This window comes from Oceanobacillus saliphilus (assembly GCF_023522835.1).
Taxonomy (GTDB): domain Bacteria; phylum Bacillota; class Bacilli; order Bacillales; family Amphibacillaceae; genus Oceanobacillus; species Oceanobacillus saliphilus.
In genome coordinates this window covers 1-115,343 of sequence record NZ_JALCZU010000011.1, presented here as the reverse complement: position 1 = coordinate 115,343, position 115,343 = coordinate 1, and the positions used below count along the sequence as shown (strand labels likewise).

Genomic DNA, 115,343 nt, shown 5'->3' with positions numbered 1-115,343 from the left:
TGTGTAATAAAAATAATGGTCTTTTTCATCGAGGACTGTAAATCAATCAGCTCATCCTGCATTTCCTTTCGAATAAGAGGATCTAACGCGGAGAATGCTTCATCCATCAACAACACTTTCGGGTCATTGGCCAACGCCCGGGCTAAACCAACCCGTTGCTGCATACCACCCGATAATTGTCCAGGCTTCTGATGGATATAATCACCTAAACCAACCATTTGTAAAGCTTCTGTTGCCTTTTTTTTGCGCTCTTCTTTTGGTACATTTTGTACTTCCAGGCCAAATTCTGCGTTTTCCAATATCGTTCTGTGCGGAAATAAAGCAAATTGCTGGAACACCATACTCAGTTTTTCTCTACGTACTTTTCGCAATGCTTTTTTATCCATTTGTGCCAAGTCCTGGCCCTCAATCAATATGCTGCCCTCTGTCGGTTCGATTAGCCGATTCAACAATCTGACTAAAGTAGACTTTCCACTTCCGGAAAGGCCCATGATGACGAATATTTCTCCTTCTTCAACGGAGAAATTCGCACGGTTTACCCCAACTGTATTACCAGTTTGTTTTAAGATTTCATCTTTGGTTAAACCTTTATCCATAAGTTTTAATGTTTGTTTTGTATTTTTGCCAAACACTTTTGATAAATTTTTTGCTTCAATTACTGCCACATTTTCACCTCTAATTTCGTTGTTGACGCCATATGTAAAAAGTCATGCTACTTATCTATCAGCATGAATACATAAGAAAACAATGAATCCTACTACGATTCATTTTCAAATCCCCGCTATTATCCGATCAGCATTACACCCATTGTTTAACCTTAAACCTTATTTTCTATAGTTTCAAACGTCAAATTCCATTGTTTCGTTATGTATTTTGCTTGCTAATTGTAATGCGAGACTTAAAAGACACAATTCCGTACAATTTCGCTTTTATCCTCCAATATACTTCCAACAACTTCATTTTCACATAGTTTGTCATACGATGTTCTTTTATATAAGGTCCTGGATAGTACTTTCTGGATAGTACTTTCATTATTAATTGCTTTATTGAATTCAACTTTAAATACTTCTTAAAAATATGGGTAGAATAAATTTGTCATGATTTTAAAAGTAATTTCACGTATAAATCATCACTATTTTTAGAAATACTTATTGAAAGGTGGTCTTATATAACATGGGTAAAGTAAAAGTTAAATTATGGACAAACCAATATTTCATTATTATATTATTGTCTTTAGTCATGTTCGCTTCATTTTATATGATTACGGCAGGCTTCCCCATCTTTGTAACAGCCATTAGTGATGATCCTGCGATTGCAGGAATCATGACCACGACCTTAATGACAGCATCACTAATTACACGCTTTTTTGCAAGTGTCATTATCCAAAAGATTAACATGAAATTACTCCTCATTATTTCTCTCATTTATTTTTTGGGCACAATCGGTCTTACATTTATAAATCAGTCCATCGGATTTTTAATATTCATTCGAGCGCTACAAGGTATTGGTTTTAGTATGCTTACGATTTTAGTCTTTACGATATCAAGTAATATCGTTCCTAAATCTCGCTTAGGTGAGGGTATTGTTTTTTTCGCAATGTCTACAAGCGTTGGAACGACAATGGGACCACTAATCGCTATTGCTTATCTTGCAAATTATTCCTTCCTGTCGTTGATGATGTTGACTATGGGCCTGATGGCTTTTTCACTTTTGTGCAGTTTTTTTACAAAGAATACGGTTAAACAAGAAAAGGAACTTCCACAGACTACCGATAATGAACCTTTCTATACGTACATGTTCGATAAGCGCGTCCTTCTTCCGAGTATTTTGGTATCGTTAAATTATATGGCCATTGCAGGAACGGTAAACTTTATGGGGGCGTTTGGTAATGAGATTAATGTTGGTGGAAGTATTTCGCAGTTCTTCATCGCACAAGGGATCGCAATGGTAGTCGTTCGTTCTTTCTCCGGTAAGATTTTTGATAAATTCGGTCACAGAATTCTAATTATTCCAGGTGCTATTTCAGGGACTGTTGGCTTGGTCTTATTAGGTTTCTCTACTAGTATGGTGATCGTTCTCGTTTCCGGGGCATTATTCGGAATCGCTTTTGCCATCATCCATCCCATTACACAAGCTTGGGCATTAACCCTTGTTCCACCCGAGAAAAAAGCAACAGCCAATTCGATGCTCCTTATTTTTATTGACTTTGGTTTGGCCGTTGGATCAATTGGGCTTGGATTCCTAGCAAAATTTGTCGGATATGGCATGACCTTTACCTATTCGGCTGCTTTTATGATTATTATTTTGTTGCTATACCTATTCGGGAGCAAGAAAACGTACCATTAGAGGTTAAAAAGGAATAACACCCTGGACGAAACACACTAGCGTACAAACGGGATAAACTATCCAGTCACTTCTGTATGTAAAATCAAAGGTACATTCTCCTTTTCAATAGTGTATTACGATAACGTTAAAACTTAATACTTATCTTTAGGTAAAAGAGGGCAGCTTCTTGCAACATTGCACCCGTTACTTTAAGTGAAAGCTATCACAAATTCTGTACATTTCAAATACCTTATAAATTTAATAATTAGTCTGATATAATTTATATAAAGGTGGTGTTGCTTATGTTAGAACAAAACAATGAACCTAAAAGAAAATATGAATGGTTAAGTAAATGGGCTAAAATGACTGGTGAACGAGCGAGAATTGATGCAAAAGCTAATAACACATATATCGTATATGAAAAAGACGGAAAGCTTGTAAAGGAATTTCCTAATGGTGATATTGTTCCGTTGAAAAAAGACGGTGAATCGTAAATATTAAAATTTCTTTTTGAAGATAAGCACCAGTTACTTTAAGTACATCTATTCACATATCGTCTATTCAAATCTTACTAATCAATGTATTTAAAATTAAGCTTAAATGAAAATAAATCAATCCAGGAAGGACTCCAAGCACAAGCAAAGGGGTAAGAGAAACTTCTGAAATACTACCTTGAAACAATGCAAAAATAGTAATAATTATAACTCCTCCGATACCATACAGAATAAAAGAAATAAGATAATTATAGTATCTTTTCTTAAGTTTCACCATTTCTAAAATGTTATCAACTGCAAATGAGAATAGGGTTCCACCAATGAGAAATACAGGCAAGGAGTACATTATTATTGATAAAAAATATTCAGAACCAAAAGATAATATCAATGCTAAAGCTATGGAACTCAACACAGGCGTAAGTATTTTTTCCATAATATTCATAAAATCCCCCCCTTTGTTATTCAACAAATCTGCAAGTTACTTTAAGTACACTTTATCAGAATTTCCATTTATACTACCATAAGATTCCAAATTTTTTTTTTGAATCCCCTTTCCAATTCTCATAATAAAAAAAACCATAACTCTTGGTTTTGGAACGCCCAGTGCGACGGAAATTGCGAGTAATTTAACAAACATTACACAAGTAGCTTATAAAAATAGTATACAAAAAAACAGCCTGTTAAAAGGGCTGTTTTTTTGTATATAACTATGCTTGCTGCATCATCGCTGGGGGGACGTCGCCCTGTTGATAACGATGGTCCAGATCAACGAATTTGTTGTATTCTTTTACGAATGCAAGTTCAACCGTTCCAGTCGGGCCATTACGTTGCTTGGCAATAATGATTTCGATAATATTCTGCTTCTCTGTTTCCTTATCATAATAATCATCACGATAAAGGAATCCTACGATATCAGCATCTTGCTCAATACTTCCTGATTCACGGATATCCGACATCATTGGACGTTTGTCCTGACGGGATTCAACACCACGGGATAGCTGTGACAAGGCTATTAAAGGTACCTTTAATTCACGGGCAAGTGCTTTTAGAGAACGGGAGATTTCCGATACTTCCTGTTGTCGGTTTTCACGAGAACTTCCGCTTCCTTGAATAAGCTGCAAATAATCTATCAGAATCATGCCTAGTCCATGCTCCTGTTTCAAACGTCTGCATTTGGAGCGGATTTCACTGACACGGACCCCTGGGGAATCATCAATATAGATTCCAGCGTTAGATAAGGACCCCATAGCCATTGTCAGCTTTCCCCAGTCATCTGCCTGTAGCTGTCCATTACGAAGCCGCTGTGCATCGATATTCCCTTCAGCACAAAGCATACGCTGGACAAGTTGTTCTGCACCCATTTCCAGGCTGAAAATAGCTACGTTCTGTTCTGTTTTCACAGCTACGTTTTGAGCAACATTAAGGGCGAATGCGGTTTTACCAACTGAAGGTCGGGCTGCAATGATGATTAGATCATTTGGCTGAAACCCAGAAGTTATCCGGTCCAAATCATGGAATCCTGTTGGGACACCAGTCACATCACCTTGCTGCTGATGAAGCTGTTCAATATTATCATATACATCAATCAATACATCTTTAATATTTTTAAATGCTCCGGTATTTTTACGTCCGGAAACTTCAAGAATATTTTTTTCTGCATCGTTCAGTAAATCTTCAATTTCGTCTTCCTTTTCAAAAGTAGAAGTCACAATGTCCGTAGCCGTTCGGATCAGTCGTCTAAGGATTGCTTTTTCCTCAACAATTTTACTGTAAAATTCTATATTGGCAGCTGTCGGAACACTTTCCGCTACTTGTGAAAGATAGGTTACGCCACCTGCTTCTTCCAGCTGTTTTTTATTATTTAAATAGGTTGTGACCGTGACAACATCAATGGGCTCTCCCTTTTCGGAAAGACTCATCATGGCAGCGAAAATCCGCTGATGACTTGCACGATAAAAGTCTTCAGGAACGAGTAACTCAGATGCTGTCGAAAATGCTTGGGGCTCTAGAAATATAGCTCCAATTACAGATTGCTCCGCTTCTATATTATGTGGTGGTGTTCTATCATTCCACGTTTGACTCATCGCTCTCTCCCCCTTCAGATAACCTTCTAGTTTTTTAGTTTACCAATAAACGCCAGCAACCTGCCACATACAGAAGAAATCGGCAAATAAGCCGATTTCTTCTGTATGATTATTCATTTTCAAATCTTTATAGTTACTGTTCACTTACATGAACTTTAACAGAACCAGAAACCTCCGGATGAAGCTTAACCGGTACCGTTGTATATCCCAATGCACGGATTGGCTGGTCCAGCTCAATTTTTCGTTTATCTACCTTATAACCATGTTGCTTCTGCAAAGCATCCGCAATCTGTTTACTTGTAATAGAACCAAACAGACGACCACTTTCACCTGATTTTGCTTTCAGTTCAATTGTCAATTCTGCTAACGTATCTTTAAGATTGATAGCTTCTTCTTTTTCCTGTTGTTCCAGCTGACTGCTTTTTCGCTTTTGGGCTTCAAGTGCCTTCAAACTTCCTGCAGTGGCCTCCTCGGCCAAATTATTTTTCAATAGATAGTTACGTGCATATCCATCGGGAACATTTTTTACCTCGCCTTTTTTAGCTTTACCTTTAACATCTTTAAGAAAAATTACTTTCATTCCGATTCTCTCCCTTCATAATACTCATTCAAAATATCGATCAAGAATGCTTCCGAATCATTAATGGTTGTATCCTCTATTTGAGTAGCGGCGTTCGTTAAGTGGCCACCACCGTTCATTTTTTCCATAATCACCTGCACATTTACATCACCAAGCGATCTGGCACTGATCCCTATTCTGCCATCCTTTCGTTCGGAGAGAACAAAAGATGCTGTAATTCCTGTCATCGTCAGCAGCGTATCCGCGGTTTGCGCTATTAATACCGGGCTGTATGCTGTTCCTGATTCTGCCTTTGCGATGGCAATATGTTCACGATATATTTTAGCTCGTTCTATAATTTTACTTCGTTTGATATAGAGGTCCAGATCTTCTTTCATAAATTGCTGTACCAAGACCGTATCCGCACCTTTTGAGCGCAAATAGGACGCAGCATCAAACGTTCGTGAACCAGTTCTTAATGTAAAGCTCTTTGTATCGACAATAATACCTGCCAGCAACGCTGTAGCTTCCAGCATTTTCAGTTTCGTTCCTTTTGGCTGATATTCCAGCAACTCTGTTACAAGTTCAGCTGTCGATGAGGCATATGGCTCCATGTATACCAGTGTTGGATTATCGATGAAATCTTCCCCTCTGCGGTGATGATCGATAACTACCTTGTAATCCGTCTTGTTAAGCAGACTTTCAATAGCGACCATCGATGGTTTATGTGTATCTACAATAACCAATAAACTTCTGTTCGTTATTATTTCTTCTGCTTCATCTGGTTCGATAAAGTAGCTCCATAATTCTTCATCTGCTTTAATAGCATCAACGAGACGGTATACGCCGGTATCCAAATCATTTGAATCAAAAACGATATGCCCTTTAACTTTATTGATCTTTGCAATGTTTAATACACCAATTGCCGCACCTAGTGAATCCATATCTGGTGACTTATGTCCCATGATAATCACATTGTCACTCGCCTTGACCAATTCTTTTAATGCATGGGAAATGACCCGGGCTCTCACACGTGTTCTCTTTTCCATCGGATTTGTTTTGCCACCGTAAAAGCGTACTTTACCCTGGTCTTCTTTAATTGCGACCTGGTCTCCACCACGGCCTAATGCCAAATCAAGACTTGATTGTGCCAGCTCGCCAAGTTCAGGCAGGCTAATATTACCTACCCCTACACCAATACTTAATGTAACTGGGTTATTGTCAGCACCATTCATTTCACGTACTTCATCAAGAATATCAAATTTAACCTTCTCCAGTTTCTGAAGAATTTCCTTCGTTCCAACTGCCAAAAATCTCTCCTGTGAAGTTCGTTTTAAATATAAACCATAATGACTCGCCCAACGATTCAATACCGTGGTTACCTGTGAGTTCAACTGACTTTTTGCAGTATCATCCATGTTTTGGGTGATTTCCTCATAATTGTCGAGGAAGATTATTGCAAGTATCGTTTGATCATTATGGTACATTTGCTGTAATTCTTCCTGATCTGTTCGATCAAGCAAATAAAGCAGTCGCTCTTCTTTTCGGATGATGGTATGAAATTTGTACGAATCCATTTCAATCGACACACTATCTTTATTCTCTTTTATCATTGGAATAAGACTTTCAGATAGCTTGTTTAGCGAGTCACCAACCAGTGAATCACTTTCTTCACTGAATTTATTCATATAGGGATTGGCCCATTCAATATTGTAATCTTCATTATACAGAATGATTCCAAATGGCATTTCCAGTAACGCTTCTTCCCCAACCTTCTTTATCCGGTGGGAGATAGTGGAAATATACTGTTCTGCTTCATCAAGAAGTGCTCTTTCCGTCCGGATACTATAATAAAAGGAGGCAGCCAAAACGACAGTCATTATGAGACCAAGCATCCATTGGAAATACCAAATGACACCAAGCAGAATAACGGATAATAAGTAAATAACCCATAAATGGCTGCTTAGTGTTGGTTTTTTTTGTAAGTCCGGCATCGCATTCAGCTCCTATTTCATATCACCTGCAATTATTTCATGCTATTTTTTGCTTTCCAGGTGATCTCTTAACCTAAAGCCTATATCAATTATACCTAAGATTCTTATGAAATAAAGCAGAAATGTTGGGAAAAGTATTGTAAGAACTACAATAAGGATCGGTATAAATTTTGACATTTTCTTATGATGGGCATAAAAGAATATAAAGGAAAAGCCCTGCAGCGACAGTATCAGACCTGTAAGAACGAGGACATTCTGTACTGCTATAAAGAAAAAGCTTGTTGAATCGAGACCGAAAAAAGAAAAGAATAATGCAAAAAAGTAAACCCATATAATTGAAGTTGGGAATCTGAGATTGCGAAAAGGTGAAAAACGAAGCTCTTTCTTTTCAAGTCTGTTTATAAATTTATAACTGATCCATTGTGAGATAAAAGCAAGCAATAGAGCAGATAAAGCTAACCCAACAGGCAGTAAATTAATTAAACCCTGAATCTGCAATTGCATCAGCTCTTCAAATTCTGCCGATTGTCCGGCAACGCCTAATGTTTCCATCAGGGAAGCGCTCATTTCCATGGAGTCTGTAAGGATGACTTCAAACTCTTGGACCCAGTTAACAGAAAATAATACTTGGCTAAAAACAAAAATAAACAATAGACCGACAACAAATCCCAATGTACCTCTGGCCCATGTTTCATATGGTGATATATCTTTATAAATGGCAGTTCCTATCGTTATCCCACCGACTCCCATTAATATAGCAAGCGGTAAAGAGAAAAAGGTTGCGATTAATACTGTTAATACTAATGCAACAGCAAACATTAATAAGGAAGGCTTAAGGCCATATCTCGAAGCAAATAACACAAAAGGTATCGGCAAAAAGAACATACCAAATATCGTTAATACCGGGACAAAAAGGGTAATCAGCAACATTACCATGAATACTGCAAGCAGCAGTGCTCCATCTGTCATTTTTCTTGATTGATTCATTCATTGCACCTCATCTAAGCTAGTTAAAAATATAGTAATTGTTACGTACTCTATATGATAACATGATTTTTAAAGAAAGGCTTGTCGGAAAATGTAGAGATTATTATTTCCCGGGGAATAAAAAAGCGCCACACCTGAAGACTGCAAGTAGAAAAGTGGTCTATTTTGTCATTATTTGTCATAATTAATCCGTTTTGCATGGTAGAAAACTTGGTTTTTACCAAGCCTTTCCGTGACAATCTTTGTTACACTTATGCAAGTAAGATAGTATAAACAACTTTCATACTTGCCAAAAAGAGCTTTATCCAACGATTTCCATTATAATGGAAGTAAATGCGAGAAGTACTTCACATTTGTAATTAAACAATGAATAAGGATGAAAATCATGACGTATCTGCAAGTCTTTCTGCATAGCATCAAATTACCGAAGAAAGATGCCATGTTTCAATTGAATCGGATTGGAATGGATGTTGCTGTTATTTATATGTTTATTCTCTTGGCAATTGTCTCTATTCCTGAATTAATTCAACGACTAACAGCATCATCTGGGTTTGGAGCAAATCTCCATTTTATTTTTAAACTTATCTACTTTTTTATGTTTTATTATCTTCCTATAGCAATCCTCGTAATTCTTTGTGTTTCTCTTGTTGCATATATCGGGAGGGGCATTGCTTTCTTCATGCAACGCAAATTACGATACTCGATACTATGGAAACTGAGTGCATTCACGACGACTATACCGTTTCTGCTCTATACGGTCATCGCATTTATTTATCATGTTAGTGATACATATCTTGTTCTAGCGTTTATCTATACCATCGGATTATTAATAAAAATGATTTCCATTTACCCGAAACGAAAACCTAGGAAGTAGAATAGAAGCCGAAGCGTCTTGATCAACCCCGACAAGGTTAAGTAGAAACTACCAGTGGGGTAGTCCGCTATCGCTGAGCGTGGTCGTTTAGGTGTAAGAATTTATTGCTCCAATATTTAGCGCCTGTCCCCAATTGCTATAGAACTTAAAACGCTGGGGACAGACTCCGTTTTATTCCAACATGCTCATTTCGTTCACCCTGTAATTGTGAACTATGGCATTTCCCACATTAGCCGTGCATTTTAATTCCCAGCTAACATAAATTGTTCAACGATTAAACGCTGACTACAATAATGGATATGTTAAAACGAACGGAGAGCGTGTTTTACAAATATACTTTCCAATCTCCAAATTAAAAAACCTCAAAATCAGAAATAAGATTTTGAGGTTTTTCTCTTTACTCTGCTACAAATGGAAGTAATGCCATTGTGCGAGAACGTTTAATTGCAATTGTCAGTTTACGTTGGTATTTTGCAGATGTTCCAGTTACACGACGTGGAAGAATTTTTCCACGTTCAGAAATGAAACGTCTTAGCAAATCAACATCTTTATAATCGATGTGTGTAATTCCGTTTGCTGTGAAGTAACAGACTTTACGACGCTTAGCGCGTCCGCGACGTGCTGCCATTGATACCCCTCCTTTTAGATTCTAAAATGGTAAATCATCGTCTGATATATCGATAGGCTCTCCATTATTTTTAAATGGATCGTCTTGATTTTGGTTTTGATTCTGATTCTGCTGATTTTGTTGCTGATATTGATTTTGATTCTGATTTTGAAATTGGTTCTGATTTCTGTTTTGCTGGAATCCTGATGAGTCCTGTCCTCCTTGAGAAGAGGAACCTTTTGACTCTAAAAATTGTACACTGTCAGCAACCACTTCCGTTACATAGACAGTTTTACCATCTTGCCCTTCAAATGTACGCGTTTGAATACGGCCATCCACACCAATCATACTACCTTTTTTCATGTAGTTTGCAAGGTTTTCAGCCGGTTTACGCCAAACAACACAGTTAATGAAGTCTGCTTCACGGTTTCCCTGCTGGTTGGAAAAAGGTCTGTTTACTGCAATCGTAAAGTTAGCTACAGCAACGCCATTTGGTGTATAACGTAAATCAGGATCCTTCGTTAACCTGCCTACGAGTACGACACGATTTAACATCAGAACCACTCCTTATTATTGTTCATCTCGAATTACAATGTGGCGAATAATATCATCTGAGAACTTAGCAAGTCGGTCAAATTCGTTTATTGCTTCATCACCGCTGCTGAAGTTGATCAAAACATAATATCCATCACGATAGTCGTTGATTTCATAAGCAAGACGTTTCTTGCCTTTTTCATCTACTTTAGCTATCTCCGCCCCATTATCAGTTAGGATTTTGTTGAAACGCTCGATTAAAGCTGTTTGAGCATCCTCTTCAATGTCTGGGCGGATGATATACATGATTTCGTATTTTCTCATCCGTTACACCTCCTTTTGGTCTTAGCGGCTCCTATCTATTAGATGGTTCTTTCACCATTTCCTCAATAGGAGCAAGGAATAATCATAGTCTAATTACTCACAATGATTTATTATACCAAATCTTTTATAAAATAACAAGCCTTCGAGAGATCCCAATTTACGTTTTACTAATTTTGCTGTTCGAATGGTTTATACATTAAAGCGGAAATGGATAACATCCCCGTCCTGAACAATGTATTCTTTCCCTTCTAATCTAACTTTTCCTTTTTCCCTTGCATGTCCCATCGATCCAGCATCGACAAGATCTTCATAGGAAACGGTTTCTGCCCGTATAAAACCTCTTTCAAAATCGGTATGAATAATTCCCGCTGCCTGTGGTGCTTTAATTCCTTTACGGAAAGTCCATGCCCGCACTTCCTGCTCACCAGCAGTGAAGTAGGTTGCCAAACCTAAAAGGCTGTAAGAAGCTTTGATCAGTTTATCAAGTCCTGACTCCGTGATTCCTAAATCATCAAGGAACATTTCTTTTTCTTCTTGATCAAGTTCTGAAATTTCTTCCTCGATTTTGGCACAGATCACAATTACTTCTGCATTTTCTTTTTCAGCGAAATCTCTTACTTTTTGAACATTTTCATTTGAATCAGGGTCAGCAACTTCTTCTTCACTTACATTCGCAACATACAATGTTGGTTTGCTCGTTAACAAGTGCAGACCTTTAACCACTTTTTGTTGTTCTTCGGTGAATTCCAAAGCTCTTACTGGTTTCTCTTCTTCCAGTCCGTCTTTTATTTTCACCAGGACATCATGTTCCGCTACAGCGTCTTTATCTTTTTGCCTTGCAAGTTTTTCAACGCGTGCAAAACGTTTCGTTACAGTTTCCAAATCTGCCAATATCAGCTCCAGATTAATGATTTCAATATCATCAATCGGATCCACCTTGCCCGATACATGGGTAATATTTTCATCCACGAAACAACGGACTACCTGACAGATTGCATCTACCTGGCGAATATGGGAAAGAAATTGGTTTCCCAGTCCTTCACCTTTGCTTGCCCCTTTGACAATTCCTGCAATATCGGTGAATTCAAAAGCTGTTGGTACGGTTTTTTTCGGTTTTACTAATTCCGTTAATTTATTTAAGCGCTCGTCAGGTACTTCCACAATTCCAACATTCGGATCGATCGTAGCAAACGGATAGTTAGCCGCTTCTGCTCCTGCCTGTGTAATTGCGTTAAAAAGCGTGGATTTCCCCACATTCGGAAGTCCGACGATTCCTGCTGTTAATGCCATTAAACTTTCACTCCTTAAGGATACCATTCATCTGAACGCGTTCGTTATTCCAATTATAGATATTAGTATGTAAAAAGACAAGCGAGTAAAAAACAAAAATAGGCATATGATGGATGCCTATTTTTGCTTGAAACCCTATTACTTTTTATTTTTTATATCTCTTTATACCCTAATATTACTATTTTAAGAGCATCATAGTCAATTTTAACTATTTTAAAATATTTTTTACCATCGCAAGACTAAAGTCACGACTATTCTAGGGTCGTTACTAGTGGTGCAACACTTCCATTCACGCTCAAGGACCACATTGCTCTATTTATTCCTCTGCTTTTGCAATGACCTTTTTCATCTTCTTTGTAAAATCTCTCCGCGGGATCATAACACTATGTCCGCAACCAAGGCATTTTATTCGAATGTCCATACCCATTCGAATAACTTTCCAACTGTTTTCACCGCACGGATGAGGTTTTTTCATTTGTACAACATCATTTAAGCCAAATTCTTTCTCCATATCGGGCTCTCCTTTTTTCCTATTATTATAACGAATATTTAGAGCCCGCGCTCTCTATTTTCCCTCATAAGCTTTTGTTTTTCTTCCGTGGAGTACATCACAAGGCGAGGCGCTGGTATGTCAATTCCGGATTTATAAAGCTTATCCTGCATTTCTTTTCGAATATTCCGTTCTCCTGCCCACTGGAAACCTGGCAATGTGTCCGCAATAACCCGCAGAACAAAATGGGAAACCTCCAAATTCTGTACCCCGATTGTTTCTGGAACACCTACAATATATTCATATTTATCAGGCAATGTAGCGGCTACTTCATTAATAATTTTTTCTGCATCAGCTACATTGCTTTCATAAGGAATATTGATGTCAACCACAGCAAGTCCATTGTGTATGGAGTAATTCGTCACCTGGGTAACATTACCGTTTGGAAGAATGTGCATTTCCCCCGTCCAGCTTAACACCTTGGTTGTACGAAGTCCGATTTCCTCTACCGTTCCTTCAATACCCGAAACCGCAACATAGTCGCCTACTGAAAATTGATCTTCAAATATGATAAAGAATCCGGATATGACATCCCTGACCAGATTTTGCGCACCAAAACCGATTGCCAGGCCAATGACTCCGGCACCTGCAAGCAATGGACCAATGTCAAAATTGAATACACCTAAAATCATTACGATTGCCATGAAATAGACGATATATGCAACAACATTTTTGATTAGTTTTTTGAGCGTATTTTCCCGTCTTTGTGAAATCCGAATCGGACCACTCGTTCGATTGGTAAAAAGTTTATCGACCAAAGAACGTGTAACCTTTACAATCGTTATCGCCATTATAGCGATGATAATAACTTTGAAGAAAACGGAAAGTAATGTTGTCCATAGCTCCGGACCCGTCAAATAGATCCATATGTCCATTAGTTGTTCCTGAATAACATCCATATTAAAACCTCACTTCGATTATTTCCCTTTATCCAATGTATTCCATAGTGGATAAAGTAATAGTCTGGCCAGTATATACAAATTCAATATGCCATAAATTGGGTAGATAAAGCTGATTAACGTTGAAAATCCAAATGTAGTTAAGGGAACCATGATGAGCAATGCAGCAATAACGATTAAATATAATGGTTTTTGGAAATATTCCTGTAGTCTTGAAGCAATTCCCAGCATACCTGAAGCTGCTGTTGTAAAAATGGCAAACCACAGCAGGATTGACATAAGCACAAGAATTTCAAAAGGGTAATGCTTTAATATCGCAAATAAAGGAATTTCGTATAATAGAATTTCATCAGCAATTTGAATAAGGCTATTGTTATAAATATAGGAAATAACCCCAAGGGAGATGCCACTACCCACACAGGCAATTATAATCTCTATCCTGGAAGAAACTTTATTTCCAATCGCACCTAGGACTGCAATTAACGGTAAAATATTTAATGCTGTAAATGGGAAAGCAGCCATCCAGTTCCTTTGTTCATGCCAGTGCGAAAACAGCTTCAATTCCTGATCTATCGTGAACATAATTAAAATATACAGCATGCCAACAAGCAAAACTGGCAATATGAACCGATTAATATTTATCAAACCATTAACACCTCTACTGAATAGCAAAACAAGTGCAACAGCAATAAATAAAATTCCCCACCAATACGAAAAGTTAAACGCTTGACCTGTTGCCCCACTTCCAGCAATCATTACAATTGTCGTTGTAAACAGATATAAAAGAATCATAACATCAAATACACCCGTCAATCTACTTCCAACAATCTCCTGAAGTACCGGTAGATAATGTGATGTTTTTAGTTTATAGCTGATATTCATGATTACCACACAGCAAAAAGAAAAAAACAAAGAAAATAATAAGATGGCCAGTCCACTTTCATGTCCAAAAAATTGCCACAATTCCCTTCCTGATGCATACCCCGCACCAATTGTTGTACCTATAATCAGAAACATCCATTTCAATCCTGCTCCCCACATTCGGTTTCCTCCAATAATTTTAATATTCGTATGTATAGTTCATTTATAAAATCCGTATACTATACCAATATGTTTGTGGAGGATAAGCTATGAATGTAAACAACCGATTTGACAATTCACCTGAAAATTTCCGTATACCTTATACAGATTCTGAAATTTCATCATTAATGAGCGACAGAATTATCTCCTGGTTTCCCAATATCCCTCGTGAATATGTAACGATTTGTATAGGGACAGACCGTTCAACGGGGGATGCACTTGGTCCTTTGGCAGGAACTTTTTTTGAAGAAACAAAGCCAAAACATATGACGATTTACGGAACACTGCACGAACCCGTTCACGCTGTAAATTTAGGCGAGGCGATCGATACAATTAAAACAAATCACAGAAACCCTTTTATTATTGCAATTGATGCCTGCCTCGGGCGAAACGCTTCCATCGGGCACATTATCACAGAGAGAGGACCATTACGACCAGGATCTGCCTTAAATAAAGCATTACCCCCTATTGGTGATATAAATGTGACAGGGGTTGTCAATATCAGTGGGTTTATGGAGCATTCTATTTTGCAAAGCACTCGACTGTCGATGGTAATGGATATGGCAAGGCAAATTTCTTCCATATTAAATAGCATCGACCAACGCTTATCGTATCATTTTTCTCCTGAAGTGATTATTTCTGAAAAGCAACAAGTAAAAAAATGGACGGTATAATTGAATGTCATGGTTTTCTTTTTAAAATATTGATTTAGCTTGTCATGATTTGAGGAATTACTATTTTCTTATCCCTAAACTAAGAACTAAGAACTAAGAACCGTCCAAGATATGCAAATGCAACTTCCGGACGGTTCTTTATTTTATTATGGAATCTATTTGGGAATGTCTGGTGAGTATACTCATACTCACAGTCGGTAAAACATGTGACGTAACCTCTTTTAGGTTGAATCAACAGCACTGGTAATGGAAAATAGTCTCTCAGGCAAACCGCTATGGGGAAAGCGAAGTGTATACGGGCTGCGGCTACCGAAGTAACTTATTTCCATAACTAGGTTAGAGATCTAACATAGATGGAAGTTATGTCGCATTTTATAGATTTCGCAGCAAAAACCACTTTTTTCTGCAGTATATCGAGCGTTATGGCGTTTTCCTCTATAAAAGTTGATAGAGATAATAAATGAACCCTACTGTCAAAATGGCAGGCAGCAGGTTACCTATTCGGATAGTGGTTATTTTTAGTAGATTCAAACCAATTGCTACGATCAACAAGCCTCCAACCGCTGTTACTTCGACAATCATTCCATTCAATAAGGCCTCTGGAATCCAGTTTTCAATCTGTGTAGCGAGCAAAGCAATCGCTCCCTGATAGACAACAACAGGTATAACAGAGAACATTACCCCGAAACCTAAAGAAGTTGTCAATACAAGCGCGGCGAAGCCATCAATAACCCCTTTTGTAATCAGAACTTCATGATCGCCACGAATGCCGCTGTCCAAAGCTCCAATAATTGCCATCGCGCCGATACAGAAGATTAAAGTAGCTGTTATAAATCCTTGCGCAACACTAAAATCACTTTCTGATGAAGTAGTAAACTTGCTTCCAATCCAATTTCCAATTCTGTTCAATCCCTCTTCCAAACGAATAAACTCACCAATTATTGCTCCTGAAAGTAAGCTTAAAAGGATAATTATAATTTGATCAGTAACCAATGCCATCTGTAAACCAATTAAAATAACAACCAGTCCGATTCCCTGCATAACTGTTTCTTTATATCTTTCGGGTATTTTCGTAAAGAAAAGCCCAAGGATACTTCCTAAAATAATTAATGCTCCATTAACTAATGTTCCAAATAAAATCATTTTTTTCTCTCCATCGTATTAGTTTGTAGTAGTATCCCCTGTCGCAACTGTCTTCAACATACTTTTACTAAAATGTTTCACGTGGAACATTTTAGTATTTAGTTGAATACTTGATTGTCACAAGCCTAACGTTGAACCTTTGCTACGGTTATGTAGTAAGTAAATTTTATGCTTTCCTGCTTGCCAAAGGAAAAGACTGACCAGATTCCGTCAGCCTTGTAAATTGAATACTATTTACTCTTTATCCAGAAATTCGATAATGCGATTCAAATCGTCATCTGTGTAAAATTCTATTTCAATTTTCCCTTTTCGTTTACCTTTATGAATCGTAACAGCGGTACCTAAACGATCTCTTAGGGCCGTTTCCCGCTCCTGAATAAAGACATCCTTCTTCGGTTGTTCTTTTTTTCTGACGGGTCTTTGATTCAGTTCCATAATTAGTTTTTCTACCTGACGGACATTCAGTTTTTCCTGACGAATTTTATTTACAAAAGGAATTAATTTATCTTTGTCTTTTAATCCTAACAAAGCGCGCCCATGTCCCATGGATAATTCGCCATTATTGATGTACGCAACAATTTGATCTGGGAGTGATAGTAAGCGAACAATGTTTGCTATATGTGATCGGCTTTTTCCTAATCTCTTTGATAATTCCTCCTGAGTAATCTTAAGCTCTGTCATCAAATTTGCGTATGCATGAGCTTCCTCTATTGGCGTTAAATCCTCTCGCTGCAGGTTTTCCAATAAAGCAATTTCCATCATTCTTTCATCAGATAATTCTTTGATTACGATGGGAACCGTTTTTAGCCCTGCTTCTTTCGCTGCACGAAACCGTCTTTCACCAACAACTATTTCATAACCTTTTATACTTTTACGTGCAATCAACGGTTGGATAATACCATATTCCAGAATGGATTCCTTCAGTTCTTCAATCGCATCTGCATGAAATGTCTTTCTTGGTTGATATGGATTTGGTCTACATTCTGTGATAGCAATCTCTTGAACGGAAGAAGATTCATCCTGTTTTTCAATCTCAGGAAAAAAGGCATTGAGCCCCTTACCTAACCCTTTCGCCATTTGCCATCACTTCCTTTGCTAATTCAAGATAAACTTCCGCACCTTTGGATTTCGGATCATAGATTATAATCGGCAGGCCATGACTTGGTGCTTCTCCCAACCTTACATTTCTCGGTATGATTGTTTGATAGACTTTATCCTGAAAATATTTTTTAACCTCTTCAATTACTTGTATTCCCAAATTGGTTCTCGCATCAAGCATTGTTAACAATACACCCTCAATCATCAGATCTTTGTTTAAATGCTTTTGAACGAGTCGGATCGTATTCAATAACTGACTCAAACCTTCCAGTGCATAGTATTCACATTGAACGGGGATAATTACCGAATCAGAAGCAGTCAGTGCGTTAATTGTAAGTAAACCAAGTGATGGCGGACAATCTATAATGATATAATCATATTGCTCTTTTAAGCTTTCAAGCGCCTTTTTTAAACGGATTTCTCTTGAAATAATCGGTACTAACTCTATTTCGGCACCAGCGAGTTGAATGGTTGCAGGTATTATATCTAAGTTGCTTACACTAGTCGGAATAACAACCTCTTCAGCTGGCAAGTCTTCAACAAGCACATTATAAATGCAATTGCTCACATCTGCTTTGTTGACCCCTACCCCACTAGTAGCATTCCCTTGTGGGTCCGTATCAACCAGTAATACTCTGTTCCCTAAGGACGAAAGGCATGCACTTAGGTTTACGGATGAAGTTGTCTTCCCTACACCACCTTTTTGATTTGCGATGGACATTATTTTTCCCATGTTGACACCTACCTAACTATATAAATACTATATTATCATTATTTACATTAAAACGACTATAATTATCACTATTTTTGTAAATTTGTAATCTATTATTCCTAAAATACGACTTTACCCTATCGAAGTGCTATTATTCCTCGCCTGTAACTGTATCATAGCTTATTCAAGCAGAAATACCCATCTTCAGAAAAAGATGGGTAGCGTATAAATAAGTATAAGTATAAGAGATATTATTTCTTTTTTTGTATTTTTATTGTAATTTGATAATAATCGTCCAGTTCCTTTTCATCGGATTCAACTTCTACACCTGTATCAGATACCATACTGAGTGACTGACGAATTGTATTCATAGCTATACGAATATCTTTATTGATCCCCTTTAATTTGGGTCGTTTTCTTTTTTCTTCTTTCGGCTCATTCATTTTCGCTATGCGTTCTTCTGTCTGCTTCACATTTAGATCATTTTCCATAATAGCCTGTAATACCAATAATTGTTTTTCGGTATCTTTCAACTTAATTAAAGCACGAGCATGACGTTCGGTTATTGATTTATTTAATAACGCTGTTTGTACTTCTTCAGGCAGTTTTAATAAACGAAGCTTATTCGCAATCGTTGACTGGTTTTTCCCTAACCGTTGGGCCAATGCTTCTTGTGTTAATGAATGCAACTCAAGTAGCTTGGCATATGCCAATGCTTCCTCAATAACTGTCAATTCTTCACGCTGCAGATTTTCAATTAATGCTACAGAAGCCGTCTCTGCATCGGACATTTCCCGAATAATCGCTGAAACCTTATCCCAGCCTAAGGACTGAACAGCCCTCCACCTGCGTTCACCAGCAATTAGTTCGAAGTTTTCTTCATCCATTTTCCTAACGACAATTGGTTGAATCATCCCATGTGTATGGATTGTTTGAGCTAGTTCCTTTATTTTATCTTCATTAAAAATTGTTCTTGGCTGAAAACGATTCGGCTGGATTTTTTCCACATCAAGTTGAATAACTTCATCCGGAGAAAAACCTGGCTCCTCTGGTTGAGAGCTCGCCTTATCACCCATACCAAATATCCGATTAAAAGGATGTACCACTCCATGACACCACCTTCATAAATAAACTTGTGTAATCTATATGTATAAGTGAAACTTCACTTAGGATCGTTTTTTTCGTCCCCCCGCAGTATTAGGAGTCAGCACCATTAGAAACTTTGGAAATACATAAGCCTTGCCTTAGGTGAATGCCTTTATTCCCCCTTATGTAGAAGATACTAACTACGAAGGGTCAAAAGGTCCTGAATCAGGCTTTGACACGGACAATTCTTGTTCTCCAGAACTTTGAAGTGGCGGTCAACATGTCTGTTACTGCGGGATATAAATTGTTTCACGTGGAACAATTTGAATGTTTGCATTTTTAAGAGATTACTATAAAGCTAGTATAGCATAAAAAATAGTGATTAAGAAAAACGCTACAGCATAAATACTGTGCGCTTGAAAAGCATCATTAATTAAACCTATTCTACCATATTTAAACACGAAACAGTAAAGAATAGTTTATGACTTTCGTATTCTATCTTTCAAATATGTCAACCTTCACTTAGGGGCGACGTGGGGATGACCATAGGCCCTTGAACAGAATGAAAATTATACAAATAGTTAACCCCCGCTCCAATACGTGTCTCTCCTACTTCTTGAAGCGAAGGTTAACATGTCCATTATTGCGTAATAAATTCTTATTCAATAGGCTCCTTATTTGGAAGACCTGCTTTTCTAGGATATTTTTTTGGTGTTTTTCTCTTTTTATCAATAATCACAATGGAACGTTCACTATCTTCCTGCGGTAATTTGAATGTATGGATGGCATTTGTTTCTCCTCCCATCAATTCAATTGAATGTTTACCATTATGAAGTTCTTCCTCAGCCTGGGAACCTTTCATTGCTATAAAAACCCCATCTTTTTTAACGAGAGGCAAGCATAATTCACTGAGTACGGACATACGGGCTACAGCTCTTGCGGTTACGATATCAAATGATTCCCGAAACTGGCCGTTTTTTCCAAAATTCTCAGCTCGATCATGATAAAAAGCTACATCAGAAAGCTGTAATTGTGCTGCTAAGTGGTTAAGAAAACCAATACGTTTTTGAAGGGAATCAACGATCGTTACTTTTAATTGAGGAAAACATATTTTAAGCGGAATACTTGGAAACCCAGCACCTGCACCTACATCGCATATGTGAAGCTCCCTATCCATATCATAATAAAATGCTGCCGTAATACAGTCATAAAAATGCTTTAAATATACATCTTCTTCGGCGGTAATTGCTGTAAGGTTAATTTTTTCATTCCATTCTACTAATGTCTTGAAGTAAACGGAAAATTGCTCACGTTGGAAACTGCTTAATTCTATACCATGTTCATTTAATGCGGTTACAAACTGTTCTGGATTCATGAATAGGATATCTCCTTCTTATGTAATTGAAAGATAGCGACGTATCATGATCATACGCCGCTATCTCAGATTTTATCCAATGCATGCTTAGTTGGCAACTCGGGCAATATTACCTTGTTGAATATAAACGAGCAATATGGATACATCTGCTGGGTTTACTCCTGCGATTCTCGATGCCTGCCCTACTGACAACGGTCGGACTTTTTTCAGTTTCTCCACAGCTTCTGTAGCAAGTCCATGGATATCATCATAATCAATATCGACAGGGACTTTTTTATCTTCCATTTTCAGCATGCGCTCAACTTGTTCATTTGCTTTTTTAATATATCCTTCATACTTAATTTGAATTTCTACTTGCTCTTTTACTTCTAAATTGATTTCTGTATTGCTTTCAATCATCCGTTCGATTATATCATAGCTAAGTTCGGGACGTTTTAATAAATCATAGGCTTTAATCGCTTCTTTTAATCGGGTCGCTCCAACTTCATCCATCATCTTATTCACTTCATCAGTTGGTTTGATCGTAATTTTGCTAAGACGTTTTTTCTCTTCTTCAACGAAACGCTTTTTATCAACAAACTTATTGTAACGGTCATCTGACACCATTCCTAGAGCATGCCCCAATTCAGTCAGCCGCACATCGGCATTGTCATGACGCAATAACAATCTGTATTCAGCCCGTGAAGTCAACAAACGATATGGATCATTTGTACCTTTCGTTACGAGGTCATCAATCATAACACCGATATATGCTTGAGCTCGATCTAAAACTACCGGATCTTTCCCGAGAATTTTAGCAGCGGCATTGATTCCTGCCATGATACCTTGGCCTGCAGCTTCCTCATATCCGGAAGTTCCGTTGATTTGCCCTGCTGAATACAGACCAGGGATTTTTTTCGTTTCTAATGTTGGCCAAAGCTGAGTCGGAACGATAATATCATATTCAATCGCGTAACCCGGACGCATGATTTGAGCATTTTCCAGACCCGGAATAGTCTTAAGCATCTCATGCTGAACGTTTTCAGGCAGTGATGTCGATAAACCTTGAACATATACCTCTTCCGTGTCTCTTCCCTCTGGTTCCAGGAAAATTTGGTGGCGTGGCTTATCATTAAAACGAACAATCTTATCCTCAATAGATGGACAATAACGCGCACCGGCTCCTCGTTTAGCACCAGAGTACATCGCAGAAAGTCCTAAATTATTATTAATAACCTCGTGAGTAAATTCATTCGTATAGGTTAACCAACACGGAAGCTGTTCCACCATTTGATTAGCTGTATCGTGGGAAAAATACTTAGGATTTTCATCACCAGGTTGTATCTCTGTTTTTGAATAGTCAACCGTATGACTATTCACCCGTGGTGGTGTTCCAGTTTTAAAACGTTTTATCTCAAAACCTAAGTCCTCCAGGTTTTTGGATAGATTGACGGATACACGTTGATTATTTGGGCCACTTTCATATTCCAGATGACCCATCAATACTTTTCCTCGCATAAATGTACCGGTTGTTACGATAACCGCATCCGCATAGTAAGCCGCTTTTGATTCCGTAATAACTCCTTTACATATGCCATCTTCAACGATTAATTCATCCACCATCCCTTGGCGAACCGTCAAATTCTCTTCATTTTCCATTAACCTTTTCATTTCTCTCATATAAATAGGTTTATCAGCCTGTGCACGTAATGCTTGTACAGCTGGGCCTTTCCCTGTATTCAACATTCTCATTTGAATATAGCTTTTATCAATCACTTTACCCATTATTCCACCAAGGGCATCAATTTCACGTACAACAATACCTTTTGCTGGTCCACCAATTGATGGATTACATGGCATAAAGGCAATCATATCAAGATTCAACGTAAGCATTAATGTTTTGGCACCCATGCGGGCAGCTGCAAATCCAGCTTCGACACCAGCATGACCGGCACCAATAACGATTACATCATATTTGCCTGCATCATATGTCATCTATTTCATCCTTTCAAATTTAATTTATAATAGAAGATGTTCAAAAAGTCCGGTGACAATTGCTTGCCTTTCCGGTATAAGCCGACTGTTCCTTTTTATCTTCCCTACCAACACGCACTTCTACTAACATCTATTTTCCTAAACAGAACTGCGAAAATAACTGATCGATTAAACTGTCACTCGCAGTATCTCCAATAATTTCACCTAAAAACTCCCATGTCCGTGTTACATCTATTTGAACAATATCCATAGGCATTCCAATTTCGATACCTTCCATCGCATCTTCAAGTGCTTGTTTGGACTGTTTCAGCAGCTGAATATGCCTGATATTGGAAACATACGTCATGTCTCCAGTGTCAATTTCTCCAGCAAAAAATGTGTCTGCAATTGCCTTTTCCAGTTCGTCCACCCCTTCTTCTTCTATTAAAGAGGTCGTAACGATTGGCCTATTGCCTGCAAGCTCCTTCACTCTGTCCATATCAAGTTTCTGATCCAGATCCGTCTTATTAATAATAACAATATACTCCAGGCCACTGACCGCTTCAAAAAGATTTAAGTCTTCATCCGTAAGCCCATCATTATAGTTTAACACAAAGAGAATCAAATCCGATTCCTTCAATACTTTTCTTGATCGTTCCACACCGATTCTTTCCACGATGTCTTCTGTCTCACGGATTCCCGCAGTATCGACTAATTTTAGAGGTACTCCTCTTACATTCACATACTCTTCAATAATATCACGAGTGGTACCGGGAATTTCAGTGACGATTGCTTTATTTTCCTGTACAAGGGTATTCATTAAGGAAGACTTTCCGACATTTGGTCTGCCGATAATTGCGGTAGCGAGACCTTCCCGTAGAATTTTCCCTTGTTTTGCCACACTCAGAAGTTCCTCGATTTCTGCATGAACTTCTTTCGTTTTTATACGCATCATCTCATGTGACATTTCTTCAACATCATCATATTCCGGATAATCTATATTCACTTCAACATGTGCAACTGTTTCCAGTAAATCCTGCCTCAACCGCTGAATTAGTCCTGATAAACGTCCATCCATCTGTTTTAGTGCAACAGACATCGCTTTATCTGTTTTAGCACGGATTAAATCCATAACAGCTTCCGCTTGTGATAAATCAATTCGACCGTTTAAAAATGCACGTTTCGTAAATTCTCCTGGTTCAGCCAGTCGTGCTCCAAGCGATAATATGATTTCAAGCACTCTATTTACTGCAACCATTCCACCATGACAATTTATTTCCACAACATCTTCCCGGGTAAATGTTTTTGGCGCACGCATAACGGAAACCATTACTTCCTCAGCAATTTCATTTGTCTGTGGTTCCATAATCTTTCCGTAATGAATCGTATGTGAATCAACTTTAGTTAAGTCTTTCCCTTTAAAAATCTCTGCTGTCATTGAAATTGCCTCACGCCCACTCAACCTCACAATAGCTATGGCACCCTCACCAATCGGGGTTGATATGGCAGTGATTGTATCTGTCTCCATCAAGTCACCTCCAACATTTTTCGATCCTTCATCTATATTCATTCATATTTTTTAATTTTTCATGTCACTAACAAAATAGAATAACACATATTTTGGCAAAAATAAAGTTATCCACATGGATATTTTTTAAAAAACCCGGACCTCTTTTTTATTAACATGTTGATAACTTTATTTAAGACTTGCACGTATGTAGTTAAAAAAATAAGACGTGGATAACCACGTCTTTAACTTTACATATGGTTTCTTACAACTTTCTCGGCAAATCTTCGTTATCCTTATGGTCATCGCGACCGTTTTTCCCTTCGAACCGATCAACAGTTCCTTCCATATAAGCGTCGGAAACCTGCTCATGAGACTCAGCCATTCCCTTCGAGAGTTGATCATTGCTGTAGTAATCAGAGTATTGATAGGTCTTATCAGCAACGGTCTTCGCTTTTCCTTTAATTTTCTTTTCCATTCAGGGCAACTCCTTTCATTATATCGTTTTCAACGCTTCCATTATCTTCGTCAAATCGGCCAACAGTTCAGTAACCTCCTGTTCCTGCAACAGGATTGGAATTTGATCATTAATGGTAATCATGCAGGATTCTTCCTGGTTGCTTAAATAATGATTAAGCTCTGTTAATTTTTTTTCTAATAAGATCGAAGCTGTATGCAAATTTTTCACCTGAGTAAGATAAAAAGAATCTTGTAACTGGTCTAGCTCACCACTGAAAATCATTCCTGAGAAATTTTGCACGTTAATTATATCTCCTCATTAAACTTATTGAATACTAATAGTATGGTGTAAATTCGAGGGAATCATTCACAAAACATAGTTGATGCTACTATGCGTGAACAAAGGTGAAGGTGTTGGACGTAGCTGTTTAGGTGTAAGTATTAAATGCTTAAAAAAATTTATGCTTTCTTAATCTGTTTAGAAAACCTCGCATACGCCAAGCTTTTTGGCGAGTGCCTTCGTTGCTCTTATACAAGTAAGAAAGTGTATACTTTCTTACTTATCAAAAAAGACCCCGGATTATTTCCCGAGGTCCCGCTAATATCACTTTTAAGGCTTTATTACAATATGTCGATGTGGTTCCACACCATCTGAATAGGTGGAGACATCTCCTGTTTTCTGAAGTGCACTATGAATAATTTTCCGCTCAAATGCCGGCATCGGCTCCAGCGCCACTTTTTTGTTTAAACGTTTCGCTTTATCAGCCATTTTAAGTGCCAATGATTCAAGTGTTTCTTTTCTTCTACTGCGATAACCTTCTGCATCCAAAGTGACTGTATAATATTCTTTACTATCTTTGTTGATGGCCAAATGAACTAAATATTGTAATGCATTCAGCGTTTGCCCACGTTTGCCTATAATAATGGCAATGTTTTCCCCATCCATTTCATAGGTAACGTGTTTTCCCTCTACAGTAGTTGTTAGTTCAACCGATAGATTCATGTTGCTGGTGACTTCTTTAATGAATTTTTCCGTTTCTTTGACAGGATCCTGCTTTATAGTAACTTTGACAATAGCACGTTTTGATCCAAATATTCCAAAGAAGCCTTTTTTTCCTTCATCAATAACATCAATTTCTACTTGGTCCTTCGTGGTGTTTAACTGCTCTAGTGCTGATAGAACCGCTTCTTCAACTGTTTGTCCGCTAGCAGTTATTTCTTTCACTATTCGTCTCCTCCATTACTTGTTCGTCATCATTGGTTTATTAATGAGAAGTACCTGAATCACCATAAAGATATTCCCGGTTACCCAGTATAACGCCAATGCTGCTGGGAAGAACAGAGCAAATACTCCAATCATGATCGGCATGACATAAAGCATGACCTGCATCTGTATTGCCATTTGCGGATTGCTTTTCATCGATGTATTTGTTGACATCATCAGCTTTTGCTGAAGATATGTAAATACACCAGTCAGTATCGGCAAAATGAAGAAAGGATCGGGTGAACCCAGTTCAAACCATAGAAAACTGTATGAATTGATTTCGTTTGTACGCATAATTGCATGGTACATCGCAATTAGTATTGGCATTTGTACAAATATCGGCAAACAGCCTGCAAGTGGATTTACACCATTTTTCTGGAATAATTCCATCGTCTCCTTCTGCAGCTTTTGCTGTGTGTTTGCATCTTTAGAGCTATATTTTTTCTGCAGCTCCTGTAACTTCGGCTGAATTTCCTGCATGGACTTGGAACTTTTTAGTTGTTTAATATTCAACGGCATAAGCACCAATCGAATTAGGACCGTAACAATAATAATGGATAGACCATAACTGTTGTTAAAGAATTCAGCTATATTTATGATTACCCACGATAGTGGATAAACGAATATCGTATTCCAGATTCCTTCACTTTCCGCAGTAATCGGTTGATCTACTTCCATACACCCGGAAAGGATTGCCATTACACCAATTAAGGTCATAAGCAATAGATACTTTTTGCGCAATTTATTTCCTCCTTAACATACCCACATCTACTCTATTAGTATTTTATCCTAATTGTATATAAGATTCTATCTTAAACGTGATATTTTCTTTATTTGTTTAATAATTTTTCTTTATATAACAAATGCGTCAAACTTTTTTTAATTTCATCATAGCCCATATCCTTTGTCGGATTTCTCGCTATGATGACAATATCATGAGGATAACGAATACGATCTTCCAGTTCATGAAAAGCCTGACGCAAATAGCGCTTAATTCTGTTTCTCGTTACAGCATTTCCGATTTTTTTGCCGACAGAAAGACCCACGCGAAAATGCTTCTGATCATTTTTCTTCAAATAATAGATAACAAGCTGCCGGTTGGCAAATGATTTCCCATGTTTGAATGCGTCCTGAAATTCTTCATTCTTTTTAATACGAAACTGTTTCTTCATCTTTATCACCTTTATTACTGCTCTTACACCTGCAAGCCTGTAAATTTATTTATGTATAAAAAGCAGCATGGTTTACTTGCTGCTTCTATTATTCCCAATTCTACTTAAAAGCAGAAAAAAACCACTGATATTTCAGTGGCCTATGCAGATAATACTTTTCTTCCTTTACGACGACGGCGAGCTAAAACGTTACGTCCGTTTTTAGTACTCATACGCGCGCGAAAGCCATGTACTTTTTTGCGTTTACGATTATTTGGTTGATAAGTTCTTTTCATGTATCTTGCACCTCCCCAAGGGAACCCTTTTTCGATATCTAAATTTTAATAATAACTAATCCAGTAGACAGTCCTTGATATTATACGAAAAATAACCCTAACCTGTCAACTCCATATTCAATTTTATCTTATCCACAACCCAGGTTGATAAATTATTTTACCATTTTCAACTATCCACATCCCATAATCATAGGTTAATCACAAAATATGGTAGTGTGGATAGATTACATACACAAGCAGTAGGATATGTGGATAACCATGCAAAAACCATTGCTTTATTAGCATATTTTTGATATCATAATTATGTTTTCACCTGTGGAAATCTAAATAGCGTGTAATACTTATTCACAATCTGTGGATAAGATGTGGATACTTGTTCACACACCCTCTTATAAGTTTTTCAACAGGCGTGTGGATAACGTTTATAAAACCTTAGGAGTCATATTACAACTACTTTTAACCATCCACAGTACTTTTTAGTAAAAGAACTTTATTTTTTTATTTTTCCCTATAATAGGAGTATATAAATAATACGCCTTTCCATCTTTTTAAGATTGAGAGAGGCTTTTTCTGTCATGGGTATAATATTTTTTGAAAGGAGTGAAATCGACTTTGGAAAACATCGAAGAACTATGGGTTGCTACTTTAGAGAAAATAGAAGAAAGAATCAGCAAACCCAGCTTTGATACTTGGTTAAAAAATACGAAGGCAGAATCCCTGGAAAAAAACACCTTAACTATTTCTGCACCTAATGAATTTGCAAGAGACTGGCTCGAGAATCAGTATACGGAACTTATCTCAGAAATCCTCGATGAAGTAACAGGTAGTAAGCTGAATACTAAATTTGTAATTCCTGATTCGACCATAGAAATAGAAGATCATAAACCAATGCCTAAGCCAAAACCAGGTATGGACAGTGCGGATTCACCAAAATCAATGTTAAATTCCAAATATACGTTTGATACATTTGTAATCGGAGCAGGGAATCGATTTGCCCATGCTGCATCATTGGCTGTTGCAGAAGCACCTGCTAAAGCATATAATCCACTGTTTATTTATGGTGGTGTTGGACTAGGAAAAACACATTTAATGCATGCGATTGGACATTATGTACGTGAACATAATCCAAATGCAAAAGTCGTTTATATCACTTCTGAAAAGTTCACAAATGAATTTATTAATGCAATTATGGAAAATAAATCAAATAATTTCAGGAACAAATATCGAAACATAGATGTCCTATTAATTGATGATATTCAATTTATTGCTGGAAAAGAATCAACCCAAGAAGAATTTTTCCATACCTTTAATGCTTTGCATGAGGAAAGCAAGCAAATTATCATTTCAAGCGACCGTCCACCGAAGGAAATCCCAACATTGGAAGATCGCCTGCGATCACGATTTGAATGGGGTCTGATCACCGATATAACGCCACCTGATTTGGAAACAAGAATTGCTATTTTAAACAAAAAGGCAAAAGCTGAAGGACTTGATATCCCGAATGAAGTTATGCTTTATATTGCCAATCAAATCAATACGAATATAAGAGAGCTCGAAGGTGCTTTGATTCGTGTTGTTGCATATTCTTCCCTTGTTAATCAGGATATTGATGCGTCACTTGCTGCAGATGCACTGAAGGATATTATCCCGAGCAGAAAACCTAAGGTCATTACCATTAAAGGCATTCAGGAAATTATTGGGGAACGATATAATATTCGACTAGAAGACTTTACAGCAAAAAAACGGACAAAATCAATTGCTTTCCCAAGGCAGATCGCCATGTATCTATCCCGGGAACTGACCGATTTTTCATTGCCTAAAATTGGAGAAGAATTCGGTGGAAGAGATCATACAACCGTCATCCATGCACATGAAAAAATCTCGAGATTATTGGAGCAGGATTCAGATTTCAATCGTGATATTGAAGATATTAAAGAAAAATTAAAGTCAATCTGATGGCTTTTTTGCAATTATCTTCTATCTGTCTCTATTAAATCATTTAAACACTATACCTTTCCACATGTGGATACTGTTTATAACCGAACAAACATACCAACAACTTATGCACATGTGGAAAACTATCGTATATGCCTTTAAAATATACTTATCCACATAATCACAGGCCCTATTACTATTACTACTATCTTTTTATAAATAAAATATAAATAAAAGAACTTCCACTAGGAGGATATTTTCATGAAATTTATTATTCAACGTGATCGATTAATTGCAGGAGTACAAGATGTTATGAAGGCAATATCATCCCGAACCGTTATTCCAATTCTCACAGGAATGAAAATCGATGCAAAACAGCATGGAATTACATTAACAGGAAGTGATTCAGATATTTCGATTGAATCCTACATACCAGCAGAAGAAGATGGAGCAGTTCATGTAGAACAAATAGAGGAAGGGACTATTGTATTACACGCAAAGTATTTTCCTGATATTGTTCGTAAATTACCGGAAAAGACGGTTTCGATAGAAGTTGATTCCAATTTAAAAGTAACAATCAAATCCGGAAAAGCTGAATTCAATCTTAATGGCCAAGATGCTGAAGAATATCCACATCTTCCAAAGCTTGAGACTGAAAACAGTTTTGAAATGCCAATTGATTTACTAAAAAGTATGATTAAACAAACCGTTTTTGCTGTTTCAACGATGGAGACACGCCCCATTCTTACTGGGGTCAATTTGAAATTGGCATCTAATGTTCTAACCTTTACAGCTACTGACAGTCACCGTTTGTCCAAACGGGAAGTTCCGGTAACAGATGCAACTATGGAAATCCAGCAGGTTGTTGTTCCAGGGAAAAGTTTAAATGAGCTTTATAAAATATTGGATGATTCAGAAGAAACCGTGGAAATCAGTGTTACAAACAATCAGATTTTATTCCGTACGAAGCACCTGAATTTTCTTTCCCGTCTACTTGACGGAAATTATCCTGAAACATCCAGACTTATACCTGAACAAAGTAAAACAAAAATTCAGGTTAAAACAAAAGAACTGCTTAGTACAATTGACCGTGCCTCTCTTTTGGCAAAAGAAGAACGCAATAATGTTGTGAGACTATCTACACAAGGCGATTCGGTAATCGAAATTTCGAGTAATTCACCTGAGGTAGGGAATGTAGTTGAGGAAATTATCGTTGAAGACATACAAGGCGAAGAATTGAAAATATCCTTCAGCTCCAAATATATGATCGATGCACTTAAAGCAATCGAATATGATGAGGTAATCATTGAATTTACCGGGGCAATGCGACCATTCATTATTCGCCCGCTCAATGAAAATTCTATTTTACAATTGATTCTCCCAGTGAGAACTTACTAATTTAAATCAAATGGCTGTTTTCTAAAAGGTTTGGACTCCAGTTTGCTAGTACCACAGAAAAAAACTGTTGGTATTGCCTCGATATTGCTAAACTGTTGCTTAACTTCCAAGCACTGAGATGGAAACTAGTACTTCGACAAGCGGCGCCCGTTACACTACGCTTTCCACGGGCGCCGAAGTTGTTTATCCAGCGTCGCACTAAAAACTTATGAAAAGAGCCAAAATAAATAGTTTGAAATAAGACATGAAAAAAGCTCTTCTCAAGGGTTTTTTTTATTGGGAATTAAAATAAGGGGCTTTTTACGCGTTTTTACATGATTTTAGGGTCATACCTTTCATTTCATCAAAAACTTTAGTAAAATAGGTTTATAAGACATTTAAAGATACGCTGCTAAAAAATAAAAGAGAATTTGGTGATCATGTTGCATGAGCAAATCGAAATAAATACAGAGTATATTACATTGGGTCAATTTATTAAATTGCTTAATATTCTAGAATCCGGTGGAATGGTCAAAGCCTTTCTTGCGGATGTAGGAGTATTGGTAAATGGAGAATTGGAACATAGACGCGGCAGAAAACTTTATCCAAAAGATGTGGTGGAAGTTGAAGGCGCAGGTTCATACATCGTAATTAAAAAGGATTAGTTTACATGCACATAGAACAGCTTCAATTAAAAAATTACAGAAATTATGAAAAACTGGATATTTCCTTCAATGATAAGGTCAATGTGATAATCGGTGAGAATGCTCAAGGTAAAACAAATCTCATGGAGGCCATTTATGTATTGGCATTTACGAAATCCCATCGCACGCCCCGGGAAAAAGAGCTTATCCATTGGGAAAAGGAATATGCTAAAATAGAAGGTAGAATAACGAAACGAAATCAATCGATTCCACTCGAGATTATCGTTTCCTCAAAAGGAAAGAAAGCTAAATTAAATAGACTCGAGCAACGACGGCTAAGTGACTATATCGGTGCAATCAATGTCGTCATGTTTGCCCCAGAGGATTTGACACTCGTTAAAGGACCGCCCCAGATAAGAAGAAGATTTATTGACATGGAGCTTGGTCAAATTCAACCCCGTTATATCTATCATTTAGGCCAGTATCAAAAAATACTTAAACAGCGAAATCACTTATTAAAACAAATGCAAAAAAGAGATAAGCCGGATCTCACCATGCTGGATGTACTTACCGAACAATTGATAGAACATGCAGCTACTTTATTGGAAAGGCGGTTTGTCTTTTTAGATTTGCTGCGAAAATGGGCAAAACCCATCCATCACGGGATCAGTAGGAATCTCGAAGAACTGGAAATTCGGTATAGTCCAACAATCGAGGTATCAGAAGAGGCAAATAAGGAAAAAATAGGAAATATCTATATAAATAAATTTCAGGAAATTAAAGGAAAAGAGATCGAACGAGGCACAACATTGATAGGTCCGCATAGGGACGACCTTCTTTTCTTTGTAAATGGGAAAGATGTGCAAACCTATGGTTCACAGGGACAGCAACGGACAACAGCACTATCAATCAAATTAGCTGAGATAGAACTGATTTTTCAGGAAGTTGGCGAATATCCGATTCTCCTTTTGGACGACGTATTAAGCGAACTTGATGATTTCAGACAATCACATTTACTGAATACTATTCAAGGACGCGTCCAGACATTCGTTTCCACGACAAGTGTTGACGGAATTAATCATGAAACATTAAAACAAGCGGAACTGTTTCGGGTAACGAATGGAAACGTTGAGGTTAACGGGGACCCCGTGGATAAGGAGTAGCTCATAATGTTTATTCATATAGGAAATGGAAATGTAATTCATTCGGAAGAAATAATTGCGATAATTGACTATAATTTAATATCCTCTTCCACCATAATCAATGAAATGATGACAGCATCCAAACGAAAGAAAAAAGTAGTTGGACCAAAAAAAAATGCAAAAGCAGTTATGATCACGAAAGATATGATTTATTTCAGCACATTATCGGTTTCCACGCTAAAGAAAAGATCAAGTATCTCTTCAACCATTAATAAATTGGATGATTACGCAGAGGAAATGACTCTGTAATGCCAATAGATTATAGAAATAGCTACACAATGTTACTATCGTAATCGTTATCCTTCGTACATGGGATGATTTTACAAGCGTATTTCAAGAGAAATGAGTGTGAAAAAATGTCAATGGAAGACAAAGTATCAAATAATCAAGCATATGATGCCGACCAGATTCAAGTTCTCGAAGGGCTGGAAGCAGTAAGGAAAAGACCTGGGATGTATATTGGATCAACGAGTGAAAAAGGGCTCCACCATCTGGTGTGGGAAATTGTTGATAACAGTATAGACGAAGCACTTGCGGGGTATTGTGATCATATTCAAGTAATCATCGAAAAAGATAACAGTATAACTGTAAAAGATAATGGACGCGGTATTCCAGTTGATATTCAAAAAAAGACTGGGAGGCCAGCACTTGAGGTAATCATGACAGTTCTCCATGCCGGGGGTAAATTTGGCGGCGGCGGATATAAGGTTTCCGGGGGATTGCATGGTGTAGGTGCCTCCGTTGTTAACGCACTTTCAAGCAATCTGGAAGTATATGTTCATCGTAATAATAAAGTTCACTTTTTAGGCTTTGAAAAAGGTGTGCCACTTGGAGACATAGAAGTTGTCGGCGAAACAGATATTACAGGTACGGTTACACACTTTACACCAGACCCGGAAATATTCACAGAAACTAGGGAATACAACTTTGATACATTGGAACAGCGTCTTCGTGAGCTCGCTTTCCTGAATAAAGGACTAAACATCACGATTGAAGATAAACGGGAAGATAAAGAGCCTATCACCTACTTCTATGAAGGCGGAATCAGCTCCTACGTTGAATATATTAATAAAACGAGAGAAGTATTACACGCACCATTCTATGCAGAGGGAGAAGAACAGGAAATTGTAATTGAAGTGGCAATTCAATATAATGATGGATTTGCCAGTAATCTCCTTTCCTTTGCAAATAACATTAATACGTATGAAGGTGGATCACATGAAGTTGGGTTTAGAACCGGTCTGACAAGAGTTATCAATGATTATGCACGCAAAAATAATCTGATTAAAGATAATGAGACCAATCTATCAGGCGAAGATGTGCGTGAAGGAATGACCGCAATTGTTTCAATCAAGCATCCGAACCCACAATTTGAAGGGCAAACGAAAACAAAGCTTGGAAATAGTGAGGTACGTACTGCAACGGATTCTATTTTTAGTGAGCTATTTTCAAAATTCTTATATGAAAATCCCTCTGTTGCGAGAATCATTGTTGATAAGGGACTAATGGCATCACGTGCAAGAATGGCTGCCAAAAAAGCCAGGGAATTGACACGAAGAAAGAGCGCTTTAGAAATTTCCAGCTTACCGGGGAAATTAGCTGACTGCTCCTCTAAAGATGCATCCATTAGTGAACTGTATATTGTTGAGGGTAATTCAGCTGGTGGATCTGCAAAAGCGGGACGGGACCGACATTTTCAAGCGATTCTTCCATTACGTGGAAAAATTTTAAACGTAGAGAAAGCACGGCTTGACAGAATATTATCCAATGCAGAGATTCGTTCCATGATTACAGCGCTTGGTACAGGTATTGGTGAGGATTTTGATATAGCCAAAGCCCGTTATCATAAAGTTGTTATTATGACGGACGCCGATGTTGATGGTGCACATATCCGTACCTTACTATTGACATTTTTCTTCCGTTATATGCGTCCTTTAATTGATTATGGCTATATTTATATTGCACAACCACCGTTATATCAAGTAAAACAAGGGAAGCATGTACAATATGTCTATGATGACAAAGCTTTAGAGGACGCATTAGCAGCAATCCCAGCAACACCAAAACCAGCTATCCAGCGTTACAAAGGTCTTGGTGAAATGGACGCTGAGCAATTATGGGAAACAACAATGGATCCAGAAAGGCGTACATTGCTGCAAGTAGAATTAACCGATGCGATTGAAGCCGATCAGGTTTTTGATATGTTAATGGGAGATAAGGTAGAACCTAGAAGAAATTATATCGAAGAAAACGCACAGTACGTTAAAAACTTGGATATTTAAAGAAACTCACAGCATAAGCAGCTAAAGTTATATCATAACGAATTAAGAAAATCAAAGTTGTAGAGAGGTAAAGATTCCATGTAAGGAACAAATATAAATAAGCTAAGTTGGCTGATTTATTACGTCCTTTCTTAAATCTCTTACTTCTAGGAAAACATATGAACTTGTTTTCCGAATAGGAGGTAATTTAAATGGCGGAGGAACGTCAGAACGTTCAAGAAATCAATATAAGCAATGAAATGCGTACGTCATTTCTGGATTATTCGATGAGTGTTATTGTATCAAGGGCATTGCCTGATGTACGTGATGGAATGAAACCAGTCCATCGAAGAATATTGTACGCAATGAATGACTTGGGAATGCATTCGGATAAGGCACATAAAAAGTCAGCCCGTATTGTCGGTGAAGTTATCGGTAAGTATCATCCACATGGTGATACAGCTGTTTATGAGACAATGGTTCGTATGGCACAAGACTTCAGTTACCGGAATATGCTTGTAGACGGTCACGGTAATTTTGGGTCTGTCGATGGGGATCAAGCGGCAGCGATGCGTTATACAGAAGCAAGAATGTCTAAAATTGCAATGGAGCTCGTGCGTGATCTTAATAAAGACACTGTTGATTTTAGGGACAATTATGATGGATCAGAACGAGAGCCTGTTGTATTCCCTGCCAGGTTCCCCAATCTGCTTGTAAATGGAACTTCAGGGATAGCAGTTGGTATGGCAACCAATATCCCTCCTCACAATTTAGTGGAGACAATTAACGCTGTTTTAGCTATTAGTAAAGATCCGGAAATCACAATTGATGAACTGATGGAAGACCATATTCATGGACCGGACTTTCCGACAGCTGGAATAATAATCGGTCGGAGTGGTATCCGTAAAGCATACGAAACAGGAAAAGGTTCCATTACGATGCGTGCGAAAGTAGATATTGAAGAGCATGCAAATGGAAAGTCAACGATTCTTGTAACAGAATTGCCTTACCAAGTAAACAAAGCCAGATTGGTTGAGAAAATAGCCGAGCTTGTTCGTGACAAAAGAATCGAGGGAATTACAGATTTACGTGATGAATCTTCCCGTGATGGGATGCGTATTGTCATGGAAATTCGCCGCGATGCGAATGCCAATGTCATCTTAAATAATTTGTATAAATTCACGTCATTACAAACTACTTTCGGTGTTAATACACTAGCACTTGTCGATGGTCAGCCAAAGGTTTTAACAATTAAACAATGTTTAGAGCATTATTTAGACCATCAAAAAGTTGTCATTCGACGACGTACCGCCTTTGAGTTAAAAAAGGCAGAAGCACGTGCACATATTTTAGAAGGCTTACGTATCGCGTTAGACCATTTGGATGAGGTAATTTCGTTAATTCGTAATTCGAAAACAACGGATATTGCACGCAATGGTTTAATTGAACGCTTTAATCTTTCTGAAAAACAAGCACAGGCTATTTTAGATATGCGTTTACAACGATTAACAGGTCTGGAACGCGAGAAAATTGAAAATGAATATAGCGAACTGATGCAACTTATTGGCGAATTGAAAGCAATATTAGCCAATGACGAAAAGGTATTGGAAATTATTCGCGAAGAGCTCACTGAAATTAAAGAGCGTTTTGGGGATGATCGTCGCACGGAGATTGTTGCCGGAGGTGCAGGATTCTTTGAGGACGAAGATTTAATTCCGGTAGAGAATATCGTTATTACGCTAACACATCAGGGGTATATTAAACGTCTCCCTGCCTCTACCTATCGTACACAAAAACGGGGTGGCCGTGGAATTCAAGGTATGGGCACTAACGAAGATGATTTCGTTGAACATCTTGTATCTACATCCACACATGATACGGTTCTTTTCTTTACGAATAAAGGAAAGGTTTATAGAGCAAAAGGATATGAGGTCCCTGAGTTTAGCCGTACCGCTAAAGGGATTCCGATTATTAATATGCTCCAAGTGGAAAAAGGAGAATGGGTCAATGCAGTCATTTCTGTAAGTAATTATGATGAAGAGTCATTCCTATTCTTTACAACCAAACACGGAATTGCAAAAAGAACGTCCCTTGATAAATTCGCAAATATCCGTAAAGGCGGGTTAATAGCTGTTGGTCTTCGTGAAGATGACGAACTTATTTCCGTCCGATTGACTGATGGGAAGAAGGATATGATGCTTGCGACGAAAAATGGCTATCTGATCCGTTTTGAAGAAACGCAAATTCGTGCTATGGGCAGAACTGCTGCTGGTGTGAAGGGTATTTCCCTAAGAGATGATGATATCGTTGTTTCCATGGAAATTATCGAACCAGAATCGAAAATATTGCATGTTACTGATAAAGGATTTGGCAAGCAAACACATGAAGCTGAATATCGTCGGATTAACCGTGGAGGTAAAGGTGTCTTTACATGTAAACTTGACGAAAAAACAGGAAAAGTTGTCGCGGTTAAAGCTGTTACAGGCGACGAAGATCTCATGCTGATCACGATAGCAGGCGTGTTGATTCGTATCCAAGTATCAGAGATTTCCGTTACCGGCCGTAATACAAAAGGTGTGCATCTGATCCGTCTGCAGGATGGAGAAGAAGTGGCGACTGTTGCCAAAGTGGACAAAGATGAAGAAGCAGAAGTAGCAGAAATTGTGAATCAACCCGTGGAAGAGACAGAGATTACGGAAGATCCAACAAATGAAAAAGAATAAGTCATAACGCAAAGATGAATGCTTTCCTATTCCGTAAAGGCTGGGTAAATTAAGGAAGATGGCTCAGGATATCAGCACCATTTCCTGGGTCATCTTTTTTCATCTTACTAATAGACAATGGGGGAAATCATATGCGAGTAGAGCCATCACAATTGGTTCCAGGCTGTATATTGCTGCATGAAGTAAAAGGGAAATCAAATCGTCCAATTATCCCAAAAAATACTGTTTTAACGGAAAAACATATTATAATTCTTGAAAAATTTCTCATAGAATCAGTGGAAGTTTCATCAAAACTTTCTGACGGTGAAGAGTTTCAACCGAAAGTTGTACATAGAAGTGTAAAAAAACAAGATGTAACAAAGACGATAGAATCCGGCCTTTCTAACATTCCTTTTGCTGATCATTATCGTGCGACTGCCTTAAAATTTAAAGAACAATATCAGAAATGGCAAAATAGCATGCCGATTGATATCCCATCCGTAAGGGATATGATAATTCCATTACTGGATCGAATCGAAGAGGTTACATCGAAAGAAATCTATTCTCTTCATAAGCATGTAGAAAAGGAAGATTATATCCACTACCATAGTGTTGCTGTATCCATTATTTCAGCATTTCTAGGCAGAAAAATGGGTTATTCCAAAGGAGAATGGCTGCAAATCGGTTTGGCCGGGTTATTATGCGATTGTGGAATGGTTCGAGTCAATTCAGATATTATTTTTAAAGCAGGCCCATTGACCTCTAATGAATTTAAGGATGTTCAAAATCACCCCACTTACTCTTATCGCATGGTGGAAAATTTGCCTACGATTACTTCAGGAGTGAAATTGGCAGTATTACAGCATCATGAACGAGAAGATGGGAATGGCTACCCTCTTGGAATCAAAAATGAAAAAATCCATAAATACGCTAAAGTAATCGCAGTGGCTGATACGTACCACGCGATGACGAGTGATCGATTGTATCAAGGGAAAATCCCGCCGATGAAAGTGATTGAGGAAATTCAAAAAGAGCAGTATATAAAATTTGATGCCGAAGTAGTGAAATGTTTCCTTGGCAGTCTATCCGACCTATCTTTGGGTTCCAAGGTTACGTTATCAAATAAAAAGAGCGGTGAAATTGTATTTGTAGATCCGGATAAACCTACAAGACCCCTGATCCGAATGAATGGAAGCGATGAAATTATCGCACTTGAGCACATGCCTGAATTGTATATAGAAAAAGTTTCAGGGAGCTAGCCATATTGGCAGCTTCCTTTTTTGCACAATTAATTTCCAAACATTCAGCTTTAGTAACAAAAAAATAGGATAAACCTAAAAATCTGGGAAATACACTACGGGCTGCGGTTGCCGAAGTTACTTGTTTCAATTACCAGCTTAGAAATCTTACAAAGATAGCAGTTATGTCGCATTTTATATCAAATCCGATGAAAGCCCAACAGTGGCAGTGTGTTTCTCCACCCTTTCTAATGCTACCAAGGTTTATGTGTAACTCAGCTGCTGATTATTGTTTTATCCATAAGTGCATTTCCTAGCAAATAAGGTATTTTTTCTGAAGTTGTTTTCAGGAATTGCATAATGAATGGATAATCGATATCTGGTCTGGATAATAGCAAATCCCCCCACCATTCTGCTTCATAACGGCATAGCATACTGAGATTGAATAAAATAAGGTAATGGGAAACAACTTCAGGAATCAGCAGAAAGTCATCTCTGTGTGCTGGAAAATAGATTTTATTGTTGTGCATATGAATCAAAAAAGGACCATGGGAAAAATTCAAAACTTTATCAAGATGAATGGATAAATAAGAATTACTCATCTTAATTTCCTTTATCGCTGGCAAGTAACCTTCAATACGGCGAATGAATGCTTTATCCGTCAAATGATAGTTATCTAGCAGTTGGATTGGAAATTGAAGGAATAGAGAATCTACTGAACCAATGGGAATCATTTTTTCCATTTTTTGAAGAGAGAAAAATGCGCTCATTTCCGGAATAGAGGCAAAAAGCAACTCCATCCTGATTTTTTCAAATTTAAATTGCTTTATCGAAAAAAGATGTTCTGTGAAATAAGGGAACAGTCCATGCTGCTGAAGTTTTACCTCATCCTCCATAAAAGAATACTGTTTCTTCTTACGCTTTCGTGTTGTTACGCCATGTGCAAGTAAAGTAGTCGATTCGGGATAATCAGGACGGTTTGTCAATAACCACGCTTTCAGAAGGTGGACCATTCCATAAAAATATAAAACGGGCTGTACAACTTGATCTGCCTTTTGGCCATTCTCATAAAACTTTAATCCATGATCAATATGGTACATAAACGTACTGCTGTTCTGATAGCTTTTCGCTTCTGCATCCTCCATCCTACCTTTATAGCAGGAATACAAATAGAATTGAGATGTTTCCTGTGCATTTATATACGTATAAAAGTCCTCTATCTTCATCATCATTCTTAACCTCATAACTATTTTAATATTTGGAATCTAGTTTCTTTTTGATTTCCTATCATACTTGGTTGAAAAAGCTGTCTGTTTGGAGTAATGTATATAAAAATAGGTATACGTAGATAGTTTTAGCGTTAAAGACTAACTTCATTCATCGGGTAGTTTGAATCAGACTTAATGAATAATGTTAGTCGACAGACATGTAACGATTGACCGAGTTCTGCCACTATTCCTAATCAGAATTCATGTGTGAATCATTTGTCGTTAATGCAGGTAAGATAGATATATCCCCTACAATAAATCAATTAATAAGGAGGAATAACAATGAGAGAAGACAAGTTTGGGAAAGAAGGATTGACGTTTGATGATGTATTATTGATGCCCGCGGAATCAGAGGTTTTACCGAATGCTGTCAATTTGAGTACACAGCTGTCATCAAAATTAAAATTAAAATCGCCATTTATCAGTGCAGGTATGGATACCGTCACAGAAGCACAAATGGCAATTGCTATGGCCCGCCAAGGCGGTTTTGGTGTTATTCATAAAAATATGACGATTGAAGAACAGGCTGAACAGGTTGATCGAGTAAAACGCTCAGAAAGTGGTGTTATCACCAATCCATTTTTCCTCACTCCCGAGCATCAAGTATATGATGCAGAACATTTAATGGGGAAATTCCGAATCTCAGGTGTTCCAATTGTAAATAATATCGAAGAACAGAAACTTGTAGGGATTCTGACTAACCGAGATCTTCGCTTTATTCAGGACTATTCTATTGAGATTTCAGAAGTAATGACGAGTAAGAATCTTGTAACTGCCCCTGTCGGAACAACATTGGAAGAAGCCGAAAATCTTTTGCAGCAATATAAGATAGAAAAATTACCGCTCGTTGATGAAAATAATATTCTAAAAGGGCTTATTACAATTAAAGACATCGAAAAAGTTATTGAGTTTCCAAACTCTGCCAAAGATGATCAAGGACGTTTATTGGTAGCGGCTGCTGTTGGGGTTACCGGAGATGCATTGCTACGAATCGAAAAACTTGTGGCAGCAGGTGTCGATGCAATTGTTATTGATACAGCACATGGCCATTCCAAAGGCGTTCTTACCCAGTTGAAAAAAATTCGAAGTGCATATCCTGACTTGGATATCATCGCAGGAAATGTTGCTACTGCTGAAGGAACGAAAGCATTAATCGAAGCAGGGGCATCGATTGTGAAAGTTGGAATCGGTCCTGGATCAATTTGTACAACACGTGTTGTATCTGGTGTCGGTGTACCGCAAATTACCGCTGTTTATGACTGTGCCGTCGCTGCGGCAGAATATGGTGTTCCTGTCATTGCTGATGGCGGGATTAAGTACTCAGGTGATATCGTAAAAGCCTTGGCTGCAGGTGCCCATGCTGTAATGATTGGAAGCATGTTTGCAGGTACGACAGAAAGCCCTGGGGAAACTGAAATCTACCAGGGGAGAAAATATAAAGTCTATCGTGGAATGGGCTCTGTTGGCGCAATGAAAGCAGGATCAAAAGATCGTTATTTCCAAAGTGAATCGGATAATAAAAAACTCGTTCCTGAAGGCATTGAAGGACGGGTAGCATATAAAGGTGCTTTGGCTGATACCTTCCACCAGCTTGTAGGAGGATTGCGTTCCGGGATGGGATATTGTGGTTCAAAAACAATTGATGATCTGCGAAATGAGTCACGTTTTGTCCGTATTACAGGAGCAGGCCTTCGTGAGAGTCATCCACATGATGTACAAATTACGAAAGAAGCACCTAATTACTCTATCCAATAATGAATGTGTACCAAATTACTCAATAAAAAAATAGATGAGGGACTATCCTCGTCTATTTTTTTATGTTTTTCTGTGTTAAAATAACTAAGTGCATATTTAAAAATACATAAAAATGCAACATAAAAATATAAGCTTTTTGGAGGTACGGGAAGTTGAAACACAACGTAATGAAGTTCTTTTCATTGGTAATCGCAACATTAGTATTGGTAACCTCATTCATAACACAGCCATTGTCCGCACAAGCGGCAGAAAGTCTTGAGTTAAATGCAGAGTCTGCTATCCTTGTCGATGCAGAAACAGGTAAAATTCTGTATGCAAAAAACCCCGATGTTGCACTGCCACCTGCAAGTATGACTAAAATGATGACGGAATATCTTGTATGGGAAGCTGTCGAAAATGGTCAAATTTCATGGGATACGACAACACAAATCAGCGACTATGCCTATAGTATATCTGCAAACAATTCCTTTTCAGGTGTTGGCTTAAGGCAACAGCAGGATTACACCGTAGAGGAATTATACGAAGCAATGGCAATTAATTCCGACAATGCAACATCGATCGCATTGGCTGAGCTGATTTCTGGTTCAGAAGGCGAATTCGTAAAGCTAATGAACCAAAAAGGCGAAGAAATGGGACTGACTGAATTTAAATTTGTCAATTCCACTGGACTGGATAATGAAGACTTAGGTGATAATTATCCAGAAGGAACAGATCCTAATGGAACCAATCTATTATCAGCAAGATCATCTGCATTACTTGCATATCATCTTGTTAATAGATTTCCGGATGCATTGGAGATTTCCAAAATCCCACAAGCAGAATTTGATGGACAAACCATCAATAACTGGAACTATATGCTGCCACATGAGGGCGTTAACTTAAATCAATTTTACTATGAGGGCGTAGATGGCCTGAAAACAGGGTTCACAACCCTTGCTGGCTATAGTTTTACTGGTACTGCTGAGAGAGATGGACAACGATTCATAACGGTTGTGATGAAAACTGGCAGTGAATCCGAACGCTTTTTAGAAACTGCAAAACTCCTTGATCATGGTTATAACAAATTCGAACAACAGGAACTTTTCCCTGCTGGTCACCAGCTTGAAGGTGAAGAAACGATACCTGTAGCAAAAGGGAAAGAAGATGCAGTAAATGTTTCCATAAAAGAAGCTATAAATGTTCCAATCAAGACTGATGAAGCGGATTTATACAGTATGGAATACCATATTGATGAAGATAAATTGAATGAAGATGGCGAACTGGTTGCACCTATTGAACAGGGTGAAGTCATTGGGACCGCTGAACTAGTATATGATGGCGATACGGATTATGGCTATATTTTCTCCGATTCCACAAATCAGATTGAGCTTGTAACGAACGAAGCAGTTGATAAAGCCAACTGGTTTATGCTTACAATTGGTGCAATTGGCGATTTCTTTGCCAATCTGTTCACATCCTCGGTAAATTGGATTAAAGGACTTTTCAGCTAATCATTCCGTTGATTCTACATGAAAATGATTTAGAAGGACTTGCATATTGCCGAGAAATTGATTATGATAACAATAATTAAAAGCAAAAGTATTGATAGGAAGCAGTAACAGTTCCTCTTTCCTAAGAGAGCCGATGGTTGGTGTGAATCGGTGCAAGAGTTCTGTGAATCCATCCTTGAACTGGTTTGTGAAAAAGGTATATCCTTGTAAGCAGACCCGGTTAGGTACCGTTAAAAACTGTGAGCCGGAAGATATTTTATCTTCAACAAGGGTGGCAACGCGGGAATTAATACTCTCGTCCCTATTTTCAGGGACGGGAGTTTTTTGTATTGCAGAGAGAACGTACAAAACTTCCCTATCTGTTTAAGTGGAACGAAGGCTGTTTAAACAAAATTAAAGGAGGAATTAGCATGCTGGACATGAAGTATTTAAGAAATAATTTTAAAGAAGTGCAAGAGAAGTTGAAACATCGCGGGGAGGACCTATCCGATTTGGAAAAATTCGGGAGCCTGGATGAAAGACGCCGTGAGCTGATTGCCGAAACAGAAACATTAAAAGCAAAACGTAATGAGGCAACAAAACAAATCTCTGTACTTAAAAAAGAGAAAAAAGATGCGGAACCTGCAATTAAGGAAATGCGCCAAGTAGGTGAAAACATCTCTGTTCTTGATACAGAGTTAAAGGAAATAGAGGAAGAATTGCAGCGAATCATGCTATCCATACCGAATATTCCACATGAAAGTGTTCCAGTTGGTGAAAGCGAAGATGATAACATTGAAGCAAGGAAATGGGGAATCGTGCCGAAATTCGATTTTGAAATTCAGCCGCATTGGGATATCGCTACAAATCTTGATATTTTGGACTTTGAACGCGCTGGAAAAGTAACCGGAAGCCGTTTCGTCTTTTATAAAGGTCTTGGAGCAAGACTCGAGCGTGCATTATTGAATTTCATGATGGACCTTCATGCCGAAGAACATGGTTATGTGGAAATGCTTCCTCCTTATATTGTTAACCGTACGAGCATGACCGGTACCGGGCAGCTTCCTAAGTTTGAAGCAGATGCATTTAAACTGGAAGAATGGGATTATTTCATGGTACCTACAGCAGAGGTTCCTGTAACAAATTATCACAGAGATGAAATTTTAAGCGAGGAAGAATTACCGAAGAAATATGTTGCCTATAGTGCAAGCTTCCGTTCTGAAGCAGGTTCAGCAGGCCGTGACACACGTGGACTGATCCGTCAGCATCAGTTCAATAAAGTGGAACTCGTAAATTTTGTAAAACCAGAAGATTCTTATGAAGCTTTGGAGACCTTGACTGGAAATGCAGAAAAAGTACTGCAGCTGTTGAATTTGCCATATCGTGTCATGAGTATGTGTACGGGAGATTTAGGATTCACAGCAGCGAAAAAATACGATATAGAAGTTTGGATTCCGAGCCAGGATACGTATCGCGAGATCTCTTCCTGTTCCAATTTTGAAGATTTCCAAGCGCGTCGTGCAGGCATTCGCTTCCGGAGAGATGCAAAAGGAAAACCGGAATATGTGCATACATTGAATGGTTCCGGTCTTGCGATTGGACGTACAGTAGCCGCTTTATTGGAAAACTACCAGCAGGAAGATGGTACAGTTAATGTACCAGAAGTGCTCAGACCATATATGGGTGGGAAAGAAGTTATAAAATAATGTCATTATAAAGAGGAGGCTTAAGTCTCCTCTTTTATAATGGACCAAAATACGGCCGAGATGAACAGTTCAGTCCTGTTTCGGTTGATACGCACGCCTCTATGGATGACTCAAATCAGCTTTAAAATTTTGTGGGAAAGCGTCGAAAAATAATTGACAACCAACCTTGGTGCATGTTATATTAATTTTTGTCGTCATACGGAGGTATACCCAAGTCTGGCTGAAGGGATCGGTCTTGAAAACCGACAGGCGGGTCAAACCGCGCGGGGGTTCGAATCCCTCTACCTCCTCCATTTTAAATTAGTACATAACTAGAGATAAAGAAAACCAACCGCTGTCCTGCAGCGGTTTTTTGTTATTCGTTTTTACGATTTAATCAAGGATGTTTTCTAAAAAAGTCTGGCCACGGTTTACTCGTCCTACATCCTGCGAAAAAAGATTGAAAAGCAACAAAACCTACTAAAATAGCCTTCTCCAAAAATGAACAGCAGGAAATTTACTGATTAAGGATGCATATAACAGCTTGACAAAATGTTTCTGAAAGCTTATAGTACATATCAATTAATTGAATAGTTATGACTATGATTAGGCCAGTAATAGAATGTTGTCCGACAGAGAATGGGATTCATCGGCTGAAAAATCCCTGCGAAACAGCTTATATGAACCTACCTAGGAGTCGTTAGCGATAAACTAACCACAGGAAACTGTGTTAACAATAGAGATGGGCATTTTGCCAATTTAGGTGGTACCGCGGATAACTGATTCCGTCCTTTAATAAGGATGTGACATCGGTTTTTTTATTTGTAAAAGGACGATTTACATAAGTGCAACGAAGGCATGCTCCAAAGGCTAAGACAGTTGCCAAGTTTTCTAATAGGAGGAGTTAATATGGACAAAAAAATAGCATTTATCGGAGCGGGGTCTCTTGCCGAATCGATTATTTCTGGAATTATAAAATCAAATGTTGTGTCAAAAGACAATATTATCGTCACGAACAAAAGTAATATAAGTCGACTGGAATATATTCAAAAAAAGTACCAGGTACAGTGCCGAACAAATAAGGAAGAAATGACGAAAGAAGCCGATATAATCATTTTGGCAATAAAACCAAAGGACGCAATCGCATCGCTTGAATCGATTAGGGATTATATAAAGGAGGAACAGTTAATTATTTCCGTCATTGCTGGTTTGTCTACGGAAACCATTGAACATGCAATCGGTATCGCTATCCCTGTTATACGTGTCATGCCTAATACATCAGCTTTAATTGGTCAATCGGCAACGGCATTTTCTGGGGGTACATACGTTAAAGAAGAGCATATTCAGACAGCAGATCTATTGTTTCAGACTGTTGGAATAACGAAGCTTGTTGACGAAAAGGATATGCATACAGTGACAGCAATTTCGGGAAGTGGCCCTGCTTTTATTTATTATTTTGTGGAAGCAATGGAGAAAGCTGCTGTAGAATCGGGGCTTGATCACGCAACAGCTTCCGATTTAATTACCCAGTCGGTTATTGGGGCAGGAAAAATGCTTCAGCAATCAGGGGATACACCAGCAGTCCTGCGAAAGAAAATTACGAGCCAGGGTGGCACAACTGAAGCCGGAATTGCAGAATTGGATAGAAATAATTTCCAGGAAATAATTATATCCTGTATTCATCAGGCACGCGAGCGCTCGATAGACATTGGAAATGGCAAGTAAAGGGGAATCATGATGGAAACACCAACTTGTGGATATTGCAAGAAACAGTGGAGCTATTTTGCAACATTAAAGAATCTATTTCGCCTAAAAATGAACTGTCCACACTGTGGGAAGGAAAACTACTATGAGTCGACCCGTAACAAGGGAGTGCTAACGTTGATTACAGCTCCTGCAGTGATTATTGTTGGGGCCTTTCTGGATTTTCCGTCAGGCTGGCTTATTGGAATTGCCTTGATACTGGTTCTGGTTCATTTTTTGCTTTTTCCGTTTCGTACAAAGGTGAAGAAGGCCAACTAAACAAAGGATGCTCCATTGATGGGGCATCCTTTGATGTTCGTTCCGTTATTTAATTAATTCTCTTCTGATATGGCGTCTGGAATGCTGCAGTGAATGTCCGACTTTTTCCAGAATCTGCTCAATGGAATCAGCTTCCTTTATTAGATCATAATCAGAAATATTGATTCTTAAAATTGGACATGCATTAAAATTATCAATCCAATTATTATAGCGTTTATACATTTCTTCCCAATAGCTGATATGGGTACTTTTTTCCATTTCGCGTCCGCGTAACTGAATTCTGCTGATGATTTCATCAAAAGATCCCTCCAGATAAATGAGCAAATCAGGGTGAGGGAAATAAGGTGTCATCACCATTGCGTCAAACAGATTCGTATATGTCTCATAATCTGTTGGTGACATTGTACCTTTATCATAATGCATTTTGGCAAAGATTCCCGTATCTTCGTATATGGATCGGTCCTGTATAAAACCACCGCCATATTCAAAAATTTTCTTTTGCTCTTTAAACCGTTCTGCAAGGAAATAAATTTGAAGATGGAAGCTCCACCGTTCGAAATCCTCATAGAATTTCTCAAGATATGGATTCGTATCCACCTTCTCAAAAGATGTTTTAAATTCCAAAGCATTTGCCAATGCTTTTGTCATGGTCGATTTACCAACCCCGACAGTACCGGCAATGGTTATTACACTGTCATTTGGGATCTGGTACTTTTCTCTTAAGTTCATTTTGTGGTTCCCCTTTGTTTGCTAGTAATCGCAATGTCGGCTAAGTGTGTATTTACCTTATCGATAATACGATCAAGATCATCCTGATGATGTACGAAATCGCTAGTATCGCCGTCTATTCGAATAACTGGTATTTCTGGATGCAATACTTCAAATTCATTCATAAAGTCCTCATAATCGCTTGCAAGCTGCTCCAAGTATGATGACTTGATATTCTGCTCTATATCCCTTCCACGTAACCGAATCCGATTCAGTATGGTATCCAAACTTGCATTTAAGTAGATGAGCATATTTGGTAATGGCATATCTTTTGTGAGTATTTGATATATTTGCTCGTACTTTTCGAATTTATCCTTTTGAAGTGTACGTTTTGCAAAAATCATATTCTTGGATATATGGTAATCAGCAATTACTGCTTTATTTAATTTCAAGTAATTCTTTTCAATATCTTCTAATTGCTTGTACCGATTACATAGAAAAAACATCTCGGTCTGGAAACTCCATTCATCGATATCATCATAAAATTTGCCAAGAAATGGATTCTCCTCAACAATTTCCTTTAATAAATGAAAATCAAAATGACTGGAAAGCTTCTTTGCGAGTGAAGTTTTGCCAATGCCAATCGGACCTTCAATTGCAATGAACGGCACTTCTGCCATCGCTATTCCTCCAATCACTTTTACATAGACAGATGACTTTTATTTTAGCACATATCGCTTTCTTCTACTAGAAGAACAGAATAATTTGCTTTCCAACGAAACAGAAATTTAGTATAATGGTAAGTGTTGTTCTCCAAAAAAATGGCCTCGTAGCTCAGGGGATAGAGCATCGGTTTCCTAAACCGTGTGCCGCAGGTTCGAATCCTGCCGGGGCCGCCACTTAATGATTGGACTATCATCTCTCTTTCAATCTACTTTCTTTCATCTATAACTACCATTCACTAACATCAGAGAGGATAGAATATATGAGTCTAACAAAAAAGATTATCATCGCCCTTATTTTAGGGGTAATTGCCGGGATTGGTTTAACCTTTGCTCCGGAAGCTATATTTACAGGACTCGATATGTATTTGCTTGGTCCAGTAGGCGAAATCTTTATTAATTTGATTATGATGCTGGTTGTCCCGCTCGTATTTGTGTCAATTACATTGGGAACAGCTGGTGTGGGTGACCCGGCAAAACTAGGTAAAATCGGTGTGTATACGGTTAGCTTCTTTCTGATAACGACAGCAGTTGCAATCTGTATCGGTTTTGGTGTGGGATATTTGCTTGAACCTGGAAAAGAAGGTGTATTCAACACGGAAGCTGCAACATATGAGGCACAAGAAGCCCCACCGGTTATGGAGACGCTCATCAACATTATTCCAGATAATCCAATTGCATCATTGGCTTCAGGAGATATGTTGCAAATTATCGCCTTTGCCATCTTTATCGGAATAGCATTAGCTCATTTGGGAGAAAAAACGGTTGGAATCTATCGTTTATTTGAACAGGCAAATGAAATTCTTAATTGGCTGGTTAATCTTGTAATGAAAATGGCCCCTTATGGAGCTTTCGCGCTTATCGCCTCTGCGATTGGAACTGCTGGCTTAGATGCGCTTGGTTCAATGGCAATGTATATGATTGCGGTTATACTTGGATTGATCTTTCATGGTGCATTTACCTACAGCCTTGCTATTTGGTCTCTTGGGAAAGCGAACCCGCTTAAATTTTACAAAGCCTTTTTCCCTGCAATGTCAGTAGCATTCAGTACATCTAGCTCTAATGCAACCTTGCCTGTTTCTATGAAGACTGCTCAGGAACAACTTGGTGTTAAAAAGGAAATTAGCAGTTTTGTACAGCCACTTGGTGCAACAATCAATATGGATGGAACAGCTATTATGCAGGCAGTGGCAACGGTATTGATCTCACAGGTATATGCTATTCCGCTCGATTTTAGTGATCTTCTTATGGTTGTTTTAACGGCAACCTTAGCAAGTATCGGAACAGCAGGAGTTCCAGGAGTCGGTATGATTATGCTTGCCATGGTACTTGGTCAGGTAGGGCTTCCAGTAGAAGGCATTGCACTGATCATTGGTGTTGACCGTTTGCTTGACATGTTACGTACCTCCCTGAACGTTACTGGGGATGCAACCATCGCTTATATTATTTCTGAAAAGGATAAACGTGACGAATTAAAAGTAAAACATTCATAAAAATAACAACTACTAAAAGGCATACGAAATGTATGCCTTTTTTAAGAGATAAGAAAGTATAATATATTGGCAGCAATTATTTCATACACCTAAACGGCCACGTCCAGCTCCAGCGCCCAGGGACTAGCGAGACTTCCTTCACCTCCGTGCGATAAGTCAACATCGACTCTCTACGTTCGTCGTGTTTCCTTTATCTCCTACGTCTCTGTCCAGTCCGTACGTCCCTAAACGGGCGCTTGCGCTTTTGTTCGTATTGTACGAAAAACCTCACACCCCACTAATTACAATTAAGCCATAAACGCGAATAAAAATAATATTTACCTAAAAAAACAAGAATATTATGCGAAACACTTTTAAATTGTCACAAAATGTTCTAAAATAGAATTCAGTTACCTAAATGTTTTAATAATTTAATGTAATTAGAATTGTAATCGTTTGCAAATTTAATGTGGGGTGATAATGTGGATATGCAAGTAGTACCTGCCCGGGAGGGTAATTATAATCTACAAGACTATGAAAAGATGCGTGAGAATTTTTCGTGGGAAGATGTCAAAAAGAATTTCAGCTGGAACACAAGCGGTAAAGTAAATATGGCCTATGAGGCAGTTGACCGCCATGCTGCAGATCCTGATAAAAAGGACAAAGTAGCTTTACTATATTCTTCTCCTGACAGAGAAGAGAGCGTAACATTTGAACAAATGAGCCAGCAAAGCAATAAGTTTGCAAATGTACTCAAAAAGTATGAAGTGAATAAGGGAGACCGTGTATTCCTCTTTATGCCGAGAAGTCCTGAATTCTATGCTGCCTTTTTTGGCATATTAAAAACCGGTGCAATTGCTGGTCCTTTGTTTGAAGCTTTTATGGAACAGGCCGTGAGGGATCGCCTTCTGGACAGTGAAGCAAAAATACTTATTACAACACCAGACTTATTGTACCGTATACCGCAGAATGAACTGCCAAATCTGAAGAAAATTATACTGGTAGCCGGCAATGAGGTAGATGGAAGTAAATTTATAAATTATGATGCAGAAATGGAAGCAGCCTCGACAGATTTTTCTATTGAATGGGTAGATTTGGAGGATGGAATGCTCTTGCATTATACTTCTGGTTCCACTGGGAAGCCAAAAGGAATTCTGCATGTCCATCATGCCATGATCCAACATTATGCAACGGCAGAGTGGGTTCTCGATTTAAAAGAAGATGATATTTATTGGTGTACGGCTGACCCTGGATGGGTAACCGGAACGAGCTACGGTATCTTTGCCCCATGGTTGCATGGAGTGACAAATGTAATCCGTGGAGGCAGGTTTACACCAGATGATTGGTATACGACATTGGAAAAAAATAAGGTTTCCGTCTGGTATACCGCTCCGACGGCATTACGAATGCTAGTCAGTTACGGGGAAGGCGCAGTAAAGAAGTATGATTTAGCTTCATTAAGACATATTCTAAGTGTCGGTGAACCACTCAATCCTGAAGTTGTTACATGGGGCTTGAAAGCATTCGACCTCAGAATTCATGATACATGGTGGATGACAGAGACTGGTGCCCAGCTTATTGTTAACCTTCCTTCATTGGAAATTCGCCCAGGGTCAATGGGAAAACCGATTCCAGGTATCGAAGCATCGATTGTTGATAATGAAGGAAATGAAATTCCCCCAAATCAAATGGGAAATCTGGCAATTAAAGAAGGCTGGCCATCGATGATGCGCCAAGTGTGGAATAATCCTGGAAAATATGAGAGTTATTTTATCAATGGCTGGTATGTTTCTGGAGACAGTGCTTATCGAGATGAAGATGGCTATTTCTGGTTCCAGGGACGTTTGGACGATGTCATTAATACATCTGGAGAACGTGTTGGCCCATTTGAAGTGGAAAGTAAATTGATTGAACATGCGGCTGTTGCTGAGGCTGGGGTAATTGGTAAGCCTGACCCTGAGCGAGGGGAAATCATTAAAGCGTTTATTACTTTAAATGAGGGCTATGAAAACTCTGATGAACTGTTGGAAGAGATTCGTCAGTATGTTAAAACAGGATTAAGCGCACATGCTGCTCCACGTGAAATTGAAGTGAAGGACAGCATTCCAAAAACGAGAAGTGGTAAAATCATGCGTCGTCTGTTGAAGTCATGGGAGCTTGGTCTTCCTACTGGAGATACATCCACATTGGAAGATTAAAAGAAGAAACTTTGATTGTTGTTTAGCTGCAGCAATCAAAGTTTTTTTATTATATACTAATTGTAATACACAACTGAGGAGATCTTCAAGCATGGCAAACTACAGCAAAAAGGAATTAGATATCGATGATTCGATTCATTATTATCCCGGTACACCTATCCAAATGATTCCCGGCGATGTTCTTTATTCCCATAAAACAGCATTGTCTTCGCTTATCGTTGGGCATTCTGGAATTGTAGGTGAAGATTTTAGGATTTATCATGTCAATAAATGGGGGGAAATTGGACATGCCGACAGTATGCCGATTTATTTGAGCAGACATAAAACAGGAGAAAAATTAACGGTATTACGGTCTCCTCATCCTGATGAGGCAAGAAATGCTGCACAGTGGGCGAAGCAGCATATCAGAAAGATAAAAACGTATCATTATACGAGAGATCTGAACGACCTTGAACAGAATTATTGTTCCAAATTTGTTTGGCAGGCATTTTATTTTGGAAATGAGAATACGATTAACCTTACTGGCCTTTCTTTTAATCATTCGTTCAAAAAGTATATTATGCCAGGACAAATCTATCGGAATTTAAATAAGGTCAGTATGTTTGACTATGATTTTAGTGCACGCTGAAAACAAGAACAAGTGTAACTGTGATTAAAATAACGAGTAAACAAAGAACCATCATACGTCAACCCATAAGAACTCGTTTTTATAATGCTAAAAAAGCTCTGCATTTTAGCAGAGCTTTTCTAATATATGTTTATTTCATTCGTGTTTTGCATCACATAACAGAACATTTTAATTTTACTACGCTGTTGCTGTAATATCTTCAGATGGTCCAAAGATCTCAAAGTGAAGGTCATAATCAGCGACATTTAATTGTTTTAAGTTTTGATAAGCTGCACGCATAAACCCTTTAGGTCCGCAGAAATAAAATGCTGCATCACTTGTAGGAATGATAGTAGATAACCATTCTCGATCGATATGTCCTTTTTTATCGTATTGTTCCCCTTCAGCTGGATTGTCGTATACCGTGTAGCTCTTAACATTATTGTGTTGAGCAGCAATTTCTGCAATATGCTCTTTCATTGCATGGAAATTGCCTGATCTAGTTGCATGAATATAGATAACCTCACGTTCAGGCTGTTCTTTGATCGTTGTTTCAAGCATGCTCATTAGAGGTGTTAATCCGACACCACCACTGATTAATACCAATGGTCTTGAGTCATTCTGATCGAGGAAGAAGTCGCCAGCTGGTGCACTAATCGGTAGAATGCTTCCTTCTTCCAGCGTTTCATGTAAAAAGTTGGATACGATTCCTTTAGGATAATCTAAGGCTCCATCTTCACGTTTAACACTGATTCGATAGAAGTTTTCACCTGGTGCACAAGATAAGCTGTATTGACGTAAATGAGTATACGCTTCACCAGGAATTTCAGCCTTAACCGTAATATATTGTCCTGGTTTATAGGAAGGGAAAGCCCCGCCATCTGCAGGCTTAAGATAGAAAGATGTAATGACATCGCTTTCCACTACTTTTTTAACAACTTTAAATTCGCGGTAATCAACCCAACCACCAGAACTAGTTTTCACTTCATCATACATTTCTTTTTCAACAGAGATAAAGACATCCGCTATTACACCATATGCTTTGGCCCAGGCATCCATAATTTCGTCTGTTGCACCATCTCCCAACACATCTTTCATACCCATGAGCAGGTACTTTCCAACGATTGGATAATGTTCCGGTTTTATATTTAAACTTCTATGTTTCTGTGCAATCTGTTTTACTACTGGCAGAATTGCCTCCAGGTTTTCAATATGTAAAGCAGCTGCATAGACTGTGTTTGCCAACGCTTTTGGCTGGTCACCTTTTCGTTGATTCGTCTGGTTAAATATATTTTTTAATTCAGGGTGTCCTTCAAACATGAGCTGATAAAATCTGCTTGTTATTGCAACACCATGCTCCTCCAATACTGGAACAGTGGACTTAATAATATCAATTGTTTTTTGATCGAAACCGATTGTTTCTGTTGCCATTTTAAGCACTTCCCTATTATAATTTTTTAAACATGTATTTCAAATACATCTTTAATTGTATACAAGTGTTCACACTGTATCAATAGTGAAAACTAAATGATGTGTTACAATATTGTGAATAGGTAACAGAGGTGATTTGAATGCAATTAAAAAAATATACCGATTATGCATTACGCGTTTTAATATATACAGGGACAAAGCCAGATAAAGAGCTTGCTAGTATTAAGGAAATATCTGAAGTATTTTCTATTTCACAGCACCATTTAGGAAAAATTGTTTTTGAATTAAATAAGATGGGTCTGCTGGAAACAGTGAGGGGAAGAAATGGTGGCATCCGACTTGCTAAGCCAGCAGAAGAAATCAATATAGGCCTGCTTATCCGAAGACTTGAAAGTGATTTTAATTTACTGGAGTGCTTTGATAAAGAGACTAATCATTGTGTTATCAGCCCTGCCTGTACATTAAAACATACATTAAATCGGGCATTACATGCATTTTTCAAAGTGCTAGAAGAATATACACTCAAGGATCTAATAAAAAATGAAGAAGAACTGAAAGAATTGATGGGAATGTAATGTTTTATTTTCTTTGCACACGGGAAGAATCATTATGAATCAACTTCAGAAAAAGGAGCGGATTATAATGGGCAAGAAAATAGCGACTGTTATTACAAATCTGTTTGAGGATGACGAATACACAAGTCCAGCAGAAGCCTTTAAAGATGCGGGCCATGATGTTGTGACGATTGAAAAGGAAAAAGGCAATGAGGTTACAGGCAAAAACAACGAAGCAACGGTAACAATTGATTATGGCATCGAAGACGTTAATCCAACTGATTTTGACGCGTTGTTTATTCCAGGTGGGTTTTCTCCCGATCAGCTTCGTGGTGATGATCGTTTCGTTAAATTTGTAAAACATTTTATGGATGAGAAAAAACCGGTTTTCGCAATCTGCCATGGCCCACAGTTATTGATTACGGCAAAATCACTCGAAGGCCGCGATGCAACTGGATATAAATCGATTCAGGTTGATATGGAATATGCCGGAGCAAAAGTCGTTGACGAGGAAGTGGTTGTTTGTCAAAAACAGCTGGTGACGAGCCGCCAACCTGACGACATCCCGGCATTCAATCGCGAATCGTTAAAGTTGTTACAATAATATGGGATACAAAAGGGGACTCAAGATGTTGAGTCCCCTTTCTAGATCAATGCCCTAGTTTTCGAATGTCTCCTATTCTTTCCCAACTCTTAGAAGTAGATTCACCGATCGTATATGCTCAAAAATGTTATTCAAGTTTTGTAATCTCAAACTGATCATTCATCAATAGCCAATTTTGCGGGAAGGCTAAGCCAAGCTTCCAATAGGCAATTCCCAGCAGCTCAAATTCACGGATCAAATCAAATTTTGCCTGAATCGATCGGGCATCTTCAAACCAAACTTCATGCTCAAGGCCCTCCGCGTCTGTATAAGTGAAGAATGGTGCCTGTGCTAGGGTATTATACTGAATCGGTACGTTGTTTTCACGCGCAATCGCAATTGCCTGCTGGGGGCTTACTGCGCGTGCTGCCGGACCACCTACCACAAAAGGCAGTGTCCAATCGTATCCATACAAGTTTTGGCCCATTAATATTTTTTCTGTAGGAATTACAGTGACTGCATATTCGATGACCCTTCTTACCTCATTAATTGGAGAAACGGCCAACGGGGGTCCAAAGCTGTAACCCCATTCATATGTCATGAGAACAACAAAATCGACAATCTCACCATGTGCAGCATAATCATGTGCTTCATACCATTGTCCGACCTGTTCAGGATCTGTTTTTGGAGCTAAGGCAGTGGATACCAGTATTCCTTCCTGGGAAAGTCTTTCTTTTGCCCGGCGTAAAAAAGCATTGTATGGTTCTCGATCCTCCGGAAGCAGAAATTCAAAGTCAAAATGCACATCCCTGAAACCACCCGCAGTAGCATTATTGACTATATTATCCAATAACGTGTTCTGAACAGCCTGCACATTAAGGATTATATTGCCGAGCTCATCACTGAAAGCCCCTTCCTCCAAATTTGTTACAACCATCGCCATCGCAGTATCCGTATCTGCTGCTATCTGTCTAAGGTTGCCAATTGGTGGTGTAGTCAGTGTCCCATCTCGATTGACCCGATAGCTGAATAATGCAAGGAATGTTAAATAAGGTGTATTTTTTATAGCAGCATTTTCAAGTGTTTCTGAAACGGTATCACCGAAGGGCTCGATATACGCGTAGGAAGTAATCGGCCTTTTTTGTAATGGTGGGATATAGAGACGCAGACCGATAGGAAGAATCGACTCAATAGGAATATTATTAATCCGCGCCAATTCCTGATATGGTATACCAAACCTCAATCCAATTGAATATAGGCTATCACCTGGTTGAACAAAGTAAAACTGTCCGATAATCGGAATGACGATAGCCTGCCCGATGACAAGATCGTCAGGAGCTTCCAATTCATTGGCATCCGTTATGGCGGCAGCAGTTGTATCGTATGTATTGGCTATGGAGAATAACGTATCTCCCTGACCCACAACATGAATTTGCAAAAGAACTTCCTCCTCTATACATTTCTCTTTTCAATTTATGAGAAGGAAGCTTAAGATATGTCTTAAACGGGTGTAATATCTGCATCCATGACCGAATGCATCAAATAAAGAGCGTAGTCATTGTTTTCTTTTAGTTCGGATGCCATGCAATTTTCAGGTATACGAACACTGAATTTATACATATATGCATCCTGTGCAGAAAAGAGAATACAAATATCTCCCGCAATTCCTGCCATAATTAAATGGGTTCTTTCCAATTCTGTAAGCAAAGATTGAAGTGGCGTCTGGAAAAAGGCAGAATGCTGTGGTTTAATCAAGAAGTAATCATCATCGTCAGGTGTTAGTAGTTCGATGATTTCCTTACTTTTTTCATTTTTACAATAATCAATAATTTTATTGAAATCTGCTTGCCACAATTCATAATGATCATTAACATAAATAATAGGCAGGTTGTTATCTTTGGCGAATTTTTTCAATTTAAGTAAATGAGGTAAAATCTCTTTTGTATTTTGATATAAATCATTTCCACCATCAAAATCAAAATCGTTTATAATGTCTACAAAGACTACTGCAGTATTTGAGAGTGACTGGTCCATTTCAAATCTCCTTTAAAATCAGATTCATTTGTTTACAGTTACCCATTTGCTCCAAATTTAAACTATATAGAAGTGTTGTGATAAGATGAATGACGAAAAATACATGCTAGCCGCTTTGGAAGAGGCAAATAGAGCCCGAATCTTAAATGAAGTGCCGATTGGGGCAGTTATTGTACATGATGACGAAATAATAGCAAGAGGCTTTAATCTGCGTGAATCATTACAAACGACATTGACACATGCTGAACTGATTGCCATTCAGGAAGCGAATGCAAAAATAGGAAGCTGGAGGCTGGAGGACTGCACGCTTTATGTAACACTTGAGCCATGTCCAATGTGTGCTGGTGCTATTGTACAATCTCGTATCAAACGGGTTGTTTATGGTGCTTCGGATCCGAAAGCAGGCTGTGCCGGAACGTTGATGAACCTACTGGAAGAACCACGGTTTAATCATCAGGTTGAAGTAACAGCAGATGTTTTAAAAGATGAATGCGCCTCCTTACTAAAAGATTTTTTTCGGGAACTGAGAAAGCGAAAGAAATAAATGGTAACCGTTATTTTCCATTGCATTTTTCTGTAGATGTCGCTATAATAGTAAATACCGTGCTAAGCGGGGAGGTAGCGGTGCCCTGTACTCGCAATCCGCTATAGCGAGGCTGAATTCCCACTCGAGGTGCGGCGTTTGTATGGTCTGCCTTAAGGGAGTGGTGTTGACGCCCGGGTCCTGCGCAACAGGAACCCATGAATCCTGTCAGGTCCGGAAGGAAGCAGCAGTAAGTGGACATTCTTGTGTGCCGCAGGGAAGCCTAGGCCGAGCCATGAACTTAAGTAACGCATAGGGACGTCGCATCGACAGTGGGTGCACGGCTACATAATAATCAAAAACCTTATCATTTAGTTGATAAGGTTTTTTTTGGCAGACTAGGAAAGTATAACACTTTGCTATCTGCATAAGTGTAATTAACGCTGTCACCGAAAGGCTTGTTGACAATCAAGTTTTCTAAAGCATATACGCTATACACATACCTGAAATCCGATGAAAGGTATTTGCCTTTAACAAATGAAAAATAGCAAAAAGGGTTTTACAAAAAATTATCATTTTTATTCTTCCAAGGTTCACATTGACCCCTGAAATCGGGTATAATTAGAAATAGATCATAGAGGGGAAGCTGTATTATGAGCTATCAGGCTTTATACCGCGTTTGGCGTCCAAGAACATTTGAAGATGTTGTCGGACAAACACATATTACAAGAACACTGCAAAATGCAATTGTACAGGAGAAATTTTCGCATGCCTATTTATTCTCTGGACCTAGGGGGACAGGGAAAACAAGTGCTGCCAAGATTTTTGCTAGAACAATTAACTGTGAGCATGCACCAGTGAAAGAACCATGTAATGAATGTGCTGCATGCCGGGGCATTCAGGATGGGTCCATTTCTGATGTAATTGAAATTGATGCTGCTTCCAATACGAGTGTTGATGATATCCGCGACATCCGCGACAAAGTTAAATATGCTTCAAGTTCTGTACCTTATAAAGTCTATATCATTGATGAGGTACATATGATTTCCATCAATGCATTTAATGCGTTATTAAAGACATTGGAGGAACCACCAAAGCATGTCGTCTTCATTTTGGCAACTACCGAACCACATAAAATCCCACTAACAATTATATCAAGGTGTCAGCGTTTTGATTTCAAGCCAATTTCCAATCAGGCAATTGTAAATCGAATGAAATCCATTGTAGAAGCGGAAAGTGTATCGGTATCATCCGAAGCACTTGAAACGGTTGCTCTAGCAGCAGAGGGTGGAATGCGTGATGCATTGAGTATACTTGATCAGGCCATTTCCTACAGTGAGGATCAGGTCGAACTTGAAGATGTATTGGCTGTGACTGGTGGTGTTTCTCAAGCAATCCTGACAGATATTGTGAAAGCAATGCATGAAAAAGATGTCGAGCATGCGGTAAAGCTGCTGGATGATTTAATTCAGCGTGGAAAAGATCCTGGAAGGTTTGTATATGATCTCATTTATTTCATGCGCGATCTGCTTCTATTCAAGAGTGCACCATCTTTGGAAGGACTGCTTGAACGTGCGCGGGCTGATGAAAGTTTCCTTGCATTAGCAGAGTCCGTTTCAACACAATGGATTCAAGATGCTATTATGCAGTTGAACCAGTGCCAACAGGAAATTAAGTGGACCAACAGCCCGAAAGTTTTTATTGAAATCGCAGTATTGACGATAACGAATCGATACCATGCCGAAGCACAGGATTCGTCCGCGGGTTCGGTTGATTCAGAACTGCTTACAAGGCTTCGTAACAAAATGACTCAGCTTGAAAAGGAAATTGCAATACTAAAAGAAAACCCAGCTTCACATGCTCAGCCATCAGCTGCTGTGAAGGACAAACGAAGGCCGACTGCAAGATCTTCCAAAAATAGCTATAAGATACCATTTGAACGCATACGTGATGTCCTTAGCAAGGCAGAGAAACCTGCCCTTAAACAAGTGCAATCCCAGTGGGCAAACTTTTTAACTAAACTAAAGACAACAAATGCACCTGCACATGCTACGATACAGGATAGTAAACCTGCAGCTGCTTCTGCAGATACGCTAGTTGTAGCCTTTAAATATGAGATCCACTGTTCTCTGTTTTTAGACAACAGAGAAACGGTTGAATCCGTACTTGCCAGCGTGATGGATAAATCATTAACCATCATTCCGATTCCGGATAAGGATTGGACAGAGCTGCGTACGGAATATATAAGCAAACAGGAAAAGCCAAAGGACGGACAAGTTCAAGAAGCTGATCCTGTTGTGGAAGAAGCAAAGAAGCTTTTTGGTGAGGAAATTCTGGAAATTCATGATTAATTGATATAGCATCCTCATAAAAATAGTTACAACCTAAAAAATAAAATAATAACATACAAGGAGGTATTTTCCATGAAGGGAAATATGAATAATATGATGAAACAAATGCAAAAAATGCAAAAGAAAATGATGCAGGCACAGGAAGAATTGCATGAAATGTCATTCGAAGCGACTGCAGGTGGTGGAATGGTTACCATTACTGCAAACGGAAAAAAGGAAATAACAGATGTTCAAATCAAAGAAGAAGTAGTGGATCCAGATGATATTGAAATGCTCCAGGATCTTATTATTGCAGCAACCAATGATTTACTGAAGCAAATAGACGATACAACCAACGAAACAATGGGCCAATTTACTAAAGGATTAAATATGCCAGGCATGTTCTAGTCTAAGGAACAAGAAAAGGTGGAATGAAATAGGAATTTTATTTCATTCCACGCCGGTGCAAGTATCCGGAGCTAACCGGACGCTTGCGCTTTTGATTATAGGAGGCAATTTATGTATTATCCGGAACCAATATCGAAGTTAATTGACAGTTTTACAAAATTGCCGGGAATTGGACCGAAAACTGCTGTCCGTCTGGCATTTTTTGTTTTGAATATGAAAGATGATGATGTACTTAATTTTGCGAATGCATTGGTAAACGCAAAAAGGGAACTATCACACTGCTCCATTTGCGGCCATATTACAGATCAGGATCCATGTGCAATCTGTCAGGACTCTTCCCGTGATGGTTCCACTATTTGTGTTGTTCAGGATCCAAAAGATGTTATTGCAATGGAAAAAATGAAAGAATTCCACGGGAAATACCATGTTCTTCACGGTGCAATATCTCCAATGGATGGCATTGGACCAGAAGATATTAATGTTCCCGATTTACTTAATCGATTGAAGGATGAAGAAGTTAAGGAAATTATTCTGGCTACCAACCCGAATATCGAAGGGGAAGCAACAGCAATGTATATTTCACGTCTCGTAAAACCATCAGGAATCCGCACAACAAGAATTGCGCACGGTCTACCTGTTGGTGGAGACTTGGAATATGCCGATGAAGTGACATTATCTAAAGCAATAGAGGGTAGAAGAGACTTATAAAGTATTTTCATATGCTTTTATAGGAGTTAGGTGAAGAACATGGGTAGAAAGATTACAAAAAGGGACATTGATGGAGAGTTATTGGATACTATCATTCTAGTGGAAAGAGATTGGAAGCAAATTCAGTCCATTGTAGAGAAGAGTATCGAGCCGAATATGACCGCCACAAATATGGAAGCAATTGCAAAAGCAAAGTACCTCTTTTTATTACGTGAGGCAAGGCGTCGAAAGGTTAATGCAATAAGGGTATAATTGTTTCAAAGGAAAATAGATAACGAATTATAAAACAAACCACTTTTCGTATTGTGGTTTGTTTTTTAGATTTAAAAGCAGTCACCTGCGCTTTTCTTCTTGTCCAGCTCCGGCTCCTAGAAGCTGCTGTCATAAGCAATGGGGAAGACTATGCACTTTCCGGCCCCTTGCTTATGCATCCGCTTCTGAACAGTCGCCTGCGCATTTCTTGTCCAATGTGGGTTTAAAAGTTCTTTTTTCGGGTTTTCTATCATATGTACTAATAAGGGAACGAAAAAGGGGTTGATTGGTATGAGTTCTGCACTGGTCATTACGATTATGATTGCTTTAATCATGATACTATTATTTGTTGGCGCTCCGGTTAAACCAATGAAATTTATTGGACAAACTACAGTTAAACTAGGAATTGGTGTGTTATTTTTATTTTTCTTCAATGTGTTCGGGGGAGTGATAGGACTGCATATTCCTATCAATCTTTTTACAACAGTAGTATCAGGATTTTTGGGGCTGTTTGGGGTAGCTTCACTCGCAGCAATACATTTGTTTATTATTTAAGGTGCTCGTAGTTTTGTTGCTATACAATCTTTGTAGCGGATATGATGTGCAACGTAACTTCGGCAGCCGCAGCCCGATATCCGTGAGTGTATTTCCCGGGGCGGTCGCCGAAGACGTTTATCTTATGTCTGAGTTTACTAATATTGTGCCGATAACTACATTCTATAAGAAAACAGTCTTATTTACTGGAGGGAAAGTAATCATTACAGAGCTTTTTATGCCCCCCAAACCATAAAAATATGAAACATTCTTTTGTTTCCTTGTTTCAAAGTTTTCCTGTATAAATTCCGTTAATTTAGGAGATACTAATTTAAAAACGGAGGTGGGGAAATGAAACAAGCTGCTGATTCCTTTAAAAACTGTGGGATTTGTGAGGAGAAAAAAGCGAAAGGCATCCATTTATACACGATGTTCATTTGTACGGATTGCGAGTATAATATGATTCATACGGAGCCAAGAGAAGAAAAGTATAATTACTATCTGCATAAATTAAAAAATATTACAAAGCCGAAATTATATTCATAGAATTATATATAGTTTAAGATAAGGTCGTTGGAAGTCTTTGCTTGCAAAGGCTTTTTTTGTTTGTAAAGTCTATTCTAAAACTCGTATAAAGATAAGAAGGTATAGGAAAGGATTGTAATAATGAAAAGAAATCATCATAGAATGCCGCTTTTCGAAAAACTAAAACAGTTTACTGCTGGGCAGCCATTATCGTTTCATGTACCTGGACATAAAAATGGAACCCTCTTTCCCAAGGGTGCTTATCCCTATTTTGAACAGATTCTACAATTGGACGTGACCGAGCTGCCTGGTCTTGATGATCTTCATACTCCTACTGCATCGATTGCTGAAGCAGAATATTTAGCATCTGATTTTTTCGGGTCCGACCATACTTTTTTTCTAGTGGGCGGGAGTACAGCAGGTAATTTGGCAATGATATTGGCTGTATGTTCTGCTGGAGATAAGATAATTGTGCAGCGGAATAGTCATAAATCAATTATTAATGGGCTGGAATTAAGCGGTGCGAAACCAGTTTTTGTTGCTCCGGAGTACGATGAGGAGTTGGACCGCTACACAAATCCGAGCTTGTCTGCGCTAAGTGAAGCGCTCAGAAAGCATCCTGATGCGAAAGCAGTCGTTCTTACATATCCGGATTATTTCGGGAAGACATACCCAATTCAGGAAATGATCGATTTAGCACATGCTTTTGACATACCCGTACTTGTGGATGAGGCGCATGGTGTGCATTTTTCCCTTGGTGACCCCTTCCCGGTATCGGCTCTGCAATTAGGAGCTGATGTTGTCGTTCAGTCTGCCCATAAAATGGCGCCGGCGATGACGATGGCTTCTTTTTTACACGTTAAATCAACAGTAATCCAAAAAGAACGGATTGCGCATTTTCTACAAATCATTCAATCGAGCAGTCCATCCTATCCACTGATGGCCTCCTTGGATATTTCCCGATCATTTTTAGCTACGTTACATGCAGAGCAGGTAACAGCAATTTTACAAAGTGTTGGAAATGTCAGGAACGCTTTACAATATGCGTATTACGGGAAAGTACTCTCCACAGATGATCCATTAAAAATAACGTTTCACGTGGAACAAGGCATCTCAGCGAAGGCGGTGGCTGGGTTATTTGAGGAAAGGAAAATTTACCCAGAGCTTATAACACATAATCAACTATTATTTATCCACGGTCTGGCTCCATTTGAACAAGTGGAAGTATTGAAAAAAACAATAAAAAGCGTTGGGGAACAATTAAAATATAGTAGAAATCATGCTACAATAGAGGTGGCAAAGCTTTTTTCCAAACCAATCCAGGAATTGGCCTTGTCTTATCAGGAAATGAGTAAATTACCATATAAACGCGTATCTTTCACAGAAGGTATCGGACATATAGCAGCTGAGGCGGTTACACCATATCCACCAGGGATTCCTTTCATTCTTAAAGGAGAAACGATTACTGCAGCACACGTAGAAACAATTGAACAACTTCGAAAGCAGGGTATTGGAATCCAGCAGCGCGAACAAGGAATCAGGATTTTCAGCATTTGATGAAGGAGAACACATACATGAGTGGTTATTTTATAACATTTGAAGGTGGCGAGGGTGCAGGAAAAACATCAATTCTCCATGAGATTAACACAAAACTCAAAAGTTTGGGATATGATGTCATAACCACGCGCGAACCAGGCGGCATTCAAATTGCTGAGCAAATTCGCAAAATAATCCTGGACCGGGATAACACCGAAATGGAAGAACGAACAGAAGCACTTCTTTATGCAGCAGCACGCAGACAGCATCTCGTGGAAAAAGTATTGCCAGCGCTTGAGCAAGGGCAGATTATTCTCTGTGACCGCTTTATTGATAGTAGTCTTGCTTATCAGGGGCATGCAAGGGGATTGGGAATGGATGAGGTTTTTATGATAAATCAATTTGCCATTAAAGATTGCATGCCGGATCTAACTTTATTTTTTGATATTGATCCAAAAAAGGGTTTGGAACGAATCGCAGCGAATAAAGATAGAGAGAGGAATCGTCTCGATCTCGAAAATCTCGACTTCCATAACTTAGTATATGAAGGCTATCAGATTCTTGCAGAAAGATTTCCCAATCGGATTCAAACGATTAATGCAGACCAATCGATGAAGGCTGTTGAAAAGACTGCTTTTGATCATATTATCTCTCACATAAAATGAAGGGGGCTGATGGACAGTGAAGTTGATTTTAGCTGTTATTCAGGATAAGGATTCCAATCGACTTATCAATGCTTTGGGAGAAGGAGATTATAAGACGACCAAGCTTGCAACAACTGGTGGTTTCCTGAAAGAAGGAAATACGACGCTGATGATTGGTTGTAATGATGATGCGGTGGATGATGCCCTTAAGATTATTAAGGATAACTGTTCCCATCGTGAGCAAATGGTAGCTCCGATTTCACCGATGGGAGGAAATGCAGATTCCTATATTCCAAAACCCGTTAAGGTTGAAGTTGGGGGAGCAACCGTATTTATTCTCCCGATTGAATCATTTGTTCAGTTTTAAATGTAACGAAGAGCTAAAGATAGGGGGCTGAACGGATGAAGATTACCAATGACATCCAAACGAAGACAGAGCCGACATACACACGTCATGCAAGTGCAGATAACCAGACTTTCAATAAGATGGTTCAGTCCCAAACACAGAGTTTAAAACAACAGGAATTACAGCAGCTCATTCGAGATATAACCGCACAGGGTAACAAACTTGCGCGCTACCGATCATTTCGGGAGCTGGCGAAATTCAAAAGAATGGTCAAAGGTTTTTTGCAAGAAACCGCAAGTAGCGGCTATCGTAAGCAAACGTCTCATAGTTTTGGTTTGAATGGCAACCGCAATTTAACTATTTTTAAACAAGTTGATGAAAAACTAATTGAACTGACAGAGGAAATAATGAATCAAGAAAAGAAGACAGTAGATATCCTGGGACTGATCGGAGAAATCAAGGGATTACTGATTAATATATATACGTAATTTTATCAAGGCGCTGACGGCTTTTGCAGTGTCAAAGGAAAGCTTGGATTTGAGGGTGGCACAAATGGAAAAATGGTCTGAGGTTGCAAAGCTGCAGCCATTGGCTAGCAGGATTATAACAAACAGCATAAAAAAAGGCCGTGTTTCGCATGCTTATTTGCTTCAAGGTGAACGTGGAACAGGAAAAAGAGCAATCGCATTACTTATTGCAAAAGGATTGTTCTGCACAGATAAATCTGGCGTGGAGCCTTGTAATCAATGTAATAACTGCAAACGGATAAGTTCTGGTAACCATCCGGATGTTCATTGGATTGAGCCGGAAGGACAATCGATAAAAATAGAACAAGTGAAAAATCTGCAAAAAGAGTTTTCCTATTCAGGTGTGGAATCGAATCAAAAGGTTTATATTATTAAAGATTCAGATACACTAACTGTTAATGCTGCGAACAGGATACTTAAATTTTTGGAAGAACCGAGCAAGCAGACGACTGCAATCATGCTCACCGAAAATAGTCAGTCCATCATTCCGACGATTCGTTCACGCTGCCAGGTTATAGATTTACAGCCGTTGAATACGGCTGCATTCAAGAATCAGCTTATTGAAAACGGGATGGGTAGGCATGATGCGGGTTTAATGAGTGCACTGACCAATAATCTTGATGAAGCTTTTAAATGGAATGAAGATGCGTGGTTTGCAGAAGCAAGAAAATTAATGGTACAATTAATAGAAATGTATACAATAAAGCCGGAAGACGTCTATCTCTTTATTCACAATAACTGGGTACCTCATTTTAAAGATCGAAATGAACAGGAGCAGGGATTGGATTTATTGCTTTTGGCTTTTAAAGATATCCTATACTATCACATAGGAAATGATGATGCTTATGCTTTTTTCACCGCGAATGATGCATTAGTTGAGAAGGCCGCAATGTCCTTTTCCCAGGAACAATTGGTGAATATTTTGAATCTCGTCCTGAAGGCTAAAAGGAAGTTGAAGCAAAATGTTCAACCCACACTTGTGATTGAACAATTGGCACTTCAAATACAGAGGTGAAATCATGATAGAAGTTATTGGTGTCCGCTTTAAAAAAGCGGGTAAAATATATTATTTTGATCCGGGAAAAGAGAATATTTCCGTGGATAGTTATGTTATTGTTGAGACAGTACGCGGAATTGAATTTGGTAAAGTAGTTATTACCAACAAGCATGTCGATGAAGAGGATGTTGTTCTTCCGTTGAAGAAGGTAATCCGTGTTGCTGATGAGAAAGACAAATTAACCGTAGTAGAGAATCAGGAACAGGCAGAAAAAGCTTTTCATATCTGTTCAGATAAAATTATACAACATAAGCTGGATATGAATCTGGTAGAGGTTGAATACACATTTGACCGCAATAAAATTATTTTCTATTTTACGGCAGATGGTCGGGTCGATTTCCGAAACTTAGTAAAAGATCTTGCTTCCATGTTCAAAACAAGAATTGAACTGCGCCAAATCGGTGTTCGTGATGAAGCGAAAATGCTAGGTGGTATTGGTCCATGTGGCAGAATGCTTTGTTGTTCCACGTTTTTGGGAGATTTTGAACCGGTCTCGATTAAAATGGCAAAGGATCAGAATCTTTCCTTGAATCCTGCCAAAATTTCCGGTCTATGTGGAAGATTGATGTGCTGTCTGAAGTATGAAAATGATGATTATGAAACAGCGAAGCGTGATTTGCCGGATATTGGGAAAGCTATTAAAACCCCATATGGAAAAGGAAAAGTAGTCGGATTGAATATACTTGAACGACTTGTCCAAATTGAAATTCCGGAAAAAGAACGCGTTGTAGAATATACACTCGATGAATTAATAGAAGAAGGAATTTTAGCGCAAGCCACAGAATGATGAGGTGAGTGGGCGTGGGGAACAGAGAGATTTTCGATCAAGTATCGGATATGGAGAAGCAAATTGGCGAGTTATATGAGCAGCTTGGTGATCTAAAAGGGCGATTAAGTGATTTGCTCGAGGAAAATCACCGGCTTGCTGTGGAGAATCACAATTTGCGTAATCACCTGGACCATACAGAAACAGTTACAGATAAAACTGCCAAAACAGGTTCTAACAAGGGAAGTCTTCCAAGTGAAGGGTATGATAACCTTGCACGATTATATGAAGAAGGTTTCCATATTTGTAATCTGGAATTTGGCAGTCCGCGAAGAAACGAGGACTGTATATTCTGTCTTGATTTCTTTGATAAAACAAAATAAATCTCTTTCTGCATTACTTGTAGAAAGTATTCCATTGCTGTCTCAAATTAGAGGCAGCTTTCTTTTCAATTTAGTAATAATCCCAACCAGACTCTTCATACTAAAGTAGATGTAAATAAGGAGTAAATGATGGTACAGTTATTTGACGATGAACGAATTGATTATCTATTGGCTGACGAAAGCATGAAGATTATACAAAGCCCCACTGCTTTCGCCTTTTCTCTTGATGCCGTCCTGCTTGCACATTTCGCGTATATTCCGGTAAAAAGAGGAACAATTTTGGATTTATGTACGGGGAATGGTGTCATCCCGCTCCTGCTATCAAAAAGAACAAAAGCAAGTATTACAGGAGTAGAGATACAGGAAAGAATCTTTCAAATGGCTGAAAGAAACATAGAGCTGAATGAGCTGAATCATCAATTGCAGATTATTCACGGGGATTTGAAAGAGATGCAACCAATATTAGGGCAGAGCAGTTTTGATGTGGTAACCTGTAATCCGCCATACTTTAAAACGCCCTCAACCACGGAACATAATCACAATGAATATTTGACAATCGCCAGACATGAAGTGTTTTGTACATTGGAAGATGTCGTCAAAGCGTTCAAATTACATGTGAGACCTGGAGGAAAAGTGGCAATGGTACACAGACCGGGAAGGCTTGTTGATATCATGGAGCTTTTCAGGAAATATAAGCTCGAACCGAAACGAATGCAGCTTGTTTATCCAAAAAAAGGAAAAGAAGCCAATATGCTTTTGATCGAAGGTATTCGTGATGGAAAAGCGGATTTGAAAATACTGCCTCCGTTATATATATACGAAGAAAACGGATCCTACACAAAAGAAGCAGAGGATATTATTTATGGCAGCTGAACATGTCGTATACATACTGCGATGCAAAGATGATACACTTTATACTGGCTATACGAATGATCTGAGCAAACGACTGAAAAAGCATGAAAGTGGTAAAGGGGCAAAATACACAAGAGGCAGAGGGCCATTCGAGGTAGTTTTTGTCGAAAAATTTACGACGAAGGAAGCGGCCATGCAGAAAGAATATCAGATTAAAAAACTTTCCCGAAATGAAAAAATGGCACTCATTCGAGATTTGTCGAAAGAAGGTTTACCGAATGAATTTACAAAAAAGCTTTGCTGATGAAACGAAAGGTGCACTGTATGTCGTTCCAACTCCTATTGGAAACCTTGAAGATATCACATATCGTGCAGTGAAAATTTTACGCTCTGCGGATCTAATAGCTGCAGAAGACACGAGAAACACAAAAAAACTTCTTAATCATTTTGAAATTTCAACGCACTTAATCAGCTACCATGAACATAATAAATCCTCACGTGAAAATCAACTGCTTGAACGAATTGATAAAGGGGAGCTGATTGCTTTAGTCAGTGATGCAGGAATGCCCGCAATATCTGATCCGGGGTATGAAATCGTCCAAGCTGCCATTGAAAGAAACCAACATGTGGTTGTCCTTCCAGGTGCGAATGCCGCATTATGTGGGCTTGTTGGATCAGGTCTGCCTACCGGGGAATTTTATTTCTACGGATTTCTTCCACGGAAAAAGAAAGACAAGGCCGAGGAATTAAATCGGTTGAAACGATTGCACGCAAGCCTTTTGTTCTATGAATCACCCTATCGAATAAAAGATACATTGAAGGCGATTCAGGAACAGCTTGGTTCCAGAAGGGTCGTCATTGCTCGGGAATTAACGAAGCGGTTTGAAGAGTATGTACGGGGAACAATCGAAGAACTTATTCTCTGGGCAGAAGAAAACGAAATGAGAGGCGAATTTGTCATTATCGTTGAAGGCCAGAACGAAGCAATGGAAGATGATGAAGATACTGTATGGTGGGATGATTTATCTATCGTTGAGCATGTTGATCACTATATAGAAGAAAAAGGATTTTCGAGTAAAGAAGCAATCAAACAAGTCGCAATAGATCGAAGCATACCGAAACGGGATGTCTATCAAAACTACCATATTAAATAAAAAGAGAGTTGACGTGCTAAATGCAGGCGTCAGCTCTCTTTGGGAATTAAGTTTCTGTTTTTTTACTTTAATCGTGATTGTATTTCATCCAAAAGTGCCTGTGCACCTTCTGGACTGAGGATCAGTTTCCCATTAGCCAATGTGAGGTTCTCTTCTGATACTTCACCCGTAATTTGGCATGTCATATTGGGTTTGTACTTCTTCAAAATAATTTTATCGTTATCCACATAAATTTCCATTGTGTCCTTCTCATGGATATCCAGTGTACGACGAAGTTCAATCGGTATGACCACTCGACCAAGTTCATCGACCTTACGCACAATTCCAGTAGACTTCATTGCTTCCTCCCCCAAGGTTGGTAAAACACGAATAAGTCCGTTATAAAAAAAGAAGACTTTATTCTTATTTTACTGTAATTTTTCTTAAGTAAAAAAAATCGCCATAGTTCGACATATATATTAAAATTAGGATACCAACAATATTTTCAAGTGTCAACAAAAATTAGTTGAAGAGTGAAAATTTTTTCACTCCCGTCGTTTATTTGCTAGTTATTTTGAGAAAGATGGTTAAAAGGCCGAACAAGCAATGGATATTGCACAGTATTTGGCAAATTGCGTTATAATAGCTACAATAGATTTTATAACATAATGATGTATGGATTAGGAGGTACATGTATGTCTGAGAAAGGGAAATCTTTCTATATAACTACACCAATTTATTATCCGAGTGGTAAGTTACATATTGGGAATGCTTATTCTACGATTGCCTGTGATGTTATGGCACGTTACAAGCGAATGAAGGGCTTTGATGTCTTTTATTTAACAGGTAGTGATGAGCATGGGCAAAAAATCGAACAAAAAGCGAACGAGTTAAATATTTCACCTCAGGAATATGTAGATGGTATGGCTGAAGGAATGCAGAATCTATGGAAATTACTTGAGATCAGTAATGATAAGTTTATTCGCACAACCGATCCGACTCATAAAAAAGTCGTTGCAGATATCTTTGAACGTTTATTGGCACAAGGAGATATCTACCTCGATGAATATGAGGGCTGGTATTCTATTCCTGATGAAACTTTCTATACCGAAACTCAACTCGTTGATATTGAACATGATGCTAATGGAGTTGTTATTGGCGGTAAATCGCCAGACAGTGGGCATCCGGTAGAATTGATAAAAGAAGAATCGTACTTCTTTAAAATGAGCAAATATGCTGATCGCTTGTTGGATTACTACAATTCACATCCTGATTTTATTCAGCCTGAGTCACGTAAGAACGAGATGATCAATAATTTTATTAAACCAGGTTTGGAAGATCTAGCTGTATCTCGGACTGTATTCTCTTGGGGAATAAAAGTACCGAGTAATCCAAAACATGTTGTCTATGTTTGGATCGATGCATTAGCTAATTATATTACTGCACTTGGCTATGGTACGGATGATCAGAAGCTTTACGACAAATTCTGGCCTGCGGACGTGCATATGGTAGGTAAAGAAATTGTGCGCTTCCATACGATTTATTGGCCAATTATGTTAATGGCGCTTGAAATACCATTACCTAAGAAAGTTTTCGGTCATGGCTGGCTGTTAATGAAAGACGGAAAAATGTCCAAATCCAAAGGAAATGTCGTATATCCAGAAATGTTGGTGGAACGATATGGTTTGGATGCACTCCGTTATTACTTGATGCGTGAGGTTGCATTTGGCAGTGATGGTGTCTTCACACCGGAAGATTTCGTGTCCCGTGTGAACTACGATTTGGCAAATGATCTAGGTAATCTGTTAAACCGTACGGTAGCTATGATTAACAAGTATCTTGACGGGAAAGTCCCATCTTACAAAGGAAATGTAACTGCCTTTGATGAAGCGTTAAAAACAACTGCCGAGAAATCCATTGCAGCATACCAGGAAGAAATGGAAAACATGCAATTTAGCAGTGCACTTAACCATGTCTGGATGTTGATTTCTCGTGCAAATAAATATATAGATGAAACGGAACCATGGAAGCTTGCGAAAGAAGATGGAAAAGCGGATGAATTAGCAAGTGCGATGGTACATTTAGCTGATAGCTTACGTGTATCGGCTATCATGCTTCAGCCGTTCCTGACACACGCACCAAAGAAAATCTTTTCGCAGCTCGGTATTGATGGAGATACAGCGGGAGATTGGGGAACAGTTCACTTTGGCGGATTCCCAGAAAATTCGACCGTTGTAAAAAAAGGTACGCCAATCTTCCCTCGACTTGACCTGGAAGAAGAGGTAGCATATATCCGCGGGAAAATGGCTGGAGGCACTCCAAAAACTGAAGAAGAAAAAGAAGTGACGACGGAATGGGACCCAACGCAAACGGAACTGGTTTCCGCAAAAGAAAAAGAAATTAAATATGATGACTTTGATAAAGTGGAATTAAAAGTAGCAGAAGTCATTGACTGTGGAAAAGTCGAAGGTGCCGACAAATTACTAAAATTCCGTCTAGATGCAGGAGACAAGGACCACAGGCAGATTTTGTCGGGTATTGCAGCGTCATATCCAAATCCGGAACAGTTAATCGGCAAAAAGGTTGTTATCGTAGCTAATTTAAAAGCCCGTAAAATGCGTGGCGAAATTAGTCAAGGCATGATTCTTTCTGCCGAAAAAGATGGAAAATTACAGGTGATTGAAGCACCATCCGATATGCCAAATGGCTCTGAAATAGCATAATGTCTGAAACCCTGCTGAATGATCAGCAGGGTTTCTTAAGAGTTAAGATTTTAATTTAAGTAAAAAGGATGGATAGCATTGTTATTTGATACGCATGTACATTTAAATGCAAGACAGTTTGAGGAAGACCGTGAAGAAACTATTCAACGCGCATTTGATGCAGGTGTCCACTATATGGTGGTTGTCGGTTTTGACCGGGAAACCATTCCACTTGCCGTGGCTATTGCCGAACAATATGATACTATATATGCGGCAGTAGGCTGGCATCCAGTTGATGCGATTGATATGACAGAAAAAGACCTTGAATGGATTGAAGAATTGTCGGCGCATCCAAAAGTTGTGGCAATCGGAGAAATGGGATTGGATTATCATTGGGATAAATCCCCGAAGGATATTCAAAAAGAAGTGTTTCGGAAGCAAATACGCTTGGCGAAAAAAGTCAACATGCCAATTATTATTCATAATCGGGAGGCTACAGAAGATATCATCGAGATTCTTCAGGATGAAAACGCGGCAGAAGTAGGAGGAATCATGCATTGCTACAATGATTCCGTAGATTATGTCGAGGCATGTTTGAATATGAATTTTTACATTTCCCTTGGAGGACCGGTTACTTTCAAAAATGCCCAACAACCGAAAGAAGTTGCTAAACAGGTTCCATTGGATAAACTATTGATTGAAACAGATGCACCCTATTTGGCCCCTCATCCGAATCGTGGCAAACGTAATGAGCCTGCCTATGTAAAACTAGTAGCGGAGCAAATCGCAAAACTGAGAGAAATGGATGTTAAGGAACTAAGTGAAATTACTACAAGAAATGGACTTTCACTGTTTGGGATTAAATAAAATTTTATCATTTGAATGTAATATTTTGTAATATAAAACAGCATATTTGATTAAATTAGGGAGATGATACGCAAATCATCTCCCTTTTGTAACGAGATTTGTAATAGTTGATAAATCCCTTTGTATCAATGGTTTAAACTCTCTAATTTGGATAATATTAGCATCTGGACGACCTATTGTAATGAAATTGTAAACGAATCGTAAACGAAATAGCTTTGACTTCCCATATTCCTGTTTATATAATCGATTGGGAATAGAGGAGGCAGGAGCATGAGATTAATTCAAAAGCTATTGCCGGCATCGAAACAGAAGCTGGTTATTTCAAGTATTGGTGTTTTAGCGCTAATTGTATTTTCTGGATTTGTACTATTTGAAGCAACGAAAGCGGAAGTAGTTTTTGCAGATAATGGAAAAGAACAAACGGTTACGACACACACAAATACTGTAGGCGGCTTACTGGAAGAGTTAGGAATAACCGTTGGGCAGCACGATGCATTATCTCATGAGATGGATGCACGAATCGAAAGTGGAATGACAATCGATTATGATACTGCTAAGAAGGTAATCGTCCGTATTGATGGGGAAGAAGAGATTTATCATACAACCATGGATACGATCGAAGAATTTTTTGAAGAAGCAAAGCTGACATTTAGCGATCATGATGCACTATCACATAATACAACCGAAGCAACCAAAGATGGTCTACATATAGAAGTTTCAACAGCATACGAGGTTACCATCAATGATGGTGGTGTAGAAAAAAAGGTTTTGGCTACAGGCGGAACAGTGAAAGACTTACTGGCAAAAGCAGAAGTTCGATACGATCAGAACAGTAAGGATTTAATTGAGCCGGAGCTTGTTGCGGAGGTAACAAAAGGAAACCCTGTTACAATTGTGCGTGTAAGTGAGGATGAAGAAGTAGTTACGGAGACACTTGCATTTGATACGGAGAAGCGTGAAGACGGGTCTCTTTTAGAAGGAAATGAAAAAGTTATTTCTGAAGGTGAAAAAGGAATCATCAAAAAGATATATAAAGTAACGAAACATAATGGAGAAGAAGTGGACCGTGAGCTAGTTACCGAGGATGTTACAGAAAGCGTCAACCGTGTTGTAGCTGTTGGTACAAAGAAAGAACTCGAGTCAAAGCCTGAAGCAAATCTCGTAACATTATCAAGTGAGAAATCAAATAGCTCTGCTGAAACTACAGCAAGCAGCAATTCCGGTGGGAAAACGATGACGATGACTGCCAGTGCATTTACTGCTGGGTGTAGTGGGTGTTCAGGCTATACTGCTACGGGCATCAATCTGCAAGCAAACCCGAATATGAAAGTAATTGCTGTTGATCCAAATGTGATTCCTTTGGGAACGAAAGTATGGGTTGAGGGTTACGGAGAAGCAATTGCCGGGGATACTGGTGGACACATCAAAGGAAATCGTATTGATATCCATGTACCTAACAAATCTGATGCTTTTTCTTGGGGAGTAAAGACAGTACAAGTGAAAATTATCGATTAATTATAAGTTTGTAAAAGATGGGATAAAATGCTCTTATCATGCTATGATGATAAGAGCATTATTTTTTGGTGGGCAAGAGAATCATTGCCTCGCATCGGTTACTTAAGCTCGTTCATTGGAGGAAATATTTTTGAAAATCAAAGAAATAATTGTAGTTGAAGGAAGAGATGATACAGCTAAGATTCGTTTGGCAGTTGATGCAGATACAATTGAAACGAATGGTTCAGCAATCAATAAAAATACCCTAACTAAAATTAAACATGCAAAAGAAAAGCGTGGTGTAATTATTTTTACAGATCCGGATTATCCCGGAGAACGCATTCGTCATATTATCGATCAGGCTGTTCCAGGATGCAAGCATGCGTTCCTTACAAGGGACCAGGCCAGAGCAAAAAAAACAAAGAACAGCAGTCTTGGAATTGAACATGCGTCCATTGAAACGATACGTGATGCATTGAAAGACGTATATGAACTAGCCGAGATACGTGAAAGTGAAATAAATAAAGCTGATCTGATTGCATATGGGCTTATAGGAGGTCCTGAATCAAGTGTATTAAGGACAAAGCTTGGTGAAGAGCTGCAAATCGGACATACTAACGGAAAACAGCTTTTAAAGCGATTAAACCAATTTCAGATTACGAAAGAGCAATTTGAGCAAGCTGCCAAAGTGCTGCAACAGGAGGAAAAAGATGTCTAAAAAATATATAGCTACTCCTTCCAAAACAAAAGAATTATTAACTAAATATAAGTTTTCTTTTAAAAAGAGCCTCGGGCAAAATTTTTTAGTCGATGTAAATGTATTGGAAAATATTGTGAAGCATGCAGGGATTGACAAGACATCAGGAGCAATAGAAATTGGCCCTGGAATGGGAGCATTGACGGAACAACTTGCTCTCTATGCAGACCAAGTGGTTGCATTTGAAATTGATCAGCGACTCCTGCCCATCCTTAAAGACACATTACAGGATTATTCGAACGTTGAAGTGATTCATCAGGACATTCTTGAGGCAAATGTAGCTGAAGTTATTCATACCCATTTCAAACCAGGACAGGATGTACATGTCGTAGCGAATTTGCCATATTATATTACAACGCCTATTTTAATGAAGCTTGTTAGGGATAAATTACCTGTGAAAAGCTTAACCGTTATGATTCAAAAGGAAGTTGCTGAACGTATGGCCGCAGAGCCAAACAGCAAGAGCTATGGCTCACTAACCATCGCAGTACAGTATTATACGGAAGCAAAAGTCGTTATGACGGTGCCAAAGCGTGTATTTATGCCACAACCCAATGTGGATTCAAGTATTTTACAGTTGGTAGTACGTCAGGAGCCACCTGTCCATGTAGAAAATGAAGATTTCTTCTTTAAGTTAGTTCAGGCAAGTTTTGCACAGCGCAGGAAAACATTGCGCAATAATTTATTCAGCTATTTTAAAGAACAGTATACAAAGGACAACATTAACGAAGTTCTTGAAACGATTGGTATGGATGGCACTAGAAGAGGAGAGTCCTTGGATATGGCTGAATTCGCCCTTCTTGCCAATGCCTTTTACAATATTAAATGACAACGAGTAACACGATAGCTATTGCCCAAATAGAGGCAGTAGCTATTTTTAATTTGGCAAGGACAATTTACCCCATGAAAAAGAAGAAAGGAACAGGAGCCCTTATCTACTCATAGTCTATAGGAGATTGAAGTCTAAGAGGTGGATATATGGATATTACTATTGGTGAGCTTGTTACACGCAAGTCTTATAATCATGACTTACTGTTTCGTGTGGCAGCAATTAAAAACGATATAGCAATTATATATGGAGCAGATTTAAGACTTGAGGCAGATGCTCCAATGGATGATCTTGTCATAGCGAATGGCCGGGAAATTAGTAAAAGGCGAGAGAAGGAAATAAAAAAAGAGGAGTTTTCCTACCGGTTATTTCGTCAGGATTATCAGCTAATGAAAGAAAAAAGAAATTACCAATCAACAGATGGTTACCTTAATGAGGGGAGATTCTTTCAACTTCCGGCTAAGGTGCTTCATATGGATGGAGATCAGCTATATTTAAGGAAATGTATTGCATTGTATCAGCGTATGGGTCTGCAGGTTCAAGGAATCCATGTCAATGAAAAAGAAATGCCTGATGAAATCGGGAGCCTGGTGGAACGAATACAGCCCGATATTATTGTTATTACAGGTCATGATTCCTATTCGAAAAATAAAGGAATGAAAAATGATTTGCATGCTTACAGACATTCCAAGTACTTCGCTGAAACGGTAAGAGAGGCGAGACGAATTAACCCCAATCTGGATCAGCTTGTCATTTTCGCTGGGGCATGTCAATCCCATTTCGAGTCCCTTATACGTGCCGGAGCTAATTTTGCGAGTTCGCCCTTAAGGGTAAATATTCATGCTCTTGATCCTGTTTATATTGCTGCAAAGATTGCCTATACCCCTTTTATGGAAAGTGTTAGTGTATGGGATGCACTGAGGAATACACTTACTGGTGATAAAGGTATGGGTGGAGTTGAAACGAGAGGTCTGCTTCGTACAGGGATGCCCTATCTTGATGAAGAAGACGATATGGATGAATAAAATAAGTTCCCTATCCTTTTCTTAAAAGGCTCAAAGGATAGGGGCGAAATATTCTAGAAATAAAAACTTTTTGTCGATATCATACATATATTGTCAACAAATACAAATAATATAGTAAATAGACAAATTTTATTGTTGACAGGAAAAATAACTACCTGCTATAATATAAAGTTTTATTTGACTATTGGACGTGTTTCGTGTTAGACTAGAATCAGTGAGGTGGAGTGTAGTGGCTAAAACATTAATCGAAATTAAGCAAGGTCTTGAATGTCATGTAGGAAAAAGGTTGAAATTAAAAGCTAATGGCGGTAGAAGGAAAACGATTATTCGTTCGGGAGTCTTGGCAGAAACGTATCCTTCAGTTTTTATCGTCGAGCTTGACCAAGACGAAAATGCATTCGAACGTGTTTCATACAGCTATGCAGACATTTTAACAGAGACGGTAGAATTAAATTTTCTTGAAGGAAATAAAGCATTAGTAATGGAGCAGTAGACAGATGTCTGCTGTTTTTTTATTGATAAAAATACTCATAAATACCCCAAGTTTGGGGTATTTAATATTTCCTGACCTGCAAACTTCTGACAGGTGTTAATCTGGGCAATCAGCATAAGCTATAAATGTCGTAGGCGAGACTCGGACAGAAAGGGGTTGTTCTTTCATGGGTAGACGTCGAGGGATTATGTCAGACCAATTGAAAGAAGAAATTGCCAAAGAGTTAGGTTTTTACGACACGGTACAACAGGAAGGCTGGGGCGGCATTAAGTCAAGGGATGCCGGTAATATGGTGAAACGGGCGATAGAAATAGCCGAACAAACTATGCAAAAAGGCAAATCCTAAAGGGTTTGCCTTTTTTAAAAAAATAATATAAATTTACTTAAACGTTCCCCCACATCCTAAAACGCTCGCCAACCAAAATAATCGCTCATCCCTGCCCCCTGAACGCTTGCCTACCTAAATAACGCTCAATCCCCCTTCTCGTACGCTCACCGCCACGACTTGAGCAGCAGTATTATAGCCTAACAACCCTGTAACTCCAATCTGGTCGCCTATCTATTTTTATTGTGTTACAATTATTTATATTTTCAAGGACGAAACAAGATGGTGGTGATGACGATGGCTATATTAGAGAAAGCCCCGGCGAAAATTAATTTATCTCTTGATGTATTGAGAAAAAGAGATGATGGTTATCATGATGTGGAGATGATTATGACATCCATCGATTTAGCTGATCGTATTGAGTTGGAACAGTTGGAAGAAGATCGGATAGAGATTTCTCTCGAGAGCAGATATGTGCCAAATGATGAACGGAATTTAGCTTACAAAGCTGCACAGCTCTTCAAAAAAAAATACGGAATTAAAAAAGGAGTTCATATTCATATTGATAAAAGCATTCCGGTTTCTGCCGGTCTTGGAGGCGGAAGCGCAGATGCTGCTGGAGTCTTACGGGGACTTAATAGACTATGGTCATTAGAAATCTCACTTGATGAATTAGCGGAACTGGGTTCGACAATTGGTGCAGATGTTGCCTTTTGTGTATATGGAAATACAGCTATAGCAAGAGGTTATGGGGAAAAAATTGAACAATTACCCTCTCCACCTCCGTGCTGGGTCGTTTTAGCCAAGCCTGATATTGGAGTTTCAACTCGGACGATTTTTGGCCAAATCGATATCGGCAAATTATTCCATCCAGATACAACAGCAATACTAGATGCATTAAAAGAGAAAAATTTCAGTAAATTATGCAGTAACGTAGGGAATTCACTGGAAGAAATTACATTTGGATTGCATCCGGAAGTGCTTCGCATTAAAGAAGCAATGGTTCAGGCTGGAGCAACGGGTGTTCTTATGAGTGGAAGTGGGCCAACGGTTTATGGTTTGGTTGAACAACAGAGCAAAGCAACGAGAATATTTAATGGAATGCGCGGATTTTGCGAAGAAGTATATCTTGTTCGATTGTTAGGGTAAACATTGCTAAAATACGTATAATAGTGATATATTATTAATTAAATATACGGTTTTGGGGTGTCAAAATGAAAAGAAGTAATCGATTAGTTGTGTTAACTGATTTTTTCCTGGAAAACCCAAGAAAACATATACAATTACCATATTTCGTGGAACTTTGTGATACAACCAAATCATCCATTAGTGAGGATTTGGATATTATTCATGCTGTTTTTCAAAATCAGGGTATGGGATACTTGCAAAGATCGACTGGTGCTGGAGGAGGAGTGAAATACATTCCCGAATTTTCCCAATCAAACAGCATCGAATTTATTGAAGAATTGCGTAAGAAACTGGAGGATCCGTCTCGAATCCTGCCAGGTGGTTACCTCTATATGAGTGATTTGCTCGGAGATCCTAAAACGGTAAGGGAAATAGGTCGCGTTTTCGCCTCCGCATTTTCAAAAGTGGATATAGATGTGATTGTGACGGTGGCAACGAAAGGAATTCCATTGGCATATGCTGTTGCCTCGTTCCTGAACGTTCCGGTTGTAATCGCACGAAGAGACCCTAAAGTAACAGAAGGCTCTTCTGTAAGCATTAACTATGTTTCGGGATCTTCACGTAAAATTCAAACAATGGTACTGCCAAAACGCAGCCTTGAAGATGGTGCGAACGTCTGTATTATTGACGACTTTATGAAAGCGGGCGGAACAATTACAGGCATTATCAATCTGCTTTCGGAATTTAATGCCCGTGTTCAGGCCGTCGGTGTCCTGGCAGAGGCGGATGATGACGAGGAAGAACGCGTGATCAATAAATATATTTCTTTAGTAAAAATTTCGAATGTTGATATCAAACAAAATAAAATTGAAATACAAGCAGGTAATTATGCTGATACAAATCTAAATAGACATTGATTGACGATAATTATGTTTTCCTTAAAATAATCTCTAAGTTTATGTGAACTACGAAGTAACTTAATTACAATTAGATTCGATATATGCTGTAACGCGGGATTAGTAGCTTCGGCTATCGCTCTGGGGAATACACTTATGGTTCATGGGCGGCTGGTGAGCCAACTTGCGCTAAAGCACTGCGCTGTCTCACCGATGCCTCTCTTCCCGCAGAAGTCTCCGTGTATTCCCCAGAGCAGTTACGTCGCATTTTATATCAAATGCAATGAGAGTCTAACAGTTATTCCTAAGTCATTTAAGCGTGTATCTCTATCTCCCCCTATCTAAATCTATCCGAGGCTTATTTGTTAATTTCACCATGCAAAAGTTGATTTATTTAAAATATTATTTTTTTTTGTATTTTAAGCAGGAATTTCAATTGTTTTGTTGAAATAGTTAAAGTAAGTTCAAAAGGGAAAAGGTGGTGAGACATCATGGAAGTAACTGACGTTAGATTACGCCGCGTTAATACAGAGGGCAGAATGCGCGCTATTGCATCTATTACGTTAGATCAGGAGTTTGTGGTCCATGATATACGCGTAATTGACGGAAATAATGGACTATTTGTGGCAATGCCGTCAAAAAGAACTCCTGATGGGGAATTTCGAGACATAGCACATCCGATAAATTCAGGGACACGTTCAAAAATTCAAGATGCAGTTTTAGAAGAATACCGTCGTGCTGGTGAGAGTGAAGTAAAATATGAAGAAGCAGGAGCTTCTTAAAAAAGCTATAAAATAGTCATGATTACAAAGAGGGGTCAAATCTGTTATAGGTTGACCTTCTTTTTTTGTTTCTAACTTGATATTAACTCAACCTTCGTCGTGACTTTTACAAATATACCTTGGTAGAAATAGAATGATTGGATATAAACTGCTATACTTAAGGAGTCTGAAAACATATATAATACAAGGCTCTTTCGTTTATTTTATTGTGGTGGACTTCTAAGTTTAAATAAGTTTTATTGGTGCGAAAGTTGTGATCCTAATAAAACTGCTCCTATACTGTATAATAATCTCTTCACAGCTTCTTCACTTTTTCGCCAAAAAATGGCTCCCATGTCTGTCTTATGTTGAAATCAAATGTTTTTTACGATATATTTTAAAGTGGATATTTAGAAATTATGGAGGTTTCCTTATGACTAATCGTTATGCCGTCATTCTTGCTGCGGGGCAAGGAACTAGAATGAAGTCAAAACTATATAAAGTTTTACATCCGGTTGCAGGTCGTGCAATGGTACAGCATGTTATCGATCAATTAAATACAGTTAAATTAGATAAATTGGTTACTATTGTTGGTTTCGGATCGGAAAAAGTAAAAGAGCAGATTGGCCAAGTAAGTGAATTTGTAATTCAAGAAAAACAATTGGGAACAGCACATGCCGTTCAGCAAGCAGAGGATTTATTGAAAGATAAAGATGGTACTACAATTGTTGTTTGTGGAGACACCCCATTAATTACAGGAATGACGTATCAGGAACTGTTCACGCATCATGAACAAAAAGGCGCAAGTGCAACCATTTTGACTGCGAAAACGGACAAGTCAGCAGGGTATGGCAGAGTCATACGAAATGAAGCAAGTGAAGTCGAACGGATAGTCGAACATAAGGATGCAAGCGAAAGTGAACTACTGGTTAATGAAATTAATACTGGAACGTACTGCTTCGATAATCAGGCACTCTTTGCTGCGTTACAGGAAGTTTCGAATGATAATGCACAAGGAGAATACTATCTACCGGATGTTATCGAAATTATGAAAGATAAAGGTAAAAAAGTCAGTGCATTTTTAACTCCTAACTTTGAAGAAACGCTGGGAATTAACGATCGTGTAGCATTGGCTGAAGCCGAAAAAACAATGAAAAAGCGCATAAATGAAAAACATATGCGAAATGGTGTAGCCATTATAGACCCTGACCATACATATATCGAACCAGATGTTGTTATTGAATCAGATGTCATTATATACCCTGGATCCATTTTAAAAGGGGATACCGTTATTAAATCAGATGCCGAAATTGGTCCAAACAGTGAAATTTCCAACTGTTATATTGGGGAAGGAACGGTTGTTAAACAAAGTGTTGCTAAAGACAGTAAAATTGGTGACCGTGTAACGATTGGGCCATTTGCACATATTAGACCCGATTCTATCGTTGGTAATGATGCTAAATTAGGGAACTTCGTAGAAATCAAGAAGACTGCACTTGGGGACAACAGCAAAGTTTCCCATCTCAGTTACATTGGAGATGCTGAGGTTGGAAGCAATGTAAACATTGGTTGTGGTACAATAACAGTAAACTACGATGGAACGAATAAATTCTTGACTACCATTGAGGATGATGCATTCATTGGCTGTAACTCGAACCTGATTGCTCCTGTGAAAATCGGAAGAGGTTCCTATGTTGCCGCAGGGTCGACCATTACCGAAGACGTGCCGGAAGATGCTTTGTCAGTCGCCAGAGCGAGACAAACAAATAAAGAAGGCTATGTTTCAAAATTGAAAAACCGAAAAAAAGATTAACGGAGGTTATATTTCATGGCATCTAGCTATAAGGATTCATCGTTGAAGGTATTCTCATTGAATTCCAATCCCATGTTGGCGGAGGATATCGCTGCCCACATTGGGACTACCCTCGGAAAATGTACGGTATCTCAATTCAGCGATGGAGAAATTCAGATTAATATCGAAGAAAGTATCCGCGGCTGTGACGTTTATGTTGTTCAATCAACAAGTGCTCCTGTTAATCAGCATATAATGGAATTATTGATCATGATTGATGCACTTAAACGTGCTTCAGCGAAATCGATTAATATTGTTATGCCTTATTATGGCTATGCAAGACAGGATCGCAAAGCAAGGTCACGTGAGCCGATTGCTGCTAAATTGGTAGCAGATTTAATAGAAACTGCAGGGGCAAACCGTGTGATTACACTTGACTTGCATGCACCCCAAATTCAAGGGTTCTTCAATATTCCAATTGATCATTTGCAAGGTGTTCCCATTTTATCCACTTATTTTGAAGCTAAAAACCTGGAAGACATCATTGTCGTTTCACCAGACCATGGTGGTGTGACACGAGCACGTAAAATGGCAGATCGTCTGAAAGCTCCGATTGGTATCATCGATAAACGCCGACCACGTCCCAATGTGGCGGAGATTATGAATATTATTGGTAATATTGAAGGGAAGACAGCGATCCTTATTGATGATATTATTGATACAGCGGGAACGATTACACTTGCTGCGAGCGCATTAATTGAAAATGGTGCAAAAGAGGTATATGCATGCTGTACACATCCTGTCTTATCAGGTCCGGCAATTGAGCGAATTGATAATTCTCAAATAAAAGAACTTGTTATTACAAACAGTATTCGGCTTCCTGAAGAAAAATACAGTAGTAAAATAACTGCTTTATCAGTAGCGCCGTTAATTGGGGAAGCGATTGTACGTGTCCATGAAATGCAATCTGTAAGTATCTTATTTGATTAATGTGGTTTAGATAAACTGAATTTCGGGTATTAATTATATTGACGCATTTTTAACTCCGCGATAATAGATAGACATTTGTAAAAATAGAAAGAGAAATACTTCATAACTATTTGAAATGATGTTCTAAAAAATTTGGAGGTTGATTAATATGGCAGTAAAATTAAAAGCAACGAAACGGGAAAATCTTACGAAGTCCGCAACAAAACAAATTAGGCTAAATGGTCAGGTGCCTGCGGTTGTCTACGGGAAAGAAAAGGAATCAAAAAATGTTACAGTAGACAGCATTGATTTATTAAAAACGGTTCGTGATGAAGGACGAAATGCAATCATCTCATTGGATGTTGAAAATGATAATTTGGTAAATGTAATGCTTCATGACTATCAAATTGATCCGATTAAGGACCAATTACTGCACGCTGACTTTTACATCGTCAATATGTCTGAAGAAATGGATGTCGCTGTTCCGCTTCGATTGGAAGGAGAGGCTCAAGGGGCAAAATCAGGCGGTGTCCTGCAACAACCATTCTTTGAACTGCAGGTGAGAGCAAAACCTGGTAATTTCCCTGAAGAAATTACAGTAGATGTATCTGCATTGGATGTAGGGGATAGTATCACTGTTTCCGACATAGCATCAGGAGCAAAGTATGAACTTCTAGATGATCCGGAAGCAACCGTTGTTACTGTATTACCGCCAACTAAAGAAGAGGTTTCAGAGGCAGATGAAAATGCAGAACCAGAGCTGGTTGGTGCTAAAAAAGAAGATAAAAATGGAACGGAAGAAAAATAACTAATTAGCTTATATAGTATTACAACGATTGACCCTCCTTTAAGAAGCATTCGAGAATATCGAATTCTTAGTAGGAGGGATTGTTGTTGTTTGTTTTTGGTTCACTCACAAACTCAAAAGGAAGTAGCAAAATGAAATGTATTGTAGGCCTGGGCAATCCAGGAAAAAAATATAGCCAGACACGGCATAATATTGGTTTTATGGTTATCGATGAGCTTTTGGAACGTAATCAATGGAGCTTGAACAAATCAAAGTTCAATGGTGATTATTCTATCGAGCTTTTTGATGGCGAAAAGGTAGTTCTTTTAAAACCGCAAACCTATATGAACCTGTCTGGTCAATCAATTCGGCCATTAATGGAATACTATGATATGAAATTGGAAGATGTGCTTGTTATCTATGACGATCTTGATCTGCCGACAGGTAAAATACGTCTTCGCCAAAAGGGCGGTCATGGAGGCCATAATGGAGTAAGATCAACAATTGACCACCTGGGTACGAAGGAATTTAAACGTGTCCGTATCGGTGTTGGGAGACCCACATCATCTATTCCAGTAGCAGATTATGTGCTGGGTTCTTTCCCGAAAGAAGAACATGTTGATGTTGTAACCGGTATTAAAAACGCCGCAGATGCTTGTGAGGATTGGCTTAAGGGAACATCATTTATAGAAGTGATGAATGAATATAACAATTGATACATAGGCTTATATATGTTCGTACTTGATGTATAATATACCATCAAAAGGATAAACTTTTAGTAGAAAGCTTATTCGAGGTGGGTGACTATGTCAATTATTTATAACTGTAGACATTGCGGACATACGATCGGAAAACTGGAGCAAAAGGTGATTGATGCATCAATGCTAGGTTTCGATCAGTTAAGTAAAAAGGAAAAGCAAGAAATGATACAATATGCTAGTAATGGTGACATTCAAATAAACACAATTTGTGAGAATTGCGAACAAGCCTTAGGTCAGCATCCGAATTATCATGAATTAGATTTTTTTATACAATAACATATGCAGCAAAAGCTTTGGTTCCGTAAACCAAGGCGTTTTTGCGCTTATATACGCATTTTAAGAGGGGTAAAACGATGAAGGGCATTAACTACTATTTACAAACAAAAGAAGATATCCAATCAATTATCAGTGGTATTTCCGGTGGGATGCAGGAACAGCTGATAGCAGGAATTTCAGGTTCTGCGAGAAGTATGCTTGTTTCGGTAATAAACCAATCTATAAAAAGGCCTGTTCTTCTAGTAACGCATCAGCTTGTACAGGCACAGCAACTCTATGATGACTTATCGGAATTCATGGGTGATAATCATGTTTATCTATATCCGGTCAATGAATTGATAGCTTCGGAAATATCCATCTCAAGTCCTGAATTGAGGGCACAGCGAATTGAGGCACTGACAGAATGGTCCCAAAAAAAATCAGGAATTTTAATTGCCCCTGTAGCGGCATTAAAAAGAATCTTGCCTCCTCAGAATTATTGGAGTAACTATCAGCTGCGCTTTACTAATGGAGAAGAAATAGCCATTGACTCCTACCTATCTTCCCTTATAGATATGGGATACGAACGTGCCTCAATGGTTACAACTCCCGGCGAGTTCAGTCAGCGCGGGGGGATTATCGACATATATCCAATTACGGAAGAACATCCAATCCGTATTGAGTTATTTGACGAAGAAATTGATTCGATCCGTTATTTCGATGCAGAGACACAGCGCTCTTTGGATAAAGTGAATGAGGTAATCATTGGACCTGCAACGGAGCTGCTGCTAACGAATGAAGACATTATAACAGCTTCTGAGAAATTGGAAGAGGCTCTGTCGATAACCCTTAAAAAGATGAAGGCTTCCGATGCAAAAGAGAAATTGATGGAAGTGATGGAGCGCGATATTAGTCGCTTTAAAAACTTGGAGCGCTTTCAGGAAATGTACAAATATATCGGCTTTCTATACTCAAAACCTGCTAGTTTATTAGATTACCTAGCTACAGATGGACTTATTATTCTCGATGAAATGGGAAGAATTCAGGAAACAGCAACAAACCTTGATACAGAAGAAGCTGAATGGTACAGCAGTCTGCTCGAATCCGGCCAGATGGTGAGAAACAGCAGATTTTCACTTGATTGGAATACGGTTTTGCAAACAATGCGACAGCAGCGGATATATATGTCTGTTTTTCTCAGGCATATTCCCAATACCCAACCACAAAATATTATTAATCTATCTACAAGGGTAATGCAGGAATTCCACGGACAAATGCACTTATTTAAAAATGAGTTAAAGCGATGGGAAAAAGGAGATTTCTCTGTAGTGATTCTTGCTCCCAACGAAAACCGGGCTGAGAAAATCCATTCGATTTTAGCTGATTATGATATTGATGCAACGATTGCGAAGACGCTGACACTGCCGGTGGAAACGCCTACCATAGCTATCGGTAATAGTACGAATGGTATTGAGTTTCCGATGCATAAGCTTGCTGTCATCACAGAGAATGAACTATTTAAAAAACGTTCCAAACGGAAGAGAAAGCAACAGAAAATTTCAAATGCAGAACGAATTAAAAGTTACCAGGAACTAAAAATCGGCGATTATGTCGTCCATGCCAATCACGGGGTGGGTAAGTACGTCGGTATTGAGACTCTTGAAGTAAATGATTTGCATAAGGACTATATGCTGATTAAATATTCAGGAGACGATAAATTATTTGTTCCAATCGACCAAATCGACCTTGTGCAAAAGTTTGTCGGTGCTGAAGGGAAAGAACCGAAGTTATATAAACTTGGTGGATCGGAATGGACAAAAGTAAAACGGAAGGTTCAGTCTTCTGTTGAAGATATTGCTGATGATTTAATCAAGCTATATGCGGAACGGGAAGCAAGGAAAGGATTTGCTTTTTCAGAGGATACAGAGATGCAGCGTGAATTTGAAGCATCTTTCCATTACCAGGAAACAGAGGATCAGCTCCGTTGTATAGAAGAAATCAAGCAGGATATGGAAAGAGAACGGCCGATGGACCGACTGCTTTGCGGGGACGTAGGCTATGGGAAAACCGAGGTTGCCATCCGTGCGGCATTTAAAGCTGTGGCAGATGGGAAGCAGGTCGCCTTATTGGTTCCGACCACTATCCTGGCTCAACAGCACTTTGAAACAATAAGGGAACGTTTCCAGGACCATGCAATCAATATTGGTCTTCTTAGCCGGTTCCGTACGAGGAAGCAGCAGACCGATACGCTCAATGGGCTTAGAAAGGGAACGGTAGATATTGTTATAGGTACACATAGACTTTTATCCAAGGATGTTGAATATCGTGACCTTGGACTTCTTATTGTTGATGAAGAACAGCGGTTTGGAGTAAAACATAAGGAAAAAATTAAACAGTTGAAAACAAACGTGGATGTATTGACACTGACAGCAACACCGATTCCAAGAACACTCCATATGTCTATGCTTGGTGTCCGTGATTTGTCTGTTATTGAGACACCACCGGAGAATCGATTCCCGATTCAGACGTATGTCATGGAATACAATCCAATATTCATACGTGAGGCAATTGAGAGAGAGATGGCAAGGGGTGGACAGGTATTTTTCCTTTACAACCGCGTGGAAAATATTGACAAAGTCGCCCGTGATCTCGGAATGCTCGTAGATAATGCAAGAATTGCGGTTGCCCATGGTCAAATGAATGAAACAGAACTTGAAAATGTCATTTTTGGCTTTTTGGAAGGCGAGTTCGATGTTTTGGTCAGCACAACGATTATTGAGACAGGTGTCGATATCCCCAATGTGAATACATTGATTGTAAACAATGCAGACCGCATGGGATTAAGTCAGTTATACCAGTTAAGAGGTCGTGTTGGTCGTTCCAATCGTGTCGCCTATGCTTACTTTACTTATCAAAAGGATAAAGTACTTACAGAAGTTGCCGAAAAGCGTCTGCAGGCTATTAAAGAGTTTACAGAACTTGGTTCCGGATTTAAGATTGCGATGCGTGACCTTTCCATAAGGGGTGCAGGTAACCTGCTCGGATCCCAGCAGCATGGTTTTATCGATTCTGTGGGATTTGATATGTATTCACAAATGCTTAAGGATGCCATCGATGCCCGAAGAGCCGGCAAGGATCTGGAGGAAATTACACCATTTGAGCCGGAACTTGCACTGAATTTGGATGCCTATATACCAGATGAATATATTAAAGATGAAAAGCAGAAAATTGATATCTATAAGCAATTTCAAGGAATGACTCTTAAAGAAGATATCGAAGAACTGAAGGATGAATTAATCGACCGATTTGGCGAATATCCGAAAGAAGTAGATAATTTGTTTACGGTATCCTCACTAAAAATGCATGCCAAGAAAGAGCGCGTTGAATCGATTACAGAACGAAACAAGAAAATCGTGTTACTCATCGAAGAAGACCGTAGCAAGCAAATTGATGGTTCGAAACTATTTGAACTTGCAAATAACTTTGGTCGCAATGTCGGGCTAGGAACGGAAAATCAAAAGTTGAAGATTGTCTTTAAATGGACAAATGAAACGGAACATAGCAGATATGAATTAGTGGAGCAATTTATCGAAAAATTGAATGATGTCAATCGAGACAATTAAAATATTATCAATGGAATGTATAGTTATTTCTGGATGATTTATACTAAAACCACACCTGGTGATTTTTACACACGCCGATACGCGTGTTTTGAGAAACGGAACGAGAGTAATCATCATTAGAAAGTGAGGCTTCTTAGAGATGAAAGCAACAGGAATCGTACGTCGAATTGATGATTTAGGCAGAGTAGTTGTCCCGAAAGAAATCAGAAGAACTTTACGTATTCGTGAAGGAGATCCACTTGAAATCTTTGTTGATAGAGAAGGGGAAATTATCCTAAAAAAATACTCCCCAATAAATGAATTGGGCCATTTTGCAAAGGAATATGCAGAGGCACTATTTAACTCTCTACATTCTCCCGTGATTATCACTGATCGGGATGAGGTAATTGCTATTGCAGGAGAATCAAAAAAGGATTTTTTAAATAAAAATATTGGTACTCAATTAACAAAAACAATTGAAAGCAGGTCACAAGTGTTTGAAGTGGATCCTTCAGGGCTTGAGATAATTGAGGGTCATGAGCTGGAAATCCAATCGTATTGCATCAGTCCTATCATCGCAAATGGAGATCCAATCGGGTGTGTCATGATATTCTCCAAAGAGGAAAAACTGAGCAAGGTGGAACAGAAAGCTACAGAAACAGCTGCAGGATTTCTTGCCAAGCAGATGGAATAGTACTTAAGAATAGGGTCTGTCTCAGGAGTGTTTACTTCTTGAGGCAGTTTTTTATATATTCTGATTAGTCATCCTTATTATTTACTGTCTAACAGTTTGTCCAGACAAACGGAAATGCTGCTTATGTACCAAGCGAAAGGGATGTTGAAAACTGTGTTATACTAAAATAAAATTTATATGAAGGACGCTAATCATGACTGGGAATGAAACAAATAGGCTGGTGAAGGGTGCTTTGCTTCTTACATTGGCAGGGCTCATCAGTAAAATATTAAGTGCTGGGTATCGGATACCATTGCAGAATCTGACAGGTGATCTTGGATTTTACATTTATCAGCAGATATATCCGCTTATTGGTATTGCTCTTATCCTTTCGTTGTATGGTTTTCCTTCCGCCATTTCAAAAATGACGGTTGAGTTAAAGGCTGCGGGTAAAAGTCTTTCATTCCGAAGTTTTTATCTTCCGGTATTCTTCATCCTAGCTGTAATAAATGGTGCTTTTTTTCTGATTCTATATATGAATGCAGAAGCTATTGCCGGCTGGGTGGGAGATACTAATTTAGTACATACATATCGGCTTGCTGCGTTTGTTTTTCTGCTCGTGCCTTTATCAGCTCTGTTGAGAGGAGTATATCAGGGCAATTATTATATGAAACCGATAGCTTTTTCGCAAATAGGGGAGCAGTTTGTTCGTGTAGTTATCATTATTTTGGCAGCACTGTACGTTGCTCATAGTAATAATGACTTATATGAAATTGGACAGGCTGCAGCGATAGCTTCTATTTTTGGAGGGTTTGCAGCAATTCTTATTCTTGGGTTTTTCTTTCTTAGGAAACGACCTGTATCCAATGACCGTTTTGAAATTCCCTGGAAGTACTATATAAAAACATTGCTGATTCTTGGTATCGTTGCCGCCTTGAATCATATGTTATTGCTTGTCATTCAGTTTGCCGACGCATTTACATTGATTCCAAGTTTGAAGGTATATGGGTTATCACAGGTAGAGGCTATGGAAGCAAAAGGTGTTTTTGATCGTGGACAACCGTTAATACAATTGGGAACCGTACTTGGTTCATCTTTTGCATTGGCAATGATTCCTTCCATTTCAAATGAAAAGCTGAAACATGATCCGGCAACTTTTTACAAATATATCCGTGCTGCACTGCTTTTCAGTTTTTATCTGGCCGTAGGTGCAACCATTGGTTTAATCGCTATATTTCCAGAAACCAACCTTTTATTATATCAAGATGAAAAAGGAACCATGGAATTGCAACTCCTTGTACTGTCCATATTTCTCTGTTCGATGGCGATTACAGCATCTTCCATTTTACAAGGGTTGGGTAATATAAAACGAACAGCTGGATTTGTTTTAATCGCCTTTTTTGTCAAATGGACTGGAAATCAATTACTTGTTCCCTTGTTGGGCATAACGGGAAGTGCAATAGCAACGGTCATGAGTCTGCTTCTATTGTATATCATCGTAATGTATGAGTTGAAAAGAAAAATACCGGGACTTGGCTTTTTGAGCAGGATTCGTTGGCTTACCCTTATTAAATCAAGCGTGACGATGGTTACCTATATTTTGCTGATGGATTGGTTTTTGTATGATCTTGTAACAGCATCTCGTTTGGCATTATTATTCTATGTAGTGTTTATTGCATTTACAGGTGGACTCCTATTTATTATTATTCTGCTCCGTGGACGCGCTTTTACAGAAGATGAATTAGAAATGCTGCCTAAATCGCAGCTATTTATTCGTATTTATAAGGGGAGGAAAATAAATGAGTAAAATCGAAGTTATCGGACTTGGTGCAGGGGATGTCGATCAGCTGCCGTTCGGTATTTATAAAAAACTGATACAGTCCAGGATGGTTATCTATACCCGTACAATTGACCATCCGGTGATTGATGCATTGAAAGCGGAAGGTGTAGCCTTTGAATCCTTTGATACCATGTATGAAGAGGAAGAACAGTTTGGCGCAGTGTATAATCGAATTACAGAATCTTTGATTGATATTGCTCAGGGATCTGAAGAGACACTTATCTACGCAGTTCCAGGACATCCAATGCTTGCTGAAAAAACAGTTCAGCTTTTATTGGAGCAAACGGAAGTCGAAGTTCGGATTGCCGGTGGACAAAGCTATTTGGATGATTTATTTACTTCCCTGAAAATAGACCCAATTGAGGGATTTCAGTTTGTAGATGGCACGTCCTTCAACAGGAGTGAACTCAACTATCGGAATCACATTGTATTTTGCCAGGTTTATGATCGCTTTATTGCTTCTGAAGTGAAACTATCATTATTGGAAGATCTTCCACCTGACTATAAAGTAACCATCGTGGAAGCGGCCGGAAGCAGTCAGGAAAAGGTAATTTCAGTTCCATTGGAAGAGCTCGATCACTCCATGGAAATCAGTAATCTGACAAGTGTATATGTACCTCCTGCACCACCAACTTTATTAAATCATACATTTGATCGTCTCAGAGAAGTGATGAAACGCTTGAGAGGACCTGGAGGCTGCCCATGGGATCAGGAGCAAACCCATGAATCGTTACGGGAGTATACCATTGAGGAAGTATATGAATTAATTGATGCGATTGACGCCAAAGACGATGATAACATCATGGAAGAGCTTGGTGATATTCTCATGCATGTGATGCTCCATAGTCAAATTGGTGAGGATGCTGGGTATTTTACCATTGATGATGTCATTCGTTCTATTACAGGTAAGATGATTTACCGTCATCCACATGTTTTTTCGGATACGCACGTAAATTCAGTTGATGAGGTAATAAGAAACTGGGAGGAACTTAAAAAAGAGGAAAAGGGACATCAGCGTCAGTCTGTACTTGATGGTGTTCCGAGCCACCTGCCTTCACTTGCCAAGGCATTTAAACTTCAAAAGAAAGCTGCTAAGGTAGGGTTTGATTGGGAGGATGTGGCTGATATCTGGAAAAAGCTTGATGAAGAAATAAGCGAGGTCCGGGAAGCAATTGAGAATAAGGACGCTGAGGAAATGGAAGATGAATTGGGTGATGTACTGTTTGTACTCGCAAACCTGGCAAGGTATTATAAAATTAATCCAGAAATTGCTTTGAACAGAGCAAACCGGAAATTTTCTTCACGTTTTACCTATATTGAATTGCAGTTTAGTAAGAAGGGGCAGGACATCCATCAGGCATCACTTGAAGAGATGGATGCCTACTGGGACCAAGCAAAAGAAAGAGAGTGAATGGAATGCGACTGGATAAATTTTTAAAAATTTCACGGATTATTAAGCGAAGAACCTTAGCTAAGGAAGTTGCTGACCAGGGAAGAATCACAGTGAATGGAAATTCCGCAAAGGCATCGACGAACCTTTCTGCAGGAGATACCCTTGTCATTCGTTTTGGCCAGAAACTTGTAACAGTGAAAGTAAATGATTTAAGGGAAAATGTAAGAAAAGACGAAGCTGAAACATTATACACCATTGTCAAAGAAGAAAAGATTGAATAGAGTTCTATACTTGTCCCTCCTATCATAAATTAATAATGATAAGGAGGGCTTTTTATGAACTATTATGAGAATAAAGAAACGATAACCCGTACGCAAACCGATCACACTGTTAAAATGAATAACCGTAAAAATCTGGAGATAACTGGTGTAAAAGAAGTGGACAGTTTTGATAATGAGGAATTTTTGCTGGAAACAGTTATGGGATATCTGATTATTCGTGGTCAAAATCTGCAGTTAAAGAATCTCGATGTGACGGAAGGTGTTGTGACAATAAAAGGAAAAATCTACGAGCTTTCCTATGTTGACGAACAGCAGCAGGATAAAGCTAAAGGGTTCTTTAGCAAGTTGTTCCGATGACACTAAGCGTCCAATTTCTAACTTTGATTGCCATGGTTTCAAGTGGCTTTTATTTGGGAATAATACAAGAAACCTTCCGCCGTTTTACACCCTACTGGAAGAATAGTAAATTGTTAACTTACTTTCTTGAAATAAGCTTCTGGCTGACACAGACTGCAATTATATTTTATGTATTATTTCTGGTTAATGCCGGGGAAATAAGGCTCTATGTTTTCCTCGCCTGTCTTCTCGGTTTCTCAATCTATCAGGTTTTTGCAAAGACGATATACAGACGGATACTGGAAGGCATCATTAAAGTTTTGACAGCTATCTATCGATTCTTCAGAAATGTCATTCACGCTGTCATTATTACACCCATTACCTGGATAATCAGGCTGTTTGTACGCCTCATTCTACTTATCATAACCCTATTAGTTACCATTGTCTTTTTTATTTTAAGAGTGGTTTTTACACCTTTTCGTTGGATAGGTAAGGGGATATACTACTTCCTTCCCGATAGTTTTAAAAATTTTTTGCACAAAATAGCAGGATTTTATAGTACAATAAAGAATATATGTTATAAATGGGTGAAGTATCTAAAGTTTAAGAGGAGGTAGTAGCTTGTCTTCAAAGAAAAAAACGATTACAAGATTAGACTCGAATTATATGCAGCAGTATGACGCATACATAGAAAGACAGAAGCGAAAAAAGCAGCGGCTAATTCGTCGTCTTGTGTTATTTTCTATTGTTATAGCATTTGCTATTGGCAGCATGGCTGCATACCATATTAAACAACGAGAGCTTCAAGCTGAAAAAATAGAACAGTATGAACAGTTAGAGGAAAAGCTTGGAATATTGAAAAAAGAGGAAGCGAATCTTACAGAAGAAATTGAGTTGTTGAAAGATGATGATTATGTGCTGGATATAGCTCGGACCAACTATTTCTTCTCCAAAAAAGGTGAACTGATCTTTAAGATTCCGGATGATAATCCCTCTTATTGACACTTTTGAATCAGATTAATATACTATATGAGAACTACATTTAATCTTTTAAGGAGGAGCAATTTTTTTATGTCAATCGAAGTAGGCAGCAAGCTGCAAGGTAAGGTAACCGGGATAACTAATTTTGGAGCATTCGTGGAGCTGGAGGCAGGTAAAACTGGTCTGGTCCATATTAGTGAGGTTGCTGATAACTATGTCAAAGACATTAACGAACACTTAAGTGTTGGTGACGAGGTAACGGTAAAAGTCATTAATGTCGAAAAGGACGGTAAAATTGGTTTATCCATAAAAAAAGCAAAGGATAAGCCAGTCCGTCAAAAGAGTCCTAAGGAACGGACAGAGAATTTCGAATCAAAAATGAATCGTTTTCTCAAAGATTCAGAGGATCGTTTAGCCTCTTTGAAAAAGCACACGGAATCCAAACGCGGGGGCCGGGGCGCCAGAAGAGGATAGCAGTTGCTGTCTATGGACAATGCTCTAAAATATGATATAAAGCAGGCACAGACCGAAAAAGTGTACTGCTTTTTTGTTTTCTAAAAGATTGAAACTGCAGTAACATGTCCTATCAAAAAAATGTTATTTTTACCCTGTATACTGGACAAAACTGCTATCTATGTTAGATCTATAGCGCTGGTTATGGAAGAATGTTTCCTGAGCAACCGCAGACCGTATACACTTCGCTTTCCTGCAATTGTAAAGCTGAGATGAGTTTTTATCGCTATTAGGAATACAGTTAATTCTTCAGTAAGCCTAAAATAGCTCTGGGAAATATACGGAGACTCCTACGGGAAGAGAGGCATCGGTGAGACACTGAAATGCGTAAGCATGAAGGGGCTCACCAGCCGCCCGTGGAAAGCGCAGTGTATTTCCCAGAGCGGTCGCCAAAGCTACTTATTTCGTATCATAGTTTATAGTAAGCCTTTTTACGAAAAAATACCCATTCAACATCATTAAATGTTAAATGGGTATTTCTATTTGATAGCGGCGGAGGGGATCGAACCCACGACCTCACGGGTATGAACCGTACGCTCTCGCCAGCTGAGCTACACCGCCAAAATAAGTCAACAAAATTTATAATACATTAGTGTTGGAAATGTGTCAATAGATTATCCATAAATTTATTCCAAACAGCCAATTATTTCAATGGATTGCTGCCCTAGTGACGAGCAGCATTTGGTATCCTATCTAGAAGGTGTGGCATTTACTTTCCGGGTCTTACGCATATTCGCAGTATCTTTACTTGCCATCTGCTGATTATACTCCTCATCCTCTTCAACTGGATCGGTTTGCTTAATAAAGAAAGAGAGAATAAATCCTAAAATTGCAAATGCAGTTGCGACCAAAAAGGAGTCATTAATCCCTTGTATCGTTGCCAGATTTTCAACGGTTATTAACTGCTGTTCAGTAGCTGTTCCAGATGGCATATTATTAGCCATATGTTTCACTGTCTGGCTACTCATAATGGTTACGAGAAAGGCAGTTCCAATGGATCCTGACATTTGACGCAATGTATTCGCCATCGCTGTCCCGTGAGAATACAATCTTCTTGGCAACTGGTTTAACCCTGCTGTCATAATAGGCATCATAATCATTGAGATACCAACCATTCGCATACTATAGGCAAACATCATAAAATAATATCCAGTTTCATCGGATAGATTGGCAAACAGCAATGTTGTAGCTGCAGTAATGCCAAGTCCAACCAGAGCTATTGGACGTGCTCCAATTCGGTCAAATAATTTACCGGTGATTGGAGACATAAACGCAGATATGAGAGCTCCTGGCAATAGTAGTAAACCTGACTCAAGAGGTGAAAACCCACGGATGTTCTGCAAGTAGATTGGAATGAGAATCATCGCAGCGAACATCGACATCGTCACAACGACACTAATGATCGTCGTTAATGAAAACATATTATATTTAAACACTCTGAATTCAAGCATCGGGGTTTTTAATCGCAGTTGTCGGGTTACAAAAAGTACCATAACAATAGCTCCAATTACAAGAGGTATAAGAACCAATGGACTGTTCCATCCTTTTTCGCCAGCACTGCTGAAGCCATAAAGTAATCCTCCAAATGCAAAGGTTGATAGAATAATTGATTTGTAATCCACTTTTGGATTAGACAGCCTCGTTACATTCCTTAAAAGGAAGTAAGCAAGAATGATATCAATAATGACAATGGGCAAAACGATAAAAAACAAAACCCTCCAGGAAAAATTTTGTACAATAATTCCCGATAGGGTAGGTCCGATAGCGGGAGCGAACATCATGGCCAGTCCGATATAGCCCATCGCTGAACCGCGCTTATTAAGAGGGAACAGACTTAATATGACATTCATTAATAAGGGCATCATTATTCCCGCACCAGCTGCCTGGACGACCCTTCCAGCAAGAAGTGCCATAAATGAAAAAGATATTCCACAGATTAAGGTTCCTATAGCAAAGAGTGACATTGCGGTAAGGAATAGATGTCTAGTTGAAAATCTCTCCATTAAAAAAGCGGTAATCGGAATTAATATACCGTTTACCAGCATGAAGATCGTGGTTAAAGATTGAGCTGCGTTCGCCGACATTTCCATGTCAACAATCATCACTGGCAACGCGACGTTCAATAGTGTCTGGTTTAGAATAGCCACAAATGCCCCCAGCACCATAACGAATATTATTGGTCCTTTTGGAACTTCTGACGCATCTACAAAAGCTGTTCTATCTTTCAATTCTGTTCATCTCCATTTACATTGATCTTTTCTTTAACCAATTGGTGAAGCTCTAGCAATTTTTCTGTATCTTCATCGCTTATATCATTCAGATCTTTTAACCGCTTTTGAAATAATTGGTTGCCTTCGATTTCTTTCTTTTTCCCCAGCACCGTCAGATTAAGTACAATTGATCTCCTATCTGTTAAAGATTGTTCCCTCTCGATATAGGAAGCCTTTACTAAACGATCTACGGTGCTGCTGACGGTACTCTTGCTAATGTTCATTTTCCCGGTAAGTTCCTGGAGACTCAGATTAGGCTCCTGGGATAGCAGTTTAAGTATTTGCAGTTGTACAACTGTAACACCCATTTCATTTGCATGATGCCACATCTGTTTGTAAAAAAAATTATTAACCTCACGAAATGAGTAAATTATTTTTGTTATTTTTTCATGTTTATCCATATCGCAACTCCTTCGAAAACAGAAAAGTTCACACACGAACAATTTGTCTATGAACTACTATAAGTGAAACGGTAGTGAAATGCAAGTGTAATATTGGTAGAATATTCTCAATTATTAGTTCGATTCATGAATCGTTTCGGCATAACATTGATAAATTCGTCAAAAAGTGCTTTGAAACAAGGGATTACTTATGAAGCACTCGTATCATGCTTTTAATTGTACATGGATGTGAACTAAGCTTTTATGTGCACATGTAGAACGAAAGCAGTCGCGGTAAAGATTATAACAACCAAGTTTTTAATAAAGAAGATACAGCAGCTCATGGACGTTCCAAGCGCTAAGACCATGCGCTTTCCGTTGCCTTGCAATGTAATAGTTTTCAATTAGTCACTCCACTTTTATACGCTTTGTTGAATTCTGCTTCTTATATAGAAAGTCGTCGAACGAATTATTGTATTAGCTATGTCATTTTGACAAAAAAAGAAGGAATTATATGATTTACTAGTTTGAAAGATAGGAGTGATTAAAAATGATAGGTTCAATTCCAAGGGTGGAGTCACGAGGGTTTGGCGTCAAGAAAACGGAGAAGATGAAAAAAGTACGTACTGGGATCTATATGAAAATGAAATTAATTCTGCTGGAAAACGGCTGGCTCTTTTATATTGCAGGATTTTTACTCGGACGAGCTGTTATTTTATCTGCTGTATCCCCGTTTGCAGTGGCTTTTATTGCAACCATGTGGTACGTCCATAGGGGAAAAAGCTTTAAAGCAATGCTGGCTGTGTTGGCTGGGGCATTGAGCTACTCTGTAACGCATTCTATTTTTATTGGTTTGTCGATGTTAGTATTTATTCTACTTGCTGCCTTATTTAAGAAAATGAAAAATCAGCAAATTATATTGCCACTGGTTGTGTTTACTGCAACCTCACTTCCAAGGATGTTCTTATACTCCGTTCGAGATGCGATTACCCCTTATGAATGGCTGTTGCTTGTTGTTGAAGGGGTGCTTGGGACTGTCCTAGTATTAATATTTATGCAAAGTATTCCTCTATTATCACCAAAAAGATATAAACCTGCATTAAAGAATGAGGAAATCGTCTGTATGATTATTCTCATTGCCTCTGTATTAACTGGTATGATTGGCTGGGAATTTTACGGTGCATCAGCCGAACAAGTATTTTCACGTTATTTTGTTTTGCTATTTGCTTTTATTGGTGGCGCTGCCATTGGCTCTACGGTGGGGGTAGTTGCTGGATTGATATTATCTCTTGCGAATGTCGCAAATCTTTACCAAATGAGTCTGCTTGCATTTTCCGGCTTGCTTGGAGGTCTGCTGAAGGAAGGCAAGAAGCCAGGGACAGCTGTGGGACTGCTTGTAGGTACTTTTTTAATAGGAATTTATGGAAATGCCGTTACATTAGTACCTTCTCTTATTGAATCTTCCATTGCAATTTTGTTATTTCTCTTAACACCAGCATCCTGGTTCAGCAGGATATCGAGATATATACCAGGTACGGAAGAATATACCTATGAGCAGGAACAGTATCTTCAAAAGGTCCGAAATGTCACGGCGAGAAGGGTGGAACAGTTTTCGGGAGTTTTTCAGGCTTTATCAAAGAGCTTTGCAGTCTCTGATTCCCTACCGACAGACGAACAGGAAGCAAGGAGGGAAACGGATTTTTTTCTGAGTCAGATTACAGAGAAGACGTGCCAAAATTGTTTTATGAAGGATCGTTGCTGGCAAAAGGAATTTGATCAAACCTATGCCTTGATGGAGGAGATGAAAGAAGATATTACGGATGGGGTCGAACCAAACAGGAAAGTGATGAAAGACTTTGAAAACCATTGTGTGAAATCAAGAAAAGTTGTGGAAGCGATGAAAGAGGAGATGACCTTTTATGAAGCCAATCGCAAATTAAGACAGCAAGTAATGGAAAGTAAACGTTTAGTTGCGGATCAATTGCAAGGAGTGTCCGAAGTAATGGATGACTTTGCAAAGGAAATTCTAAAGGAACGACAACATCACGAAATACAGGAAAGTCAGATTATGGAAGCCTTAAAACATATGGGAATCGAATTGGAAAAGCTCGATATTTATCAACTGGAAAAAGGCAATGTGGATATTGAAATGACCGCAACCTTTTATGACTACCGCGGGGAAGGTGCGAAATTAATCGCTCCGGTTCTTTCTGATATTTTGAATGAAATGATTATTGTTAAACAGGAGGAGATTTCACCATTTCCAAATGGATACAGCTACTTAGCGTTTGGTTCGGCGAAAGAATTCATGATTAAAACGGGGGCTGCGAGTGCTGCAAAAGGAGGAGGTTTGGTTTCTGGGGATAGTTTTACGACAATTGAACTTGGAGCGGGTAAGTTTGCGATGGCAATCAGTGATGGGATGGGCAATGGTAAAAGAGCAAAGGAGGAGAGTGTAGAAACACTTCGTTTATTACAGCAAATACTACAGACAGGAATTCCAGAGAAAGTAGCTATTAAGTCTATCAATTCTATATTGTCCCTTCGCACCACCGATGAGATGTTTGCGACTCTAGATCTTGCAGTAATTGATTTGCATGATGCATCTGTCCAGTTCTTAAAAATAGGATCCACACCAAGCTTCATCAAAAGGGGAAATAGAATGATGAAAATTGAAGCAAGTAATTTGCCAATGGGAATTATTCAGGAGTTTGATGTGGAGATTGTAAGTGAAAGCCTGAGTTCTGATGACTTACTCATTATGATGAGCGATGGGATTTTTGAAGGGCCCAAGCATGTGGAAAATATTGACCTTTGGTTAAAGAGGAAAATAAGGGAAATGGCAACAGAGGATCCACAGGAAGTGGCAGATCTGCTGCTTGAGGAAGTGATACGTACAAGGTCAGGGGAAATAAAGGATGATATGACCGTTCTTGTGGCGAAAATAGCTAAGAATACCCCGGAGTGGGCAGCGGTACCTGTCTATGGTAATAAGGCACTGTAAAAGCTGAGAGGACGTCCGTCTGACCGGGTCAAGCCCGCTATACCTTTCGATGTCTAGTTTCGCGAGGGCTAGCGACTACGGTCATAGTCAATAGACACTTCGATCACCAACAACCAGGTGATCTGCGCTGGTCAAACCCACTGTACCTTTCGATGTATATTCCATATCGTTTTTGGTGATGATGGTATTGGAATAAACAGGGAGGTTGGGGCTTTGAAAAATGGGACATTGAAACAGATTTTATTGCTTACGGATGGTTGTTCGAATAAAGGTGAAGATCCATCTGCTACTGCAGCTCTTGCTTATCAGCAAGGAATAACGGTGAATGTCATCGGCATATTGGATGATGATGAGACGGAAAGTCCGGATGGATTACAGGAAGTAGAAGATATTGCCTTATCTGGTGGTGGAGTCAGCCAAATCGTTTACAGTGAGACGTTATCCCAAACTGTTCAAATGGTGACCAGACAAGCTATGACTCAGACATTGCAAGGATTTGTAAATAAAGAACTAAGACAGATTCTTGGTTCAGACCAAAGTCTTGAAGATCTGGATCCGCAGAAGCGAGGAGAGATAATGGAGGTTGTTGAGGACCTTGGGGAGACTAGCGACTTGGAAGTTCTTGTTCTGGTAGATACGAGTGCAAGTATGCACAGTAAGCTTCCGACAGTCAAAGAAGCACTCATTGACCTATCCATCAGTCTTAACGCACGGATAGGAAGAAATCGATTTTGTATATACAGTTTCCCTGGAAAACGCAAGGATATTCAGAAAGTATTTGATTGGTCACCGAAGCTGGATGCAATTTCAACCGTTTTTCCTAAATTGACCAGTGGGGGAATTACACCTACCGGACCTGCGATTCGGGAGGCAATGTATCAATTTGGTAAAAAAAGTCTATTAAGGAGCTTCAGGCATGAAGATGAATCCGGCATGGAAGAAGCAGGTTACTGAACTCAGACCAGGAACCCGTATACAGGGGAAATGGCATCATAACAGATATATCATTCAGAAAAAGCTGGGTACAGGAGCAATTGGAGCTGTTTATCTATGCGAATACGAAGGAAAGCCTGCTGCGCTCAAAATTAGTGAAAAAGGAACGTCAATGACAGTTGAAGTCAACGTTTTAAAGTCATTGGAAAAGGTCCAAGGAAATCGTCTTGGGCCTTCTTTACTTGATGTAGATGATTGGGTAACTCCTGCCGGAAACATTTATTCATTTTATGTGATGGAATATCTTCACGGTGATACATTGGGACATTTTATTAGAACCAACGGGAAAGACTGGTTAGGTGTTTTGATGGTTCAATTGCTTGAAGACCTGGAAAGATTACATCAGACTGGCTGGGTTTTCGGTGATTTAAAATCAGAGAACTTGATTGTAATATCCTCTCCACCAAAAATACGCTGGGTGGATGTAGGCGGCACTACTCGGATTGGAAGGGCGATTAAGGAATATACGGAGTTTTATGATCGCGGGTATTGGGGAATAGGTACTAGACGAGCAGAACCAAGTTATGACCTTTTTGCATTTGTCATGGTATTTTTAAATATATATTATCCAAATCGGTTTGTTAAAAACGGAGAACAATCCGAGAAGCTGCTTTTCAAAAAAATTGATCATGTCAAAGATCTATACCCATACAGAAACATATTAAAAAAGGCAGTTAAAGGAAGCTACCAGTCAAGTGCAGATATGAAAAAAGAACTTATTGCTGCTATAAAGGAAGCAAAAAAGCGACAATCCTATCATAAGAAAAAAGCGAAAATGTTTTCAAATCAGCTTTTGAAGGAACCGGGAAGCATCGGATTCCTAGCACTGCTTTTTTACCTTTTATCACTGCTTTTTCAGTGATTGTTATGATAGGATAGAGGTATTAACCGAAATCCGTGTTGGAGTTGGCAATCGATGAAACAGGAAGTCCTTACATTCATAAAAAAACATCAATTACTTAGAAAGAATACAACCGTTCTTGTAGGAGTCTCCGGTGGACCGGATTCGATGGCTTTATTGCATTTTCTACGTTCATTAAAAAATGAATGGAAATTAAAGGTTGTTGCACTCTCTGTTGACCATCAACTGAGGGGGGACGACTCGCTTGCCGATTTACAATATGTCGAAAAAACATGTAAAGAATGGGGCATTGGTTTTGTTGGGGTTTCTTTGGATGTATCCTCCTATAAGAAAAAGCATGGAATCAGTACTGAACTGGCAGGTCGGGAACTTCGCTATCAATTTTTTGGGGAACAGATGGAACTTTTCCAGGCAGATTATTTGGCGCTCGGCCACCACGGGGACGATCAAGTGGAAACGATGTTTATGAAAATGTCCCGTACCGCATCCTCCAGTTCCTTTCAGGGGATACCTGTACAAAGGAAATTTTTCACAGGCTATATTATTCGCCCATTTCTCTGTATAACCAAGGAGGTGCTGGAGGAATACTGTAAAGAAAACCAAATTGATGCTAGGATTGACTCGACTAATTTTGAAACTGATTATACAAGGAATTTTTTCCGGAACAAAATAATTCCTTTAATTAAAGAAAAAAACAGCAACATACATAGTATCGTTCAACATCTAAGTGAAACACTTTCTGAAGATGAACAATTTCTCAGAGAAGAAGCTGGAAAAATGGTTGATGAACTTATCGATTTTGATGGTGAAAATGGTAACGTGTCCTTTCATGCCGATTTGTTTAAAAACCGCGACCAAGCTTTACAAAGACGTGCCTATCATCTAATATTAAACTATCTTTACAAGGACTTGCCAAAGGACTTATCCTATGCGCATGAAGAACAGTTCTTTGCATTATTGCAGCGCAAAAATGGAAATGTTCGCCTTGATTTTCCATCTGATTTAAAATTGGAAAATTCCTATGGATTCATAACGTTTTACTTCTGTGAACATCACAAGGCCCCAAACCTTTCTTATCACTATAGGTTGGATATTCCAGGCATATGTGTGTTGCCGGACGGTTCTACAATTACAGCAGGTTTCGTTGAAGAAAATACCGAACAGGATAATTTTTCCTGCATCTTCTCTACTGAACAGGTTAAATTACCGTTACATATCAGAACGAGAAAACCAGGAGATCGAATGAGTTGGAAGGGACTAAATGGAAGCAAAAAGCTGAAAGATATATTTATAGATGCTAAAATACCTTTAAGTGCAAGGGGAAGTTGGCCTGTCGTTACCGATGATCAAGGAGAGATACTTTGGCTCATCGGATTGAAAAAAGGTCAGTTGACATCACAGCGGCTAAAGGGAGCGACCATTCAATTATACTTTGAAAAAGGGAAACTTTAGGAGGACTTCAGATGCTTCAGGATAACATGCATGGTGAAATCGACCATATTTTAGTTACAGAAGAAGAAATTAAATTAAAATGCCAGGAAATCGGACAACAGCTTTCACGCGAATATGATGGTAAATTCCCGCTTGCAATTGGTGTGTTGAAAGGTGCTATGCCGTTTATGTCCGATGTGCTTCGCTACACGGAAATCCATCTTGAAATGGATTTCATGGATGTTTCAAGCTATGGCAGTGGAACAACTTCTTCAGGAGAAGTGAAAATCGTCAAGGATCTTAACACCAAAGTTGAAGGACGCGATCTGATTATCGTTGAAGATATCATTGACAGTGGACTGACACTAAGTTATCTGGTTGATTTGTTTAAGTATCGTAAGGCGAAATCAATCAAGATTGTAACATTGCTTGATAAACCATCTGGGCGAACTGCTGCCATTAAAGCAGATTTGATTGGTTTTCAAGTGCCGGATGAATTTGTTGTTGGTTATGGATTGGATTACGCAGAAAGATACCGTAATCTGCCGTACATCGGCGTACTGAAACCGGAAGTTTACAGTGGGGAATAGTCTCCGCAGATGTAATGGGATAAGGAGTATTTTTCTTCCTGGCAAGTAATCGGTAACAAGTGGAAAAATAAATCCTAGTTTTAAGTTAAATCAGTTGTATTTCAACTTTTTCGTATGATACGATGTACTATAGTTTTTCCCCGCTTGGGAGGAGGTTGGCAATGAGTCAAATATTTCGTAATGTCCTGTTTTGGATGCTCATTTTCTTTGTCATCATTGGCGTAATAGGAGTGTTCAATGGACAAGGTGAAGAAACAGAACAATATAATGTACAGCAATTTATGGATGCTTTAAATAATGGTGAAGTTGAAGAGCTGACATTCCAGCCTTCACACGGAATTATTCGCTTTACCGGCACATTGACAGATGGTGACACAACTTTTGTTGCTCAGGTTCCAGATAATACAGAAATTATTGCACAGATAACGGATACAGCAACGGAGCAAAGTATACTTAATGTTGCCGAAGAAGAGCAACCAAGTCCATGGCTTACTTTCCTGACCGGAATTGTCCCGTTTTTACTAATTGGACTTTTCTTCCTGTTCATTCTTAGTCAGGCGCAAGGTGGAGGCGGCGGAGGCCGTGTCATGAACTTTGGTAAAAGTAAAGCAAAAATGTATACGGAAGACAAGAAAAAAGTACGTTTCAAAGATGTGGCAGGTGCAGATGAAGAGAAACAGGAATTGGTTGAGGTTGTTGAATTCCTGAAAGACCCACGTAAATTCTCTGCAGTTGGTGCACGAATTCCTAAAGGGGTCCTGCTTGTAGGTCCTCCAGGTACAGGTAAGACATTACTTGCAAGAGCCGTCGCAGGTGAGGCTGGCACACCATTCTTCTCAATCAGTGGTTCAGACTTCGTTGAGATGTTTGTTGGTGTAGGTGCTTCCCGTGTCCGTGACTTGTTTGAAAATGCGAAGAAAAATGCACCGTGTATCATTTTCATTGATGAAATTGATGCGGTTGGACGTCAACGTGGTGCAGGTCTTGGTGGAGGTCACGATGAGCGTGAGCAAACCTTGAACCAATTGCTTGTTGAAATGGATGGTTTCGGTGCTAATGAAGGGATTATCATTATAGCTGCAACAAACCGTGCAGATATTCTTGACCCTGCATTACTTCGCCCAGGTCGTTTTGATAGACAAATCATGGTAGATCGTCCGGATGTTAAAGGCCGTGAAGCGGTATTACAGGTTCATTCCCGGAATAAACCACTGGACGATACAGTAGATCTTAAAACCATTGCAATGCGTACGCCAGGCTTCTCGGGTGCAGACCTGGAGAATCTGTTGAATGAAGCAGCTCTCATTGCTGCCAGGAATGATCGCAAGTCAGTTAACCAACTGGATATTGACGAAGCGATTGATCGTGTCATTGCAGGTCCTGCTAAGAAAAGCAGGGTAATATCGAAAAAAGAAAGAAATATCGTGGCGTATCATGAAAGTGGCCACACAATTATCGGTATGGTTCTTGACGATGCAGATATCGTGCATAAAGTTACCATTGTACCTCGTGGGCAAGCTGGAGGTTATGCAGTGATGCTCCCAAGAGAAGACCGTTACTTTATGACGAAGCCGGAACTTTTTGATAAAATAACTGGTTTGCTTGGTGGACGTGTAGCTGAAGAAATTATTTTTGGCGAAGTCAGTACAGGAGCATCCAATGACTTCCAACGTGCTACAAGTATTGCTCATAAAATGATTACCGAATATGGTATGAGTGATAAAATCGGTCCATTGCAATTCAGCAGTGGTGGCGGCGGAAATGTCTTTTTAGGCCGTGATATTCAAAATGAGCAAACATACAGTGATGCGATTGCTCATGATATTGATAAAGAAATGCAAAACTTTATCAATTACTGCTATGAGCGAGCTAAGAAAATCCTTACTGAACATAAAGATAAGCTTGAGCTCGTGGCACAGACACTTCTGGAAGTGGAAACACTGGACGCAAAACAGATTAAGTCCTTGTTTGAAGATGGTAAGCTTCCGGACCCAGTAGTAGATGCTACGAACACGAACTCAGAAGACGTAAAAGTAAATATAAATTCTAAAGAAGAAGAAACAGAATCGTTATCTTATGAAGAAGCTAAAGAAAAAACAGAATCGGAAAATAAGAAATATATTAATGATCCGATTATGAACGATAAAGATTCGGAAGCAGATAAAAAAGATTAATGATTTAAAAGCAGCCACGGGAAAGTGGCTGCTTTTGTGTTTGCGCAATAGTTTCTCCATATGTGCAAGTAATAAAAAGATAAGATTACATTGATAACAGCAGCTAATCGACATACAGATATATCGGATCCAGTGAAAGTCATCTACCCCCACGAGGTCCCGAATTAGAAACTCCCTGTATCAAAAAAACGCATGGAATTTTCTTGCTTGAGCTTGTCGGATATGATCAAGGGGCTTCCGCTTTTGCTCTACTTTTATAGCCTTAAAGCTAGCATTTCTAATGACTTCTAAAGTATGTTATATTAAAAAATAGAAATGATAGGAAGGTATGGTGACGCATGTTATTTGTACTTGATGTAGGGAATACAAATACGGTTCTTGGGGTATTTGAAAAAGATAAATTAAAGTATGAGTGGCGAATAAAAACAGACCGTTATAAAACAGAAGATGAATTCGGTATGCTGATTAAATCTCTTTTCGATCATAGAGGTGTTGCTTTTTCAGATATACATGGAGTCATCATATCTTCGGTCGTACCGCCAATCATGTTTGCACTTGAGAAAATGAGCAGAGATTATTTTGAAATTGACCCAATGGTTATTGGAAAGGAAGATTTTCAGACATACTTGAAAATGAACTATCCGAATCCAAAGGAAGTAGGGGCAGATCGCATTGTTAATGCTGCCGGAGCTATTACGGAATATGGCTCACCTTTGATTATCATCGATTTTGGGACAGCTACAACCTACTGCTACATTAACGAGGAAGCAGCGTACTCTGGGGGGATCATCACTCCAGGAATTAATATTTCGATGGAAGCCTTGTACAGTAAGGCATCAAAGCTGCCAAAGATTGAAATTCAAGCACCTGAGAAGATTGTCGGAACTTCGACTGTAGAAGCAATGACATCTGGGGTTTTTTATGGCTTTATTGGACAAGTTGATGGTCTGGTTAACCGAATAAAAGGAGAGAAAAATTCATCTCCAAAAGTGATTGCGACAGGTGGGCTTGCTAAATTGATAGCTCACGAATCAGCAACCATTGATCATGTGGACCCGTATCTAACTTTAAAAGGGCTATACTTAATATACAAGAAAATAACTCAACAACGATAAAAGGAGAGAACCTTAACATGAAAGACTATCTTGTGAAAGCAACAACATTTGATGGAAGCGTGCGTGCTTATGCAGTATCTTCCACCAATACGGTGGAAGAAGCACGACGAAGACAGGATACTTGGGCGACTGCCTCAGCCGCACTTGGAAGAACCATTACGATTACGGCTATGATGGGGGCAATGCTTAAGGGGGAGGACTCTAATACAATAAAAGTGCAAGGTAATGGGCCAATCGGTGCTATTATTGCGGATGGAAATGCAAAGGGGCATGTACGTGGATATGTGAACAATCCCCATGTCGATTTTGAATTGAATGAAAAAGGGAAATTGGATGTTGCCCGTGCTGTTGGGACAGAGGGAAGTCTGAGTGTCATTAAAGACTTAGGATTGAAAGAATACTTTACAGGTGAAGTTCCAATCGTTTCCGGAGAAATCAGTGAAGATTTCACATACTATTTCGCTACGTCTGAACAGGTACCTTCAGCAGTAGGTGCGGGAGTATTGGTAAACCCAGATCATACAATTCTGGCTGCAGGCGGATTCATCATTCAAGTAATGCCTGGAGCGGGCGAAGAGATTATTACAAGGCTTGAGGAACAAATTCAGTCGTTCCCTGCAATCTCAACCCTGGTTAGCGAAGGCAAAAGCCCTGAGCAGATTTTACAACGATTATTTGTAGATGAAGAAGTAAAAATCCTTGAGTCTATGCCAATTGAGTTCCGATGCAAATGTTCAAAGGATCGCTTGGCGAATGCTATAATTGGACTAGGAAACGAAGAAATTCAAAGCATGATTGATCAAGATCATGGTGCTGAAGCCAACTGCCACTTCTGTAATGAAACCTATCACTTTACTGAACAAGAACTGGAAGAACTGATGCAGTAGGAAAGGAAGTTGACAATCATGTCGAAAAAATTATTACTTGGTATTATTGTTGTGCTTCTTGTCACCAATATTGCCTCCCTACTGTTTTGGAATCAGGAAGAGAAAGTTGTCATAAGTGAAAATGAGAATGCTGAAATAAATAGCAGAGAACCTGTTGCATCAATTGCTGGTGAGGAAATATCCTATCAGGATTGGATGGAAGGGCTAAGAACTGCCCATGGCGAAAAACGGTTAAAGACAATGATTGACAGAAAAGTAGTCAATCATTTGGCAGAAGAAGAAAATATAGAAATTGATGAAAAAATTATTGAACGTGACATCGCCTTTCTATATACGATGCAAGGAGTTATGACGGAAGAAGAGTCAGCCGTTGAAGAGGCTAGATGGCGGGATGATATCATTTATCGCTATCAGCTGGAAGAACTACTGACAAGAGATACGTCCATTCCGGAAGAAGAATTGCAAAATTACTATAATCGTTATGGGGATCAGTATAATTTTTCGTCTTCCGTACAGCTGTCCCATATTCTTGTGAACAATTTTGAGACAGCAGAAAAGATTGTTGCTGAACTGGAAGAAGGAGCTTCTTTCCATTTGCTTGCAAGAGAATATTCCTTAGATGAGGAAACGAAAAATAATGGCGGTTATATGGGGTCTATCTACACATCAAGCCAGTTTTTGCCAAATAGTTATGAAACAATCGCTTTAGAAATGGAAGATCATTCCTATAGCGAACCTTTTCGGGCAGAGAATGGAGTAGCTGTAATTTATCTTCATAAAAAGCTACCGTCAATTGAATTTACATATGAAGAAATTAAACCTTATATGGAAAGTGAATTGGCATTGCAGGAGATTGGTCAAACATTAACTGCAGATCCGTTATGGGAACAAGTTGAAGTTGAGTGGATTTATGGAGAATAGCCAAATAAGTCAAAGGTTATATCCCTGCGAATTTTCAGATAAATAAGTTGACATCTTTTAAAATAAACCGTACATTATAATTAATCATATAAAATTACTATGAATTAGGAGGGGCTATCGTGAAAGTTGCTGATAATATTACTGGTTTAATTGGTGGAACTCCAATTGTTAAATTAAACAATCTTACAGATCCTGATAGTGCAGATGTATATGTAAAACTTGAATTTATGAATCCTGGAAGTTCTGTAAAAGACCGTATTGCGATATCCATGATTGAAGCTGCTGAAGAAGAAGGTGTCCTTAAGGAAGGTGACACCATTATTGAGCCGACAAGTGGTAACACTGGAATTGGACTTGCAATGGTTGCAGCTGCTAAAGGGTATAAATCTGTATTAGTTATGCCTGACACAATGAGTCAGGAACGCCGTAATCTATTACGCGCATATGGTGCGGAGCTGGTATTGACACCAGGAGCAGACGGAATGAAAGGTGCCATTGCAAAAGCAGAAGAACTAAAAAACGAGAATGGCTACTTCATGCCGCAACAATTCAGTAACCCAGCCAACCCTGAAATCCATGAGCTGACTACCGGTAAAGAAATTGTGGAACAAATGAGTGACGGCCTGGATGCGTTTGTATCTGGTATCGGAACTGGTGGTACAATCACTGGAGCAGGCAAGGTGTTAAAAGAGAAATTTGAAGGTATTAAGATTTATGCGGTAGAGCCCGCAGCATCACCTGTATTGTCAGGCGGCTCACCTGGACCACATAAAATCCAAGGAATTGGTGCAGGTTTTAACCCAGATGTATTGAATAATGAAATCTATGATGAAGTGTTGACGATAGAAAATGATGAAGCTTTTGATACTTCGCGTAAAGTGGCTACAACAAATGGGATTCTTGGTGGAGTTTCAGCCGGTGCAGCAATAGCTGCTGCCCTAAAGGTTGCAAAACAACTCGGTAAAGGCAAAAAAGTTCTTGCAATCTTTCCGGATAATGGAGAAAGATATTTATCTACTCCTTTGTATCAATTTGAAGATAATCAGTAAAAGAAAGAAGGATTGGCATAATACAGATGCTGGTCCTTTTTTTCTGTGTGAAGATAGGTTAGGATAAACGTATATATCTATCAAGGAAAGTAGGTTTCGTATTTACATGATTTTAAAAACAACTAAAAAGACACTATATTTATCTGAAAGAACACATATTATGGGTATTTTAAATGTAACGCCGGATTCCTTTTCAGATGGTGGAAGTTATACAACCATTGAAAAAGCAGTGGAGCAGGCTGTTCTAATGGAGAGGCAAGGGGCTGATATTATTGATATCGGTGGAGAATCGACTCGTCCAGGTCATGACCCAGTTACGGCGGAAGAAGAGATTCATCGTGTTGTTCCGGTTATTCAAGCATTAAAGGAAGAAATTAATATTCCTATTTCGATTGATACGTACAAAGCAGCAACTGCCCAAAAAGCAGTGGAAGCAGGGGCGGATATAATCAATGATGTATGGGGAGCTAAAATGGAGCCGGAGATTGCCAATGTTGCCGCAGATTATGGGGTCCCGATTATTTTAATGCATAACCGGACAAATGAAGCTTACAAATCCATCATAGATGATATGAAAACAGATCTTGAAGAAAGCATTCAAATTGCCCTCAATGCGGGTGTACCAAAACATCACATTATTCTTGATCCAGGTTTAGGCTTTGCTAAATCTGCAACGGACAATCTTGTTGTTATGAATAACCTGGAGCAATTGGTAGGGATGGGTTACCCATTTCTATTAGCGACATCTCGAAAAAGGTTTATTGGCGGTGTACTCGATTTGCCGGCAGCTGAACGTGATAATGGTACTGGAGCTACGACAGCCCTAGGAATCATAAAAGGTGCGCATCTTGTTCGTGTTCATAACGTGAAATTAAATAAAGAGATAGCTCAAATGACAGACGCCATCCTTGCTGAGGGAGGTACGGAAGTTGGATAAGATATTACTGAATAACATGCAATTTTATGGATTCCATGGTTTACTACCCGAGGAAAATAAGCTAGGGCAGCGTTTTAATGTTGATGTAGAGCTTTACTTGGACTTGAAAAAAGCTGGCAATACAGATAATATGCATGATTCGGTTCATTACGGGCATGTTTACGATGTTGTAAAGGAAGTGGTGGAAGGAGAAGCGAAAAAGCTTATCGAGGCAGTTGCTGAGAGGATTGCTAACGAATTGCTTTCCTCTTTTGAGCTCCTGGAAGCATGCCGCGTGAAGGTTATTAAACCAGATCCGCCGATACCCGGACATTATCAGTCGGTTGCAGTTGAAATTTACAGGGAGAAAAGTATATGAATTTAGCTTTTTTGGCTCTAGGGACTAATATTGGAACGAGGCACGAGCATTTAAGGGAAGCTTTGCAATTATTAAAGAAGAATGATCATATTAACATCTTAAAGCAATCTTCCATTTACGAAACAGTACCGGTCGGTTATACGGATCAAGAAGATTTCCTGAATATGGTAATATTAGTAGAGACATCTTTGTCCTCCATGGAACTGCTGGAGTATTGCCAGTCGATCGAACTGCAATTGGGCCGCAAAAGAGAGATTCGCTTCGGTCCACGAACAATAGACCTTGACATTTTGACGTATAATCAAGAAAATAGTACAGTAGAACGATTGATAATACCGCACCCAAGGATGCATGAACGTGCGTTTGTGCTGATTCCGTTGCAGGAGATTGCGCCAGACTTTGTGCTGCCTGTTTGGAATAAAAGGATTGTGGAACTTATTAACGAGCTTCCTGATACAGACATAAAGGATGTAAGAAAATGGACATGAAACGGGTTGGAAGAAGAGTAAAGGCTTTTCGTAAGCTGAAGGGATTTACACAAATAGATTTTGCAAAGGAGCTGGACGTTCCCATCGCATTGATCGGTAATATAGAACGGGGCTCAAAGGTAGCTTCTGACGATTTAATTAATCAGATTGCTGAAAAACTATCCGTACCGAGAGAAGAGATTACTTTGGAAAACTCCGATAAACAGAAGACAGAATAAAATAGAAGATGTCTCAGATTATGGATAGTTCATTAATGTACATACAATATACGATAGAACAAGAAAGTAAATGTATGAAGGCTATGCAGACTAGGCTATAATTAAAATGGTAAAACAATCAGGTAACGATAATTGGTGACGTTGATTCACCGTTATGGAAACAGCGTCTGGATGAAACGGGAGTAGATGCGTTTATGATTGGCTGTGCTGCCCTTGGAGATTTAAACCCGGTCCATCACCAAGAGAAACTCGATGTATGCAAGCTTCATATGGATCGCCTAGTTCAAATTAAGGAAGAAAAAGCTGCGTTCATGAAATGCCAAAACATGACACTAATCTGCCGGTTTATTACTGGCGGGTTTTTCTGCTTTAACGAATAAGCACAATCAGGGGTATCCACGTGAAAGAATAAGTATTTTGCTATATACTTACTATTATTAATGACTGGAGTGATGAAAGTGTCAGAAGAACTAAATGAACAGATGCGCGTACGTCGTGACAAACTGAATGTTTATAGAGAAAAAGGACTTGATCCATTTGGTGGGAAGTACACAAGAACGCATTTGGCCGAAGAACTTATCGAAAAATATGATAACTATTCAAAAGAAGAACTAGAAGGAATGACAGATAAGGTTACTATCGCTGGCCGTATGATGACGAAGCGTGGTAAAGGGAAAGCCGGATTCGCCCACGTTCAGGATATGAGTGGACAGATTCAATTATATGCTCGTAAAGATGCAATTGGTGAGGATGCCTATGAAGTGTTTAAAACAACCGACTTAGGTGATATCGTTGGTATTACCGGAGTAATGTTCAAAACGAATGTAGGGGAGCTATCTGTTAAAGCCACAGAATTTGAGCTGCTTACAAAATCACTTCGTCCATTGCCAGAGAAATATCACGGACTTAAGGACATTGAGCAGCGTTATCGCCAACGCTACCTGGACCTTATTACGAATATGGAAAGTAGAGAAACCTTCGTATTGCGCAGTAAAATCATCCAATCGATGCGCGAATACCTAAATGGGCAAGGTTTTCTGGAAGTGGAAACACCGATGATGCACAGCATACCAGGTGGAGCATCTGCACGTCCATTTGTTACTCACCATAATGCACTGGATATCGAGCTATATATGCGGATTGCAATTGAACTGCATTTAAAACGTCTTATTGTCGGTGGTATGGAAAAAGTATACGAAATTGGCCGTGTATTCCGTAATGAAGGTGTATCGACCCGTCACAACCCGGAATTTACCATGATAGAACTATACGAAGCATATGCAGACTATCATGATATTATGGCACTCACAGAGAATGTGGTAGCTCATATAGCAAAAGATGTCATTGGTTCTACAAAAATAACATACGGAGATTATGAAATAGAACTGGAACCAGAATGGACAAGACTTCATATGGTAGATGCTGTAAAAGAGAAAACGGGTGTGGACTTCTGGCAGCATATGAACGATGAAGAAGCACGTGCCCTGGCTAAAGAGCACGGAGTAGAGATTAAAGATACGATGACTTTTGGCCATGTATTAAATGAGTTCTTTGAGCAAAAGGTAGAAGAAACCTTAATTCAGCCTACTTTTATTTATGGTCATCCAGTGGAAATCTCGCCACTTGCCAAGAAAAATAAAGAAGACGAGCGTTTCACCGATCGTTTTGAGTTATTTATAGTAGGAAGAGAACACGCGAATGCATTTAGTGAATTAAATGACCCAATTGATCAGCGTGAACGTTTTGAAGCACAAGTTAAGGAAAGAGATGCAGGAAACGACGAAGCACACTTTATGGATGATGACTTTCTGGAAGCATTGGAATACGGAATGCCCCCAACTGGAGGGCTTGGCATCGGTATAGACCGACTTGTTATGCTATTGACTAATTCACCTTCCATCCGTGATGTATTGCTTTTCCCTCAGATGCGTAATAAATAATGAAATAGAGCCGCTGCAGATTATTTCCGCAGCGGCTCTTATCGTACATAGGTTTATTATTTAATGGAAAAGGGTATTGCACAATACTTATCCATATTATTTATAGTCGGCTCACGCTTGAAATGTTTGTCACAAATGTCTTGTTAATTATCTGTATTCACATGTATGAATTGATGAAATAATAGAAATAATAATTTCCAGTAATTTCTTTGTAAATTTCTCTTGCTTTCATGTTACAAACGTGTTAAATTTATAAACGTTGTGTTAAGCCAATACAAAACAGGTTGAGTTGAAACATTTCAGCTAAAAAGAAATTTTGAAAAAGTGTTGACATAAACAAGACAACATGTTATATTAATAAAGTCGCCAATTTGAAAAGCGACTAACAAATTTGCTCTTTGAAAACTGAACAAAACAACCAATATGTCAAGAAAGAAAACGACGTTTTCTTTCGAAACAAGTAACAAATAGAAGCTAGTCTTCTGACTAAGCTAATTCAAACACTTTTATGGAGAGTTTGATCTTGGCTCAGGACGAACGCTGGCGGCGTGCCTAA

Annotated in this window: 114 protein-coding genes, 3 tRNA genes, 1 other RNA gene and 1 other annotated feature (1 of these 119 running past the window's edge); of the genes, 82 read left to right on the top strand and 36 right to left on the bottom strand. The window is 38.9% G+C overall.

All coding sequences use genetic code 11. The annotated features are described in order from the left end of the window. Positions 1–665: the 5' portion of a quaternary amine ABC transporter ATP-binding protein gene (locus MN204_RS17055; RefSeq protein WP_249872294.1), read on the bottom strand. The gene continues 526 nt to the left of window position 1, outside the view; the window shows 665 of its 1,191 coding nt (coding positions 1–665); it begins with the start codon at positions 663–665; its stop codon lies off the left edge, out of view. 508 nt (positions 666–1,173) lie between these two features. Between MN204_RS17055 and MN204_RS17050 the strand changes: the two genes are divergently transcribed. Further along, a complete protein-coding gene (locus MN204_RS17050) occupies positions 1,174–2,346 on the top strand; it encodes an MFS transporter (protein ID WP_249872293.1) in 1,173 nt (390 codons plus the stop codon). A gap of 281 nt (positions 2,347–2,627) precedes the next feature. Continuing rightward, complete coding sequence (locus tag MN204_RS17045; RefSeq protein WP_249872292.1) at positions 2,628–2,819, top strand: hypothetical protein; 192 nt, start codon at positions 2,628–2,630, stop codon at positions 2,817–2,819. Positions 2,820–2,886: 67 nt separating this feature from the next. On the opposite strand, the gene MN204_RS17040 is transcribed toward MN204_RS17045, so the two are convergent. The 5 genes from MN204_RS17040 to MN204_RS17020 form a co-directional block, all read right to left on the bottom strand. Next, complete coding sequence (locus tag MN204_RS17040; protein WP_249872291.1) at positions 2,887–3,261, bottom strand: hypothetical protein; 375 nt, start codon at positions 3,259–3,261, stop codon at positions 2,887–2,889. A gap of 265 nt (positions 3,262–3,526) precedes the next feature. Then, complete coding sequence (gene dnaB, locus MN204_RS17035; protein WP_249872290.1) at positions 3,527–4,903, bottom strand: replicative DNA helicase; 1,377 nt, start codon at positions 4,901–4,903, stop codon at positions 3,527–3,529. Between the two features lie 133 nt (positions 4,904–5,036). After that, positions 5,037–5,483 carry a 50S ribosomal protein L9 gene (gene rplI / locus MN204_RS17030; RefSeq protein ID WP_249872289.1) on the bottom strand — a complete coding sequence of 149 codons (447 nt, stop codon included), beginning with the start codon at positions 5,481–5,483 and terminating at the stop codon, positions 5,037–5,039. Next, positions 5,480–7,456 (bottom strand): DHH family phosphoesterase, encoded by a 1,977-nt coding sequence (locus tag MN204_RS17025; protein WP_249872288.1) that lies wholly within the window; start codon positions 7,454–7,456, stop codon positions 5,480–5,482. Before MN204_RS17025 ends, rplI begins: the two co-directional genes overlap by 4 nt. Before the next feature lie 42 nt (positions 7,457–7,498). Beyond that, the gene (locus tag MN204_RS17020; protein ID WP_249872287.1) at positions 7,499–8,443 is read right to left on the bottom strand and encodes a YybS family protein; all 945 of its coding nucleotides are present in this window, start codon (positions 8,441–8,443) and stop codon (positions 7,499–7,501) included. 385 nt (positions 8,444–8,828) lie between these two features. On the opposite strand from MN204_RS17020, the gene MN204_RS17015 reads away from it, so the two are divergent. After that, positions 8,829–9,317, top strand: coding sequence for a DUF1189 family protein (locus tag MN204_RS17015; RefSeq protein ID WP_249872286.1), 489 nt, complete (start codon positions 8,829–8,831; stop codon positions 9,315–9,317). A 397-nt stretch (positions 9,318–9,714) separates the two neighbouring features. Here the strand turns inward: MN204_RS17015 and rpsR are convergent, their stop codons facing one another. From rpsR to MN204_RS16980, 7 genes are all read right to left on the bottom strand, one after another. Further along, entirely contained in the window at positions 9,715–9,945 is a 231-nt protein-coding gene (rpsR, locus tag MN204_RS17010) for a 30S ribosomal protein S18 (RefSeq protein WP_249872285.1), read from the bottom strand. A gap of 21 nt (positions 9,946–9,966) precedes the next feature. Then, positions 9,967–10,479, bottom strand: coding sequence for a single-stranded DNA-binding protein (gene ssb / locus MN204_RS17005; RefSeq protein ID WP_249872284.1), 513 nt, complete (start codon positions 10,477–10,479; stop codon positions 9,967–9,969). A gap of 15 nt (positions 10,480–10,494) precedes the next feature. Further along, entirely contained in the window at positions 10,495–10,782 is a 288-nt protein-coding gene (gene rpsF / locus MN204_RS17000; protein WP_249872283.1) for a 30S ribosomal protein S6, read from the bottom strand. A 189-nt stretch (positions 10,783–10,971) separates the two neighbouring features. Continuing rightward, complete coding sequence (gene ychF / locus MN204_RS16995; RefSeq protein WP_249872282.1) at positions 10,972–12,072, bottom strand: redox-regulated ATPase YchF; 1,101 nt, start codon at positions 12,070–12,072, stop codon at positions 10,972–10,974. Between the two features lie 316 nt (positions 12,073–12,388). Then, complete coding sequence (locus MN204_RS16990; protein ID WP_249872281.1) at positions 12,389–12,583, bottom strand: DUF951 domain-containing protein; 195 nt, start codon at positions 12,581–12,583, stop codon at positions 12,389–12,391. 38 nt (positions 12,584–12,621) lie between these two features. Next, a complete protein-coding gene (locus MN204_RS16985; protein WP_249872280.1) occupies positions 12,622–13,521 on the bottom strand; it encodes a mechanosensitive ion channel family protein in 900 nt (299 codons plus the stop codon). An 18-nt stretch (positions 13,522–13,539) separates the two neighbouring features. Further along, positions 13,540–14,562, bottom strand: coding sequence for a YkvI family membrane protein (locus MN204_RS16980; protein WP_249872279.1), 1,023 nt, complete (start codon positions 14,560–14,562; stop codon positions 13,540–13,542). An 89-nt stretch (positions 14,563–14,651) separates the two neighbouring features. Between MN204_RS16980 and yyaC the strand changes: the two genes are divergently transcribed. Then, positions 14,652–15,275: a spore protease YyaC gene (yyaC, locus tag MN204_RS16975; RefSeq protein ID WP_249872278.1), complete on the top strand. Its 624-nt coding sequence runs from the start codon at positions 14,652–14,654 to the stop codon at positions 15,273–15,275. A gap of 435 nt (positions 15,276–15,710) precedes the next feature. Here the strand turns inward: yyaC and MN204_RS16970 are convergent, their stop codons facing one another. The 13 genes from MN204_RS16970 to rpmH form a co-directional block, all read right to left on the bottom strand. Beyond that, positions 15,711–16,418 (bottom strand): DUF554 domain-containing protein, encoded by a 708-nt coding sequence (locus MN204_RS16970; RefSeq protein ID WP_249872277.1) that lies wholly within the window; start codon positions 16,416–16,418, stop codon positions 15,711–15,713. A 234-nt stretch (positions 16,419–16,652) separates the two neighbouring features. After that, on the bottom strand, positions 16,653–17,495 hold the full coding sequence (locus MN204_RS16965) for a ParB/RepB/Spo0J family partition protein (protein ID WP_249872276.1): 843 nt from the start codon (positions 17,493–17,495) through the stop codon (positions 16,653–16,655). Continuing rightward, complete coding sequence (locus tag MN204_RS16960; protein ID WP_249872275.1) at positions 17,476–18,249, bottom strand: ParA family protein; 774 nt, start codon at positions 18,247–18,249, stop codon at positions 17,476–17,478. The genes MN204_RS16965 and MN204_RS16960 overlap by 20 nt, the downstream gene beginning before the upstream one ends. Before the next feature lie 230 nt (positions 18,250–18,479). Next, positions 18,480–19,334 carry a nucleoid occlusion protein gene (gene noc / locus MN204_RS16955; protein WP_249872274.1) on the bottom strand — a complete coding sequence of 285 codons (855 nt, stop codon included), beginning with the start codon at positions 19,332–19,334 and terminating at the stop codon, positions 18,480–18,482. Between the two features lie 638 nt (positions 19,335–19,972). Continuing rightward, complete coding sequence (gene rsmG / locus MN204_RS16950; RefSeq protein WP_249872273.1) at positions 19,973–20,689, bottom strand: 16S rRNA (guanine(527)-N(7))-methyltransferase RsmG; 717 nt, start codon at positions 20,687–20,689, stop codon at positions 19,973–19,975. 87 nt (positions 20,690–20,776) lie between these two features. Then, on the bottom strand, positions 20,777–22,663 hold the full coding sequence (gene mnmG / locus MN204_RS16945; protein ID WP_249872272.1) for a tRNA uridine-5-carboxymethylaminomethyl(34) synthesis enzyme MnmG: 1,887 nt from the start codon (positions 22,661–22,663) through the stop codon (positions 20,777–20,779). Positions 22,664–22,793: 130 nt separating this feature from the next. Beyond that, positions 22,794–24,170, bottom strand: coding sequence for a tRNA uridine-5-carboxymethylaminomethyl(34) synthesis GTPase MnmE (gene mnmE / locus MN204_RS16940; protein WP_249872271.1), 1,377 nt, complete (start codon positions 24,168–24,170; stop codon positions 22,794–22,796). Positions 24,171–24,414: 244 nt separating this feature from the next. Next, positions 24,415–24,627 (bottom strand): YozQ family protein, encoded by a 213-nt coding sequence (locus tag MN204_RS16935; protein ID WP_249872270.1) that lies wholly within the window; start codon positions 24,625–24,627, stop codon positions 24,415–24,417. An 18-nt stretch (positions 24,628–24,645) separates the two neighbouring features. Next, positions 24,646–24,909 carry a hypothetical protein gene (locus MN204_RS16930; RefSeq protein WP_249872269.1) on the bottom strand — a complete coding sequence of 88 codons (264 nt, stop codon included), beginning with the start codon at positions 24,907–24,909 and terminating at the stop codon, positions 24,646–24,648. A gap of 309 nt (positions 24,910–25,218) precedes the next feature. Next, complete coding sequence (gene jag, locus MN204_RS16925; RefSeq protein WP_249872268.1) at positions 25,219–25,833, bottom strand: RNA-binding cell elongation regulator Jag/EloR; 615 nt, start codon at positions 25,831–25,833, stop codon at positions 25,219–25,221. A 15-nt stretch (positions 25,834–25,848) separates the two neighbouring features. Then, a complete protein-coding gene (spoIIIJ, locus tag MN204_RS16920) occupies positions 25,849–26,589 on the bottom strand; it encodes a YidC family membrane integrase SpoIIIJ (protein ID WP_438804716.1) in 741 nt (246 codons plus the stop codon). 113 nt (positions 26,590–26,702) lie between these two features. Then, entirely contained in the window at positions 26,703–27,044 is a 342-nt protein-coding gene (gene rnpA / locus MN204_RS16915; protein WP_249872266.1) for a ribonuclease P protein component, read from the bottom strand. A gap of 140 nt (positions 27,045–27,184) precedes the next feature. Continuing rightward, positions 27,185–27,319, bottom strand: coding sequence for a 50S ribosomal protein L34 (gene rpmH / locus MN204_RS16910; RefSeq protein WP_010648907.1), 135 nt, complete (start codon positions 27,317–27,319; stop codon positions 27,185–27,187). A 612-nt stretch (positions 27,320–27,931) separates the two neighbouring features. Between rpmH and dnaA the strand changes: the two genes are divergently transcribed. The 8 genes from dnaA to MN204_RS16870 all read left to right on the top strand — a co-directional run bounded on the left by dnaA (position 27,932) and on the right by MN204_RS16870 (position 38,699). After that, on the top strand, positions 27,932–29,275 hold the full coding sequence (gene dnaA / locus MN204_RS16905; RefSeq protein WP_249872265.1) for a chromosomal replication initiator protein DnaA: 1,344 nt from the start codon (positions 27,932–27,934) through the stop codon (positions 29,273–29,275). Between the two features lie 240 nt (positions 29,276–29,515). Beyond that, positions 29,516–30,652 carry a DNA polymerase III subunit beta gene (gene dnaN, locus MN204_RS16900; protein WP_249872264.1) on the top strand — a complete coding sequence of 379 codons (1,137 nt, stop codon included), beginning with the start codon at positions 29,516–29,518 and terminating at the stop codon, positions 30,650–30,652. Between the two features lie 422 nt (positions 30,653–31,074). Further along, entirely contained in the window at positions 31,075–31,296 is a 222-nt protein-coding gene (gene yaaA, locus MN204_RS16895) for a S4 domain-containing protein YaaA (RefSeq protein ID WP_067727762.1), read from the top strand. Between the two features lie 5 nt (positions 31,297–31,301). After that, on the top strand, positions 31,302–32,438 hold the full coding sequence (gene recF, locus MN204_RS16890) for a DNA replication/repair protein RecF (protein WP_249872263.1): 1,137 nt from the start codon (positions 31,302–31,304) through the stop codon (positions 32,436–32,438). Between the two features lie 6 nt (positions 32,439–32,444). Next, positions 32,445–32,726, top strand: coding sequence for an extracellular matrix regulator RemB (gene remB, locus MN204_RS16885; protein ID WP_249872262.1), 282 nt, complete (start codon positions 32,445–32,447; stop codon positions 32,724–32,726). 107 nt (positions 32,727–32,833) lie between these two features. Continuing rightward, the gene (gyrB, locus tag MN204_RS16880; protein ID WP_249872261.1) at positions 32,834–34,759 is read left to right on the top strand and encodes a DNA topoisomerase (ATP-hydrolyzing) subunit B; all 1,926 of its coding nucleotides are present in this window, start codon (positions 32,834–32,836) and stop codon (positions 34,757–34,759) included. A gap of 191 nt (positions 34,760–34,950) precedes the next feature. Continuing rightward, positions 34,951–37,461, top strand: coding sequence for a DNA gyrase subunit A (gene gyrA, locus MN204_RS16875; protein WP_249872260.1), 2,511 nt, complete (start codon positions 34,951–34,953; stop codon positions 37,459–37,461). Positions 37,462–37,592: 131 nt separating this feature from the next. Beyond that, a complete protein-coding gene (locus MN204_RS16870) occupies positions 37,593–38,699 on the top strand; it encodes an HD-GYP domain-containing protein (RefSeq protein WP_249872259.1) in 1,107 nt (368 codons plus the stop codon). 254 nt (positions 38,700–38,953) lie between these two features. Here MN204_RS16870 and MN204_RS16865 read toward each other — a convergent pair whose 3' ends face one another. Continuing rightward, on the bottom strand, positions 38,954–39,910 hold the full coding sequence (locus tag MN204_RS16865; protein ID WP_249872258.1) for a YaaC family protein: 957 nt from the start codon (positions 39,908–39,910) through the stop codon (positions 38,954–38,956). Positions 39,911–40,228: 318 nt separating this feature from the next. On the opposite strand from MN204_RS16865, the gene guaB reads away from it, so the two are divergent. From guaB to MN204_RS16835, 6 genes are all read left to right on the top strand, one after another. Next, positions 40,229–41,701: an IMP dehydrogenase gene (guaB, locus tag MN204_RS16860; RefSeq protein ID WP_249872257.1), complete on the top strand. Its 1,473-nt coding sequence runs from the start codon at positions 40,229–40,231 to the stop codon at positions 41,699–41,701. A gap of 152 nt (positions 41,702–41,853) precedes the next feature. Continuing rightward, the gene (locus tag MN204_RS16855; RefSeq protein WP_249872256.1) at positions 41,854–43,191 is read left to right on the top strand and encodes a serine hydrolase; all 1,338 of its coding nucleotides are present in this window, start codon (positions 41,854–41,856) and stop codon (positions 43,189–43,191) included. Between the two features lie 82 nt (positions 43,192–43,273). Next, positions 43,274–43,497 (top strand) — a binding site (T-box leader). Positions 43,498–43,601: 104 nt separating this feature from the next. Further along, positions 43,602–44,876: a serine--tRNA ligase gene (gene serS / locus MN204_RS16850; protein WP_249872255.1), complete on the top strand. Its 1,275-nt coding sequence runs from the start codon at positions 43,602–43,604 to the stop codon at positions 44,874–44,876. 200 nt (positions 44,877–45,076) lie between these two features. Further along, a tRNA-Ser gene (locus tag MN204_RS16845) sits at positions 45,077–45,169 on the top strand. A 595-nt stretch (positions 45,170–45,764) separates the two neighbouring features. Further along, positions 45,765–46,580, top strand: coding sequence for a pyrroline-5-carboxylate reductase (gene proC / locus MN204_RS16840; RefSeq protein ID WP_249872254.1), 816 nt, complete (start codon positions 45,765–45,767; stop codon positions 46,578–46,580). Between the two features lie 12 nt (positions 46,581–46,592). Beyond that, positions 46,593–46,877, top strand: a complete 285-nt coding sequence (locus MN204_RS16835) for a TIGR04104 family putative zinc finger protein (protein ID WP_249872253.1) — start codon at positions 46,593–46,595, stop codon at positions 46,875–46,877. Positions 46,878–46,922: 45 nt separating this feature from the next. Here MN204_RS16835 and MN204_RS16830 read toward each other — a convergent pair whose 3' ends face one another. After that, positions 46,923–47,606, bottom strand: a complete 684-nt coding sequence (locus tag MN204_RS16830) for a deoxynucleoside kinase (protein WP_249872252.1) — start codon at positions 47,604–47,606, stop codon at positions 46,923–46,925. Then, positions 47,603–48,265 (bottom strand): deoxynucleoside kinase, encoded by a 663-nt coding sequence (locus MN204_RS16825; protein WP_249872251.1) that lies wholly within the window; start codon positions 48,263–48,265, stop codon positions 47,603–47,605. The genes MN204_RS16830 and MN204_RS16825 overlap by 4 nt, the downstream gene beginning before the upstream one ends. A gap of 143 nt (positions 48,266–48,408) precedes the next feature. Between MN204_RS16825 and MN204_RS16820 the strand changes: the two genes are divergently transcribed. The 4 genes from MN204_RS16820 (at position 48,409) to MN204_RS16805 (ending at position 52,605) form a co-directional block, all read left to right on the top strand. Next, a tRNA-Arg gene (locus MN204_RS16820) sits at positions 48,409–48,484 on the top strand. 86 nt (positions 48,485–48,570) lie between these two features. Continuing rightward, entirely contained in the window at positions 48,571–49,800 is a 1,230-nt protein-coding gene (locus tag MN204_RS16815; protein ID WP_249872250.1) for a dicarboxylate/amino acid:cation symporter, read from the top strand. A gap of 461 nt (positions 49,801–50,261) precedes the next feature. Further along, the gene (acsA, locus tag MN204_RS16810) at positions 50,262–51,977 is read left to right on the top strand and encodes an acetate--CoA ligase (protein ID WP_249872249.1); all 1,716 of its coding nucleotides are present in this window, start codon (positions 50,262–50,264) and stop codon (positions 51,975–51,977) included. Positions 51,978–52,068: 91 nt separating this feature from the next. Then, the gene (locus MN204_RS16805) at positions 52,069–52,605 is read left to right on the top strand and encodes a C40 family peptidase (RefSeq protein ID WP_249872248.1); all 537 of its coding nucleotides are present in this window, start codon (positions 52,069–52,071) and stop codon (positions 52,603–52,605) included. Positions 52,606–52,782: 177 nt separating this feature from the next. Here the strand turns inward: MN204_RS16805 and hmpA are convergent, their stop codons facing one another. Beyond that, the gene (gene hmpA / locus MN204_RS16800; protein WP_249872247.1) at positions 52,783–54,015 is read right to left on the bottom strand and encodes an NO-inducible flavohemoprotein; all 1,233 of its coding nucleotides are present in this window, start codon (positions 54,013–54,015) and stop codon (positions 52,783–52,785) included. A 140-nt stretch (positions 54,016–54,155) separates the two neighbouring features. On the opposite strand from hmpA, the gene MN204_RS16795 reads away from it, so the two are divergent. Further along, positions 54,156–54,590, top strand: a complete 435-nt coding sequence (locus tag MN204_RS16795) for an Rrf2 family transcriptional regulator (RefSeq protein WP_249872246.1) — start codon at positions 54,156–54,158, stop codon at positions 54,588–54,590. Between the two features lie 67 nt (positions 54,591–54,657). After that, positions 54,658–55,173 (top strand): type 1 glutamine amidotransferase domain-containing protein, encoded by a 516-nt coding sequence (locus tag MN204_RS16790; RefSeq protein ID WP_249872310.1) that lies wholly within the window; start codon positions 54,658–54,660, stop codon positions 55,171–55,173. Positions 55,174–55,300: 127 nt separating this feature from the next. Here the strand turns inward: MN204_RS16790 and MN204_RS16785 are convergent, their stop codons facing one another. Together MN204_RS16785 and MN204_RS16780 are read right to left on the bottom strand one after the other, a co-directional pair. Beyond that, entirely contained in the window at positions 55,301–56,590 is a 1,290-nt protein-coding gene (locus tag MN204_RS16785; protein ID WP_249872245.1) for a glycoside hydrolase family 18 protein, read from the bottom strand. A gap of 62 nt (positions 56,591–56,652) precedes the next feature. Next, entirely contained in the window at positions 56,653–57,186 is a 534-nt protein-coding gene (locus MN204_RS16780; RefSeq protein WP_249872244.1) for a cysteine hydrolase family protein, read from the bottom strand. Positions 57,187–57,271: 85 nt separating this feature from the next. On the opposite strand from MN204_RS16780, the gene tadA reads away from it, so the two are divergent. The 18 genes from tadA to rsmI all read left to right on the top strand — a co-directional run bounded on the left by tadA (position 57,272) and on the right by rsmI (position 69,731). Continuing rightward, a complete protein-coding gene (gene tadA / locus MN204_RS16775; protein WP_249872243.1) occupies positions 57,272–57,730 on the top strand; it encodes a tRNA adenosine(34) deaminase TadA in 459 nt (152 codons plus the stop codon). Between the two features lie 57 nt (positions 57,731–57,787). Next, positions 57,788–58,053, top strand: an RNA gene (ffs, locus tag MN204_RS16770) — signal recognition particle sRNA large type. Between the two features lie 309 nt (positions 58,054–58,362). Beyond that, on the top strand, positions 58,363–60,060 hold the full coding sequence (gene dnaX, locus MN204_RS16765; protein ID WP_249872242.1) for a DNA polymerase III subunit gamma/tau: 1,698 nt from the start codon (positions 58,363–58,365) through the stop codon (positions 60,058–60,060). Positions 60,061–60,132: 72 nt separating this feature from the next. Then, positions 60,133–60,447: a YbaB/EbfC family nucleoid-associated protein gene (locus MN204_RS16760; RefSeq protein ID WP_249872241.1), complete on the top strand. Its 315-nt coding sequence runs from the start codon at positions 60,133–60,135 to the stop codon at positions 60,445–60,447. Positions 60,448–60,558: 111 nt separating this feature from the next. Continuing rightward, entirely contained in the window at positions 60,559–61,155 is a 597-nt protein-coding gene (gene recR, locus MN204_RS16755; RefSeq protein ID WP_249872240.1) for a recombination mediator RecR, read from the top strand. Positions 61,156–61,194: 39 nt separating this feature from the next. Then, the gene (locus MN204_RS16750) at positions 61,195–61,407 is read left to right on the top strand and encodes a YaaL family protein (protein WP_249872239.1); all 213 of its coding nucleotides are present in this window, start codon (positions 61,195–61,197) and stop codon (positions 61,405–61,407) included. Positions 61,408–61,698: 291 nt separating this feature from the next. Continuing rightward, on the top strand, positions 61,699–61,962 hold the full coding sequence (locus MN204_RS16745) for a pro-sigmaK processing inhibitor BofA family protein (protein WP_249872238.1): 264 nt from the start codon (positions 61,699–61,701) through the stop codon (positions 61,960–61,962). A 330-nt stretch (positions 61,963–62,292) separates the two neighbouring features. After that, positions 62,293–62,487 carry a sigma factor G inhibitor Gin gene (locus MN204_RS16740; protein WP_249872237.1) on the top strand — a complete coding sequence of 65 codons (195 nt, stop codon included), beginning with the start codon at positions 62,293–62,295 and terminating at the stop codon, positions 62,485–62,487. A 120-nt stretch (positions 62,488–62,607) separates the two neighbouring features. Then, positions 62,608–64,023, top strand: a complete 1,416-nt coding sequence (locus tag MN204_RS16735; RefSeq protein ID WP_249872236.1) for an aminotransferase class I/II-fold pyridoxal phosphate-dependent enzyme — start codon at positions 62,608–62,610, stop codon at positions 64,021–64,023. A gap of 17 nt (positions 64,024–64,040) precedes the next feature. Continuing rightward, the gene (gene tmk, locus MN204_RS16730) at positions 64,041–64,667 is read left to right on the top strand and encodes a dTMP kinase (protein ID WP_249872235.1); all 627 of its coding nucleotides are present in this window, start codon (positions 64,041–64,043) and stop codon (positions 64,665–64,667) included. Positions 64,668–64,683: 16 nt separating this feature from the next. Beyond that, positions 64,684–65,013, top strand: coding sequence for a cyclic di-AMP receptor DarA (darA, locus tag MN204_RS16725; protein WP_249872234.1), 330 nt, complete (start codon positions 64,684–64,686; stop codon positions 65,011–65,013). 35 nt (positions 65,014–65,048) lie between these two features. Continuing rightward, positions 65,049–65,480: a YaaR family protein gene (locus MN204_RS16720; RefSeq protein WP_249872233.1), complete on the top strand. Its 432-nt coding sequence runs from the start codon at positions 65,049–65,051 to the stop codon at positions 65,478–65,480. A gap of 64 nt (positions 65,481–65,544) precedes the next feature. Next, entirely contained in the window at positions 65,545–66,534 is a 990-nt protein-coding gene (gene holB / locus MN204_RS16715; RefSeq protein ID WP_249872232.1) for a DNA polymerase III subunit delta', read from the top strand. A gap of 4 nt (positions 66,535–66,538) precedes the next feature. After that, positions 66,539–67,363 (top strand): PSP1 domain-containing protein, encoded by an 825-nt coding sequence (locus tag MN204_RS16710; RefSeq protein WP_249872231.1) that lies wholly within the window; start codon positions 66,539–66,541, stop codon positions 67,361–67,363. 14 nt (positions 67,364–67,377) lie between these two features. After that, positions 67,378–67,725 carry a DNA replication initiation control protein YabA gene (yabA, locus tag MN204_RS16705; protein WP_249872230.1) on the top strand — a complete coding sequence of 116 codons (348 nt, stop codon included), beginning with the start codon at positions 67,378–67,380 and terminating at the stop codon, positions 67,723–67,725. A 129-nt stretch (positions 67,726–67,854) separates the two neighbouring features. Then, on the top strand, positions 67,855–68,598 hold the full coding sequence (locus MN204_RS16700) for a tRNA1(Val) (adenine(37)-N6)-methyltransferase (protein ID WP_249872229.1): 744 nt from the start codon (positions 67,855–67,857) through the stop codon (positions 68,596–68,598). Beyond that, positions 68,588–68,881: a GIY-YIG nuclease family protein gene (locus tag MN204_RS16695; RefSeq protein ID WP_249872228.1), complete on the top strand. Its 294-nt coding sequence runs from the start codon at positions 68,588–68,590 to the stop codon at positions 68,879–68,881. Before MN204_RS16700 ends, MN204_RS16695 begins: the two co-directional genes overlap by 11 nt. Next, on the top strand, positions 68,856–69,731 hold the full coding sequence (rsmI, locus tag MN204_RS16690) for a 16S rRNA (cytidine(1402)-2'-O)-methyltransferase (RefSeq protein ID WP_249872227.1): 876 nt from the start codon (positions 68,856–68,858) through the stop codon (positions 69,729–69,731). Before MN204_RS16695 ends, rsmI begins: the two co-directional genes overlap by 26 nt. A 62-nt stretch (positions 69,732–69,793) precedes the next feature. Here the strand turns inward: rsmI and abrB are convergent, their stop codons facing one another. Continuing rightward, positions 69,794–70,069: a transition state genes transcriptional regulator AbrB gene (gene abrB / locus MN204_RS16685; RefSeq protein WP_249872226.1), complete on the bottom strand. Its 276-nt coding sequence runs from the start codon at positions 70,067–70,069 to the stop codon at positions 69,794–69,796. 336 nt (positions 70,070–70,405) lie between these two features. Here abrB and metG point away from each other — a divergent pair, with 336 nt between their 5' ends. The 25 genes from metG to MN204_RS16560 all read left to right on the top strand — a co-directional run bounded on the left by metG (position 70,406) and on the right by MN204_RS16560 (position 95,131). After that, positions 70,406–72,433 carry a methionine--tRNA ligase gene (gene metG / locus MN204_RS16680; protein ID WP_249872225.1) on the top strand — a complete coding sequence of 676 codons (2,028 nt, stop codon included), beginning with the start codon at positions 70,406–70,408 and terminating at the stop codon, positions 72,431–72,433. A gap of 78 nt (positions 72,434–72,511) precedes the next feature. After that, positions 72,512–73,279 (top strand): TatD family hydrolase, encoded by a 768-nt coding sequence (locus tag MN204_RS16675; RefSeq protein ID WP_249872224.1) that lies wholly within the window; start codon positions 72,512–72,514, stop codon positions 73,277–73,279. A gap of 270 nt (positions 73,280–73,549) precedes the next feature. Then, the gene (locus MN204_RS16670) at positions 73,550–74,794 is read left to right on the top strand and encodes a resuscitation-promoting factor (protein WP_249872223.1); all 1,245 of its coding nucleotides are present in this window, start codon (positions 73,550–73,552) and stop codon (positions 74,792–74,794) included. Between the two features lie 130 nt (positions 74,795–74,924). Further along, on the top strand, positions 74,925–75,491 hold the full coding sequence (rnmV, locus tag MN204_RS16665) for a ribonuclease M5 (RefSeq protein ID WP_249872222.1): 567 nt from the start codon (positions 74,925–74,927) through the stop codon (positions 75,489–75,491). Beyond that, a complete protein-coding gene (gene rsmA, locus MN204_RS16660) occupies positions 75,484–76,359 on the top strand; it encodes a 16S rRNA (adenine(1518)-N(6)/adenine(1519)-N(6))-dimethyltransferase RsmA (RefSeq protein WP_249872221.1) in 876 nt (291 codons plus the stop codon). Before rnmV ends, rsmA begins: the two co-directional genes overlap by 8 nt. 149 nt (positions 76,360–76,508) lie before the next feature. Then, positions 76,509–77,384, top strand: coding sequence for a sporulation peptidase YabG (gene yabG / locus MN204_RS16655; RefSeq protein WP_249872220.1), 876 nt, complete (start codon positions 76,509–76,511; stop codon positions 77,382–77,384). Between the two features lie 229 nt (positions 77,385–77,613). Then, positions 77,614–77,877 (top strand): biofilm formation stimulator Veg, encoded by a 264-nt coding sequence (gene veg, locus MN204_RS16650; protein ID WP_249872219.1) that lies wholly within the window; start codon positions 77,614–77,616, stop codon positions 77,875–77,877. Between the two features lie 166 nt (positions 77,878–78,043). After that, positions 78,044–78,223, top strand: coding sequence for a small, acid-soluble spore protein, alpha/beta type (locus tag MN204_RS16645; RefSeq protein ID WP_249872218.1), 180 nt, complete (start codon positions 78,044–78,046; stop codon positions 78,221–78,223). Positions 78,224–78,499: 276 nt separating this feature from the next. Further along, the gene (ispE, locus tag MN204_RS16640) at positions 78,500–79,351 is read left to right on the top strand and encodes a 4-(cytidine 5'-diphospho)-2-C-methyl-D-erythritol kinase (protein ID WP_249872217.1); all 852 of its coding nucleotides are present in this window, start codon (positions 78,500–78,502) and stop codon (positions 79,349–79,351) included. A gap of 65 nt (positions 79,352–79,416) precedes the next feature. After that, positions 79,417–80,247, top strand: a complete 831-nt coding sequence (gene purR, locus MN204_RS16635) for a pur operon repressor (protein ID WP_249872216.1) — start codon at positions 79,417–79,419, stop codon at positions 80,245–80,247. Positions 80,248–80,717: 470 nt separating this feature from the next. Then, the gene (gene spoVG, locus MN204_RS16630; RefSeq protein ID WP_010648994.1) at positions 80,718–81,008 is read left to right on the top strand and encodes a septation regulator SpoVG; all 291 of its coding nucleotides are present in this window, start codon (positions 80,718–80,720) and stop codon (positions 81,006–81,008) included. Between the two features lie 412 nt (positions 81,009–81,420). Continuing rightward, on the top strand, positions 81,421–82,800 hold the full coding sequence (gene glmU / locus MN204_RS16625; protein WP_249872215.1) for a bifunctional UDP-N-acetylglucosamine diphosphorylase/glucosamine-1-phosphate N-acetyltransferase GlmU: 1,380 nt from the start codon (positions 81,421–81,423) through the stop codon (positions 82,798–82,800). A 15-nt stretch (positions 82,801–82,815) separates the two neighbouring features. Beyond that, a complete protein-coding gene (locus tag MN204_RS16620) occupies positions 82,816–83,769 on the top strand; it encodes a ribose-phosphate diphosphokinase (protein WP_249872214.1) in 954 nt (317 codons plus the stop codon). Positions 83,770–83,917: 148 nt separating this feature from the next. Beyond that, on the top strand, positions 83,918–84,556 hold the full coding sequence (locus MN204_RS16615; RefSeq protein ID WP_249872213.1) for a 50S ribosomal protein L25/general stress protein Ctc: 639 nt from the start codon (positions 83,918–83,920) through the stop codon (positions 84,554–84,556). A gap of 131 nt (positions 84,557–84,687) precedes the next feature. After that, positions 84,688–85,251 carry an aminoacyl-tRNA hydrolase gene (pth, locus tag MN204_RS16610; RefSeq protein ID WP_249872212.1) on the top strand — a complete coding sequence of 188 codons (564 nt, stop codon included), beginning with the start codon at positions 84,688–84,690 and terminating at the stop codon, positions 85,249–85,251. 90 nt (positions 85,252–85,341) lie between these two features. Beyond that, the gene (gene fin / locus MN204_RS16605; RefSeq protein WP_249872211.1) at positions 85,342–85,572 is read left to right on the top strand and encodes an anti-sigma-F factor Fin; all 231 of its coding nucleotides are present in this window, start codon (positions 85,342–85,344) and stop codon (positions 85,570–85,572) included. Between the two features lie 77 nt (positions 85,573–85,649). Continuing rightward, positions 85,650–89,174: a transcription-repair coupling factor gene (mfd, locus tag MN204_RS16600; RefSeq protein ID WP_249872210.1), complete on the top strand. Its 3,525-nt coding sequence runs from the start codon at positions 85,650–85,652 to the stop codon at positions 89,172–89,174. 139 nt (positions 89,175–89,313) lie between these two features. Next, positions 89,314–89,847 carry a stage V sporulation protein T gene (gene spoVT / locus MN204_RS16595; protein ID WP_249872209.1) on the top strand — a complete coding sequence of 178 codons (534 nt, stop codon included), beginning with the start codon at positions 89,314–89,316 and terminating at the stop codon, positions 89,845–89,847. Positions 89,848–90,040: 193 nt separating this feature from the next. Beyond that, positions 90,041–91,633, top strand: coding sequence for a putative polysaccharide biosynthesis protein (locus MN204_RS16590; protein WP_249872208.1), 1,593 nt, complete (start codon positions 90,041–90,043; stop codon positions 91,631–91,633). Further along, entirely contained in the window at positions 91,626–93,077 is a 1,452-nt protein-coding gene (gene yabN / locus MN204_RS16585; protein WP_249872207.1) for a bifunctional methyltransferase/pyrophosphohydrolase YabN, read from the top strand. Before MN204_RS16590 ends, yabN begins: the two co-directional genes overlap by 8 nt. A 5-nt stretch (positions 93,078–93,082) precedes the next feature. Continuing rightward, positions 93,083–93,340, top strand: a complete 258-nt coding sequence (locus MN204_RS16580; RefSeq protein WP_249872206.1) for an RNA-binding S4 domain-containing protein — start codon at positions 93,083–93,085, stop codon at positions 93,338–93,340. Between the two features lie 54 nt (positions 93,341–93,394). Beyond that, complete coding sequence (yabP, locus tag MN204_RS16575; RefSeq protein ID WP_249872205.1) at positions 93,395–93,697, top strand: sporulation protein YabP; 303 nt, start codon at positions 93,395–93,397, stop codon at positions 93,695–93,697. Next, positions 93,694–94,293: a spore cortex biosynthesis protein YabQ gene (gene yabQ, locus MN204_RS16570; protein ID WP_306798748.1), complete on the top strand. Its 600-nt coding sequence runs from the start codon at positions 93,694–93,696 to the stop codon at positions 94,291–94,293. The genes yabP and yabQ overlap by 4 nt, the downstream gene beginning before the upstream one ends. A 4-nt stretch (positions 94,294–94,297) precedes the next feature. Then, positions 94,298–94,678, top strand: coding sequence for an FtsB family cell division protein (locus MN204_RS16565; protein WP_249872204.1), 381 nt, complete (start codon positions 94,298–94,300; stop codon positions 94,676–94,678). A 69-nt stretch (positions 94,679–94,747) separates the two neighbouring features. Beyond that, positions 94,748–95,131 carry a S1 domain-containing RNA-binding protein gene (locus MN204_RS16560; protein WP_249872203.1) on the top strand — a complete coding sequence of 128 codons (384 nt, stop codon included), beginning with the start codon at positions 94,748–94,750 and terminating at the stop codon, positions 95,129–95,131. 526 nt (positions 95,132–95,657) lie between these two features. Here MN204_RS16560 and MN204_RS16555 read toward each other — a convergent pair. From MN204_RS16555 to MN204_RS16545, 3 genes are all read right to left on the bottom strand, one after another. After that, positions 95,658–95,731, bottom strand: a tRNA-Met gene (locus MN204_RS16555). Between the two features lie 128 nt (positions 95,732–95,859). Next, positions 95,860–97,398 carry a DHA2 family efflux MFS transporter permease subunit gene (locus tag MN204_RS16550; protein WP_306798747.1) on the bottom strand — a complete coding sequence of 513 codons (1,539 nt, stop codon included), beginning with the start codon at positions 97,396–97,398 and terminating at the stop codon, positions 95,860–95,862. Beyond that, on the bottom strand, positions 97,395–97,841 hold the full coding sequence (locus MN204_RS16545) for a MarR family winged helix-turn-helix transcriptional regulator (RefSeq protein WP_249872202.1): 447 nt from the start codon (positions 97,839–97,841) through the stop codon (positions 97,395–97,397). Before MN204_RS16545 ends, MN204_RS16550 begins: the two co-directional genes overlap by 4 nt. 529 nt (positions 97,842–98,370) lie before the next feature. Between MN204_RS16545 and spoIIE the strand changes: the two genes are divergently transcribed. From spoIIE to lysS, 15 genes are all read left to right on the top strand, one after another. Continuing rightward, the gene (gene spoIIE / locus MN204_RS16540) at positions 98,371–100,824 is read left to right on the top strand and encodes a stage II sporulation protein E (protein WP_249872201.1); all 2,454 of its coding nucleotides are present in this window, start codon (positions 98,371–98,373) and stop codon (positions 100,822–100,824) included. A 213-nt stretch (positions 100,825–101,037) separates the two neighbouring features. Further along, complete coding sequence (locus MN204_RS16535; RefSeq protein ID WP_249872200.1) at positions 101,038–101,778, top strand: VWA domain-containing protein; 741 nt, start codon at positions 101,038–101,040, stop codon at positions 101,776–101,778. Next, the gene (prkT, locus tag MN204_RS16530) at positions 101,741–102,679 is read left to right on the top strand and encodes a serine/threonine protein kinase PrkT (protein ID WP_249872199.1); all 939 of its coding nucleotides are present in this window, start codon (positions 101,741–101,743) and stop codon (positions 102,677–102,679) included. Before MN204_RS16535 ends, prkT begins: the two co-directional genes overlap by 38 nt. Before the next feature lie 54 nt (positions 102,680–102,733). Continuing rightward, the gene (gene tilS / locus MN204_RS16525; RefSeq protein WP_249872198.1) at positions 102,734–104,131 is read left to right on the top strand and encodes a tRNA lysidine(34) synthetase TilS; all 1,398 of its coding nucleotides are present in this window, start codon (positions 102,734–102,736) and stop codon (positions 104,129–104,131) included. Between the two features lie 26 nt (positions 104,132–104,157). Further along, complete coding sequence (hpt, locus tag MN204_RS16520) at positions 104,158–104,700, top strand: hypoxanthine phosphoribosyltransferase (RefSeq protein WP_249872307.1); 543 nt, start codon at positions 104,158–104,160, stop codon at positions 104,698–104,700. Positions 104,701–104,861: 161 nt separating this feature from the next. After that, positions 104,862–106,874, top strand: a complete 2,013-nt coding sequence (gene ftsH, locus MN204_RS16515) for an ATP-dependent zinc metalloprotease FtsH (protein ID WP_249872197.1) — start codon at positions 104,862–104,864, stop codon at positions 106,872–106,874. Positions 106,875–107,212: 338 nt separating this feature from the next. Continuing rightward, complete coding sequence (locus MN204_RS16510; RefSeq protein ID WP_249872196.1) at positions 107,213–107,989, top strand: type III pantothenate kinase; 777 nt, start codon at positions 107,213–107,215, stop codon at positions 107,987–107,989. 17 nt (positions 107,990–108,006) lie between these two features. Further along, the gene (gene hslO, locus MN204_RS16505; protein ID WP_249872195.1) at positions 108,007–108,876 is read left to right on the top strand and encodes an Hsp33 family molecular chaperone HslO; all 870 of its coding nucleotides are present in this window, start codon (positions 108,007–108,009) and stop codon (positions 108,874–108,876) included. An 18-nt stretch (positions 108,877–108,894) separates the two neighbouring features. After that, positions 108,895–109,797, top strand: coding sequence for a foldase protein PrsA (locus MN204_RS16500; protein ID WP_249872194.1), 903 nt, complete (start codon positions 108,895–108,897; stop codon positions 109,795–109,797). Positions 109,798–109,916: 119 nt separating this feature from the next. Further along, a complete protein-coding gene (cysK, locus tag MN204_RS16495; RefSeq protein WP_249872193.1) occupies positions 109,917–110,846 on the top strand; it encodes a cysteine synthase A in 930 nt (309 codons plus the stop codon). A 106-nt stretch (positions 110,847–110,952) separates the two neighbouring features. After that, the gene (gene folP, locus MN204_RS16490; RefSeq protein ID WP_249872192.1) at positions 110,953–111,783 is read left to right on the top strand and encodes a dihydropteroate synthase; all 831 of its coding nucleotides are present in this window, start codon (positions 110,953–110,955) and stop codon (positions 111,781–111,783) included. Continuing rightward, entirely contained in the window at positions 111,776–112,141 is a 366-nt protein-coding gene (gene folB, locus MN204_RS16485) for a dihydroneopterin aldolase (RefSeq protein ID WP_249872191.1), read from the top strand. The genes folP and folB overlap by 8 nt, the downstream gene beginning before the upstream one ends. Then, positions 112,138–112,629, top strand: coding sequence for a 2-amino-4-hydroxy-6-hydroxymethyldihydropteridine diphosphokinase (gene folK, locus MN204_RS16480; protein WP_249872190.1), 492 nt, complete (start codon positions 112,138–112,140; stop codon positions 112,627–112,629). The genes folB and folK overlap by 4 nt, the downstream gene beginning before the upstream one ends. Further along, on the top strand, positions 112,620–112,847 hold the full coding sequence (locus tag MN204_RS16475; protein ID WP_249872189.1) for a helix-turn-helix domain-containing protein: 228 nt from the start codon (positions 112,620–112,622) through the stop codon (positions 112,845–112,847). The genes folK and MN204_RS16475 overlap by 10 nt, the downstream gene beginning before the upstream one ends. 458 nt (positions 112,848–113,305) lie before the next feature. Next, the gene (gene lysS, locus MN204_RS16470) at positions 113,306–114,787 is read left to right on the top strand and encodes a lysine--tRNA ligase (RefSeq protein WP_249872188.1); all 1,482 of its coding nucleotides are present in this window, start codon (positions 113,306–113,308) and stop codon (positions 114,785–114,787) included. The last annotated feature ends 556 nt before the right edge of the window (positions 114,788–115,343 follow it).

What these genes read in the sequence shown, in the direction of transcription:
- MN204_RS17050 (WP_249872293.1), top strand. Translation starts at nt 1,174, where the DNA reads ATGGGTAAAGTAAAAGTTAAATTATGGACAAACCAATATTTCATTATT.
- MN204_RS17045 (WP_249872292.1), top strand. Translation starts at nt 2,628, where the DNA reads ATGTTAGAACAAAACAATGAACCTAAAAGAAAATATGAATGGTTAAGT.
- MN204_RS17040 (WP_249872291.1), bottom strand. Translation starts at nt 3,261, where the DNA reads ATGAATATTATGGAAAAAATACTTACGCCTGTGTTGAGTTCCATAGCT.
- dnaB (WP_249872290.1), bottom strand. Translation starts at nt 4,903, where the DNA reads ATGAGTCAAACGTGGAATGATAGAACACCACCACATAATATAGAAGCG.
- rplI (WP_249872289.1), bottom strand. Translation starts at nt 5,483, where the DNA reads ATGAAAGTAATTTTTCTTAAAGATGTTAAAGGTAAAGCTAAAAAAGGC.
- MN204_RS17025 (WP_249872288.1), bottom strand. Translation starts at nt 7,456, where the DNA reads ATGCCGGACTTACAAAAAAAACCAACACTAAGCAGCCATTTATGGGTT.
- MN204_RS17020 (WP_249872287.1), bottom strand. Translation starts at nt 8,443, where the DNA reads ATGAATCAATCAAGAAAAATGACAGATGGAGCACTGCTGCTTGCAGTA.
- MN204_RS17015 (WP_249872286.1), top strand. Translation starts at nt 8,829, where the DNA reads ATGACGTATCTGCAAGTCTTTCTGCATAGCATCAAATTACCGAAGAAA.
- rpsR (WP_249872285.1), bottom strand. Translation starts at nt 9,945, where the DNA reads ATGGCAGCACGTCGCGGACGCGCTAAGCGTCGTAAAGTCTGTTACTTC.
- ssb (WP_249872284.1), bottom strand. Translation starts at nt 10,479, where the DNA reads ATGTTAAATCGTGTCGTACTCGTAGGCAGGTTAACGAAGGATCCTGAT.
- rpsF (WP_249872283.1), bottom strand. Translation starts at nt 10,782, where the DNA reads ATGAGAAAATACGAAATCATGTATATCATCCGCCCAGACATTGAAGAG.
- ychF (WP_249872282.1), bottom strand. Translation starts at nt 12,072, where the DNA reads ATGGCATTAACAGCAGGAATCGTCGGACTTCCGAATGTGGGGAAATCC.
- MN204_RS16990 (WP_249872281.1), bottom strand. Translation starts at nt 12,583, where the DNA reads ATGGAGAAAGAATTTGGCTTAAATGATGTTGTACAAATGAAAAAACCT.
- MN204_RS16985 (WP_249872280.1), bottom strand. Translation starts at nt 13,521, where the DNA reads ATGGATGTTATTCAGGAACAACTAATGGACATATGGATCTATTTGACG.
- MN204_RS16980 (WP_249872279.1), bottom strand. Translation starts at nt 14,562, where the DNA reads ATGTGGGGAGCAGGATTGAAATGGATGTTTCTGATTATAGGTACAACA.
- yyaC (WP_249872278.1), top strand. Translation starts at nt 14,652, where the DNA reads ATGAATGTAAACAACCGATTTGACAATTCACCTGAAAATTTCCGTATA.
- MN204_RS16970 (WP_249872277.1), bottom strand. Translation starts at nt 16,418, where the DNA reads ATGATTTTATTTGGAACATTAGTTAATGGAGCATTAATTATTTTAGGA.
- MN204_RS16965 (WP_249872276.1), bottom strand. Translation starts at nt 17,495, where the DNA reads ATGGCGAAAGGGTTAGGTAAGGGGCTCAATGCCTTTTTTCCTGAGATT.
- MN204_RS16960 (WP_249872275.1), bottom strand. Translation starts at nt 18,249, where the DNA reads ATGGGAAAAATAATGTCCATCGCAAATCAAAAAGGTGGTGTAGGGAAG.
- rsmG (WP_249872273.1), bottom strand. Translation starts at nt 20,689, where the DNA reads ATGAATCCAGAACAGTTTGTAACCGCATTAAATGAACATGGTATAGAA.
- mnmG (WP_249872272.1), bottom strand. Translation starts at nt 22,663, where the DNA reads ATGACATATGATGCAGGCAAATATGATGTAATCGTTATTGGTGCCGGT.
- mnmE (WP_249872271.1), bottom strand. Translation starts at nt 24,170, where the DNA reads ATGGAGACAGATACAATCACTGCCATATCAACCCCGATTGGTGAGGGT.
- MN204_RS16935 (WP_249872270.1), bottom strand. Translation starts at nt 24,627, where the DNA reads ATGGAAAAGAAAATTAAAGGAAAAGCGAAGACCGTTGCTGATAAGACC.
- spoIIIJ (WP_438804716.1), bottom strand. Translation starts at nt 26,589, where the DNA reads ATGACCTTAATTGGTGTAATGGCAATCCTTTCCGGGTGTATGGAAGTA.
- rnpA (WP_249872266.1), bottom strand. Translation starts at nt 27,044, where the DNA reads ATGAAGAAACAGTTTCGTATTAAAAAGAATGAAGAATTTCAGGACGCA.
- rpmH (WP_010648907.1), bottom strand. Translation starts at nt 27,319, where the DNA reads ATGAAAAGAACTTATCAACCAAATAATCGTAAACGCAAAAAAGTACAT.
- dnaN (WP_249872264.1), top strand. Translation starts at nt 29,516, where the DNA reads ATGAAATTTATTATTCAACGTGATCGATTAATTGCAGGAGTACAAGAT.
- recF (WP_249872263.1), top strand. Translation starts at nt 31,302, where the DNA reads ATGCACATAGAACAGCTTCAATTAAAAAATTACAGAAATTATGAAAAA.
- remB (WP_249872262.1), top strand. Translation starts at nt 32,445, where the DNA reads ATGTTTATTCATATAGGAAATGGAAATGTAATTCATTCGGAAGAAATA.
- gyrB (WP_249872261.1), top strand. Translation starts at nt 32,834, where the DNA reads ATGTCAATGGAAGACAAAGTATCAAATAATCAAGCATATGATGCCGAC.
- gyrA (WP_249872260.1), top strand. Translation starts at nt 34,951, where the DNA reads ATGGCGGAGGAACGTCAGAACGTTCAAGAAATCAATATAAGCAATGAA.
- MN204_RS16870 (WP_249872259.1), top strand. Translation starts at nt 37,593, where the DNA reads ATGCGAGTAGAGCCATCACAATTGGTTCCAGGCTGTATATTGCTGCAT.
- MN204_RS16865 (WP_249872258.1), bottom strand. Translation starts at nt 39,910, where the DNA reads ATGATGATGAAGATAGAGGACTTTTATACGTATATAAATGCACAGGAA.
- guaB (WP_249872257.1), top strand. Translation starts at nt 40,229, where the DNA reads ATGAGAGAAGACAAGTTTGGGAAAGAAGGATTGACGTTTGATGATGTA.
- serS (WP_249872255.1), top strand. Translation starts at nt 43,602, where the DNA reads ATGCTGGACATGAAGTATTTAAGAAATAATTTTAAAGAAGTGCAAGAG.
- proC (WP_249872254.1), top strand. Translation starts at nt 45,765, where the DNA reads ATGGACAAAAAAATAGCATTTATCGGAGCGGGGTCTCTTGCCGAATCG.
- MN204_RS16835 (WP_249872253.1), top strand. Translation starts at nt 46,593, where the DNA reads ATGGAAACACCAACTTGTGGATATTGCAAGAAACAGTGGAGCTATTTT.
- MN204_RS16830 (WP_249872252.1), bottom strand. Translation starts at nt 47,606, where the DNA reads ATGAACTTAAGAGAAAAGTACCAGATCCCAAATGACAGTGTAATAACC.
- MN204_RS16825 (WP_249872251.1), bottom strand. Translation starts at nt 48,265, where the DNA reads ATGGCAGAAGTGCCGTTCATTGCAATTGAAGGTCCGATTGGCATTGGC.
- MN204_RS16815 (WP_249872250.1), top strand. Translation starts at nt 48,571, where the DNA reads ATGAGTCTAACAAAAAAGATTATCATCGCCCTTATTTTAGGGGTAATT.
- MN204_RS16805 (WP_249872248.1), top strand. Translation starts at nt 52,069, where the DNA reads ATGGCAAACTACAGCAAAAAGGAATTAGATATCGATGATTCGATTCAT.
- hmpA (WP_249872247.1), bottom strand. Translation starts at nt 54,015, where the DNA reads ATGGCAACAGAAACAATCGGTTTCGATCAAAAAACAATTGATATTATT.
- MN204_RS16795 (WP_249872246.1), top strand. Translation starts at nt 54,156, where the DNA reads ATGCAATTAAAAAAATATACCGATTATGCATTACGCGTTTTAATATAT.
- MN204_RS16790 (WP_249872310.1), top strand. Translation starts at nt 54,658, where the DNA reads ATGGGCAAGAAAATAGCGACTGTTATTACAAATCTGTTTGAGGATGAC.
- MN204_RS16780 (WP_249872244.1), bottom strand. Translation starts at nt 57,186, where the DNA reads ATGGACCAGTCACTCTCAAATACTGCAGTAGTCTTTGTAGACATTATA.
- tadA (WP_249872243.1), top strand. Translation starts at nt 57,272, where the DNA reads ATGAATGACGAAAAATACATGCTAGCCGCTTTGGAAGAGGCAAATAGA.
- dnaX (WP_249872242.1), top strand. Translation starts at nt 58,363, where the DNA reads ATGAGCTATCAGGCTTTATACCGCGTTTGGCGTCCAAGAACATTTGAA.
- MN204_RS16760 (WP_249872241.1), top strand. Translation starts at nt 60,133, where the DNA reads ATGAAGGGAAATATGAATAATATGATGAAACAAATGCAAAAAATGCAA.
- recR (WP_249872240.1), top strand. Translation starts at nt 60,559, where the DNA reads ATGTATTATCCGGAACCAATATCGAAGTTAATTGACAGTTTTACAAAA.
- MN204_RS16750 (WP_249872239.1), top strand. Translation starts at nt 61,195, where the DNA reads ATGGGTAGAAAGATTACAAAAAGGGACATTGATGGAGAGTTATTGGAT.
- MN204_RS16745 (WP_249872238.1), top strand. Translation starts at nt 61,699, where the DNA reads ATGAGTTCTGCACTGGTCATTACGATTATGATTGCTTTAATCATGATA.
- MN204_RS16740 (WP_249872237.1), top strand. Translation starts at nt 62,293, where the DNA reads ATGAAACAAGCTGCTGATTCCTTTAAAAACTGTGGGATTTGTGAGGAG.
- MN204_RS16735 (WP_249872236.1), top strand. Translation starts at nt 62,608, where the DNA reads ATGAAAAGAAATCATCATAGAATGCCGCTTTTCGAAAAACTAAAACAG.
- tmk (WP_249872235.1), top strand. Translation starts at nt 64,041, where the DNA reads ATGAGTGGTTATTTTATAACATTTGAAGGTGGCGAGGGTGCAGGAAAA.
- MN204_RS16720 (WP_249872233.1), top strand. Translation starts at nt 65,049, where the DNA reads ATGAAGATTACCAATGACATCCAAACGAAGACAGAGCCGACATACACA.
- holB (WP_249872232.1), top strand. Translation starts at nt 65,545, where the DNA reads ATGGAAAAATGGTCTGAGGTTGCAAAGCTGCAGCCATTGGCTAGCAGG.
- MN204_RS16710 (WP_249872231.1), top strand. Translation starts at nt 66,539, where the DNA reads ATGATAGAAGTTATTGGTGTCCGCTTTAAAAAAGCGGGTAAAATATAT.
- MN204_RS16700 (WP_249872229.1), top strand. Translation starts at nt 67,855, where the DNA reads ATGGTACAGTTATTTGACGATGAACGAATTGATTATCTATTGGCTGAC.
- MN204_RS16695 (WP_249872228.1), top strand. Translation starts at nt 68,588, where the DNA reads ATGGCAGCTGAACATGTCGTATACATACTGCGATGCAAAGATGATACA.
- rsmI (WP_249872227.1), top strand. Translation starts at nt 68,856, where the DNA reads ATGAATTTACAAAAAAGCTTTGCTGATGAAACGAAAGGTGCACTGTAT.
- abrB (WP_249872226.1), bottom strand. Translation starts at nt 70,069, where the DNA reads ATGAAGTCTACTGGAATTGTGCGTAAGGTCGATGAACTTGGTCGAGTG.
- metG (WP_249872225.1), top strand. Translation starts at nt 70,406, where the DNA reads ATGTCTGAGAAAGGGAAATCTTTCTATATAACTACACCAATTTATTAT.
- MN204_RS16670 (WP_249872223.1), top strand. Translation starts at nt 73,550, where the DNA reads ATGAGATTAATTCAAAAGCTATTGCCGGCATCGAAACAGAAGCTGGTT.
- rsmA (WP_249872221.1), top strand. Translation starts at nt 75,484, where the DNA reads ATGTCTAAAAAATATATAGCTACTCCTTCCAAAACAAAAGAATTATTA.
- yabG (WP_249872220.1), top strand. Translation starts at nt 76,509, where the DNA reads ATGGATATTACTATTGGTGAGCTTGTTACACGCAAGTCTTATAATCAT.
- MN204_RS16645 (WP_249872218.1), top strand. Translation starts at nt 78,044, where the DNA reads ATGGGTAGACGTCGAGGGATTATGTCAGACCAATTGAAAGAAGAAATT.
- ispE (WP_249872217.1), top strand. Translation starts at nt 78,500, where the DNA reads ATGGCTATATTAGAGAAAGCCCCGGCGAAAATTAATTTATCTCTTGAT.
- purR (WP_249872216.1), top strand. Translation starts at nt 79,417, where the DNA reads ATGAAAAGAAGTAATCGATTAGTTGTGTTAACTGATTTTTTCCTGGAA.
- spoVG (WP_010648994.1), top strand. Translation starts at nt 80,718, where the DNA reads ATGGAAGTAACTGACGTTAGATTACGCCGCGTTAATACAGAGGGCAGA.
- glmU (WP_249872215.1), top strand. Translation starts at nt 81,421, where the DNA reads ATGACTAATCGTTATGCCGTCATTCTTGCTGCGGGGCAAGGAACTAGA.
- MN204_RS16620 (WP_249872214.1), top strand. Translation starts at nt 82,816, where the DNA reads ATGGCATCTAGCTATAAGGATTCATCGTTGAAGGTATTCTCATTGAAT.
- MN204_RS16615 (WP_249872213.1), top strand. Translation starts at nt 83,918, where the DNA reads ATGGCAGTAAAATTAAAAGCAACGAAACGGGAAAATCTTACGAAGTCC.
- pth (WP_249872212.1), top strand. Translation starts at nt 84,688, where the DNA reads ATGAAATGTATTGTAGGCCTGGGCAATCCAGGAAAAAAATATAGCCAG.
- fin (WP_249872211.1), top strand. Translation starts at nt 85,342, where the DNA reads ATGTCAATTATTTATAACTGTAGACATTGCGGACATACGATCGGAAAA.
- mfd (WP_249872210.1), top strand. Translation starts at nt 85,650, where the DNA reads ATGAAGGGCATTAACTACTATTTACAAACAAAAGAAGATATCCAATCA.
- spoVT (WP_249872209.1), top strand. Translation starts at nt 89,314, where the DNA reads ATGAAAGCAACAGGAATCGTACGTCGAATTGATGATTTAGGCAGAGTA.
- MN204_RS16590 (WP_249872208.1), top strand. Translation starts at nt 90,041, where the DNA reads ATGACTGGGAATGAAACAAATAGGCTGGTGAAGGGTGCTTTGCTTCTT.
- yabN (WP_249872207.1), top strand. Translation starts at nt 91,626, where the DNA reads ATGAGTAAAATCGAAGTTATCGGACTTGGTGCAGGGGATGTCGATCAG.
- MN204_RS16580 (WP_249872206.1), top strand. Translation starts at nt 93,083, where the DNA reads ATGCGACTGGATAAATTTTTAAAAATTTCACGGATTATTAAGCGAAGA.
- yabP (WP_249872205.1), top strand. Translation starts at nt 93,395, where the DNA reads ATGAACTATTATGAGAATAAAGAAACGATAACCCGTACGCAAACCGAT.
- yabQ (WP_306798748.1), top strand. Translation starts at nt 93,694, where the DNA reads ATGACACTAAGCGTCCAATTTCTAACTTTGATTGCCATGGTTTCAAGT.
- MN204_RS16560 (WP_249872203.1), top strand. Translation starts at nt 94,748, where the DNA reads ATGTCAATCGAAGTAGGCAGCAAGCTGCAAGGTAAGGTAACCGGGATA.
- MN204_RS16545 (WP_249872202.1), bottom strand. Translation starts at nt 97,841, where the DNA reads ATGGATAAACATGAAAAAATAACAAAAATAATTTACTCATTTCGTGAG.
- spoIIE (WP_249872201.1), top strand. Translation starts at nt 98,371, where the DNA reads ATGATAGGTTCAATTCCAAGGGTGGAGTCACGAGGGTTTGGCGTCAAG.
- prkT (WP_249872199.1), top strand. Translation starts at nt 101,741, where the DNA reads ATGAAGATGAATCCGGCATGGAAGAAGCAGGTTACTGAACTCAGACCA.
- tilS (WP_249872198.1), top strand. Translation starts at nt 102,734, where the DNA reads ATGAAACAGGAAGTCCTTACATTCATAAAAAAACATCAATTACTTAGA.
- hpt (WP_249872307.1), top strand. Translation starts at nt 104,158, where the DNA reads ATGCATGGTGAAATCGACCATATTTTAGTTACAGAAGAAGAAATTAAA.
- ftsH (WP_249872197.1), top strand. Translation starts at nt 104,862, where the DNA reads ATGAGTCAAATATTTCGTAATGTCCTGTTTTGGATGCTCATTTTCTTT.
- MN204_RS16510 (WP_249872196.1), top strand. Translation starts at nt 107,213, where the DNA reads ATGTTATTTGTACTTGATGTAGGGAATACAAATACGGTTCTTGGGGTA.
- hslO (WP_249872195.1), top strand. Translation starts at nt 108,007, where the DNA reads ATGAAAGACTATCTTGTGAAAGCAACAACATTTGATGGAAGCGTGCGT.
- MN204_RS16500 (WP_249872194.1), top strand. Translation starts at nt 108,895, where the DNA reads ATGTCGAAAAAATTATTACTTGGTATTATTGTTGTGCTTCTTGTCACC.
- folP (WP_249872192.1), top strand. Translation starts at nt 110,953, where the DNA reads ATGATTTTAAAAACAACTAAAAAGACACTATATTTATCTGAAAGAACA.
- folK (WP_249872190.1), top strand. Translation starts at nt 112,138, where the DNA reads ATGAATTTAGCTTTTTTGGCTCTAGGGACTAATATTGGAACGAGGCAC.
- MN204_RS16475 (WP_249872189.1), top strand. Translation starts at nt 112,620, where the DNA reads ATGGACATGAAACGGGTTGGAAGAAGAGTAAAGGCTTTTCGTAAGCTG.